Below are 115343 nucleotides of genomic sequence, written 5' to 3'. Positions count from 1 at the left end.
GCGCGACAAAATGATGGCCGAACTGGGTGTCGACCATGCAGACTTCGGTTTTGCGGCCAACGCCGGGTATCCGTCTCCGGTGCACAAGGCCGCACTGGAGGAACGGGGCCCCACTCCGTACCACCGGCTGTCATGGGCGTATCTTGATGCGCTGCCCCAGTGGCGGCACCTCAAGAAGGTCCGCAGCTGGGCGGACGGAAGCGCTCCGGAGATCGAAGGTCAGCTCGGCTTCGATTTCTGACGGTTCCGCTCGCACTCATGTGCCACCCGCCGACGCGAGTCGCACCGGCGTTTGATAAATATCAGCTCATGCCTCTCATTCCCGAGGAGCCTCAGATTCACGAGAGTGCCCAGGGTCCCCGCGCGACTCCGGCCAGTGGCCGCACCGCGCCGACCCCCCGTCCCGTACCCGGTCCCCGTCCCGCGGCTCCGTCGCGTCCCGGACGTCCGGGACCTGTCCGGCCGATGCCGGCCCAACGCACCCCGCGTGAGCCGGTCGTGGCCACGCCGGGGTCAACCGCCCCGGCGGCCGCGCCCGCTGCCGCCACCCCACAGATCCAGCTGATCCCGGCCTCGGTCGAGGGTGCGCTGGACGCCGCCGAAGAAGCGGTCGACCTGCTGTTGGAGTCGGGCCGAGCCCCCGGTGAGGTGCTGGTGATCACCACCGGCGAATCGCATCCGTGGGCCGCGCACGAACTCTCCTTCGGTGAAGCCGCCTACTGGGCGCAGCACGACGCGGGCGACGACGTCTTCTACGCCGACGCCTCCGTCGCGGGCCGGGCCGGGTCCCGTCCCGTGGTCGTGGTCGCCGTCAACGGCGGTCCCGACGCTGCCGCCGCCACCGCCCTGCCCCTGGCCCTCGGCCGGGCCGGCGCCCTGTTGATCGTCTGTGGCGACCCGCAGCAGATCAACTCGGTGCTGGGCGCCGGGGTCTGAACGAATCCCGGACACTGTCCGGGATTCGCTCGGGCGATGCTCTGGGCGATGTCTCGGGCGTGATGGTGGTGCCCCTACGGCACCACCTGTACGGCGGTCGTTTTGGTGTGCCTGCAGTAAGCGCGCCTGTGGTTTATGTGCCTGTGGTTTATGTGTCTGTGGCTTTGTGCCTGTGGTTCGTGGCCCGTAGGGAGTGCTTGCTGGCCGAGGGCATGGTGGCGGCGGTGCGCGTCTCTGACGACGGGGTGTCTCCGCGGCGCACGCCGGACGGCCGGGTGGCCGTCCGCATGTTCCGGAGGCGCGTACGCCTCTGGAGCGGGCGCAAGCGCTACGGCGCTGCCCTTGCCCGGTCCGCGCGCCGTGGGGCCACCACGGTGCGGGCGGACGCGCCCGGGCCACGGGGGCGAGTGCCCCTCAGGGGCCCCAAGGCGCTCGGCACCTGGGCGGGCGCCGACGCCTCACGGCTGTGGGCTACTCAGCGGGCGGCCGCCCGGCGCAGCACCTCCGACGCGGCGCCCCCGGTGCGCGGGAGCGGCGGCGGTGCCTCTGTCAGGGCGAAGGCCTCCGGTGGGGAGTCCGCGCTCGGACGGCGTCCGCCACGGCCCTCGCCGAGTACCTGCCAGCCGTCGTGCGTCAGCGTGATGTAGGCCCCGCAGCGCAGCCCGTGGAGGGTGCAGGCGTCCCGCAGCCCCCACATCCACGCCCCGTCCTCCTCGGTCCACCGTGCGTCGCCCTCGCGGCAGTAGAGCAGCACGGCCGTGCGTACCGGGGTGCGGCGCCGCAGGTCGTGCGGGATCACCCGGCGCAGCTGCGCCAGCAGGGAGTTGCGGAACATCCAGCCGTCGGCCGGCGCCGACCGCCGGGTGAACGAGGCGCTCGCCCGTAGCCGTTCGTCCGCGTCGAGGACGGCCACGATGGCGGTCGTGGGTCTCGGCCGGTGCCGTGCGTGCAATCCGCTGACGACCTCCCGGGGATTGCGCAGCAGCGGAATCCCCGCAGCGGCCCATTCGGCGGGTTCGAGCATACGGGTCAGTGGGTTGGCGGAAGCGGCGGACAGATCGGCAGACGTCGACATGGATGCCGCCGAGGACGGAGCGAATCCGAAGGTCACGGTCCTCCCTTCGGCTACGCGCCCACACAGCGGGCGGGGTCGGACTTGGGGGAGCGCACGCCGCAGCAGAGCCCTACCGGATCACGGGCGAGCCGTGCGGGGAGCGGACCTCAATTCTTCCTGTCGAACTTGGTTGCGGCAACGAGCAATTGGGGCCACCGACCGTTTTCCGGCTATACGTCGCGTATATCCCTGCCCACTGTTCTTGTTTGCGACACATGGGTCACGCCTGTACGGCCAGGACCAGCGGCAACACCCCCTGCGCCCCGGATCGTCGCAGCATGCGCGCGGCGACGGCGAGTGTCCAGCCCGTCTCGGTGGCGTCGTCCACGAGCAGCACGGGACCGCCTGCTTCCTTGAGGGCTGCTGCCAGCGCGGGCGGCACGGCCAGCGCCCCGTCGAGTGCCTTGAGTCGCTGGGCGCTGTTGCTCCGGGAGACTTGTGAGACGGCCTCGCCGACGTACTCCACGGACCCCAGCAGCGGCAGTCGGCCGACCTCCGCGATCCGCGCGCCCAGCGACTGGATCAACTGTGGACGCCTGCGCGAGGCCATGGTGACGACGCCGACCGGGCGCGGCTGCGCGTCGGGCTGCCCGGAGGCCCAGCCGCCGGGCCCCTTCGCCCAGTCGGTCAGGACGCCGACCACGGCCTTCGCCACATCGTCCGGCACGGGTCCGTCCGGTGCCTGGGGTGTGAGCATCGGCCGCAGCCGGTTGCCCCAGCCGATGTCCGAGAGCCGCCCCAAGGCGCGCCCCGGTGAGGCCTGTTCGCCCGCCGGGATTCGCCCCTTCAGGTCGACGCCGACGGCCGGCAGGCCCGTAGGCCACATCTTGCGGGGGTCGACGTCGACACCGGCGCGGCCCAGCTCGCCATTGGCCGCGTCGAGCGCGGTGGGGGACACGGACGCCTCGTACCGCGCTCCCGCACAGGTGTCGCAGCGCCCGCACGGCTTCGCCAGCTCGTCGTCGAGCTGGCGCCGCAGAAACTCCATCCGGCAGCCGGTGGTCGACACGTAGTCGCGCATCGCCTGCTGTTCGGCGGCCCGCTGCTTGGCGACCCAGGCGTAGCGCTCGGTGTCGTACGTCCAGGGCATGCCCGTGGAGATCCAGCCGCCCTGGACGCGCCGCACCGCGCCGTCCACGTCGAGCACTTTGAGCATCGTCTCCAGACGGGACCTGCGCAGCTCCACCAGGGGTTCGAGGGCGGGCAGCGAGAGCGGCCTCTCGGCGCGGGCCAGGACGTCCAGGGTCCGGCGGACCTGCTCCTCCGGAGGGAAGGCGATCGACGCGAAGTACTCCCAGATCGCCTGGTCCTCCTTGCCCGGCAGGAGAAGCACCTCGGCATGCTTCACCCCGCGGCCCGCGCGACCCACCTGCTGGTAGTACGCGATGGGGGAGGAGGGGGAGCCCAGGTGCACCACGAATCCGAGGTCGGGCTTGTCGAAGCCCATGCCCAGCGCGGAGGTGGCGACCAGGGCCTTGACGCGGTTGGCGAGGAGGTCCTCCTCCGCCTGCTGGCGGTCCGCGTTCTCCGTCTTTCCGGTGTACGAGGTGACGGTGTGCCCGCTCTGGCGCAGGAACGCGGTGACCTCCTCGGCGGCGGCCACGGTCAGTGTGTAGATGATGCCCGAGCCCGGCAGGTCGCTCAGGTGTTCGGCGAGCCAGGCCATCCGGTGGGCGGCGTCCGGCAGCCGCAGCACACCGAGGCTCAGGCTCTCCCGGTCCAGCGGCCCGCGCAGGACGAGTGCGTCGGTGCTGGCGCCGGTGCCCAGCTGCTCGGCCACATCGGCCGTCACGCGCGCGTTGGCGGTCGCGGTGGTGGCCAGGACGGGGACGCCCGGCGGGAGATCGGCGAGCATCGTGCGCAGCCTGCGGTAGTCCGGCCGGAAATCGTGTCCCCAGTCGGAGATGCAGTGTGCCTCGTCGACCACGAGCAGGCCGGTCGCCGCGGCCAGCTTGGGCAGCACCTGATCGCGGAAGTCGGGATTGTTGAGCCGCTCAGGGCTCACCAGGAGCACGTCGACCTCGCTCGCGGCCACCTCGGCCTGGATCGTCTCCCACTCCTCCGTGTTCGACGAGTTGATGCTCCGCGCGTGGATACCGGCGCGGGCGGCGGCCTCCACCTGGTTACGCATGAGGGCGAGGAGCGGCGAGACGATGACCGTGGGCCCGGCGCCCCGCTCGCGCAGCAGCGCGGTGGCGACGAAGTACACGGCGGACTTGCCCCAGCCCGTGCGCTGCACGACGAGGGCTCTGCGCTTGTCGGCCACCAGGGCCTCGATGGCGCGCCACTGGTCCTCGCGCAGCCGGGCCTCGCCCGCCGAGGCGCCGACAAGGCGGGCGAGTACGGCATCGGCCGCGGCGCGCAGGTCGGCGTTGGGCAGGTCCGTGTGGGTCGCGGGGCGTGGGTCGTCGTTGCTCATGGCCCCATGCAACCCGATGGGTCGGACATCACGCGAATGAGGCCGCCGGGTTGTGGACAAGTCATGTCGTGGTCATGGCCAAGGTTATCCACAGGGCAAAGCGGAATTTCGAGATCCGCGGGATGGTCACGGCATGACGAATCACAACGAAGCAGCCGGCACGTCCGGTGACAGTGACATCAGCGGGCGCGGTCGGCACGCGGGAGGCAGCGCAAGCCACGCGTCGAGCGGGCACAGCGGACGGGGCGCGCACGATGGGCACGACCTGCCCGGGCAGCACCAGGTGACCCTGCGCACACCGGCCGAACTGGCCGATGCCCTGCCCTACCTGCTCGGATACCGGCCCGAGGACAGCATCGTGCTGGTGGCCCTGCACGACGGGGAGAGGCGCGGCCGCTTCGGCGGGCGGGCACGGCTCGGCATCCCCGCCCACGCGGACGACTGGCCGTCCGTCGCCGATCAGCTGGCGCAAGGACTGGTGAAGGGAAGCGAGCGCAGAGGGGCACGGCCCGAGAACATGGTCGCCTACCTCTGCCAGGAGCCGGGGACCGGAGAATCGGGACGGGACGTCATGGAACGTCTGCGGCCGCTCGCGCAGTTTCTGCGCACTGCCTGCGGTCGCCTCGACGTCCCCGTCATCGAGGCCCTGTGCATCTCCGACGGCCGCTTCTGGTCGTACTGCTGCCCCGGCCAGGGGTGCTGTTCGTCCGAGGGGCATCCGATGGGACTGCCCGGCACCTCCGTCCTTGCCGCCGCCGCGACCTACGCCGGCCTCCAAGTGCGCGGATCGCTGAGGGAATTCACCGCTCGGTTCATTCCGTGGGAAGGCGCGGCCGCACAGGAGCAGCAGACCGCGCTCGACACGGCGAGCATGGCCCTGGTTCCAAGGATCCTCGACGGCGAGGGCCGTGCGGAGGTGGCCGAGGAGACCCTCGGACTGGCCCGGCAGATCGTGAAGCGATTTGCCGACGCGCCGCCCGTGTCCGGCACACGCCCGGCGGACCTCCGCGACGACGGCCTCCTGGAGCACGACGAGGCCGCCACCTTGATCCTCGGACTTCAGGACCGCGCGACCCGCGACCGCGCCGCCGAGTGGATGGAGGGCGACGAGGCAGGCCCGGCCCTGCGTCTCTGGAGGGCGCTGGCCCGCCGCTGCGTCGGCCCCTACGGCGAGCACGCGGCGGCACCCCTCACCCTCGCGGGGTGGGTCGCATGGTCGACCGGTGACGAACTGGAGGCTCGCGAGGCCCTGGCCATGGCACTCGGCGCCGATCCCGACTACCTCTTCGCCCGTCTCCTGCACCAGGCGTGCAACGAGGGCCTCGACCCGGAGTCGATCCGCCGCTGCCTGCGCGCGGAGCGCACCGGCCGGACAGGCACGGAAGCGGAACAGCCATCGGGTCCCGATCGCTCGACGCCGCGCGATGTCGCCGAGCGGCCGGGCACCTCGAACCGACGCCGGCGCAGGGCACGTCCGGCGGGGATCGAGGCACCGCGCGGAAGCGGGCGTCACCCCGGGGTGGGTGGCCTCCGCCGGCGGCGGCCGACCGATGAGGCCGCGCCCGGCGGGGAGGGACCCGGGCGCGCGCCTGAGGCGGCGAGTGCAAGGGCACGTGCCCGCCGCAAGGGCGGTCGGCGGGTTGTGGGGGAGGAGACGTGAGCGTGGAGAGCGGGGCGGATCGACGATGAGCGGGTCGGGTGACACCTGAGGTGTCCCGGGCACCGGGTCTCACTCCACTCGACGCGGCGGCACGCCCCAGCCCGCGGGGCACGGGCGTACGGCGCGCGCCCTCGATCCCCAAGCCCGAACGCTTGGCCCCCACCGCACCCGTACCAGCCCTCCGCGGTATGCCACACCGACCATCCCACCGCCATCCGGTCTGCTTGCCCGGTCCAGGGCGTGACCCCGGACGGGGCCGTTCCGTTCACCTGTGTGGCGGTATTTGTGGCCGGGCCGCGCCGCCGAACGCCCTCGCCCCTCCGGAGCCCCCAACCCGGCGCCGAGCGCGCCCCAGGCGCACTGACCGAGGAAGCCACATGCCCCTGCCCATTCCACCCTCCGATCCCGACGGTGTCCTCCCGCCGGTGCGCGGGTCCGCTCAGCCCTTCCCGCGTCGCGCCGGTTCGCAGTCCCCGTTCGCAGGAGTCGAGAGCGCTTTGAGCCCCTTCGCGGGCGCGGGCGGTCCGGCAACTCGTCACACCCCGCTTCCCGGGCCGCGCCGGACCACGGACCTGCCACCCGTGCACAACGCCCTGATCTGCGTCGCCCTGCCGGGACTGGCGATCTCCACGGACCAGGGGCAGCTGACCGGCCGCGGACTGGAGGGGTTCTACCGCGCGGGCCGCCGGACACTGTCCCGCTGCCAGGTGCGAGTGGCGGGGCGCGAACCACTCGCCGTACAGGCCCGGATGCTCTCCGCCGACCGAGCCCGCTTCGTCGGGACGGTGCGCGCCTCCGCCGACGGCGGCCCGGATCCCGACGTGGTCGTGGAGCGGACGCGCGACGCGGACGGCACGGAACGGATTATGCTGCGCAGCGCCTCCCCCCGCGCCCTGCGCGTGCCCGTCGAGGTCGCCCTCGCCACGGATCTCGCGGAGCTCGGCTCCGTCGCCTCGGGCCGAGCCGGGCCCGAACTGCCCGCCAGCGTCCACGACTCGGGCCTGCGATGGTCCTGCGCCACCGGCAGCTCGATCGTCACCGCCGACCCACCGCCCGCCGACGCCCTGGCCTCCGCCGGACTGCTGCGCTGGGAGCTCGAACTGCCACCCGGCGGCACCCGGAGCCTGGAGTTGAGGGTGCGACCGGGCGGTGCGGGGCCGGCCAGAGCCGTCGGCCGCGGCGTCACGAGCCCGCTCTCCGTCGCCCGTGCCACGGGCGACGACCCCAGGGTGCAGGCGCTCATGGACACCTGCGTCGAGGACCTCCAGGCGTTACTGCTGCGCGATGCCGCCCACCCGTCGGACACGCACCTCGCGGCGGGGGCGCCGTGGCGATGTGGCCTGGCGCCGGCCGAGGCACTGGTCGCGGCCCGGATGACACTGCCGCTCGGCACCCGGCTCGCCGCGGGCACGCTGCGGACCCTCGCCCGCACCCAAATCGCGGGTCCCGGAGCGCAGTCCGGCCTGATCCCCGGCCCGCGCCGGGACGCCGGCCCGCACCTGCCTCCGGGCTGCACGGCCACCGAGGCGACCCTGCTGTTCCCCGTACTGCTCGCGGAGGCCAGGCGCTGGGGACTTCCGGAACAGGAGACCGAGGAACTGCTGCCCGCGGCCGAGCGGTGCCTCGCATGGCTGCGGACCACCGTCGGCGACGGCACGTATCTGCCCGACCCACACCCCGGCGGTCCGTTCCGCTGCGAGACGCAGGCGCACGCCCACCGTGCGGCGCTGCTGGGCGCCGATCTGCTCGACACGTACGGCCGGCCGGGTGGCGAGGGACTGGTGCAGTGGGCCCAGGAACTGCGGACCGCGTTCCGCGGGGACTTCTGGGCCGAGGACCGGGGAGGCGGTAGACCGGCGGCCGCCCGGGCCCCGGACGGACGCCTCGTAGCCCACCTCGGCGCGAGCACCGCCCACCTCCTCGACACGGGGCTGCTCGGCTCCGGCGTGTTCGCCTCCGGCCTCCTCGACAAGGTGCAGACCGAGCAGCTCGCACGGCTGCTGGGCGGCCCGGCCATGGACTCCGGCTGGGGTCTGCGCAGCCTGGGTGCCAAGGAGGCGGCGTACAACCCCTTCGGGCATCGCGGCGGCGCCGTGCGCGTCCAGGAGACCGCGACCGCCGTCACCGGTCTGTTCACCGCGGGCTACGAGAAGGAGGCGAGCGCCCTGCTCCGGGGGCTGCTGGCGGCCGCCGAGACCTTCGGAAACAGGCTGCCCGAGATGTACGCGGGAGAGCAGCGCACGGAAGGCGGCGCCCCGCTCCCGCACCCCGCTGCCTGTCGGCCCGCGGCCACGGCGGCGGCCGCCGGGGTACTGCTCCTCACCTCCCTCGCGGGCATCCGCCCCGACGCCCCGGCCCGGACCGTGACGCTGCGCCCGGTCAGTAGCGCGCCGCTGGGCGAGATCGGACTGACGAGACTGCGGATCGCGGGCGCCGCGTTCTCCGTGCGCGTCAGCAGACTCGGTCTCGCGATGGTGGAGGAGGCGGCCGGCGGACTGCAGTTGGGAGTGTGACCTCGCGCGAAGCGTCCTCGGACGGCGACCGGCAGCGGCCGGTGGGACCCGTACAGGACAGAAGTGGATCATCAGTGGAAGCGACTGACGAAGGGCGTGTTTATCGTCAGGCAGACGACTATGATCGCGGCATGCCCTACGACCCGTCGGCCTTTCCGCCCTTTGCCGTGACCGTGGACCTGGTCGTGCTGACCGTGCGTCGCCATGCCCTGTGTGCGCTGGCGGTACGGAGGGGGGAACAGCCTTTCCAGGGACGATGGGCGCTCCCGGGCGGCTTCGTACGGCCCGACGAGGACCTGGCACAGGCGGCCGCGCGCGAACTGGTCGAGGAGACCGGGCTGCGCGCCCACGATCCGTCGGCCCCGGCACAGGACAACGGCGCGCACCTGGAACAGCTGGCGACCTACGGCGACCCCAAGCGCGACCCGCGGATGAGGGTGGTCAGCGTCGCCCATCTCGCGCTGGCCCCCGATCTGCCCGCGCCCAGGGCCGGAGGGGACGCCAACAGCGCGCGCTGGGCGCCCGTGGAGGAGTTGCTGCAACAGGGCGGTTACGGCCGCGACGGAGAGCAGGCGGCACCTCTCGCCTTCGACCACGCCCAGATCCTCTCGGACGGGGTGGAACGCGCCCGGTCCAAGATCGAGTACTCGTCGCTGGCCACCGCCTTCTGCCCGTCCGAGTTCACCGTCGGAGAGCTGCGCCGCGTGTACGAGGCTGTGTGGGGGGTGGCACTCGACCCGCGCAACTTCCACCGCAAGGTGACGGGCACTCCGGGGTTCCTCGTGCCCACGGGCGGCACGACCACGCGCCAGGGCGGCCGACCCGCGCAGCTGTTCCGCGCCGGCGGCGCCACGTTGCTCAATCCACCGATGCTGCGCCCCGAGGTCTGACGCGGGCGGATCGGCTCACGGGGCGCGTCGCGCCGAAAGAAGTGGAGAGAGCTGTCTCGGATGAGCCGCAAGGTGCCCGAAAAACCGTAAATGTCACGCTATCTTGCTGTGAGTGATCCAGGCCATCGGATTGACCAGCAACCCCCGCAAGGAGCTTCCCCCCGCCGTCGACGATGTGTCCCTCGAGGCGCGCCCGGGTCGTGTCACAGCGCTCCTCGGGGCCCCGGGCGCGGGCAAGACGACGACGCTGAGGCTCATGCTCGAACTCCAGCGGGGCCGTGGAATCACCTACTTCAGAGGCCGTCCCCTGCACCGGATCGCCCATCCCTCGCGCGAAGTCGGTGTGCTTCTGAGCGAGGTGCCGGGCCATCCCGCGCGTACGATCCGCGGACAGCTCGGCATGGTGTGCGCGGCCGTCGGTGTCCCGATTCGGCGCGTCGACGAAGTGATCGAGGTCGTCGGGCTCGTGAGCCTGCGCGACGAACGCCTGGGCACCCTGTCGCGCGGTATGGACCGCCGTCTGGGCCTGGCCTGTGCGCTGCTGTCCGATCCGCACACCCTCGTCCTCGACGATCCCGCCGGCGGTCTCTCCGTCACCGAAGGTCGTTGGCTGCACGGGATTCTGCGGGCGCACGCGGCCCACGGAGGCACGGTTCTGTTCAGCACGGACGACCCCAAGGAGGCCGCTCGGACGGCCGACCGGGTCATCACACTGGAGGGAGGCCGCCTCGTCGCCGACCAGGAGGCCGCGGACTTCGCCCGCACCCGGCTCCGCCCCCGGGTCGCCGTCCGCAGCCCGCACGCCGCCCGCCTCGGAGCCCTGCTCGCCAAGGAGGCCCGCGCCGCGCAGCGTTCCGTCGAGGTCGTGCGCGAGGACGGCAACCGGCTCTCGGTGTACGGAAGCACCTGCGCCGACATCGGCGAGACCGCCTTCCGGCACAGCATTCTCGTACACCAACTCGCCGACGAGACCGGCGATATGGGGCCACATGCCACGCTCCATGCCGAGGGCCTCGCCTCCGCGACCGTAGTCACCTCCGCCCTCCTGACCTCTGCCTCCGCGACCTCCATCCCCACGGACGATGCCCTCACGGTCGATGCTTCCGCGACCGACGAACCCGCCACTGCCGTGGCTGCGACCGGGGCGCACACGCCCGACGATCCGGGGCCGACGGCCGAGTCGGGGACCCGTCCGGCCGGTTCGCCGCGCGCGCGGGACCTGCCTCAGCTCCCGCCCCCCATCGCCGTACGCCAGGCACCGAGCCCACTGCGTCCGCTGCGCTACGAACTGCGACGCGCCACCGGAGTGGGCACCGGCTACCTCACCGCGATCACCGTGCTGGTCACCTCCGCCCTGCTGTCCGTACTCCTGGCCAGAATCGGTCACACACCCCAGCCGCGGCTCCTGGCCGCCTGGCCGCGGGAATGCCCCCTGCCGCCCGCGGCGCTCGGTGCGGGACTGCTTGGGGCGCTCGCCTTCGGCGAGGAGTTCCGCCACCCCGCCCTGGCCGCGGACCGCGGCACCGTCCCCCGCCGGCTGGGACTGCTCGCCGCCAAACTCCTCGTCGCCTCGGCCACCGCGCTGGCGCTGGCCGTCCTCACGGTGGGCTGCGACCTCGAAATGCTCTATCTCGTCTACGGACGAGAGCTCGTCGGAGTTCCCGCGGACTGGCTGTCGCTGAGCGCGAGTTGGATCGGCCTCACGGTGGGCTGCGCCTGGGCGGGAGTGCTGGCGGCCGGCATCTTCCGGTCCACCACCGCCGGGCTCGCGGCGGTGCTCGCCGTCCCGGTCGTGGTCGTACCACTCGTACAAAAGACCTTGGCGGGACCGTCCGTGCGGAAGGCGGCCGGGTTTTCCGAGCGATTGCGTGAGCTCCTGCTGATGCAATGGCCGTTCGGAGGAGCGCGCTATATCGCGGCCGGGGCGCGCCTTGTCGCCCAACCCGTGGGCGGTGCCCTGATGTTGTCGCTGACCGCTCTGCTCTGCGCGTATCTGCTCACGACCCTGCGAAGCAGGGTGCGATGACGACCGTCCTTACCCTTCCGTTCCCGCCGTGCGCACAACTCCCCGGAGAACGCCCATTTCTTTCCGATAAGGCGTCAATTGCGACGCGGTGAGCGATCACCCTTTCGTGTGCTTTTCACCAAAGACCTCAAGGGAGTTGGAGACAGCGCCGACAAATGATCCGTGAGTACCCTTGCGCACACCATGATGACCGCCGCCCGCTCCTCAGACTCCGGCCTGGCCGGCCCGGGCGGACTCGACCGCTACCCCTACGCCGAGGGCCCTGGTGCCGAACGCGTCGGCGCCTCCGCGTGGGAGGGCGCGGACCCGGAACTGGGCCGCGTCGGCCGGCGCGCCGCGGGCAGCCGCGGACGCGGACTGCACGGCCAACTCGTTCAGCAGCTGGGTCAGATGATCGTCTCCGGCGACCTGGGCGCGGACCGGCCGCTCGTCCCCGAGGAGATCGGACAGCGGTTCGAGGTCTCCCGTACCGTCGTCCGTGAGTCGCTCCGTGTCCTGGAGGCGAAGGGGCTGGTCAGCGCCCGCCCCAACGTCGGCACGCGCGTGCGCCCCGTCAGTGACTGGAATCTTCTCGACCCGGACATCATCGAATGGCGGGCCTTCGGGCCGCAGCGCGACGACCAGCGGCGCGAGCTGAGCGAGCTGCGCTGGACGATCGAGCCGCTCGCCGCGCGTCTGGCCGCCGGGCACGGGCGCGAGGAGGTCCAGCAGCGTCTCGGAGACATGGTCGAGATCATGGGCCACGCCATGGCGCAGGGTGACTCGCTCACCTTCTCGCGGGCCGACGCGGAGTTCCATTCGCTGCTCATCCAGGTATCGGGCAATCGCATGCTGGAACACCTTTCCGGGATCGTCTCGGCAGCGCTCCAGGTCTCCGGCGGCCCCGTCACCGGCTGCGACCGACCGAACGAGACCTCCTTGACGCACCACGGCCGGATCGTCGACGCCTTGGCCGAGGCCGACGGCGCGGCGGCCGAGGCGGCCATGCGGCAGTTGCTCGCCGTTCACCCCGAGGTGGAGCGCGTGGTGCCCGCGCCGCGCGAGCACTGATCGCGCCCCGAGGGCGGCGCGGTCGGGGGGCGTGTGCCCTCTCGTGGCATCGCTTGGTCGGCGGAGCATCCCCCGCCGGACCCCGTCGGATCCTTCCGGGATCCGGCGGGATCCGGCGATGTGATGAAGGTGATCAAGCCATCGGTTGAGGTGATGAACCCATCGGTTTGAGGTGATGAGTCCATCGACTGACCTCCTCTGACCGTGTCTGGCCGCTTTTGGGCACTTACGGGGTGTGACTCGGGCCACGCAGATTGGGCGTAACGCTCTTCGGAACTGCGCGATGACCTAAGAGGTGACAGCCGAGGAGGGAATACGGACGCCGTTTACGGCGCTGTGCATCTTCCCGGCTCCCGCCCGCGCCGTCGACCCATCCCCAAGTCGGCGGTCGTCGGCTCCTGTCCGCAGTGGACGGAGCCGGAAGCCGTTTTCCAACGTTCCGAGAGGTTGTTCGTGTCGGCCAGCACATCCCGTACGCTCCCGCCGGAGATCGCCGAGTCCGTCTCTGTCATGGCGCTCATTGAGCGGGGAAAGGCTGAGGGGCAGATCGCCGGCGATGACGTGCGTCGGGCCTTCGAAGCTGACCAGATTCCGGCCACTCAGTGGAAGAACGTACTGCGCAGCCTCAACCAGATCCTCGAGGAAGAGGGTGTGACGCTGATGGTCAGTGCCGCGGAGCCCAAGCGCACCCGAAAGAGCGTCGCAGCGAAGAGTCCGGCCAAGCGCACCGCCACCAAGACGGTCGCGGCGAAGACGGTGACCACGAAGAAGGCCACCGCCGCCACCGCCCCGGCGATGCCCATGGCCGACGACCCGGCTGAGGACGCGTCCGCCAAGAATGTCGCCGCCAAGAAGACGGTCGCCAAGAAGGCCGTCGCGAAGAAGACGGTCGCCAAGAAGGCCGTCGCAAAGAAGACCACCGCCAAGAAGGACGACGTCGAGATGATCGACGACGAGGCGGTCGAGGAGACCCCGGGCAAGCCCGGTGCCGAGGAGCCCGCCGAGGACGGCGCCCAGGGCTTCGTCCTGTCCGACGAGGACGAGGACGACGCGCCCGCGCAGCAGGTCGCCGCAGCCGGCGCCACCGCCGACCCGGTCAAGGACTACCTCAAGCAGATCGGCAAGGTCCCCCTGCTCAACGCAGAGCAGGAGGTCGAGCTCGCCAAGCGCATCGAGGCGGGCCTCTTCGCCGAGGACAAGCTGGCCAATGCCGACAAGCTCGCCCCCAAGCTCAAGCGCGAGCTGGAGATCATCGCCGAGGACGGCCGTCGGGCCAAGAACCACCTCCTGGAGGCCAACCTCCGTCTGGTGGTCTCCCTGGCCAAGCGCTACACCGGCCGCGGCATGCTCTTCCTGGACCTCATCCAGGAGGGCAACCTCGGTCTGATCCGCGCGGTGGAGAAGTTCGACTACACCAAGGGCTACAAGTTCTCCACGTACGCCACCTGGTGGATCCGTCAGGCGATCACCCGCGCCATGGCCGACCAGGCCCGCACCATCCGTATCCCGGTGCACATGGTCGAGGTCATCAACAAGCTCGCGCGCGTGCAGCGTCAGATGCTCCAGGACCTGGGCCGCGAGCCCACCCCGGAGGAGCTGGCGAAGGAACTCGACATGACCCCTGAGAAGGTCATCGAGGTCCAGAAGTACGGCCGCGAGCCCATCTCGCTGCACACCCCGCTGGGCGAGGACGGCGACAGCGAGTTCGGTGACCTCATCGAGGACTCCGAGGCCGTCGTCCCGGCCGACGCGGTCAGCTTCACGCTCCTCCAGGAGCAGCTGCACTCCGTCCTCGACACCCTGTCCGAGCGCGAGGCGGGCGTCGTCTCCATGCGGTTCGGTCTCACCGACGGTCAGCCGAAGACCCTCGACGAGATCGGCAAGGTGTACGGCGTCACGCGTGAGCGGATCCGTCAGATCGAGTCCAAGACGATGTCGAAGCTGCGCCACCCGTCGCGTTCGCAGGTGCTGCGCGACTACCTCGACTAGGTCTCGACCGTACTGTCGCCGAGGGCCCGACTCCCGATGGGGAGCCGGGCCCTCGGCGCATGCATGGAGTGCGCGCCGCCGTCCGCTGGATCACTCTGGGTTTTCCATGACCATCCCAGAGTGAGGAACGCGCATGCGCCGTCCTTTCGCCCCAGTACTGGCCCTTGCGGCCGCCGCGGCCCTCATACCGCTGGCGTCCCCCGCCCCGGCCGCGACCGACGACGTCATCATCGGGGGCCATCCGGTCGACATCGCTCAGAGTCCGTGGACGGTGGCACTGTCCAGTCGTGACCGGTTCGGAGGAACGCGGGCCGGGCAGTTCTGCGGCGGCGTGGTGATCGGCCCGACGCTCGTGCTGACCGCGGCCCACTGCCTGAGCCCGCTCGTGCTGGGGGCGCCATCGCAGCAGATGCACGACTTGAAGATCATCGCGGACCGTACCGACCTGCTGTCCAGCAAGGGCAAGGAGATCTCGGTGCGCGACACCTGGGTCAATCCGCAGTACGACGCCGTCACGAACGCCGGGGACTTCGCCGTGATCACCCTGGCCTCCCCGCTGCCTCAGAGCTCGGTCATCCGTATGGCCCCCGCAGGGGATCCCGCGTACGCACCCGGCACGGCCGCCGTGGTCTACGGCTGGGGCGATACGACAGGCACCGGCAATTACGCGCTCGGTCTACGGTCCGCGAGCGTGAAGGTACTTTCCGACTCCGTCTGCGAGCGGGCGTACCCGGGGAGTGAAGACGGAACCTATCAAGCCACTTCCATGGTGTGCGCCGGGGAGGTCGCGGGTGGGCGGGATGCCTGCCAGGGGGACAGTGGTGGCCCGCTGGTAGCCAAGGGGCGGCTGATCGGCCTTGTGTCGTGGGGCAGCGGCTGTGGGCAGGCGGGAAGCCCCGGGGTCTACACGCGGGTCTCGGACGTCGTCAAGGCGCTCGGCACGAGCCGCTGAGGGCATAGGGGGGCGGAAGCGGTACGGAACGCAGCGGGTCGCGGGTCACGGGCGCCAGGGGAACGGAACCAGGTGGCGCGTGGGGGCCCGGGCCGGTGACGCGTGGAGGTGCACTGGAGCGGTATGGGCCGGTGGCGCGTCAAGCTGCGCCTGAGCGGGTCGGTGGCGCGCTGAGGCGCGCTGGAGTGGGCCGGTGGCGCGTCAAGGCCACCGGAACGGGCCGGTGGCGCGTGAAGGTGCGCGGCAAGGGCGTGAACCGGTCACGTGTTGCAGTGCGTGAGCCGTGAGCCCGGTAAGCGTCACGTCCGCACGGGGCCGTGACGCGTACCGGGCGGTGGCGCACCGCACCGCCGGGAAGCGGTACGCATACGGGCGGCCACCCCCGAGTAGCAGGGGTAACCGCCCGTACACCGGCCTATTGCCAGAGCTGGCTCGTCGTCGTTGACGCGAAGTGTCAGCGCTCTTCGTCGTTGGACGTTGCCGGGACCGACGTCAGTCGCTCCGTCTCGTCCTGTATCTCAGCGGCGATCTTCTTGAGTTCCGGCTCAAACTTGCGCCCGTGGTGGGCACAGAAGAGCAGTTCACCGCCGCTGAGGAGGACGACGCGCAGATATGCCTGGGCGCCGCAACGGTCGCAGCGGTCAGCGGCCGTCAGCGGGCTCGCGGGGGTCAGAACAGTAGTCACGTCGCCTCTTCTCTAGCTCGACGAGCTGTCGTACCAGGGTCAACATCCAACCAGGCCGAAAACGTTCCCGCTCGTGGCTTTTCCTCGAAAAATTCTTCCGGGGCGGCTGTCTGCTGCCGGGTGGCGGCGAATGAGCCGTATTACGTGTCTTTGTGTCTTACGGGTTCGCGCTGTCTGTCAGGGTCAGTCCTCCCCGGCTGGCTTGCCGGTTGTTCATGAGGACGTGCCCGGAGCCTAAATGGTTCATGCCTGGAAGGGAACGTGATATGTACTTCACTCCATCGAGGGATCGAACACTCATGCGAGCCTGGACTAGTCTGAGTTCATGCGAGGGTGGCGTTACAACGGCTCTACCAGGCCTCGGTACCCTCTGAGCGGAGACCGAAGCCGACCCCTTACCCAAAAGGGTCCCATCTGAAATTCAGCGAGGAGCGAACCGCGTGACCGCCGACACGTCCGTGCCGTCCACAGCGTTGCTGACCGGAGCAGACCGGGACGGTTCCAACTACACCGCGCGGCACCTGCTCGTCCTCGAGGGGCTCGAGGCCGTACGCAAGCGCCCCGGCATGTACATCGGCTCGACCGACAGCCGTGGTCTGATGCACTGCCTGTGGGAGATCATCGACAACTCCGTGGACGAGGCCCTTGGGGGCTACTGTGACCACATCGACGTGATCCTGCACGACGACGCCTCGGTGGAGGTGCGGGACAACGGCCGCGGCATCCCGGTCGACGTGGAGCCCAAGACCGGCATGTCGGGCGTCGAGGTCGTGATGACCAAGCTGCACGCGGGCGGCAAGTTCGGAGGCGGCTCGTACGCGGCCTCCGGCGGTCTGCACGGCGTGGGAGCCTCCGTGGTGAACGCGCTCTCCGCCCGTCTGGACGTCGAGGTGGACCGTGGTGGCCACACCCATGCGGTGAGCTTCCGGCGCGGCACCCCGGGAGCGTTCAAGGCGGACGGTCCCGAGGCCGCCTTCGACGCGACCAGTGGGCTGCGCAAGCTGAAGCGGATCCCCAAGACCCGCACCGGCACGCGCGTGCGCTACTGGGCCGACCGCCAGATCTTCCTCAAGGACGCCAAGCTCTCCCTGGAGAACCTGCACCAGCGCGCCCGCCAGACCGCGTTCCTGGTGCCCGGCCTGACCATCGTCGTCCGTGACGAATACGGGCTCGGCGAGGGCGGCAGCAAGGGCGAGGAGTCCTTCCGCTTCGACGGCGGCATCAGCGAGTTCTGCGAGTACCTGGCCACCGACAAGCCCGTCTGTGACGTCCTCCGCTTCTCCGGGCAGGGCACCTTCAAAGAGACCGTCCCGGTCCTTGACGACCACGGGCAGATGACGCCCACCGAGGTCACCCGTGAGCTCGGCGTCGATGTGGCGCTGCGCTGGGGCACCGGCTACGACACGAACCTCAAGTCGTTCGTGAACATCATCGCCACGCCCAAGGGCGGCACCCACGTCGCCGGCTTCGAGCAGGCCGTCGCCAAGACGATGAACGAGGTACTGCGGGCCAAGAAGCTGCTGCGTGTCGCAGAGGACGACATCGTCAAGGACGACGCACTGGAGGGCCTGACCGCCGTCGTCACGGTGCGTCTCGCGGAGCCGCAGTTCGAGGGGCAGACCAAGGAGGTCCTCGGCACCTCGGCGGCCCGCCGGATCGTGACGAACGTGGTCTCCAACGAACTCAAGGCCTTCCTGACCACCACGAAGCGGGACGCGGCCGCGCAGGCCCGGGTCGTGATGGAGAAGGCCGTGGCTGCCGCGCGTACGCGGATCGCGGCCCGCCAGCACAAGGACGCGCAGCGTCGGAAGACGGCCCTCGAGTCCTCCTCGCTGCCCGCCAAGCTCGCGGACTGCCGCAGCGACGACGTCGAGCGCAGCGAGCTGTTCATCGTCGAGGGAGATTCCGCGCTCGGCACCGCCAAGCTGGCCCGGAACTCCGAGTTCCAGGCGCTGCTGCCGATTCGCGGCAAGATCCTCAACGTCCAGAAGGCGTCCGTCACGGACATGCTCAAGAACGCCGAGTGTGGCGCGATCATCCAGGTCATAGGGGCCGGGTCCGGGCGGACGTTCGACATCGACGCGGCGCGGTACGGGAAGATCATCCTGCTCGTCGACGCCGACGTCGACGGTGCGCACATCCGGATTCTGCTACTGACGCTGTTCCAGCGGTACATGCGGCCGATGGTCGAGGCGGGGCGGGTGTTCGCGGCGGTGCCGCCGCTGCACCGCATCGAGCTGAGCCAGCCCAAGAAGGGCCAGGACAAGTACGTCTACACGTACTCGGACCGTGAGCTGCGCGAGACGCTGCTGGAGCTGCAGCGCAAGAACGTGCGCTACAAGGACTCGATCCAGCGTTACAAGGGTCTTGGCGAGATGGACGCCGATCAACTGGCGGAGACGACGATGGACCCGCGTCACCGGACGCTGCGGCGGATCAACATCTCCGACCTGGAGGCGTCCGAGCAGGTGTTTGACCTCCTGATGGGGAACGATGTCGCTCCCCGTAAGGAGTTCATCTCCAGCTCTGCGGCAACGCTGGATCGGTCGCGTATCGACGCATAGGCGTTGCGCCGGCGGCGCCGGGTGGCTGTGGTGGGTCGGGGCCGTGGCGGTACGTCGAGTCCGTCGCCGCCGGATCAGACGTGGGCCGGGCACGGGAGCCGGTGCTCGATGCGGTGCTCGGTCCGGGCGTAAGCGACGGGCTTGCGACGGCACCGCCACGGCTCCTTCCGTGGGAGGTCCGGCTGCAGGTGGGTGGTGGGTGCCGTTCGTGCTGTTCCTCGCGCGGACGGGGACGCCGGTCCGCGTGTGCAAGCCCGTCCGGCGTTTGAGGACGAGGACGTTCAGGCCGGCAGGGGGGCTGGGGGTGGCCCCCCTGGGATGGGCCGGGCGGGGGCGGCGGGGGCGAGAAGCGCGGTTGGTGGGTGCGTGCCGTGGAGGCTCCACCCGTGGGCACTCCACCCGTGGGTGGAGGGATGGGGTGGGTGCGGATCCACCCGCGATCCACCCCGGCTCCGATCTGCTGAGCTGCCGATTTCCGTAGCGTCGAAGACGTCGACAGCGCTCGCTGTCGGAACCCGCTCTTCCTCGCCCACGGAGGCCGTGATGTCCGGGCTCGTCAATGCCTTGGTGATCCTCGCTGTTGTTGTGCTGGTCATCGCGCGCCAATTCCGTACGCGCAGGATCAGCACGGACAGGCGCTGGTGGATCGTGCCGGTCGTCCTGGCCGTGATCGCTCTGCGGGAGCCGGGCCTGATCGACATCCACCATCGGACCGAGGCGATCCTGCTGCTGGGGGCAGAGCTGTTCATCGGACTGGCCACCGGAGCCGCGTGGGGGTGGACGACACGGATATGGGCGGAGCCGGACGGCTCGGTGTGGAGCAAGAGCACCAAGGCCAGCGCGGCCGTCTGGGGCGTGGGCATAGCCCTGCGGCTGGGACTGTTCGGCATCGGCACCCTGTTGGGCGTCCATCAGGCCAGCTCCGCCCTGCTGCTCGCCCTCGCGGCCACTCTGCTGGTCCGGTCCGGGATCCTGGCCTGGCGCTCTCAGTCTCTGCACCCGGCTGTCGCGCAGGCGACGGCGTACGGTGACGACGTGCCCAAGGGCTCGTGGAAGGAGCGCGTATGACGGAGAACGCCTTGAAGCGCTGGCCCTCCCGCGAGGCGCTGTCCCGAGCGGGAGTGGTCAGGTCCAGGCGCGCGCTCGCCTGGGCCGCGCGCCTCTTCGCCCTCGGCCTGCTCCTGTGGACGACCTTCACGAGTGGCCATCTGGGCGCCTGGAAGATCGCGGCGGGGGCTATGGGGGTCCTCGTCTGCGGGCTGGCGGCGTGGGCCTTCTGGCGAACCACGCTCGAACACCGTCTGCTGCCGTCTCTGGCACTGCTCGCGCTGCTACTCGCACTCGCGACGGTGGGGGTGAGTGCGGGCTTCCGGGTGCCGGCCATCGTCCTGTGGTGCGGGTGCGCCATCAGCGCCATAGAAAGGCTGCCTCTAGTGGCGGCGTTGCCTGCCACCTCCGTGGCACTGAGCGCGTTCGCGGCGGTCAACAACGACGTCTGGCTGACCACGGCGGCCACCGCCGGGGGGCTCGCCCTGGCCGGATACGTGTTGCGCCTCGACGCGGAGGCCCGCGCCAGTGCCCAGCGGTTGCTCGCTCAGGAGCGGGCGGCTCGTGTGGCCGAGGCGGAGTCCGCGGCACTCGCGGAGCGGGCCAGGATCGCGCGGGAGATCCATGACGTCCTGGCGCACAGTCTCTCGGCGCAGATGGTGCATCTGGAGGCGGCCCGGCTGCTGATCGAGCGGGGCGGCGACCGGGAGCAGATCCTCGAGCGGGTCGTGGCGGCACGTGGGATGGCCCGTGAGGGGCTGGCCGAGACCCGGCAGGCCCTCTCCGCCCTTCGGGGGGAGATGTCCCCGGTGGAGGACTTCCTGACCGAGCTGGTCGCCACGGCGGACGGCGCCGACATCACCGTCGCGGGTGAACGGCAGCTGCTGCCCGCCGAGGCCTCCCAGGCGGTGCGCAGGGTGGCGCAGGAAGCCCTGACGAACGTCCGCAAGCATGCGCCGGGCGCCAAGGTCCACATGCGGCTCGAGTACGGCGAGCACGAAGTGACGCTCGGAGTACGGGACTCGGGAGGGCCGCCGGGCGAACTCAGCGGTGAGGGGGCCGGGTACGGTCTGCTGGGCATGCGGGAGCGTGCTGAGCTGCTGGGCGGCTCGTTGGAGGCCGGGCCGGACGAGGAGGGGTTCGTGGTGACGCTGAGGGTGCCCGTATGACGGAGGAGGAGACCAGGAAGCCGGCTCGGGTCGTGGTGGCGGACGACCAGACCGTGGTGCGCGAAGGCATTGTGATGCTGCTGGGCCTGCTGCCGGGGATCGAGGTCGTGGGTGCGGCCGGGGACGGTCACGAGGCCGTGGCGCTGGTGGCCGAGCTCGCCCCGGACGTCGTGCTGATGGACCTGCGCATGCCCCGCTGCGACGGCGTCGAGGCGACCCGGCGTATTCGCGCTGAGCATCCGGGGACACAGGTCGTCGTGCTCACCACGTACGCGGACGACGAGTCGCTGTTCCCCGCGCTCAGAGCGGGAGCCCGTGGCTATCTCACGAAGGACGCGGGCGGCGACGAGATCGTGCGCGCGGTGGAAAGCGTGCTGTCCGGGGACGCGGGACTCTCGCCGAGCATCCAACGGCGACTGCTGGAGCGGCTGTCGGAACCGGCGCCCGCGGCGGTTGCCCCCGTGGAGCCGCCCGATGGACTCACCACTCGGGAGACCGAGGTGCTGCTGCTGATCGCCGAGGGCCTCACCAATCAGGAGATCGCCCGCAGGCTGCATGTCTCACCCGCCACCGTGAAGACCCACATCAACAACCTCTTCGCCAAGACAGGCCTCAAGGATCGTGCTCAGGCGGTGCGTTATGCCTTTGGGAAAGGTCTCGTACGGCCACCGACGGGATGAGTCACCTGATGGGGTGAAGAGCGCGGAGAGAAGAGTCCGGGATCTTCCCGATCTGTCCATCCTTGGGCACGCGGCAGAAAAAGGGTCGCGGACAAGGAGAGTTCGGTGGAGAAGCACGACGGTCGCGATACCGGGGAGGTCCGGTTCGATGACCCCTGGTACGACGCGCTCGCCTCCGGCTGGGGTGAGTTGGACGGCACGGGCGCGCCCGCTCCCGCCGTGCCGTCCGCGCGCCCGGAGCACGAAGGTCGCACGGGTGGGACGGCCGACGTCTATCTGGAGGTGCAGCGCAGCGCGGCCTTCCAGGAGGTGCGCAGCCGGTATCGGAGGTTCGTGGTGCCGGGCGTCGCCGTGTTCTTCACCTGGTACCTGGGCTATGTGGTGACCGCGACGACGGCGCCCGGGTTCATGGCCCGGCCCGTCGCCGGCGCGGTGAACGTGGCGATGGTGGCGGGGCTCGGGCAGTTCCTCAGCACGTTTCTGTTCACGTGGGCGTACGCGCGACATGCGCGGCTGCGCAGGGACCGGGCCGCGCTCGACCTGCGCTGGGACACCCAGGAGCTGACCCGGGGCGTCAGAGGTGGTGAGCGGTGACCGGCAACCATCAGACACTGGCGTTGCTGCTGTTCAGCGCGTTCGTGGCGGTGACGCTGGGGATCACGACGTGGGTGAGTCGAAACCGGCACGGGTCGGCGGAGGAGTTCTATGCCGGCGGGCGGTTGTTCTCGCCGATGGAGAATGGTTTTGCCATTTCGGGCGACTACATGTCGGCGGCGTCGTTCCTGGGGGTCACGGGGCTCATCTCGCTCTACGGCTACGACGGGCTGCTGTATGTCGTCGGGTTTCTCGTCGCTTGGCTGGTTGTCTTGTTCCTGGTCGCCGAACTGGTGCGCAACTGCGGGCGGTTCACGCTCGCCGACGTCGTCGCGGCCCGGATGAACGAACGGCCGGTGCGGATCGCGGTGGGAACCTCTTCGGTGACCGTGTCCGTTCTGTATCTGGTGGCGCAGATGGTGGGGGCGGGCAGCCTGGTCGCGCTGCTGCTGGGAGGCTCGAGTGAGGCGGCGCGGAACTGGACGGTGATCGGCGTCGGCGCGCTCATGGTGATCTACGTGTCGCTGGGCGGGATGCGGGCCACCACGTGGATTCAGATCGTCAAGGCGGTCCTGTTGCTCAGCGGTTCCATCGCCTTGACCGTGCTCGTCCTGGTGCGGTTCCACGGGGACGTGAACGAGTTGCTGCGCTCGGCGGCGGAGCGCAGTGGCCATGGTGACGCGTTTCTCGCACCCGGGTTGAAGTACGGCGGGGACTGGACGGCGCGCTTCGACTTCATCAGCCTCGGTCTCGCGCTGGTGCTCGGAACGGCCGGGCTGCCGCACATCCTGTCGCGTTTCTACACCGTGCCCACGGCACGGGCCGCGCGGCGCTCGGTGGTCTGGTCGATCGGGCTCATAGGGGGTTTCTACCTGATGACGATCGTGCTGGGCTTCGGTGCGGCGGCGATCGTCGGCCCGGACGTGGTGCGGGGAGCGAACGCGGCGGGCAACACGGCGGTTCCGCTGCTCGCGCTTGATCTGGGCGGCGGCGCGAACTCCGCGGGAGGAACGGTTCTCTTTGCAGTCGTCGCGGCCATTGCCTTCGCAACGATCCTCGCGGTCGTCGCCGGGATCACCCTGGCGTCCTCGGCGTCCGTGGCCCACGACCTCTACGCCTCGATGCGCCGCCGGCACGCGAAGCCACGCAGCGAGGTTGCCGTGGCGCGTACGGCGGCGGTGGGTATCGGGGTGGTCGCGATCGCGCTAGGGCTGCTGGCCCGCGATCTGAACGTGGCCTTCCTGGTGGGCCTCGCCTTCGCGGTCGCCGCGTCCGCGAACCTGCCGGTGCTGTTGTACTCGCTGTTCTGGCGGAGTTTCACGACCCGAGGCGCCGTGTGGGCCGTATACGGCGGCCTGGTGCCCGCGCTGCTGCTCGTCCTGCTGTCGCCGGTGGTGTCAGGGAGTCCCGATTCGCTGTTCCCGAGCGTGGACTTCCAGTACTTCCCGTTGCAGAACCCCGGCCTGGTGTCGATTCCGCTCGGCTTCCTGGCGGGCTGGCTGGGCACGGTCACATCCGCGGAGCCGCCGGACGAGGCCAAGCACGCCGAGACCGAGGTGCGGTCGCTGACGGGTGCCGGCGCGGTCTGAGGCGGCCTTAGGCGAGTGTCCGGGGGCGCCTCCAGCAGTGGGGCGCCCCCTCAGCGACGTACGGCTCGACGACGTACGTCGTGCGTCGGACGGGTGCCATCGGCTCGGCGTAGGGCGTGGGGTTACGGCACTACCCAGGCGTACCGGTGCTCGGGGCGGCCCGTGTCGCCGTACCTCAGCGAGAGGCGCAGCCGTCCCGCCTGTTCGAGGTGGCGCAGATAGCGCTGGGCGGTGGAGCGGCTGAGCCCGGTCTCGGCCGCGACCTCGTGGGCCGACAGCGGCTGGTTCGCGCGGTGGAGGACACCGCAGATCAGGTCCGTGGTGGGTTCCGAATGGCCGCTGGGCAGCCCCGGCGACGACGGGACGGACGTGGTGCGCAGGGCGCTGAAGATCCTGTCGACCTGCTCCTGACCCGCCACGCCGCGCCCGCCGACCCGGTCGACGGTGCGCCGCAGGGCCGCGTACGAGTCGAGGCGGGTGCGCAGTGCGGCGAAGGTGAACGGCTTGACCAGATAGTGCAAGGCGCCCAGACGCATCGCGGCCTGCACGGTCGTCACATCGCTGGCTGCGGTGATCATGATGACGTCGGTGCCGTGGCCGCGTTCGCGCATGCGGTGCACCAGTTCGAGGCCCGTCTGGTCGGGCAGATAGTGGTCGAGCAGGACCAGGTCGACGGGCGCGCGCTCCACGGCGGCCAGGGCCTGGGCAGCGCTGTGCGCGCGGGCGGCCACCCGGAATCCGGGAACCTTCCCCACGTACTTCGCGTTGATCTCAGCGACGCGGAAGTCGTCGTCCACGACCAGGACGTCAATCATCGGGCCTCTTTCTCTCAAGGCCTGGCGAGCGTTAAGCCCGTGTTTCGGCTCCGCTGTTGTAGCGCGAGCAAAACGAGCACAACAGACTCTTGCAAGCATAAGAAGGCCTTGCGCCCAGAAGACTGATGCTGTGGCCCGCGCCACATCTACGGTCCCGGGCCATGAGCGCAGACACCAGCCCCGCCATTGAGCTGCGGGGCGCGAGCAAGATCTTCAAGACCCCGTCAGGGGGTCTGCACACGGCGGTCAGGGAGCTCGATCTGACCATCGGCCGTGGCGAGTTCGTGGCTGTCGTCGGCCCCACCGGCTGCGGGAAGTCCACGACCTTGACCCTGGTGAGCGGTCTGGAGGAGCCCACTGAGGGCGAGGTCCTGGTGGCCGGTGAGCCGGTCGCGGGCGTCGGCGACAAGGTCGGCTTCGTCTTCCAGCAGGACGCCACCTTCCCCTGGCGGACGGTCCTGTCCAATGTCATGGCGGGTCCGCGTTTTCGCGGTGTTCCGAAGGCGGAGGCCAAGCAGCGGGCCCGTGAATGGCTGGCCAGGGTCGGACTGTCGGCCTTCGAGGACCGTTATCCCCACCAGCTCTCCGGCGGTCAGCGCAAGCGCGTCGCCCTCGCCGCGACCTTCGTCAACGACCCTGAGATCCTGCTGATGGACGAGCCGTTCTCGGCGCTCGACGTGCAGACCAGGGCCCTGATGTCGGACGAGCTGCTGGAGCTGTGGGAGGGCACGGGCGCCTCGGTCGTCTTCGTCACCCACGACCTGGAGGAGTCCATCGCGCTCGCCGACAAGGTCGTCGTGATGACCGCGGGCCCCGCCACCGTGAAGCAGGTCTTCGACATCGATCTGCCGAGGCCGCGCAAGGTCGAATCGGTGCGCCTGGAGCCGCGGTTCATCGAGATCTACCGTGAGATCTGGGAGTCCCTCGGTGAAGAGGTCCGCATCACTCGAGAGAGGGGCGCCGCGAATGTCGCCTGACGTCATGCCCGAGACCGTCGTCGCGGCGACGGCCACCGAGCCCGCCAAGTCGGGACGCGCCCACTCCCGTGCTCGTGCCGCCCGCAGACGCAGGATGATCGTCGCCGCCTCCCGTGCGGTGCTCCTGGTCGCCGTGCTCGGCCTGTGGGAGGTGTTCGCGCGTGCCAAGATCATCGACCCGTTCAACTTCTCCATGCCGTCGAAGATCTGGGACCAGATCTACACCTGGGTGACCCATGGGACCGCGCTCGGCTCACTCGGCGAGCAGGTCTGGTACACGCTCCAAGAGGCACTGCTCGGCTGGGTCATCGGAGTCGTGGCCGGTGTCGTCTTCGGTATCGCGCTGGGACGCATCGCCTTCCTCGCCGATGTCCTTGGTCCGTACATCAAGGTGCTCAACTCCATACCCAGGATCGTCCTCGCGCCGATCTTCGTGATCTGGTTCGGGCTCGGGCCGGCCTCCAAGGTCGCCTCGGCCGTGGTCCTGGTCTTCTTCCCGGTCTTCTTCAACGCGTTCCAGGGTGCCCGCGAGGTCGACCGCAACCTCGTCGCCAACGCCCGGATCCTGGGGGCGAGCGACCGCCGGGTGACGCTTCAGGTCGTCATCCCCTCCGCCACCTCGTGGATCTTCACCAGCCTCCACGTCAGTTTCGGCTTCGCCCTCATCGGCGCGATCGTCGGCGAGTACATCGGCGCCACCAAGGGCATCGGCCTGCTCGTCGCCCAGTCCCAGGGCACCTTCAACGCGGCCGGTGTGTACGCCGCGATGGTCATCCTTGCCGTCGTCGCCCTGCTGGCCGAAGGACTGCTCACCTTCGCCGAGCGCCGCATCTTCCGCTGGAAGCCGTCGGACTCCGAGAGCTGATCGGCAGACATCACCCGCCCAGGGTGCCCGTTTTCTGCTCAGGGCGCTCCAAGGCGCCCGACTTCCTCTCAACGCTTTCCAGGGTGCTTCCTTTCCGCTCAACGCTCCCCAGGGCACCCCTTTTCCCGCACTGCCCTCTCACAAGGACGTGACCCATCATGCGCAAGACCGCCAGATACTCCGCGCTGGCAGCCGCCGGTCTGCTCGCCCTCTCCTCGCTCACCGCCTGCGCCGACGACGCGGCCTCCACCACCGCCGACTCCGGCAGCAACGGGGGCGGCGGCAAGGGGGAGCACGTCAAGATCATGGTCGGTGGCCTGGACAAGGTCATCTACATGCCGGCGATGCTCACGCAGCGGCTCGGCTACTTCAACGACGAGGGTTTGAATGTCGAACTCCTCAGTGAGCCGGCTGGTGTGCAGGCGGAGACCGCACTCGTGTCCGGACAGGTTCAGGGAGCCGTCGGCTTCTACGACCACACGCTCGACCTGCAGACCAAGGGCAAGGCCGTGGAGTCCGTCGTGCAGTTCTCGCACGCGCCCGGTGAGGTGGAGATCGTCTCCAGCAAGCGAGCGGACGACATCACCTCGCCCAAGGACTTCAAGGGCAAGAAGCTCGGCGTCACCGGGCTCGGTTCCTCCACCGACTTCCTCACCAAGTACCTCGCGGTCAAGAACGGTGTGAAGGTCAGCGAGTTCGCGCCGGTCGCCGTCGGCGCGGGTCCGACCTTCGTCTCGGCGCTCCAGAAGGGGGCCATCGACGGCGGCATGACGACGGACCCGACTGTCGCCACGGTCCTGCAGAAGGGCCTCGGCAAGGTGCTCATCGACATGCGCACGCCGAGTGGTTCGCAGGAGGCGCTCGGCGGACCGTATCCCTCGTCCAGCCTCTACATGCAGACGGACTGGGTGAACGGCCACAAGGAGACGGTCCAGAAGCTGGCCAACGCCTTCGTGAAGACCCTCAAGTGGATGTCCACCCACAGCGCCTCCGAGATCGCCGCCAAGATGCCCGCCGACTATTCCCAGGGAAACAAGACGCTCTACGCGACCGCCATCCAGAGCACGCTGCCGATGTTCACCAAGGACGGCGTGATGCCCGTGGACGGCCCCGAGACCGTCGAGAAGGTGCTCAAGGCGTTCAACCCCAACATCAAGAACGCCAAGGTGGACCTGAGTAAGACGTACACCACGGAGTTCGTGAAGAAGGCCGTCACCGGCTGAGGAAGAAGGCCACTGAGGGCCACCGCAGGCGGAGAAACGAAGGCCGCCACGGGCCCGGTGCGGGGCCAGGGCCTCTTCCCCCCCGCCCCGTGGCCCCGCCTTCGGGATCTCCTTCTCTTCGGCCGTGCCCTCAGGCGCGGGTCGCCCAGACGTAGCGGTGCTCCGGGCGGCCCGCGTCGCCGTATTTGAGGGTCAGCCTGGCCCGTCCCGTGCGCTCCAGGAGCTTCAGATAGCGCTGGGCGGTCTGTCGGCTCAGTCCGGTCTCCTCGGCGATCTCCTGGGCCGACAGCGGCCCCTCGGCGGTCACCAGGGCCCGCCGGACGAGCTCCGCGGTCGTGGGGGAGTGCCCTTTGGGCAGGTCCGGCTCCGCACTCGCCGACAGGGCGCCGAAAATCCGGTCCACCTGGGCCTGTTCGGCCTCGCCGCCGCCGTCGAGCGTGCGGCGCAGACCCGCGTACGCCTCCAGCTTGGCGCGCAGGCCCGCGAACGCGAACGGTTTGACCAGGTATTGCAGGGCGCCCTGCCGCATGGCCGCCTGGACGGTCGAGATGTCGCGGGCCGCGGTCACCATGATGACGTCGGTCTGGTGGCCTCGCCGCCGCATCTCCTGGACGACCGCGAGGCCCGTCTCGTCGGGCAGGTAGTGGTCCATCAGGATCAGGTCCAGGTGGGGCAGCGTCTCTATCCCGTGCAGCGCCTCGGCGGCGCTGTGTGCCTCGCCGGCGACACGGAAGCCGGGCACCTTGTCGACGTACGCGGCGTTGACCCGCGCGACCCGTGTGTCGTCGTCCACGACCAGGACCTCGATCATCGCGACTCCTCCTCGGCGGTCGTGTTGGCGGCGGTGGCGCCGGTGGTGTCCTGGGAGAACGTGTCCGGCTGTCGTACGAGTTCCGGTGCGGGCCCGCGGCCGGGTTCGCCCTCCGGGCCCGCCATGAGGCCTGCAGTCGGCACCAGGGTTTCAGTCGGCACCAGGCCTTCCGCCGGTCCGAGACCGGCCTCCGCGAGCGCTTCCGGCAGTACGACCGTGAACTCCGCGCCCCCTCCGTCGGCCTCCGCCGCCTCCGCGCTGCCTCCTTGCCGCTCGGCGAGCCGGCGCACCAGGGAGAGCCCGAGTCCGCGTTTGCCGTGCGCGGGTGGCTTCTTCGTGGACCACCCTTCCGTGAAGATCAGTTCCCGCCGCTCCGCCGGAATTCCGGGCCCGGTGTCCCGTACGCGCAGCACGGCCGTGCGTCCCTCGGCGCGCAATTCGACCTCCACACGCGCGTGCGGGGTGCCCGCGACGGCGTCGAGCGCGTTGTCGACCAGATTGCCCACGACGGTGACCAGCCCCCGCGAGTCGACCAGCCGGTCGGGCAGCTGGGTCCCGTCCGCGACCCAGAGAGCCACCCCGCGTTCGGCCGCCACCGTGGCCTTGCCGACCAGCAGGGCGGCCAGCAACGGGTCGTGGATCTTCTCGGTGACCTGTTCCGCCGTGACCCTGTGGTCGCCGACCACCTCGCCGACGAACTCCACGGCGTCGTCGTACATCTCCAGCTCCAGCAGCCCCAGGACCGTGTGCATCCTGTTGGCGTGCTCGTGGTCCTGCGCGCGCAGGGCGTCGATCAGCCCGTGGGTCGAGTCGAGTTCACGTCCCAGCTGCTCCAGTTCCGTGCGGTCGCGCAGGGTGGCCACGGCGCCGCCGTCGTCGGTCGGCATGCGGTTGGCGACCAGGACGCGCTGACCGCGCACTGTCAGCAGATCCGTGCCGGTGACCCGTCCGGCCAGCACATCGGTCGTGCGGCCCGGCCCGAGCACGTCGTCGAGCGGCTGCCCGATGGCCTCCGCGTCGAGCCCGAGCAGGCGCTGCGCCTCGTCGTTGAGGAGCCGTACGCGGCCGACACGGTCCAGAGCGATGACGCCCTCCCGAATGCCGTGCAGCATCGCCTCGCGCTCCGCGAGCAACGCCGAGATGTCGGAGAAGGCCAGGTCACGGGTCTGCCGCTGGACCCGTCGGGAGAGCAGATACGCGGCGAACGCGCCGACGGCCAGAGCCCCGCCCGCATACGCGAGGAGTCCCGGGATCGCGTGGATCAGCCGGGCGCGCACACTGTCGTACTCGATGCCCACCGAGACCGCGCCGATGATGTGCCCGTCAGCGTCGCGCAGCGGTACCTTGCCGCGGGCCGAGCGCCCCAGCGTGCCGCTGTCGATCTCCATGACGTCCTTGCCGGCCAGGGCCCGGCGGGGGTCGGTCGAGACGACCCCGCCGATCTGCGAGGTGTCCTTGTGCGACCAGCGCACCCAGTGCGTGTTCATCACCACGACGTACTCGGCCCCGCTGGCCTTGCGGATCCGTTCCGCAGCGACCTGCACGGGACCCTTCACGGACGGCAGGGTCGTCTGCAGGTCCCTGGCGATCTGGGGCTGGGCCGCCGTGGTCTGTGCGATCGCGAGCGCCCGGCGCATGGCCTCGTTGTCGAGCTGGGCGCTGAGCGGGGCGAGGAACAGTCCCGTCACGAGCACGGCGACACCGGCGGCTATCGCCACCTGCATCAGCAGCACCTGAGAGAACGCCCGCCGCGGCAGACCGAGGCGCAGTCGTCGTGCGGGGGGAGTGGGGCTCATACCCATGACGGTACGGGGGAGCGCGCGCCGGGCCGAAGGGAGTGTGGCGTGGATCTCTCGAGCGGCGTGTGGGGAGGCCGTGGTCGGCGGGTACGGGCCGGCTTGCTCAGGAGTCCTGGTCAGCAGGCTACGGGGATCGTGGCCCGGGGCATCTCCCGTACGGCCACCACGTCCATCCGGGCCGGGGATCCCAGCACCGAGCCGCAGCTCTCCGGGCGGGGCGGCAGTGAGGCGCCCTGCGCGACGATGACGCGCCACAGGCGCCCGTCGGTGTGGGCGACGGTCACCTCCCAGCGCGGCGCCGCGCCGTCTGTGCGGACGACGCCGAGGGCTTCCGTGGCGTGCTCTCCGCAGGCCCTGCGTACGGCCAGCTCCGCCGCCTGCCCGGGTCGCTCCCACGCCGAGTTGCCCCGGCAGCCCTCCGTGACGACGCGGCCCTCCCGCACGCCCTGGAGGATCTCCTTGACCGCGTGGGCCTCGGCCCGCCCGTAGGCGTATCCGTACGGCAGGACGAGCAGGGTGGGAGAGAAGCGGTGACCGCCGAGGTGGGTGACCTCCCACGCGCCCGCCACGCCCGAGGCGGCGAGTTCCGCCGCGAGGGGGCGGCCCAGGAGCGCGCAGCAGCGGTCGCGCTTGCCGTTGGTGCACACGAGCGCGAGCGGGTCGCCCGTGTGGCGCCGACCCTGGAGAGCCGCGTCGAAGGTGCGCGGGTCTCCCTTGCCGAGCGCGGTGAAGTCCAGGTCGAGCAACCGCTCGGGAGCGCACGTCGTGGCGCTGTGCAGCCACACGTTGCCCGGGGTGGTGTGAGCCGCGTACACCTGGCGCTCGGCGGGCGTACCGCAGTCGGCGTGCCGCCCGGGGCGGCGGATGAGCGCGATCCGCACCCCGGTGTCCTGGGCCGCGGTTTCGAGCGCTCGGCCGAGCGCCGGGTCCAGGTGGCTCGACGTGAGCGCCTTGGCACCCCAGGGGCCCGGCTGTTCGAGGAGCAGCCATGTCCTCGCGGTCGCCGCGGTCCCCGCGAGGGGCTCGTCGAGGTCCCGGGACGCGGTCGTGCACGTACTCACAGAGGTGAGCCTAACCTGACTTCGCCCAGGGTGACTTCCGACCGTGTGTATGGGGGCGCACTTTGGGCGCATTCGGAGTGCTGTGGGGTGCACCGGGGCTCACTTGGGGAGCGGTTGCGGCGGTCGCGCTCCTACGTAGTGGCCGCTCGGGCGCATGCGCAGCGGGCGTTCCTCGTACTCCTCCAGGGTGTGGGCGATCCATCCCGCTGTTCGGGCGACGGCGAAAACCGTCTCCCCGGCGGAGGCGGACATGCCGGAGGAGACCGTGAGGACGGCCAGCGCCAGGTCGACATTGGCGTGCAGGGGAGTGTGCCGGGCGGTGGTGGTCACGATGTCCCGGGCCGCCGCCAGGGCGGGCGCCGCGCCCGGGACCTCCCCCAGGAGGGCGAACAGGGCACGTGCGCGTGGGTCCTCGCCGGAGTAGAGCCGGTGGCCGAGCCCGGGGACACGGCGCCCGGCGCGCAGCTCGTCGGCGACCACGGGGGCCGCGGTGCCCTGGTCGAGAACGTCGAGGAGCAGCCGGTGGGCGAGGCCGCTGGCCGCGCCGTGCAGGGGGCCTTCGAGCACGCCGAGGCCCGCCGAGACGGCGGCGTACGGGTGAGCCCGTGCCGAGGCGGCGACCCGCACCGCGAGCGTCGAGGCGGCCAGGTCGTGGTCGACGAGCAGGCCGAGTGCCGTGTCCAGCACACGCAGTGACGCCTCGTCGGGAGTCCGGCCGGTGAGGCGTCCCCACAGCCGGTGGGCCAGCGGGCCTTCGTCGCGGTGGTCGTGACGCAGAGGCGGGAGGGCGGCGACGAGGGTGGGGATGAGGGTGCGCGCGGTGCCGAGGACGGCGCTCTGCGAGAGGTCGAAGCGCAGCGGATCGGCGGCCGAGGCGGCGATCGCGGCGACCCGGAGCCGGTCCGTGGGCCCGCTGTGCTCGGGCAGCGCGTCCACGGCGCGGCGGGCGGCGGTGACGGACGCCTCGGGGGCGGTGAACGTGACACCGGGGCGCAGCTCTCCGGTCCACAGCCATTCGGCGATCTCTTCGTAGGAGTGACGCGCGGCCAGTTCGGTCGCGTCGACGCCTCGGTAGTAGTACCGGTCCTTGTCGATGAGAGTGATGCGGGTGCGGACGGACAGCTCGCCGCCGGTGCTCGAACTCCCACTGGAATCCCGCCTGTTGCGCCGGGCGAGCGTTTCCACCTCCCTGGCGTCGAAGGTGCTGCCGCGACCTCCGGGGTCGCGTCGGCTGCTGAGCTGACCGCGGCTCACATACGCGTACACGGTCTCGGGCTTCACGCCGAGCAGCTCGGCGGTCTCCCTGGTGCTGAGCCGCCGGCCTTCGTGGCCTCCGCGGCCTCCAGGTCCTTCGTGTCCTTCATGCGTCGACCCTGCCGGTTCTTGATCCCTCATGGACGCCACCGTATCCGTGTATCGCGATATTGATTCAATCAATATTGACACGGATGCAGTCAAGCGTGGACAGTCGAATCAAGTTCAGGGAGGAAAGTATGCAGATCAACCGGGCCGCGACCGCACCGTCCCTCACCCCTGTCGATGTACCGAGAGGACTCTCGGGCGTCGTCGTCACCGACACCGCACTGGGTGACGTCAGGGGGCGGGAGGGCTTTTACCACTACCGCCAGTACTCGGCCGTCGAACTCGCGCAGACCCGTGGGTTCGAGGACGTCTGGCATCTACTGGTCCACGGTGAACTGCCGGACGCGGCGCGCGGTTCCGCCTTCGCCGCGCGGACCGCGGCACTGCGTGGGCTGCCGGCCGAGGTGCGCGCGGCGCTGCCGGCGATCGCCGCGGCGACCGGAGCATCCGGACCGCTCGCGGGACTGCGGACCGCGTTGTCGCTGCTCGGCGCGTCGTTGGGGTTCCGGCCTGTGTACGACATCGACGTCGACGGGCGTCGCGCGGACACGCTCGCGGCGTGCGCGGCGGTGCCGACGCTGCTCACCGCGCTGTATCGGCTCGGGCGGGGACTGGAGCCGGTGGAACCGCGTGACGACTTGCCGTATGCAGCGAACTACCTCTACATGCTGACGGGCTCGGTGCCGGACCCGGCGCGGGCCCGGGCGGTCGAGCAGTACTTGATATCAACCATTGATCACGGATTCAATGCGTCAACCTTCACCGCGCGGGTGATCGCGTCGACGGGGGCGGATGTGGCCGCGTGCCTGGTCGGCGCGGTCGGGGCGCTTTCGGGCCCGCTGCACGGCGGTGCGCCGAGCCGGGCCCTGGACACCCTCGATGCGATCGGTACCTCCGACCGCATCGACTCCTGGATCCGTGAACGAGTCCTCGCGGGCGATCGCATCATGGGCTTCGGACACGCGGTGTACCGCACCGAGGACCCCCGCTCCCGCATGCTCCGCGGTATCGCCCAGCAGTTCGGCGGTTCTCTGGTCGATTTCGCCGTCGAGGTCGAACACCGGGTGGAGGCGATCCTGGCCGAGCTGAAGCCCGGCCGCGAACTCCACACCAACGTGGAGTTCTACGCGGGCGTGGTCATGGAACTGTGCGGTCTCCCACGGGAGATGTTCACCCCCACCTTCGCCGCGGCCCGTGTCGTCGGCTGGAGCGCCAACATCCTGGAACAGGCGGAGGACCCGAAGATCATCCGTCCGGCGGCACGGTATGTGGGGCCGGTTCCGCCGGTGGCGGTGCCGGTGGCTGAACCGGTGGCCGGCTGACGATCCAGTGCCGTGACACATGAAGGGCCCGGCATCACGTCGATGCCGGGCCTGGACGTCGTGGCCCAAGGGGTACCGGGCGGAACTGCGACCTTCAGTTGCCCGTGGCCGGTTCCTGGAGCCGTGCCTGGATCAATTCCTGGAACAGTTCCCGGCGGCGGTGACGTCAAGCATCAGGGATGTCCTTCTTCGCGCGGAGCAGGGTCTCGCGCGTGATGATGACGATCCGCTCATAGTCGGCTCGTGCGGCGTCGGGCGGAAGCTCGGGGTCGAGTTCCTTGGTGGCCTCGCGCCCGATGACAGCGAAGCTGCCGTCACTGAGCTCGAAGATGTCGGGGCACGACTGGCCAGTGGCGCTGCCGCGCTCGCGTGGTGTAGCCCCGACACGTCGCACGATTTTCACGGAGTGGTACCAACCTTATGGCTCGGACTGATGGGTGTCTCCGAGCTGTGGGGTCCTCGGAGCGTGGCTGGCTCCGAGCGGAGATGGTCGTCGGAGGCAAAGGTGTCTCCGAGCGCAGGGGTGTTCGTCGGAGTGGCCGGAAATCTGGCCAGGCGACAATTTAGCGGCTTCTGTTGCCCATGGTGCGCGAAGCAACAACAAGCAGTCGAGTGAAATTCGGCATCCCCCCTTGACGAAAAGTGGCATTAGGGTGATACGTGCGCATCGGGGTGGCCGACGGCGCGCGCCCCGCGTGCGAGGGATGTACCCCGCGAACGCGGGTACCGTGCGGCGTGAGGAGTCCGCAGGGAAGCCGCGAGAAGTCACTGCGCTTCTTCGTCCGGCTCTCCCACAACCCACCATTCGTCGGTGTCGGAATCAGTCTGATCCTGGATCAGGCTCTCCATCATCCGGCCCAGTTCGGCCTCTTTGGAGGAGTCGGGCAGGCTCTTGCGGTGGTGCTCCGTCGCCACCCAGTACGCCCGGAAGATCTGGTTCTGGCACATGATGCGGAAGTGGCCATGCAGCTCCGCACGCGTCAGAGCCCCGATCCGGTGGAAATACAGGGCGTTGATGTAGAGCGCGTTGGCGAAGAGGTACTGCCGCTGCTCCTCGGAGCTGATCTCCGTCTCGTACGTGTTCAGGACCGCGGCGAGGGCGGGATCGTCCATGGCCTTGCACAACAGATCGAAATGGAGCCGGTGCTGCTCGGTGAGCACGGCGCGCCTGCGCTGCCGTGAGCTGCGTTCCGCGACGGCGTTGGCTGCGAGGGCGAGCTTGGCCCAGGCACCTGAGCCAAGCCTCCGTATCGCGGAATTCTGTGTGGCCATGTCAACCCCCGAATCAGGCGACCGTTCCGCCGGTCGTCGGTTGTGGGGCGACAGGGAGCGGACCGGCGAGCGGTGGGCGGCGCGCTTGCCGTCTCCCAGTTTTGCCGAGCGGCTCTGATCGGCGGGGAGGCGGAGAGGAGGCGCACGGAGGGAAGTGCGGGTCGCGTTTCCCGGCGCCATGTCCAACGTGTGCCCCGCGAGCGCCGCTAACAATCGTTCACTTCGCGGGGATTCCTCCCGCTCGTATCCTTGGTCGGCAGCCATTCCCCGTACGAGCGCCGGTCTACGAGCCGTCCTCGTCCAAGAGCCGGTTCATGAGCCGGAGCACGCGTCGGTGTGAAAGAGGTCGCCCGTTGAGCCAGCCCAGCACGCAGCAGGTCCCGATCGATCAGGCCTCAGGTCAGGCCCTGACCGACCAGACCTCAGGCCAGGTCCCCATCGACCAGACCGCCGGTGACCAGGTCCACGTCGACGGAACTTCCGCCCGGCAGATCCCGGTCCTCGTCCTCGCCGGCTTCCTCGGCTCAGGCAAGACCACCCTGCTCAACCACCTCCTGCACCGCAGCGGAGGCAGCCGCATCGGCGCCGTCGTCAACGACTTCGGGGCGATCGAGATCGATGCGATGGCCGTGGCCGGGGCGCTGGGGGACTCCACCGTCTCGCTGGGGAACGGATGCCTGTGCTGCGCTGTCGACGCCAGTGAGCTCGACGAGTATCTCGAGCGGCTGACCCGGCCCTCGGCCGGTATCGACGTCATCGTCATCGAGGCGAGCGGCCTCGCCGAGCCCCAGGAGCTCGTGCGGATGGTGCTGGCCAGTGAGCATCCGCGGATCGTCTACGGCGGGCTCGTCGAGGTGGTCGACGCGGCCGAGTTCGACGGTACGCGCGAGAAGCATCCCGAGATCGACCGGCATCTCGCCCTCGCCGACCTCGTCGTCGTCAACAAGATCGACCGAGCCGAGGACGGCGAGCGCGTGCTGCGCACCGTACGCGGGCTTGTCGACCGGGCCGCCGTCGTGCCCGCCGTCTACGGCCGCGTCGATCCCGAGTTCCTCTTCGACTGCAGGCCGAGCGAGGAGCGCATCGGGCAGCTGTCCTTCGACGACCTCCACCGGCACGACGAGAGTGGTTCCCAGGGGCACCACGACCACCTGCACTCCGCCTACGAATCCCTCTCCTTCAGCTCCGAAGTGCCGCTCGGTCCACGGGAGTTGATGGACTTCCTCGACAGCAGGCCCGAGGGGCTCTACCGCATCAAGGGCTACGTCGATTTCGGCGCCCAGGACCGGGACAACCGGTACGCCGTGCATGCCGTCGGACGGTTTCTGCGCTTCTACCCGGAGCCCTGGGCTTCTGCCGAGCCGCGCCTCACCCAGCTCGTGCTGATCGGCTCCGGCATCGACACCTCGGCTCTCACCAAGGAGTTGGAGGCGTGCGAAAAGGACGCCCCCCACGCCGACGAACACAGCATGTGGGGCGTCCTCCGCTACGTACAGGACCGCTACGTACAGGACGAGGAGCCCGGCGGTCTCGAAGAAGCCGGTTGATCTACACCGGGCCCGCCACCACCGACACCGTCTTCGCCAGCGACACTCCCGAGCCGTCACGGCGCGGGTCGATCTCCGGCAGTTCGGCCGGTGTGCCGTTCTTCTGCGCGGCCCGGGCCGGGAGCGCGCCCGCCCAGGCCAGTGAGAGGCAGTCCTCGCCCTTCAGGAACCGCTGGCAGCGCACGCCACCGGTGGCGCGGCCCTTGCGCGGGTACTGGTCGAAGGGCGTCAGCTTGGCCGTGGTCTGGACGGAGTCGTCCAGCGTGCCGCGCGAGCCCGCCACCGTGAAGACCACCGCGTCCACCGCCGGGTCGACCGCGGTGAAGGAGATCACCTTCGCGCTCTCGGTGAGCTTGATGCCCGTCATGCCGCCCGCCGCCCGGCCCTGCGGGCGGACCTGCGAAGCCTGGTAGCGCAGCAGCTGGGCGTCGTCGGTGATGAAGACCAGGTCCTCCTCGCCGGTGCGCAGTTCGACCGCGCCGACAATCCGGTCGCCGTCCTTGAGGGTGATGACCTCCAACTCCTCCTTGTTCGAGGGGTAGTCGGGGACCACACGCTTCACGACGCCCTGTTCGGTGCCGATCGCCAGGCCGGGCGAGGACTCGTCGAGCGTCGTCAGACAGACCACTGTCTCGTCCGGCTCCAGGGAGGACAGGAACTCCGCGATCGGCGCGCCTCCGGAGAGGTTGGGCGCCGACGCCGTCTCCGGCAGCTGCGGCAGGTCGATCACGTTCAGCCGGAGCAGGCGGCCCGAGGACGTGACCGCCCCGATCTCGCCGCGGGCCGTCGCCGGCACCGCCGAGACGATCAGGTCGTGTTTGGTGCGCTTGGCGTCCTCGGCCTCCCCGAAGGGGCCGCCGTTGGCCGTACGGGCCAGCAGACCCGTCGAGGACAGCAGCACCCGGCACGGGTCGTCGGCCACCTGGAGCGAGACCGTCGCGGCGGGGGTGCCCGCGGACTCCAGAAGCACCGTGCGCCGGTCGGTGCCGAACTTCTTGGCGACCGCGGCCAGTTCTCCGGAGACCAGCTTGCGCAGCTCGGCGTCCGAGTCGAGGATGCCGGTCAGCTCGTCGATCTCGCCGTTGAGCCGGTCGCGCTCCGACTCCAGCTCGATGCGGTCGAACCTGGTCAGGCGGCGCAGCGGCGTGTCCAGGATGTACTGCGTCTGGATCTCGGAGAGGGAGAAGTGCTCGATCAGGCGCTCCTTCGCCTGCGCCGAGTTGTCGCTGGAGCGGATGAGGCGGATGACCTCGTCGATGTCCAGGAGGGCGACGAGAAGGCCCTCGACCAGGTGGAGCCGGTCGCGCTTCTTGCCGCGGCGGAACTCACTGCGGCGGCGCACGACGTTGAAGCGGTGGTCGAGATAGACCTCGAGGAGCTCCTTGAGGCCCAGGGTGAGCGGCTGACCGTCCACCAACGCCACGTTGTTGATGCCGAAGGACTCCTCCATCGGCGTCAGCTTGTAGAGCTGCTCCAGGACCGCTTCCGGTACGAAGCCGTTCTTGATCTCGATGACCAGGCGCAGTCCGTGCGAGCGGTCGGTGAGGTCTTTGACGTCGGCGATGCCCTGGAGCTTCTTGGCGTTGACCAGGTCCTTGATCTTGCTGATCACCTTCTCCGGGCCGACGGTGAAGGGCAGTTCGGTGACGACGAGGCCCTTGCGGCGCGCCGTGACGTCCTCCACCGACACCGTGGCGCGGATCTTGAAGGTGCCGCGGCCCGACTCGTAGGCGTCCCTGATCCCGGTCAGGCCGACGATACGGCCGCCCGTCGGCAGGTCGGGGCCCGGCACGTACTTCATCAGCGTGTCCAGGTCGGCGCCCGGATAGCGGATCAGGTGGCGGGCGGCCGCGATGACCTCGCCGAGGTTGTGCGGCGGCATGTTCGTCGCCATACCGACGGCGATCCCGGACGAGCCGTTGACCAGCAGGTTCGGGTACGCCGCCGGGAGGACGTCGGGCTCCTGCTCCTGGCCGTCGTAGTTCGGCGTGAAATCGACCGTGTCCTCGTCGATGGACTCGGTCATCAGTGACGTGGCGTCGGCCATCCGGCACTCGGTGTAACGCATGGCGGCCGGCGGGTCGTCATTACCGAGCGAACCGAAGTTGCCGTGGCCGTCGACCAGCGGCAGGCGCATGGAGAACGGCTGGGCCAGGCGCACGAGTGCGTCGTAGATCGACGCGTCGCCGTGCGGGTGGAGCTTACCCATGACCTCGCCGACGACGCGGGCGCACTTCACATAGCCGCGGTCGGGGCGCAGCCCCATCTCGTTCATCTGGTACACGATGCGGCGGTGCACGGGCTTGAGGCCGTCACGGGCATCCGGCAGGGCTCGCGAGTAGATGACCGAGTACGCGTATTCGAGGAAGGAGCCCTGCATCTCGTCCACGACGTCGATGTCGAGGATCTTCTCCTCGTACGAGTCGTCGGGCGGCGGGGTCTTCGTGCTGCGGCGGGCCATCGCTGCTGCGGCTCCTTCACAGTCTCTGCCGGGGCATGAACGGGTTCTGACGCGCACCATTGTGGACCGCCGCACTGACAACGCCGACCGCGACCCGTCCATAGAGGCTCCACGGAGCCCCGTTCCGCTCGCTCACGGTGAACGGAAGTCCGGCCTCCCACCTCAGGAATTCTCGCTCTCGGCGTACGAGGTGCGGGAACTTCGCCACCTGTCGGCGCGCTTGCATACAGTGGCAGGACCGGCAGGAATTCTGCAGTTTCCGCGATCGAAGGGACGTACATGCCCATGGGTCACACGGCCACAGCTGAAGCAGGCTCCGGCGGCCTGACAGCGACCGAGCACCGCCTGGCCAACGGCCTGCGCGTGGTGCTCTCCGAGGACCATCTGACCCCGGTCGCGGCGGTGTGCCTCTGGTACGACGTCGGCTCACGGCACGAGGTCAAGGGCCGTACCGGCCTTGCTCACCTTTTCGAGCACCTGATGTTCCAGGGCTCCGGCCAGGTGAAGGGCAACGGCCACTTCGAACTGGTGCAGGGCGCGGGCGGCTCCCTGAACGGAACGACCAGCTTCGAGCGCACCAACTACTTCGAGACGATGCCCGCCCACCAGCTGGAGCTCGCCCTCTGGCTGGAGGCCGACCGCATGGGCTCCCTGCTGGCCGCGCTCGACGACGAGTCCATGGAGAACCAGCGGGACGTCGTCAAGAACGAGCGCCGCCAGCGTTACGACAACGTGCCCTACGGCACCGCCTTCGAGAAGCTGACCGCGCTCGCCTACCCCGAGGGCCACCCGTACCACCACACCCCGATCGGGTCGATGGCGGACCTGGACGCGGCGACCCTGGAGGACGCCCGCGCCTTCTTCCGCACCTACTACGCGCCGAACAACGCGGTGCTCTCCGTGGTCGGGGACATCGACCCGCGGCAGACGCTCGCCTGGATCGAGAAGTACTTCGGCTCCATCCCCGGGCACGACGGCAAGCCCGCCCCGCGCGACGGTTCGCTGCCCGAGGTCATCGGCGAGCAGCTGCGCGAGGTCGTCGAGGAGGAGGTCCCGGCGCGCGCCCTGATGGCTGCCTACCGGCTCCCGGAGGACGGCACGCGCGCGGCCGACGCGGCCGACGTGGCGCTCACCATCCTCGGCGGCGGCGAGTCGTCCCGGCTCTACAACCGGCTCGTACGCCGCGACCGCACCGCCGTCGCGGCCGGGTTCGGCCTGCTGCGGCTCGCCGGAGCGCCCTCCCTGGGCTGGCTGGACGTGAAGACGTCCGGTGACGTCGAGGTCCCGGTGATCGAGTCCGCCGTCGACGCGGAGCTCGCCCGGTTCGCCGAGGAGGGCCCCACGGACGAGGAGATGGAGCGCGCCCAGGCCCAGTTGGAGCGCGAGTGGCTGGACCGGCTCGGCACGGTCGCCGGCCGCGCCGACGAACTGTGCCGGTACGCCGTCCTGTTCGGCGACCCGCAGCTCGCCCTGACGGCCGTACAGCGCGTCCTGGACATCACGGCCGAGGAGGTCAAGGAGGTCGCAAAGGCCCGCCTGCGACCCGACAACCGCGCGGTGCTCGTGTACGAGCCGGTCGCTGCCGACACCACCGAAGAGGACGAGGAGGCGGCGAAGTGAGCGAGCTCGCCACCATGGACTTCCACCCGCAGCCCCAGGCGGGCCAGCCCAAGCCCTGGGCCTTCCCGGCGCCCGAGCGCGGCACGCTGGACAACGGCCTGACCGTGCTGCGCTGCCACCGCCCCGGCCAGCAGGTCGTCGCCGTCGAGGTGCTGCTCGCCGCGCCGCTGGAGGCCGAGCCCGCGGGCCTCGACGGCGTCGCCACGATCATGGCGCGCGCCTTCTCCGAGGGCACCGACAAGCTCTCCGCCGAGGAGTTCGCCGCCGAGCTGGAGCGCTGCGGCGCCACCCTCGACGCGCACGCCGACCACCCCGGCGTACGGCTGTCGCTCGAAGTGCCCGTCTCGCGCCTGCCCAAGGCGCTCGGGCTGCTCGCCGACGCCCTGAGGGCACCGGCGTTCGCGGACAGTGAGGTCGAGCGGCTGGTGCGCAACCGGCTCGACGAGATCCCGCACGAGACGGCCAACCCGGCCCGGCGTGCCGCCAAGGAGCTCTCCAAGGAGCTGTTCCCGGCGACCTCGCGCATGTCGCGCCCGCGCCAGGGCACAGAGGAGACCGTCCAGAAGATCGACTCGGCGGCCGTACGCGCCTTCTTCGACAAGCACGTACGTCCCGCCACGTCGGCCGCCGTGATCGTCGGCGACCTGACCGGCGTCGACCTCGACGCGCTGCTCGCCGAGACGCTCGGCGACTGGACTGGTTCGTCCGCCGAGCCGCGCCCCGTGCCGTCGGTGGCCGCCGACGACACCGGCCGTGTGATCATCGTGGACCGCCCCGGCGCGGTCCAGACGCAGCTGCTCATCGGCCGTGTCGGCGCCGACCGGCACGACCGTGTGTGGCCCGCCCAGGTGCTCGGCACGTACTGCCTCGGCGGCACCCTCACCTCGCGCCTGGACCGCGTCCTGCGCGAGGAAAAGGGCTACACCTACGGTGTGCGGGCGTTCGGCCAGGTCCTGCGCGCCGCGCCGGACGGAACCGGTATCGCGATGCTCGCCATCAGCGGCTCCGTGGACACCCCGAACACCGGCCCGGCGCTCGACGACCTCTGGAAGGTGCTGCGCACCCTCGCCGCAGAGGGCCTGACGGACGCCGAGCGCGACGTCGCCGTACAGAACCTGGTGGGGGTGGCGCCCCTCAAGTTCGAGACCGCGGCGGCCGTCGCGGGCACGCTCGCGGACCAGGTCGAGCAGTACCTGCCGGACGACTACCAGGCGACGCTGTACCAGCAGCTCGCCGCGACCGGCACCGTGGAGGCCACCGCGGCCGCCGTGAGCGCCTTCCCGGTGGACCGTCTGGTGACCGTCCTCGTCGGCGACGCCGCGCAGATCCAGGAGCCCGTCAAGGCCCTCGGAATCGGTGAAGTGACCGTCGTTTCGGCGGAGTAGAGGTTCAGCGGAGCTGCCGCTCAGTGGGGACGGGCGGTAAGCCGAACCGCACGCGGAGCGCAAGAGCGTGACTCCGTGGGGCCCGGGTGACTGAAGAGTCGCCCGGGCCCCTTTTTGATCGGATTTCCGCTCGGGTTCTCGCTCGGGCTTCGTCCCCAAGATGTCCGTATTGGTAGGGAGGTTGCCCGTCTGCCCTGTGGCATGCACTACAAAAGCCGTGATCCGTTTGTTGATTGAAAGACGCCCCGTCTAGCGTCGGTGCGGCTGTTCGTCAGGCAGTGCGCCGCGCCCGCGGCACCGGACAGTCATCGCCGAGTCCCCGTACGGCGCGAGCCAGGGGAGCCGGGGACCCACACGTAGTCCCTGGGGTGAATCGGACGCCCTCCCTGGAGGGGGTCCGTAGGAGACCTTCCTGCTCCGAACCCGTCAGCTAACCCGGTAGGCGAGAGGGAAGGAAAGGATCAGCTCCTACATGGCGTTCACCTGTGGCCCCGGGAAACACCGCCGTCCGAGCCGCGTGAAGCGCTCCACCACGAACGCCGTCGGCGTCGCCGCGCTCACCACCACCGGTGTCATCGGAACCCTGGCCGCCCCGGCACTCGCCGCGGACGCCTCCGTCGAGCAGACCGGGCTGACCCAGGCCGTCACCCTCGGCGACAACGTCGCCGCCCAGATCGACGCGCAGGCCGCCGCCCAACAGCGCGCCGCCGACGAGGCCGCCGCGCGCAAGAAGGCCGAAGAAGCCGCGCGCAAGAAGGCCGCCCAGGAGGCGAAGAAGGAGCGCGAGGCCAAGGAGCGCGCCGCCCGCGCCGCCGAGCGCAAGCGCCTCAACACCTTCGTCCTGCCGATCACCGGCTCGTACATCTCCACCGGCTACAAGACCGGCGGCAGCCTCTGGTCCTCCGGCAGCCACACGGGCGTCGACTTCCACGCCGCCTCCGGGACCTCCGTCCACGCGGTCGGCTCCGGCACGGTCGTCACGGCGGGCTGGGGTGGCGCGTACGGCAACCAGATCGTCCTGAAGATGCACGACGGCACCTACACGATGTACGGCCACCTGTCGTCCATCGGTGTCTCCGTGGGGCAGACGGTCACCCCGGGCCAGCAGATCGGCCTCTCCGGCTCCACCGGGAACACCACCGGGCCGCACCTCCACTTCGAGGCGCGCACGACGGCGGAGTACGGCTCCGACATGGACCCGGTCGCCTATCTCCGCTCGCACGGCGTGAACGTCTGACGCTCGCACACCCCGAACGTCCGACGACCGGCGTCAGCACTTCCGAAGCCCCGGCTCCCCCCAGCCGGGGCTTCGTCGTTTCGAACGTCTGTCTGTCCAAAAAATATCCATGGATTCCGGCCTGCCATCGGAAATTCCGGTTCTCTGCAATAGAGTCGCTGAACAAGCGTCAATCGACCGCGTTTCGCGGGGATTAAGGCGGAGGTCCGGTCATGCGCATTCCCGCGCACTCGGTATGCACGGCGATCCGTGACGACATCGTCGCGGGTGTCTACGAGCGCGGCGGCCGGCTCACCGAGGAACTGCTCGCGCGCCGCTACGGCGTCTCGCGGGTCCCCGTGCGCGAGGCGCTGCGCACGCTGGAGGCCGAGGGCTTCGTCGTCACTCGTCGGCACGCGGGCGCGTGCGTCGCGGAGCCCACCGAGCAGGAGGGCGCGGACCTGCTCGAGATGCGCATGCTCCTGGAACCGCTGGGCGCCGCGAGGGCCGCGCAGCGGCGCACCGAGGCCCACCTCAAGGTGCTTCGAGGCCTGGTCAGACTGGGGCAGGAGCGAGCCAGGAGGGGGAACAGCGAGGATCTGCGGTCGCTCGGCGGCTGGTTCCACGAGACCCTCGCGCAGGCCTCCGGGAGCCCGGCGCTGACCTCCACGCTGGCCCAGCTGCGGCACAAGATCGCCTGGATGTACGCGGTCGAGGCGCCGGCCAATCCGGCGGAGTCCTGGGCGGAGCACGGCGGGATCGTGGACGCGGTGGCGCGCGGCGACAGCGAGCGGGCGCGGGCCGTCACGGCGCTGCACACCGAGCGCGCGACGGTCGCGCATCGGCTGCGTTTTCCCGGCGGGGGAGATCGTCCGGAGCGTGTGAGGACTTCGCAACATCCCGTAAACATGACGGGCGTGCGTCATTAACACCGGCGCCGTATACAAAGAGGGGTAATTCGCGGGGGATTATTTCTGCTGCCCGCAATGAGAAAAGCGAAGGGCCCGCCCGATGTTTTCAGGCGAGCCCTTCGAATGCGTGCGGGGTGGGGTCTTTTGGTGCGAAGGCCACTCCCGCCATCAATTGAGGAACCCCGTTTAGGGGCTCTTTCTCAGACGGTCTCGGGGAGCTCCTCGAGACCCTCCGCCACCAGCTTCGCCAGCCGGTCGAGCGCGGCGTCCGCGCCCTCGGCGGCCGAGGCGAGGACGATCTCCTCGCCGCCCTGGGCGCCCAGGCCGAGGACCGCCAGCATGGAGGCCGCGTTGACGGGGTTGCCCTCCGCCTTGGCGATCGTCACGGGGATACCGGAGGCCGTGGCCGCCCGGACGAAGATGGAGGCGGGACGGGCGTGGAGGCCCTCGGCCCAGCCGACGTTGACGCGGCGCTCAGCCATGTGATGCTGCCCTTCAGGTGTTCAGGGTTGTCTAGACCAGTGTTCCACAACGTGAAGCGAGTCCGGGCAGGGTGTTGTTCCCGCCCCGAACTCCGCCTCGGATCCCGGCCTGGATCCGACTTCGGTGCCCCCAGCCTGCCTCGCGCCGTTGTCGGACGCGAGCCGTACTCTGGGGCCCATGCAGACCTCGTCGGACCGGCACGAGTACCCCTCCCACTGGGAGGCCGACGTGGTGCTGCGCGACGGCGGCACCGCCCGCATCAGACCCATCACCGTCGACGACGCCGAGCGGCTGGTGAGCTTCTACGAGCAGGTCTCGGACGAGTCGAAGTACTACCGCTTCTTCGCGCCCTACCCGCGCCTGTCCGCCAAGGATGTCCACCGCTTCACGCACCACGACTTTGTGGACAGGGTGGGACTCGCGGCCACGGTCGGCGGCGAGTTCATCGCCACCGTACGCTATGACCGTATTGATGCCGATGGTCGGTCCGCCTCGGTACCCGCGGACGAGGCCGAGGTCGCCTTCCTCGTACAGGACGCCCACCAGGGCCGCGGCGTCGCCTCGGCCCTCCTGGAGCACATCGCGGCCGTCGCCAGAGAGCGGGACATCCGCCGTTTCGCCGCCGAGGTACTGCCCGCCAACACCAAGATGATCAAGGTGTTCACGGACGCCGGGTACCAGCAGAAGCGGCACTTCGAGGACGGCGTCGTACGCCTGGAGTTCGACCTCGAACCCACCGACCGCTCGCTCGCCGTACAGCGCGCGCGGGAGCAGCGCGCCGAGGCGCGGTCCGTGCAGCGACTGCTCGCGCCCGGCTCGGTCGCCGTCATCGGAGCGGGCCGCACCCCCGGCGGGGTGGGACGCAGCGTTCTCGACAACCTGCGCGCGGCCGGTTTCACCGGGCGGCTGTACGCCGTGAACAAGGCACTCCAGGCGAAGGAGATCGACGGCGTCCCGGCCCACCGCTCCGTCCGCGACATCGCCGAGCCCGTCGACCTCGCGGTCGTCGCCGTGCCCGCGCCGTACGTCCCCGAAGTCGTCGCGGAGTGCGGCGAGCACGGGGTGCAGGGCCTCGTGGTCGTCTCCGCCGGGTACGCCGAGAGCGGCCCCGCCGGACGCGAGCGCCAGCGCGCACTCGTCCGCCAGGCGCGTACGTACGGGATGCGCATCATCGGGCCGAACGCCTTCGGGGTCATCAACACCTCCCCCGATGTGCGCCTCAACGCCTCGCTCGCGCCGGAGATGCCGCGCCCCGGGCGGATAGGCCTGTTCGCGCAGTCCGGCGCGATCGGGATCGCACTGCTCTCCCGGCTGCACCGGCGCGGCGGCGGCGTCACCGGCGTGACCGGCGTGTCCACCTTCGTCTCCTCCGGGAACCGGGCGGACGTGTCCGGCAACGACGTACTGCAGTACTGGTACGACGACCCGGACACCGACGTCGCCCTGATGTACCTCGAATCCATCGGCAACCCGCGCAAGTTCACCCGGCTCGCCCGGCGGACGGCGGCCGCCAAGCCGCTGGTCGTGGTCCAGGGCGCGCGGCACGCCGCCGCTCCCCAGGGGCATGCCGTACGGGCCACCCGGCTGCCGCACGCCACCGTGTCCGCGCTGCTGCGGCAGGCCGGGGTGATCCGGGTCGACACGATCACCGAGCTGGTCGACGCGGGGCTTCTGCTGGCCCGCCAGCCGCTCCCCGCGGGACCCCGGGTGGCGATCCTCGGCAACTCGGAGTCCCTGGGACTGCTGACGTTCGACGCGTGCCTGGCCGAAGGACTGCGACCGCTTCCTCCGCTGGATCTGACCACGGCGGCCTCGGCGGAGGACTTCCACCGGGCGCTGACGAAAGCCCTCGCCGATGACAGGTGCGACGCCGTGGTGGTGACCGCCATACCGGCCGTGGGGGAGACGCCGGCCCAGGACGCGGCCCTGGCTCAGGCCCTGCGATCGGCCTCGGCCTCGGCCCCGGCGAAGCCGGTGCTCGTGGTGCACGTCGAGCTCGGCGGGCTCGCGGAGGCCCTGTCCGCGGCGGCCAGCACCGCACCACAGGCGGCGTCCACGGCACCCGGCGCGCGCCAGGCACTCCGTCCCGCCGAACGCCCGGCCACCGCCGTGGGCGGCCCCTCGGAGGCGAGCCCCCGGCTCATCCCCGCCTACCCGGCCGCCGAGCGCGCCGTCCGCGCCCTCGGCGAGGCCGTGAAATACGCCCAGTGGCGGCGCGAGGCGGCCGACCCCGGCAAGGTCCCCGAGTACGACGACATCGACGAGAAGGGCGCCGCCGAGCAGATCGACGAGCTGCTCTCCCGGGGCTCGGGACTGACACTCGCCCCCGAGGACGCCTGCGTGCTGCTCGGGCGGTACGGCATCGAGGTACACCGGGCACTGCCCGCCCCGACACCCGACGAGGCCGCGGCGGCCGCGCGCACCCTCGGTTACCCCGTGGCCCTCAAGACCACCGCACCGCACCTGAGACACCGCGCCGACCTGGGCGGCGTACGCCTGGATCTGACGGACGAGGCGCAACTGAGGAGGGCGTACACGGAGTTGACCGACCTCTTCGGAACGCCGGAGGTGCTGCGCCCGGTCGTGCAGGGCATGGCGCCGCGCGGGGTCGACACGGTCGTACGGGCCGTCATCGACCCGGCGGCCGGAGCGGTGCTCTCGTTCGGCCTGGCCGGAGCCGCGTCGGAGCTGCTCGGGGACACGGCACACCGGCTGGTTCCGGTCACCGACCGGGACGCGAGCTCGCTGGTCCGGTCGATCCGGACGGCGCCGCTCCTGTTCGGCTGGCGTGGCTCGGCGCCGGTCGACACCGTGGCCCTCGAAGAGCTGATGCTGCGCGTCTCGCGGCTGGTCGACGACCACCCGGAGGTCGTCGCCGTCTCCCTGGAGCCGGTGGTGGTCGCCCCGCGCGGCCTGAGCGTGCTCGGCGCCACCGTGCGGCTGGCCCGCGCCCCCGTCCGCGACGACCTCGGCCCCCGGACGCTTCCCGTCGTCTGAGCCGTACCGGTGCAGTCGTCCGAGCCGCGCCGGCCCGTCGTGCGAGCGGTACCGGCGCCCGCCGCCGTCGAGGATTCGTTCTGATCCGTCCACGACAGACACCCGCGAGCGGTGCCTCGCAGTCAGCGGGCCACCGTAGGATGGACGTCATGGCCAAGACCAGTACGACGACCCAGGGGCTGCGAGCGGCGATCGAGCGCAGCGGCTACTACCCGGCCCTCGTGGCCGAGGCGGTGGAGGCCGCGATCGGCGGCGACACCATCCGGTCGTACCTGGTCCACCAGGAGACGACGTTCGACGCCAACGAGGTGCGCCGGCACGTGACCGTGCTCGTCCTCACCGGCAACCGCTTCATCGTGAGTCACACCGACGAGCAGAACGCGGACACGACCTCACCGACGCCGTACGCCACGACCTCGACCGAGTCCGTGAAACTCGGCCGGATCTCGTCGGTCGTCGTCAGCCGGGTCGTCGCCAACCCCGAGTCGTACACGCCGGGCACGCTGCCCCGCGAGGTCGTCCTGACCATCGGCTGGGGCGCGGTCTCCCGCATCGACCTGGAGCCCGCGGCCTGCGGCGACCCCAACTGCGAGGCGGACCACGGCTACACGGGTAATTCGACGGCGGACGACCTGAGCCTGCGCGTCAGCGAGGCCGGGGACGGCCCGGAGACGGTGCGCCAGGCCCTCGCCTTCGCGCAGTCCCTCTCCGAGGCGACCGCGGACATCACCCGCTGATGGCGCTGCCCACCTGGGACCACCCGGAACCGCTGGCCATCGATTCCGCGCCCGTCCCCGAATACGGCGCGGGCTCGCTCGCCGATCTGCTGCCCACGCTCGCCGCCGGCATGGGCGTCCCCGGCATGACCACCGCCATACCGGAACTGACCGAGGCCGACCGGAACTGCGTCTTCCTGATCGACGGTCTCGGCTGGGAGCAACTGAAGGCGCACCCGGACGAGGCTCCCTTCATGAGTTCCCTCCTCGCCGGCTCGCGCGGCGGTACCGGCCGCCCGATCACCGCCGGTTACCCGGCGACCACCGCGAGTTCCCTGGCCTCCGTCGGCACGGGCCTGCCGCCGGGCGCGCACGGCCTGCCCGGCTACACCGTGCGCAACCCGAGGACCGGCGAGCTGATGAACCAGCTGCGCTGGAGTCCCTGGACGGAACCCCGTGCCTGGCAGCCGTACCCCACCGTCTTCCAGCTCGCGGACGCGGCGGGTGTGCACACGGCCCAGGTCACGTCCCCGACCTTCCAGAACACCCCGCTCACGAAGATCGCCCTGAGTGGCGGAACGTTCCACGGGAGGCTGTCCGGCGAGGAGCGCATGGACCTCGCGGCCGAACAACTGGCCGCCGGTGACCGCTCGTTGGTGTACACCTACTACGCCGAGGTGGACGGCAAGGGCCACCGGTTCGGCGTCGACTCGGACCCCTGGCGCGGTCAGCTGATGTACGTCGACCGCCTGGTCCAGCGCCTCGCGGAGCAACTGCCGCCGCGCGCGGCGCTGTACATCACCGCCGACCACGGCATGATCGACATCCCCTTCGACGAGCAGCACCGTATCGACTTCGACGAGGACTGGGAGCTGCGCGCGGGAGTCGCCCTGCTGGGCGGCGAGGCCCGGGCCCGGCATGTGTACGCCGTCCCGGGTGCCGAGGCGGACGTCCTGACCTGCTGGCGCGAGGTGCTCGGCGAGCAGTTCTGGGTGGCTTCACGCGACGAGGCGATCGCGGCGGGCTGGTTCGGGCCGCAGGTCGACGAACGGGTGTACGCCCGGATCGGCGACGTCGTGGCGGCGGCCTGCGACGACGTCCTGATCGTCGCGACCGAGCGGGAGCCGAAGGAGTCGGCGATGGTCGGCAACCACGGTTCGATGGCACCGGTGGAGCAGCACGTTCCGCTCCTGGAAGTACGTACCTGACGCCTCCCCGCCCGTCTCTCCTCCGCCTGCCTCCCTTCTTGCCGAAAGGTGCTCAACTCCCCATGCCCGAGCTGGTGTTCTTCTCCGGAACGATGGACTGCGGGAAGTCGACGCTGGCTCTCCAGATCGAGCACAACCGCTCGGCCCGGGGCCTGCAGGGCATGATCTTCACGCGCGACGACCGCGCGGGGGAGGGCAAGCTCTCCTCGCGCCTCGGCCTGGTCACGGACGCCGTGGAGGTCGCGGACGATCAGGACCTGTACGGGTACCTCGTCGACCACCTCTCCCAGGGCGGCCGGGCGGATTACGTGATCGCGGACGAGGCGCAGTTCCTGGCCCCCGGCCAGATCGACCAACTGGCCCGGGTGGTCGACGACCTGGGCGTCGACGTCTTCGCGTTCGGCATCACCACCGACTTCCGCTCCAAGCTCTTCCCCGGCTCCCAGCGCCTCGTGGAGCTCGCCGACCGGGTCGAGGTCCTCCAGGTCGAGGCCCTGTGCTGGTGCGGCGCCCGTGCCACCCACAACGCCCGGACGATAGGCGGCGAAATGGTCGTCGAGGGCGCCCAGGTGGTCGTCGGCGACGTCAATCAGGCGGAGGACATCGGCTACGAGGTCCTGTGCCGTCGACACCACCGGCGCCGGATGACGGCGGCGACGGCCCGCGCGAGCGCCCTGTCGCCCGACGTACTGCCGATCGCCTCCGCCTGACTCTCAGCGCGCGGCGTGCGTCATCGCTCGGTGCGGATGACCGAGAACACCGCGCCCTCCGGGTCCGCCACCGTGGCCACCCGTCCGTAGGGCGAGTCGTGGGCCGCCTTGAGGAGGTGTCCGCCGAGGTCGGTGGCCTGGGTGACGGCCTCGTCCACGTCCGCGACCTCGAAGTACGTCAGCCAGTGCGGGCCGCGGTCGCGGGGCAGGCCGTGGCCGACGCCGTGCATGCCTGCCACCGGGCGGCCGTCGATGTGCAGGGTCATGTAGTCGAAGTCGGCCGAGACGACCGGCTCCGGCTCGTGTCCGAAGACCCCCTGGTAGAACTTGACGACGCTCTCGGTGTCGCGGGTCACCAACTCGATCCAGGCGGGGGTGCCGTGCACCCCGTGGAGTGCCGTGCCCAGATGGGCCGCCGCCTGCCAGACCCCGAAGACGGCACCCGTGGGGTCCGAGGCGATCAGCAGCCGCCCGGCCTCTCCGGCGTCCAGGGGGCCCACGCCCACGGTGCCGCCGCAGTGCCGTACCGACTCGGCGGTGTGGTTCACGTCCTCCGAGGCGAAGTACGGCGTCCAGGCGATCGGCAGATGCCGGTCGGGTGGCATCTGCCCGATTCCCGCCACCTCGTGGCCGTCGAGCAGGGCCCGCGCATACGGGCCGAGCTGCCGCGGGCCAGGCTGGAACTCCCAGCCGAACAGCTCTCCGTAGAACTCCTGGGTCGTGGCCATCCCGTGCACCATCAGGCTCACCCAGCAGGGCACGCCGGGTGCGTGCCGAGCGTTCGTGGTGCCGTTCGGGCCGGCCGACTCCCGTGCCTCGGTCATCGTCACTCTCTTCTCGGCCCCTCGCGGTGGCCGTTCACCTTCCGCCTACCAACACGCGTACCGCAATCGCGCGCGTGCACGCCCCGTGCCGATGCTCGCACCACCCGTCACCCTGCGCGCCCCGGCGGCGTCATCGTGTAGTGGTCCACTGCCGGAGAATGCCCGATGAGCCGTTTCCCATCCGTTTCCGCGCGATTGCCGGGGAGTGTCCATCGGCTGTACAGCATGTGCCCGATCCCGTACGCCCGGTGATCGGACCTGTCCGGCCGAGCAGAGTAGCCGGACCTGGACGCCGGGGCCACCCCGTGCGCAAGGATGGTGGCCATGAACGCCATCATCTCCGCATCCGAACTCGCGAGCGACCTGGTGGGACCGAACCCGCCGGTCGTGCTCGACATCCGCTGGCAGCTCTCCACGGCGACAGCCGCCGGGGCCGCCCCCTTCGACGGCCGGGCCGCCTACGCGGCAGGCCACATCCCCGGCGCGGTCTTCGTCGACCTGGATGCCGAACTGGCCGGGGAGCCGGGCGACGGCGGCCGCCATCCGCTGCCCGACCTGGAGGTCTTCAGCGAGGCGATGCGGGCCGCCGGGGTGTCCGCGGACCGGGATGTCGTCGTGTACGACGGTGGCGTGGGGTGGGCCGCCGCGCGGGCCTGGTGGCTGCTGGGCTGGACGGGGCATCCGTCGGTGCGCGTGCTTGACGGCGGGCTGGCCGCCTGGAGCGGGCCGGTGTCCTCGGATGTCCCCGAGCCCGCCCCCGGAACCTTCGAGCCGGTCGCGGGCTCCCGGCCGCTGCTGGACGCGGACGGGGCCGCCGCGCTCGCCCGAACGGGGCTGCTGCTCGACGCCCGGGCCGGGGAACGCTATCGGGGCGAGGTCGAGCCGATCGACCCCGTGGGCGGGCACATCCCGGGCGCGGTCTCGGCGCCGACCACGGAGAACGTCACGGAGACCGGCGAGTTCCGGCCATCGGGTGAGCTCGCGGAGCGCTTCAAGTCCCTCGGCGTGACCGGCACTTCGGAGGTCGGTGTCTACTGCGGTTCGGGCGTGTCCGCCGCCCACGAGGTGCTGGCGCTCGCCGTCGCGGGCATCCCGGCCGCGCTGTACGTGGGTTCCTGGTCGGAGTGGTCGCGGGACAGTGGCCGTCCGGTCGCGGTGGGCCCCGACCCCCAGTAACGGCACGTCGCGGTGGGCCCCGACCCTGAGTAACGGCAAAGGGGCCCGCTCCAGCGTGGCGCGGGCCCCGATGTCGTACAACTGACTAGTCCTGCTTCTTTCGTCGCGTCCCGAAGACGATCTCGTCCCAGCTCGGGACCGCCGCTCTGCGGCCCGGGCGGACGCCGTCGGCCTCGGCCTGGCGGTCGGTCGCGCCGACGAGCCGGTCGCGGTGGCTGCCGACCGAGCGGGGCATGAGCACGTCCGCGTAGGCGGACCCGGCACCGGCCGAGGCCGCGGGGGCCGGGGGCTCCTCCGCCTCGGGCTCGGTGGGTGGCTCCTCCGTCGCCGGGAGTTCCGCGGTGGCGGGCCGCTCGGGCACCACCATGTCGCCCCGGAAGCTGGGTACCGCTTCCAGGAGGCTGGTGAGCGAGTCGCGGTCGCTCACACTCTCCTCGATCGGCTCGGGGGAAGGCCCGGGCAGACTCGGGCGCTCCATCTGCCGGTCCAGGGCACGGTCCAGCGGGCGGTCGCGCGGCAGCCGTGCGATACGCGGGACGAACGGGAAGCTCGGCTCGGGCGCCGCGAGGTCGTCGGACTCGCCGATCAGCGAGCGCGCCTCGTCGTCGACGGCCTGGACGAGTCGCCGGGGCGGGTCGTACGTCCAGCTCGCCGAGTGCGGCTCGCCCGCGACCCGGTAGACCAACAGCACTTCCCACGTGCCGTCGTCACGACGCCACGAGTCCCACTGGACGGTGTCCTTCTCGGCGCCCCGGATCAGCAGTCGCTCCTGGACGGCCTCACCGAGCTGGGGTCCGGCGTTCTCGCCGGGGCGGCGGACAGGAGTCTTCCGGGCCCGCTCGGCCATGAAGGCACGCTCGGCGAGCACGGGGCCCTCGAAGCGACGCACCCGGTCGACGGGGATTCCCGCGAGCTGGGCGACTTCCTCCGCGGAGGCGCCGGCACGTATACGCGCCTGGATGTCTCGGGGGCGGAGATGGCTCTCCACCTCGATCTCGATCTGGCCGAGGCGGGGACGGTCGCCGCGAACAGCGGCGCGCAGACGCTCGTCAATCGGAAGCGTGTACTCCGTGCTGTCCGCAGCCTTCAGCACCAGCCGTGTGCCGTCGTTAGAGACGGCCACGACACGCAGTTCGGGCATGGGGACCTCCCGGGTGGTGCCTGCCGACGTCACGTGCGTCGCTGCTTCCGCTAGTCGAGTGTGGCCTGCCCGGGTGCAGCCTGCCACAACCTTGCCGAGTTGCCCGGCGTGTCGGGCACGGGCCCGGGGTCGCCGTTATGGCACGGTTACCTATTCGCAACGCTAAGTGACGAACTCCATCACCCTGTGCAACGAGCCCCCTCCCGGCGGTCCTGTCAGGCCCCGGACACCCTGGCGGGAGTCCGGACCCAGGGCTCGCAACAGTACTCCATTCGGGCCATGTGCGTGGATCGGCACGCCGCCCAACTTCTAGTGAGGGGTGGTAGTTGGCCGTCCGCTGTGCCGTATTGGTGACCTTGAAACGTGTCGTACTTCACGTAATCACCAGAAACGGAACTAAACGTTTCGCCCGTCCGTCCCTTTCTCGTGCAAGCGGTCGAGAAGTACGGGAAAGGCAGGCAAGGTCCGGGGATGCGCGAGAAGTCGGATACCGGCGAGGAACCGGGGGCGAAGGAAGGGGCACCGAGGAGGAAGCGGGTGGACCTGAGCCTTCCGCAAGTGGCGGGCAGCGCCGTGGCCGCGGTGGTGGCGGCCAAACTCGCCTCCTACTTCGGGGTGTACGGGACGATCCTGGGCGCCGGAGTGGTCAGCGCGATCGCCACCTGTGGAGGCACCGTCTTCCAGCACTTCTTCAAGCGCACCGGCGAACAGCTCCGCGATGTCACGGTCCCGGCGAAGCCGAGGCCCGAGCAGGCTCCGGTACCGGGGGCGTTCACCGAGGGCACCGTCTATCGCGCCCGGGTCAAGAGCTGGAAGCGGCCGGTGATCGCGGCGGCGCTCGTCTTCGGCGTCACGATGGCGGGGATCACGACGTACGAGCTGGTGTCGGGGCGGAGCTTCAGCGGCGACGGCACGAGCACCACCGTCGGTGACGCCCTCAAGGGCAGTGGCTCCGGCTCCCACTCAAGGCCCGGCACGACGCCTTCGAGCCCTTCGAGCGGGTCCTCGTCGAGTGAGCCGTCGGCCACCGACAGCACTCCCGGCACCGAAGACGGCGCCGGGACCGGCACCACTCAGGGTGACGGCCGTGCCACATCCCCTGCACCGACGCCGAGTTCCGGTGCCGCTTCGCAGGCACCGGGCGACACCCCGGCGCCCACGGACGGTTCGCCTACGAGCCCAGCACCCGACGCAAGTAGTCGTTCCCAAAGCGGCGATCCGGGTCAAGACGGTCCCGCAGCGCCGTGAACTCGCCGAAGCGCGGATACACCTTCGAGAAGTACTCCGCGTCGCGGGTGTGGACCTTGCCCCAGTGCGGGCGGCCCTCGTGCGCCGTGAAGATCCGCTCGGCCGCGGTGAAGTACGCCTGATAGGGCGTACCCCTGAACATGTGGACGGCGATGTAGGCGCTCTCCCGCCCGGACGCCGTGGAGAGCGCGATGTCGTCCGCGGGGGCCGTGCGCACCTCGACGGGGAAGCTGACCCGCAGGGACGAGCGGTCGACCATCGTCTTCAGCTCGCGCAGCGTCTCGACAAGCGCCTCGCGCGGAACGGCGTACTCCATCTCCACGAAGCGCACCCGGCGCGGAGAAGTGAAGACCTTGTAGGGAATGTCGGTGTAGGTCCGCGCGGACAGCGCCCGGCTGGAGATCTTGGCGATCGTCGGGATGGTGGCGGGCGCGGCGCGGCCGACCAGATTGGCCACATGGAAGACCCCGTTGGAGAGGAACTCGTCCTCGATCCAGCCGCTGATCTGCCCGATCGGCTTCTCGGGGCCGGCGCTGCGGTTGTTGCGCTTGGTGTTGCAGTTGCCGGTGTGCGGGAACCAGTAGAACTCGAAGTGCTCGTTCTCGGTGAAGAGTTCGTCGAAGTCGGCGGTGACCTTATCGAAGGTCATCGGCTCCTCGCGGGCCGTGAGCAGAAACATGGGCTCTACGGAGAAGGTGATCGCGGTGACGATCCCCAGGGCGCCCATGCCCACCCGGGCCGCCGCGAAGACATCAGGGTTCTCCGCCTCGGAGCAGGTGAGGAGCGAACCGTCCGCGGTGACCAGCTCAAGTCCCTTGATCTGCGCGGCGATCGAGGCCGAGTCGCGGCCCGTACCGTGCGTTCCGGTACTGGTCGCGCCCGAGACCGTCTGCTCCATGATGTCGCCCATGTTCGTGAGCGACAGCCCCTCGCGCGCGAGAGCCATATTGAGACGCTTGAGCGGGGTGCCCGCCTCAACGGTGACGGTCCCGGCCGCGCGATCGATGTTGCGGATGCCGGTCAACAGTTGAGGGCGGATCAACACGCCGTCGGTCGCGGCGGCGGCGGTGAAGGAGTGCCCGGTGCCGACGGCCTTGACCCTCAGACCCTCGTCGGCAGCCTTGCGTACAGCCGCGGAGAGCTCCTCGACCGAAGCGGGGGTGACCTCCCGTACGGGACGGGCGGTGACGTTCCCCGCCCAGTTACGCCACGTGCCGCTCTTCCCGCTCACTGTGGTGCTCATGGGTCCCCTCCCGCTGCGGAACCGGCCTGTTCAACCGGCGATACCCGAGGAATCCGACCGCGACCGCGACGGCTCCGGACACCGCCGGAACCCCGTACCCGGCCTTCGCACCGGCGGCGTCGATCACCCAGCCGGCCACGGAGGAGCCGAGCGCGACCCCGACCGCGAGTCCGGTGCTCACCCAGGTCATGCCCTCGGTCAGTTTCGCGCGTGGTACGTGCTGTTCGATGAGGGACATCGTCGTGATCATCGTGGGAGCGATGGACAGGCCCGCAACGAACAGCGCCACGGCCAGAAACGGCAAGTTTCCGACCAGTAGCAGGGGGATCATACTCACGGCCATGGCGCATATGCCCAGCAGCCACCGACGTTCGGGCGCCCCCTTGAAGTGCAGCAGTCCGAACACGGCTCCCGCCGCGCAGGAACCCGCCGCATAGAGGGCCAGAACCACGCTCGCGGCGCCCTTGTGGCCCTGCTCCTCCGCGAAGGCCACGGTGACCACGTCCACGGCCCCGAAGATCGCTCCGGTCGCCACGAACGTGGCCACCAGGACCTGGAGTCCGGCCGCGCGCAGCGCCGAACCGCTGGTGTGGTGCTCACGCGGGTGCGGCACGGGCTCGGTCGCGCGCTGGGAGGTCAGCCAGAAGACGCCCACCGCCAGGAAGCAGGCGGCGAGCAGCGGCCCGGCCTCCGGGAACCACACCGTGGACAGGCCGATGGAGAAGATCGGCCCGAAGATGAAGCAGATCTCGTCCACCACGGACTCGAACGAGTACGCGGTGTGCAACTGCGGGGTGCCTCCGTAGAGGGCCGCCCAGCGGGCCCGGATCATCGCGCCGATGCTCGGGACACAGCCGATCCCGGCCGCACAGAGGAACAGCACCCAGTCCGGCCACTCGAAGCGCGCGGCCAGCAGCAGCCCGGCGGCCGCCACGAGCGCGAACAGGGTGACGGGGCGCAGCACCCGCCGCTGGCCGTGCCGGTCCACCATCCGCGAGACCTGCGGGCCCATCACCGCGGCCGCGAGCGCCATGGTTGCCGACAGCGCGCCCGCGAGCCCGTACCGCCCGGTGAGCTGGGAGATCATCGTCACCACGCCGATGCCCATCATCGACAGGGGCATCCGGCCGAGGAAGCCCGCGGCGGAGAAGCCCTTGGAGCCGGGGGCGGCGAACAGGGCGCGGTACGGGCTGGGCACGAAGGGTCTCCGGTGGGCTCGGCCAGGCCGCACGGTCACTGCGTGCGGTCGGACTCCGGTAAGGCGTGTAGGTGGCCGATACAGCTTACGGGTTAGGGGACCCTAACGCACCACCTCGCGCACTTCCCGATTCCGCTTGTCATGTGGCTGTTGTCCGGCTGTCAGTGACGGATGGCAGGATCGGGCCCATGCCAGACGTGCTCGATGCCACCCCCTACGACGCCCTGCTCCTGCTCTCGTTCGGCGGCCCCGAGGGCCCGGACGACGTGGTTCCGTTCCTGGAGAACGTGACGCGGGGGAGAGGCATCCCCAAGGAACGGCTGAAGGAAGTGGGGCAGCACTACTTCCTGTTCGGCGGGGTCAGCCCGATCAACGACCAGAACCGTGCCCTGCTCGACGCCCTCCGCAAGGACTTCGCGGACCACGGCCTGGACCTGCCCGTGTACTGGGGCAACCGCAACTGGGCGCCGTACCTCACCGACACCCTGCGCCAGATGGTCGCCGACGGCCGCCGCCGCGTCCTCGTCCTCGCCACCAGCGCGTACGCCTCGTACTCGGGCTGCCGGCAGTACCGCGAGGACCTCGCCGGCGCCCTGGCGGCCCTGGAGTCCGAGGGCCTGGAGCTGCCGAAGATCGACAAGCTGCGGCACTACTTCAACCACCCCGGCTTCGTGGAGCCCATGATCGAGGGCGTCCTGAAGTCCCTCGCCGAGCTCCCCGAGGAGGTACGGGCGGGCGCGCATCTCGCCTTCACCACGCACTCCATCCCCACTGCGGCCGCCGACACCTCCGGCCCGGCCGAGGACCACGGCGACGGCGGCGCCTACGTCGAGCAACACCTGGACGTGGCGAAGCTGATCGCCGACGCCGTGCGCGAGGAGACCGGGATCGAGCACCCCTGGCAGCTCGTGTACCAGTCGCGCTCCGGAGCCCCGCACATCCCATGGCTCGAGCCCGACATCTGCGACCACCTGGAGGAGCTGCACGGGGCCGGGGTCCCGGCCGTCGTGATGGCCCCCATCGGGTTCGTCTCGGACCACATGGAGGTGCTGTACGACCTCGACACGGAGGCGACGGCCAAGGCGGCGGAGCTGCGGCTGCCCGTGCGCCGCTCGGCCACCGTGGGCGCCGACCCCCGCTTTGCCGCGGCGATCCGCGACCTCGTCCTGGAGCGCGCCGCGACGGAGAACGGGCTGCAGGTGACACCCTGCGCCCTGGGCGCGCTCGGCGCGAGCCACGGCCTGTGCCCTGTGGGCTGCTGCCCGGCCCGTGCCCCCAAGCCCGCCGCCGCGGGCGCCGACAGTCCGTACGCCTGAGGAGCGCCTTGATCGAGCCCCTGCACACCGAACTGCTCCAGCTCGCCCACGACGCCGCCCGCCGCGCCGGCGAGCTGCTGCGGGACGGCCGCCCGGCGGACCTCACGGTCGCCGCCACCAAGTCCAGCCCGATCGACGTCGTCACCGAGATGGACATCGCCGCCGAGAAGCTGATCACCGACCTGATCGCCCAGCACCGCCCCCACGACGGCTTCCTCGGCGAGGAGGGCGCCTCCAGCGAGGGCACCAGCGGCATCCGCTGGGTCGTCGACCCGCTCGACGGCACGGTGAACTACCTCTACGGGCTGCCGACCTGGGCGGTGTCCATCGCGGCCGAACAGAACGGCGAGACCGTCGTCGGAGTCGTCGCGGCACCGATGCGCGGCGAGACCTACAGCGCCGTGCGCGGCAGGGGCGCCCGTGCCAGCGGGGCCTGGGTCGGCGAGCGCCGGCTGGCCTGCCGCCCATCGCCGCCCCTGGACCAGGCCCTGGTCTCGACCGGCTTCAACTACGTGACCGAGGTCAAGGTCCACCAGGCCGAGGTCGCCCACCGGCTGATCCCCCTGCTGCGCGACATCCGGCGCAGCGGTTCGGCGGCCGTCGACCTGTGCGACGTCGCCGCGGGCCGCCTCGACGGCTACTACGAGCGCGGTCTGCACCCCTGGGACCTCGCGGCGGGCGACCTGATCGCCCGTGAGGCGGGCGCCCTGACCGGTGGACGCCCCGGAGAGCGCCCCGGGGGCGATCTGGCGGTCGCGGCCTCCCCTGGTGTCTTCGAGCCCCTCCAGCGGCTTCTGGAGGAGTTCGGCGCCTGGCACGACTGAGGACACCCGCTGTTCCCGGTCCGTACGGCACGCGCTGTTCCCGGTGCGTACAGCGGCTACGGAATTCGGTACGCACAACAACGGAGCGGGGCCCCGGCACTGGATCGATGCCGGGGCCCCGCTCTCGTACGAACTGCTCAGACGCGCGACGCGCCGACCTCCACACCGTGCTCGGCGGCAAGGCGGCGCAGGTCCTCGAGCTCGGCCTGCTCGACTTCCGCGAGGAAGTCGTCGCCTGTTTCGCGAGCCCGCGTCAGGTCGGACTCGGTCGCCCTTATGCGCTGCAGAAGTCCTGCGGTGAATGCGTCCATGCTGCGCCCCCTCGTCCTGGGTCGTGGGTCGGTGGCACGGGGGTGTGCCGTTGGGAAGGGGCGATCACGTCTCCAGAGGGTGCCCAGCGCTGCCCGGGCTGGGCGGCGACGGTGCCGGACACCCACGCCCGCTCTGCGGAAGCGGTTGGACGTACCACAAGGTGGCTTGCCACATGCAGAGCGTGATCGCGGGGTGTAAAGCCGTCCTACCCCCCGCTCCCTTCCGTGGAAACCTCAACCCGACGAGAAAATCTCGCATTCCCGGGCCCCGAGACCGTCGTACCGGTCGCCTCTCACCCGCCTTACAGCCGGTTTATGGCCGAAAAGGGCAGGATGGAGGCCTCACCCATGACAGACCCCCCTGCCCACGTGTGCCGAAGAGGCGCTACGCGGGTGGACAGAGGAAGGACAAGCGACGTGCGCGTACTCGTCGTCGAGGACGAGCAGCTGCTCGCCGATGCGGTGGCCACCGGACTGCGCCGGGAGGCCATGGCCGTCGACGTCGTGTACGACGGTGCGGCCGCCCTGGAGCGCATCGGCGTCAACGACTACGACGTGGTCGTCCTCGACCGCGACCTCCCGCTCGTGCACGGCGACGACGTCTGCCGCAAGATCGTCGAGCTCGGTATGCCCACGCGCGTGCTGATGCTCACCGCCTCCGGCGACGTCAGCGACCGTGTCGAGGGCTTGGAGATCGGCGCCGACGACTACCTCCCCAAGCCGTTCGCGTTCAGCGAGCTGACGGCACGCGTGCGTGCTCTCGGGCGTCGTACGAGCGTGCCGCTGCCACCCGTCCTGGAGCGCGCCGGGATCAAGCTCGACCCCAACCGGCGCGAGGTCTTCCGCGACGGCAAGGAGGTCCAGCTCGCGCCCAAGGAGTTCGCCGTCCTGGAGGTACTGCTGCGAAGCGAGGGCGCCGTCGTCTCCGCCGAGCAGCTCCTGGAGAAGGCCTGGGACGAGAACACGGACCCCTTCACCAACGTCGTCCGCGTCACCGTCATGACCTTGCGCCGCAAGCTCGGGGAACCCCCGGTCATCGTCACCGTGCCCGGCTCCGGGTACCGGATCTGATCCGCGGTGGCCACGACTCCCGCGCCCCCCACGGCGCCTCCGAAGCCCACCTGGGACCCCAGAAGGGCGGAGCCCCCGTTCCCCTGGCTGCGTCCGACCATCCGCATACGGCTCACGCTGCTGTACGGCGGCATGTTCCTGATCGCCGGCATCATGCTGCTGTCGATCATCTATCTGCTCGCGGCGCAGGCCCTGAACACGGGCGCCGAGCCGCTCTTCAAGATCGTCAGTGGTACGTCGATCAAGGTGAGCAGCGACAACTGCCCCGCCGTCCAGGCGGGCAACCTGTCACTCGACGAGTTCAACGTCGCGATCAGCAACTGCATCGACCATCAGCGTCAGACGGCCCTGGACGACCTGCTCAGCCGCTCCCTGCTCGCCCTGCTCGGCCTCGCGATCATCGCCTTCGCCTTCGGCTACGCGATGGCGGGCCGCGTCCTGTCGCCGCTCGGCCGGATCACCCGCACCGCGCGCGCGGTGGCGGGCTCGGACCTGTCCCGGCGGATCGAGCTGGACGGCCCCGACGACGAGCTGAAGGAGCTGGCGGACACCTTCGACGACATGCTGGAGCGGCTGCAGCGGGCCTTCACCGCCCAGCAGCGGTTCGTCGGCAACGCCTCGCACGAACTGCGCACCCCGCTCGCGATCAACCGCACGCTCCTCGAAGTGCACCTGTCCGACCCCGGAGCCCCGATGGAGCTCCAGCAGCTCGGCAAGACGCTGCTCGCCACCAACGAGCGCAGCGAGCAGCTCGTCGAGGGACTGCTGCTGCTTGCCCGCAGCGACAACCAGATCGTCGAGCGCAAGCCCGTGGACCTCGCCGAGGTCGCCACACAGGCCGTCGACCAGGTGCACGCCGAGGCCGCGGCCAAGGGTGTGGCGATCCGCGGGGAGCGCGCCGCGGCGGTCGTCCAGGGCAACGGCGTACTGCTGGAGCGCATCGCCCTGAACCTCGTCCAGAACGCGGTGCGGTACAACGTGCCGGACGACGGCTGGGTCGAGGTCACGACGCAGGTCCAGCACGGCCAGGCGGTACTGGTGGTCACGAACACGGGTCCGGTGGTTCCCGCGTACGAGATCGACAATCTTTTTGAGCCTTTCCGGCGGCTGCGTACGGAGCGCACGGGCAGCGACAAGGGCGTGGGCCTCGGCCTTTCCATCGCCCGGTCGGTGGCCCGCGCACATGGGGGCCATATCGCGGCAGAGCCGCGCGAGGGGGGTGGGCTCGTGATGCGCGTCACCCTGCCGATCTGAGAACATGTCGCGGACACGCGGCGATGTTCGCTTTGCGCGGAATTTTCTGGTCGCCCATCCGGGAGACTCGTGTGTGATCGATCACAAGGGCGAATTTCTGGCCATCTACTCTCCGTGGTCACGCAGGCTGTCGTAAAGCCGGGAAAATCCGGGTTTTCGGGGGTCTAGATCACGGGAAGTACACGGTGGGACGCCTTTGAAGTGGGCCCTTCGGACCGTGTACGGTCCGCATCGCCATCCAAGCCGATCACTCATGAGGAGTCCGGTTGGGTGTCGATTGAGTAACAGACCTTGATGTGAGGCAAAATCTCCGCCTCAGGTCGGGCACAAGTCCGGCCTCTCACGCGTTACGTGCGCTGAGACACCGCAGACACCCAGAGGGGGAGAGCGACATGGCAACGGATTACGACACCCCACGCAAGACCGACGACGACGTCGACTCGGACAGCCTTGAAGAACTGAAGGCTCGCCGGAACGACAAGTCCACGTCGTCTGTCGATGTAGACGAGTTCGAGGCCGCAGAAGGCCTGGAGCTTCCCGGAGCGGACCTCTCGAACGAGGAGCTGGCCGTCCGGGTGCTGCCCAAGCAGCAGGACGAGTTCACTTGCATGAGCTGCTTCCTGGTGCACCACCGCAGCCAGCTGGCCCGCGAGAAGAACGGTCAGCCGATCTGCCGCGACTGCGACTGAGGCAGGGTCGGCCGTGACTGGCTCGACCCCACCTTGGAAGCGCCGCTTCCCTTCACGGGCAGCGGACGATGGGCCCTCAGACGGCCCTGAAGGCGTGCGTGACGACGAGCGGGGCTCTTCCCGACCAGGATCAGCCTCGCTCGAGCGGGCGCCCGCCACGGCGCCGACAGGCGCCTTCGAGCGGGCCGGCATGGTGAAGCCGGCCGGCGATCCGGAACCGTCCGACGGTTCGGTTCCGGCGGACGTCGCCGTTCCCGCCACCGGCCGCCGTGCGGCCGGCCTTCGGGACGGGGTCAGAAAGGGCGTCCAGAAGGGCGGCAGCAGGGCCAGGGCGGGCCTGTCCCACCTCGCCGACCGGATCATCGACATCGCGCCGCGCGTCCCCGTACGGGACCTGGCGACCCTCCGCGGGCAGTTCCCGGGACTCACCCCCGAACAGCTCGCGGACAAGCTCGTGGCGGGTGCGGCCAACGCGACGTCCACGGTGGGCGCCGGGATCGGTGCCGCCGCGATGCTGCCCGTGCCGCCCGCGATGCCGACCGAGCTGGCCGCGGAGATCACCGGCGTCGCCGCGATCGAGCTGAAGCTGATCGCCGAGCTCCACGAGGTCTATGGCCTTCGGCCGCCGGGCAACCTCAAACAGCGCAGTACCGGGTATGTGAACTCCTGGTCCTCCGAGCGCGGGATCGACGTGACCAAACCGTCGACGATCAACGCCGCGTTGGGCGGCCAGATGAAGCGCGAGCTGCGCCAGCAGATCATGAAACGCATGGTCCGGGATCTGCCGAACCTGATGCCGTTCATGGTGGGCGCGGCGGTGGGAGCGGTCATGAACCGCCGGGACACCAAACGCCTGGCGGCGCGTATCCGCAAGGACCTGCGCAAGTCCCAGGTGCCGTGGGACGCGCTTGCGGAGCTGCCTCCCCTGGAGAAGCCGACGGATCCCCTGCGGATGGGGGAGATCCCCAAGGAACTGGGGCACTGAGCCCCGCCCGGCACCGCCCGCCCGCCGAGTCGAGACGAGCGACGGGGCAGGGGGCACCGGCTCGTGAGGATCTCCGGCTCGTGGGCGGCACCGGCTCGTGCTGGGCCGGGAGCACTGCATGCGGAGACGCACTGTCCGTGGAGCGGTGTGCGCCGGTGCGTAACCGCTACCCGAAGGCGTACTGTCGCGCGCCGAGGTGGTTCGGGGCGCGACTTCTTCTTCGCAAGCCCCCCTGATTCCGGTGGTCCTACGCCGTGGCCCGAGCCGCCTCGAGTGCCGCGATCAGGCGCTCCGGCTCCCTCGTCGACAGGTACAGGTACGGCGTGGGGTCGGCCGGGTCGGTGACCTGGACGCGGAGGGCCGTGGGGATGTAGGCCCGCAGCAGCATGAAGGCGCGCGGGTCCGCCTTGTAGGTGCGCCAGGCGCGCGCCTCCTCCTGGTCCATGATCTCCGCGTCGCCCAGGGCCGCGACCGGGATCTTCGCCTCGCCCGCGATCAGGGAGTCACCGACGACCCGGATGCGGATCGACCCGTACGCGCTCGCCACGACCGCCGAGACCGCGGTGCCGCCGACCAGCGCGCCCAGCAGCGGCAGCGTGCCGAAGGGGAGGAAGACCAGGGCCATCGCTATCCCGATCAGGAAGCAGATCGCCCACCAGCTGCGGGGGGCGGTGAGGCGTTCTTCGTACGGGGAGGCGGAGAGCTGCATGAAGCCAAGCTTGGCACGGTGCGAAGACTTGGTGGACGCGCGGGTAAGGTCTGCGGCTGTGAGTCGTACTTCCGCAGCTCTGCAGCCTCCCGCCGACGCCGTCGCGCCGGTGCGGCACCCCGACGCGCCCGCCCCCGGCGAGCTCCTCGGCGCCCACTACGAACAGTGTTTCGGGTGTGGTGGGGAGCAGTCGCACGGACTGCACCTGGAGGCCCGCGCGGGGGAGGGCGTCACCGTCACGGCGGAGTTCACGGTACGGCCCGCCCACCAGGGCGCCCCGGGGCTCGCGCACGGCGGAGTGCTCGCCACCGCCCTCGACGAGACGCTCGGCTCGCTGAACTGGCTGCTGCGCACCGTCGCGGTCACCGGCCGCCTGGAGACCGACTTCGTCCTGCCTGTCCCCGTGGACACGGTGCTGTCCCTCGAGGCCGAGGTCACGGCGGTGGTCGGCCGCAAGATCTACTCGACCGCCACCGGGCGGATCGGTGGCCCCGACGGGCCCGTCGCCGTTCGCGCGGACGCCCTCTTCATCAAGGTCAAGGTCGACCACTTCATCGACAACGGCCGCCCGGAGGAGATCCGGGCCGCCATGAACGAACCGGACCAGATCCGCCGTGTCCGTGCCTTCGAGGTGAACCCGTGACCCGCGAGCCCCGTCAAGAACTCGCCGTGCTGATCCGCCGCGTCGACCCGGACGTACCGCTTCCCGAGTACGCGCAGCCCGGTGACGCGGGAGCAGATCTGCGTACCACCGAGAGTCGTGAACTGAAGCCGGGCGAGCGCGCCGTACTGCCCACGGGTGTGTCCATCGCGCTGCCCGAGGGGTACGCGGCCTTCGTGCACCCGCGTTCCGGGCTTGCCGCCCGCTGCGGTGTCGCCCTCGTGAATGCCCCGGGGACGGTTGATGCCGGGTACCGTGGGGAGATCAAGGTGATCGTGGTGAATCTCGACCCGCGCGAGTCGGTGCGGTTCGAGCGCTTCGACCGGATTGCTCAACTGGTCGTCCAGCAGGTCGAGAAGGTCCGCTTCCAGGAGGTCGCGGAACTTCCCGACTCGGCGCGGGCCGCAGGGGGCTTCGGGTCCACTGGTGGTCATGCCGCCGTGGGCGGCACAACGGGTGGGAATCGATACGCTTCGGTCGTATCCGACCGGGAAGGACAGTGACGTGTTCGGACGTCGCAAGAAGGGCAGTGCCGCCGAGGACGCGGCGGGCGAGGCCGAGCAGGTCGTCGACAGTGTCGACACTGAGGCGGACGAGGCGGAGCGGGAGCGCGTGAGGCTCGAGCCGGAGCCGCGGCCCGACGGACCCTGGGACGACTCGGAGGTGCGGGACCCCGCCGAGGGCCGCGTGGACCTGGGTGGTCTCTTCGTGCCCGGAGTCGACGGCATGGAGCTGCGGGTCGAGGTCGCGGGCGACGCGATCGTCGCGGCCACCGTCGTCCTCAAGGACAGCGCCATCCAGCTGCAGGCCTTCGCCGCCCCCAAGCGTGAGGGCATCTGGGGCGAGGTGCGCGAGGAGATCGCCACCGGCATCACCCAGCAGGGCGGTGTCATCGACGAGGTCGAGGGCCCGCTGGGCTGGGAGCTGCGGGCGCAGGTCCCGGTGCAGCTGCCGGACGGCACGGGTGGTTTCCAGGTCGTGCGGTTCGTCGGCGTGGACGGGCCCCGCTGGTTCCTGCGTGGAGTGATCTCCGGGCAGGGCGCCGTGCAGCCGCAGGCCGCGGGCCTGCTGGAGCAGATCTTCCGGGACACGGTCGTCGTACGCGGTGAGGGCCCGATGGCTCCGCGCGACCCGATCGTCCTGAAGCTGCCGAACGACGCGCAGATGGTGCCCGAGGGTGTCCAGCAGGAGGAGCAGAGCGGTTCCCGCTTCTCCGGAGGCATGGGACAACTGCAGCGCGGACCGGAGATCACCGAGGTCCGCTAGAGACTGCACGCCGGACGCTCCGTGGGCGGAACAGCCACACGGCCGGACGCTCCGCGGGCAGAACAGCCACACGGCTTGAAAGGGCCGCACCTCTCCACGGGGTGCGGCTTTTTCGTGTGCGCGGACCCTCGGCGGGTTCTTGTGCGAGATCCCTTGACGCCCAGTTGGTCTGTACCTATGGTCTCGGCCCAGCGCCTAGGTTCATGCAGGCGTTCATCGTTCATATACGAGAACGGATGGCCCCCCACCATGCGCCGTACCGCACTCCTCGCCACCGTCACCGCCCTCGTCGCGGGCGCCCTCGTCTGGCCCGCCGCCCGACAGGCCGACGCCGCCCCCGTCACCTTCGCGCACCCCGGAGTCACGGTCTCCAAGAGCCAGCTGGACTTCGCCCGCACCAAGGTCAACGCCGGGGCTCAGCCCTGGAAAGCCGCGTACGACCAGATGATGGCGAGCAAGTACGCCGACCTGAACCGCGTCCCGAAGCCCCGCGCGACCGTGGAGTGCGGCTCCTACTCCAACCCCAACTACGGCTGCACGGACGAGCGCGAGGACGCGATAGCCGCGTACACCGACGCCCTCGCCTGGTACATCACGCGCGACGACCGGTACGCGAAGAAGTCGATCGCCCTGATGGACGCCTGGTCGGCCGTGATCAAGGAGCACACCAACAGCAACGCGCCCCTGCAGACCGGCTGGGCCGGCTCCTCCTGGCCCAAGGCCGCCGAGCTCATCAAATACACCTACACCGGCACCTGGACCAACTCCGGCCGCTTCGCGACCATGCTGCGCACCGTCTACCTCCCCGAGGTCATCAAAGGCTCCAACTCCAACGGGAACTGGGAACTGTCGATGATGGAGGCCGCGGTCGGCATCTCCGTCTTCCTCGAGGACCGGACGTCGTACGACAAGGCCATCGCGAAGTTCCGGACCCGTGCGGCCGCGTACGTCTACCTCTCCTCCGACGGTGCGTTGCCCAAGACCGTGCCGAGCCAGAACCTCGACACCACCGCGAAGATCGTCAACTACTGGCAGGGGCAGTCCACCTTCGTCACCGGGCTCACTCAGGAGACCTGCCGCGACTTCACGCACACCGGGTACGGCATCTCGGCCATCTCGCACATCGCCGAGACCAGCAGGATCCAGGGCGAGGACCTGTACGGCACCGATGTCGGCGAGCGGCTGCGGCAGGCGCTCGGATTCCAGTCGAAGTACCAGCTGGGGGAGGCGGTGCCGAGCTGGCTGTGCGGTGGTTCCCTCACCCTCGGGCTGGGTCCGGTGACCGAGACCGGGTACAACGCCCTGCACAACCGCCTGGGCATCGCCATGACCAACACCCAGAAGCTGACCGAGCAGAACCGGCCGTCCGGCAGCAACAACCTCTTCGTCGCCTGGGAGACTCTCACCGACGGGGACAACCCCAACTGACGCCCTCTCCGGCCGGGCGCCCCGGTGTCGTCACCGGGGCGCCCGAACGGCGGGGGAGGCAATCGCCCGGCTGACCGGGGAGGGACATGAGCCAGGTCGAGGTCGCCACGAAGACCATGGTGCGCGTCGAGAACGTGCATCGCTGGTACGGCGGTGGAGTCGACGTCGTACCCGCCCTGCGCGGAGTCTCCTTCGACGTGCCACGCGGTGAACTCGTCGTCCTCACCGGCCGCCCCGGGTCCGGCAGGACCACACTCCTCAACCTGGTCGGCGGGCTCGACGAACCGGACGCGGGGCGGATCACCGTCGACGGGCTCGCACTGGAGGGGCTCGGCGAGGACGGCCTGCTGGAACTGCGCCGGGAACGGATCGGCTTCGTCTTCCAGCCCCTCGGGCTCATCCCGCTGCTCACCGTCGCCGAGAACGTCGGTGTGCCGCTGCGGCTGCGCGGGGTCGCGGAGCACGCGCGCGAGGAGCGGATCGCGCGGCTGCTCTCCCTCGTCGGGCTCACCGACCATGCGGCGCGCCGACCCGGGGAGCTCACCGGCGGGCAGCAACAGCGCGTGGCCATCGCGCGCGCTCTCGCGGGCGACCCCGCGCTCCTCGTCGCCGACGAGTTCGCCTCCGGACTCGACGCCGGGACCGGCCGTGCCCTGATGGAGCTGTTGCACACGCTCGTCCGCTGCGAACAGGTGACAGTCCTGGTCGCCCCCTCCCGGGCGACCCCGCTCGACCTGGCCGATCGGATCCTGGAGCTGCGCGACGGAGGGATCGTCGAGCACTGAGCCGAGCGCAGGGCCGAGCAGGGCCGAGCAGGGCCGAGCAGGGCCGAGCAGGGCCCGGACCAGCGCAACAGGGTTGTGCCGACCGGCGCATCAGGGTTGCGTCAAAGACGGCCGTCGGCCGACTCCCCACCCCATTTGTCGAGATTGTTGGCCGTAAGGTCGACGCTGCGTATACAGCGGTGACAGGAAGACAATGGGGCCATGGGACGCGGCAAGCTTCGGATCTACCTCGGTGCGGCACCGGGCGTCGGCAAGACGTACGCGATGCTCTCCGAGGCGCACCGCCGTGTGGAGCGGGGCACCGACTGCGTCGTCGCCTTCGTGGAGCACCACCACCGGCCGCGCACCGAGGTGATGCTGCACGGCCTGGAGCAGGTGCCCCGCAAGCATCTCGACTACCGCGGCTCCGTCTTCACCGAGATGGACGTGGACGCCGTACTGCTCCGCGCCCCGGCCGTCGCCCTGGTGGACGAACTCGCGCACACCAATGTCCCCGGCTCCCGCAACGCCAAGCGCTGGCAGGACGTGGAAGAACTGCTCGCCGCCGGTATCGACGTCGTCTCCACCGTCAACATCCAGCACCTGGAGTCACTGGGCGACGTCGTGGAGTCCATCACGGGCGTACGGCAGCGCGAGACCGTCCCGGACGAGGTCGTGCGGCGGGCGGACCAGATCGAGCTGGTCGACATGTCGCCGCAGGCGCTGCGCCGGCGTATGGCGCACGGCAACATCTACAAGTCCGACAAGGTCGACGCGGCCCTGTCCAACTACTTCCGGCCCGGCAATCTGACCGCGCTGCGTGAGCTCGCCCTGCTGTGGGTGGCCGACCGGGTCGACGAGTACCTGACCGAGTACCGCACTGAGCACCGGGTCTCGAAGATCTGGGGTTCGCGGGAGCGGATCGTGGTCGGGCTGACCGGCGGCCCGGAGGGCCGCACACTGATCCGCCGGGCCGCGCGGCTCGCGGAGAAGGGTGCGGGCGGCGAGGTCATGGCCGTCTACATAGCCCGCAGCGACGGACTGACCTCCGCCTCGCCCAAGGAGCTGGCGGTCCAGCGCACGCTGGTGGAGGACCTGGGCGGCACCTTCCACCATGTCGTCGGGGACGACATACCGGTCGCGCTGCTCGACTTCGCGCGCGGGGTGAACGCCACCCAGATCGTGCTCGGCTCCTCGCGCCGCAAGACCTGGCAGTACGTCTTCGGGCCCGGCGTCGGCGCCACCGTCGCCCGGGAGTCGGGCCCCGACCTGGACGTCCACATCGTCACCCACGACGAGGTCGCCAAGGGGCGCGGACTACCGGTCGCCCGGGGTGCGCGGCTCGGCCGCTCCCGGATCATCTGGGGCTGGCTGGTCGGAGTGGGCGGCCCGGTGGTGCTGGCTCTGCTGCTGAACGCCATCGATCTCGGCCTCGCCAACGACATGCTGCTGTTCCTGACGGTGACGGTCGCGGCGGCGCTGCTCGGCGGGCTCTTCCCGGCCCTCGCCTCGGCGGCCTTCGGTTCGCTGCTGCTGAACTACTTCTACACGCCGCCGCTGCACCGGCTGACGATCGCCGACCCCAAGAACATCATCGCCATCGTGATCTTCGTCGGGGTCGCCGTCTCCGTGGCCTCCGTCGTGGACCTCGCCGCCCGGCGTACGCACCAGGCGGCCCGGCTGCGCGCCGAGTCGGAGATCCTCTCCTTCCTCGCGGGCAGCGTGCTGCGCGGCGAGACCAGCCTGGAGGCCCTGCTGGATCGGGTCCGGGAGACCTTCGGCATGGAGTCGGTCGCCCTGCTGGAGCGGGCCGGCGACGTCGACCCGTGGACGTGCGCGGGCAGCGTGGGCCCCCGGTCGCCGAAGCGGCCCGAGGACGCGGACGTGGACATGCCGGTCGGCGACCACATGGCGCTCGCGCTCTCCGGACGCGTCCTGCCCGCCTCCGACCGCCGGGTGCTCGCCGCCTTCGCCGCCCAGGCCGCGGTCGTCCTGGACCGCCAGCGCCTCCAGTACGAGGCCGACCAGGCCAAGGAGCTGGCCGAGGGCAACCGCATCCGCACCGCGCTGCTCGCCGCCGTGAGCCACGACCTGCGGACCCCGCTGGCCGCGATCAAGGCCGCCGTGTCCTCGCTGCGGTCCGACGACGTGGCCTGGTCGGAGGAGGACCAGGCGGAGCTCCTGGAGGGGATCGAGGAGGGCGCCGACCGGCTCGACCACCTCGTGGGCAACCTGCTCGACATGTCCCGCCTGCAGACCGGCACGGTCACCCCGCTGATCCGCGAGATCGACCTCGACGAGGTGGTCCCGATGGCGCTGGGCGGCGTACCCGAGGGCAGCGCCGAGCTGGACATCCCCGAGACGCTGCCCATGGTCGCCGTCGACCCTGGTCTGCTGGAGCGCTCGGTCGCCAACCTCGTCGAGAACGCCGTCAAGTACAGCCCCATCGACGAACCGGTCCTGGTGTCCGCGAGCGCCATGGCGAGCCGGGTGGAGGTACGGGTGGTGGACCGCGGCCCGGGAGTCCCCGACGAGGCCAAGGACCGCATCTTCGCGCCCTTCCAGCGCTACGGCGACGCTCCCCGCGGCGCGGGCGTCGGCCTCGGCCTCGCGGTCGCCCGCGGCTTCGCCGAGGCGATGGGCGGCACACTGAACGCCGAGGACACGCCTGGCGGCGGACTCACCATGGTGCTCACGGTCCGGGCGGTGGACCGACTGCCCGACCTGGCCACGGCAACAGCAGAAAGGCAGGCTTCATGACCAGGGTGCTCGTGGTCGACGACGAGCCGCAGATCGTACGTGCCCTCGTGATCAACCTGAAGGCACGGCACTACGAGGTCGACGCGGCCGCCGACGGCGCCGGTGCGCTCCAGCTCGCCGCCGCCCGCCATCCCGATGTCGTCGTTCTCGACCTCGGGCTGCCCGACATGGACGGCGTAGAGGTGATCAAGGGGCTGCGCGGCTGGACCCGGGTGCCGATCCTGGTGCTCTCGGCCCGGCACTCCTCGGACGAGAAGGTCGAGGCGCTCGACGCGGGCGCCGACGACTACGTCACCAAGCCCTTCGGCATGGACGAACTGCTGGCCCGGCTGCGCGCCGCGGTGCGCCGCGCGGAGCCGACCGGGGGTGGCGAGGACGACGTCGTCGTCGACACCGAGGACTTCACCGTCGACCTGGCCGCCAAGAAGGTCAACCGGGAGGGCCGGGACGTACGGCTCACCCCCACGGAGTGGCATCTGCTGGAGGTGCTGGTGCGCAACACCGGCCGCCTGGTCAGCCAGAAGCAGCTGCTCCAGGAGGTGTGGGGACCGTCGTACGGCACCGAGACGAACTATCTGCGCGTCTACATGGCGCAGCTGCGCCGCAAGCTGGAGGTGGACCCCTCGCATCCTCGGCACTTCATCACGGAACCCGGGATGGGATACCGGTTCGAGAAGTAGTCCCGGCGGGAAGGGGTACAGAGAGGGTAGGGATGCAGGAAGGGCACAGGTGCGCGAAAGAGCACGGGTGGGCGCACGCGTTCATCCGACGTCAGTGCTCCCCGGTACGCTTTCGGTATGAGTGCTGTTCCTCGTTCCGAAAAGCCGGCGGGCCGGTTCCGGCGCATGATCGACCGGCTTTCCTCGTCCCAGGAGGACCTGGAGTCCGAGGAGCTGCGCGAGGACTCCGAGACCGCGGGCTGTACGCGGATCGGTGACTGCCACGACCGACAGATCGTCACGGTTACTGGTACCTTGCGCACGGTCACTCTGCGCCCGCGGGCCGGAGTCCCGGCCCTGGAGGCCGAGCTGTTCGACGGTTCGGCCGCCCTGGACGTGGTCTGGCTAGGCAGACGCTCCATCGTGGGCATAGAGCCGGGACGCAAGTTGATCGCCTCGGGCCGGATCTCGATGAGCCGGGGCCGTAGGGTGCTTTTCAATCCGAAGTACGAACTCAGACCCCTTGGACGGGAGTAGCCGGTGACGTCGCTCGACAAGCCGACCGAAGACGCCCAGGACGCCCAGCAGGATGCGCGGGCGGTGACCGAGGCCGCACTCTTCGAGGCGTTCGGCGGCGTGCGGGGCATGGTCGAGACGGTGGTGCCCGGCCTGCTCTTCGTCACCATCTTCACGATCAACAAGAACCTGCACTGGTCGGCGATCGCCGCTCTCGGGGTGTCCTTGCTGCTGGTCGTGGTCCGCCTCGCGATGCGGGACACCGTCAAGCACGCCTTCAGTGGCGTCTTCGGCGTCGCCTTCGGTGTGGTCTTCGCGATGATGACGGGCAACGCCAAGGACTTCTATCTGCCGGGCATGCTCTACACGCTCGGCCTGGCCGTCGCCTACATCGTCACGACCCTCGCGGGCGTGCCTCTGATCGGTCTGATCCTCGGCCCGGTCTTCAAGGAGAACCTCTCCTGGCGCACCCGGAATCCCGGCCGCAAGAAGGCGTACGCGAAGGCCAGTTGGGCCTGGGGCCTGATCCTGCTCGCCAAGTGCGCGATCCTCTTCCCGCTCTACTGGTGGGCCAACACCGCGCAACTGGGCTGGATCCTGATCGCGCTGAAGATCCCGCCCTTCCTCCTCGCCGTCTGGCTGACCTGGGTGTTCCTGGCCAAGGCCCCTGCCCCCATCGACGTGTTCGCCGAGATGGAGGCGGAGGAGCAGGCCGAGAAGGAGCGCCGGGCGGTTGACGCCGGGGAGCACGACACGACTGCGGGTCGCCACCGTCGATAGGCGTAGCCCCGGCGCGCCGGGGCGGCCGTCCCTGGAGGACGGTCATGCCCGGAGGGCCGCCCCAGGACCCCGCTTCGGCCTGAACGGCCTCGTCCGCGAACACCGGACGGGCTGATACGAGGGCGGGGGCGCCCGGAGATCTCCGGGCGCCCCCGCCCTCGTATCGCAGCTGTCGGCGCTGACTAGCTCGTCGCGTCGTCGCGGCGGACCGAGAGCAGGTCCTCGAGCTGTTCCTCGCGGGCCTGGGCGGCGACGAAGAGAAGTTCGTCACCCGCCTCCAGGGAGTCCTCCTGGGAGGGCGTGAGGACGCGGGTGCCGCGGATGATCGTGACCAGGGAGGTGTCCTCGGGCCACTCCACGTCGCCGACCTGCGTGCCGGCCAGGGCCGACTCCGGCGGGAGGGTCAGCTCGACCAGGTTCGCGTCACCGTGGCTGAAGCGCAGCAGCCGGACCAGGTCGCCGACGCTCACGGCCTCCTCGACCAGGGCCGACATCAGACGCGGGGTGGAGACCGCCACGTCCACGCCCCAGGCCTCGTTGAACAGCCACTCGTTCTTCGGGTTGTTCACGCGGGCGACCACGCGCGGGACGCCGTACTCGGTCTTCGCGAGCAGGGAGACGACCAGGTTGACCTTGTCGTCACCGGTGGCCGCGATGACCACGTTGCAGCGCTGCAGCGCCGCCTCGTCCAGCGAGGTGATCTCGCAGGCGTCGGCGAGCAGCCACTCCGCCTGCGGGACGCGCTCGACCGAGATGGCGGTCGGCGCCTTGTCGATCAGCAGAATCTCGTGCCCGTTCTCCAGGAGCTCGCCCGCGATGGAGCGACCGACGGCACCGGCACCGGCAATGGCGACCCTCATCAGTGACCGCTCTCCTCTTCGGGGCCCTCGGCGAACGACGCCTCGACCTTCTCGACGTCGTCCGTGCGCATCATCACGTGCACCAGGTCGCCCTCCTGCAGCACCGTCTGAGAGGTGGGCAGGATCGCCTCGCCCAGCCGCGTGAGGAAGGCCACACGCACCCCGGTCTCGTCCTGGAGGCGACTGATCTTGTGGCCGACCCAGGCGGCGGAGGCGTGCACCTCGGCGAGCTGCACCCCGCCGGTCGGGTCGCGCCACAACGGCTCGGCACCCGAGGGGAGCAGCCGCCGCAGCATCTGGTCGGCCGTCCAGCGGACGGTGGCGACGGTCGGGATGCCCAGGCGCTGGTAGACCTCGGCGCGGCGCGGGTCGTAGATGCGCGCCGCGACGTTCTCGATGCCGAACATCTCGCGGGCCACCCGGGCGGCGATGATGTTCGAGTTGTCACCGCTGGAGACGGCGGCGAAGGCGCCGGCCTCCTCGATGCCCGCTTCGCGCAGGGTGTCCTGGTCGAAGCCGACTCCGGTGACACGACGGCCGCCGAAGCCGGAGCCCAGTCGTCGGAAGGCGGTGGGGTCCTGATCGATCACAGCGACCGTGTGCCCCTGTTGCTCCAGGGTCTGGGCCAGAGCGGAACCTACTCTTCCGCAGCCCATGATGACGATGTGCACGACCGTCCTTCCGAATGTAAATGGTTACGGCTCAGGCTAAACAGGGTCTCAGACCGCCGCCCAAGCTACACACGCGCGGTCGATCAGGGGCACCCTTGTGCACGTTCGCCTGTGCGTTCTTGGGGATCAGCGGCGATTGAAGCTCCGCACGCTGAAGAGAGTCAGGATTCCGAGGCCGACGAGTCCTGCGGTGGCGCCGATGAGCTCAGCGGTCACGTGCATGGAACCTCCATAGTGGGATAAACAGGGGCTTTGTCATATAGGCATGCGGATATGCGAGGCCGCTGAATCCGCAACGGGGCCCCTCCCCGTTTTCACTCGGAGAGCAGATGCCGAGCGGCGGGTGGGCGACCCCCCGTTCGAACGCTTACGATCCTCTGCGTGTCCAAACTGACCGACGTGCCCAAACGGATCTTGATCGGGCGCGCACTGCGCAGTGACCGGCTCGGGGAAACCCTGCTGCCGAAGCGCATCGCCCTCCCCGTCTTCGCATCCGACCCGCTCTCCTCCGTGGCCTACGCACCCGGGGAAGTGCTTCTGGTCCTCTCCATCGCGGGCGTGTCGGCCTACCACTTCAGCCCCTGGATCGCGCTCGCGGTCGTCGTGCTGATGTTCACGGTGGTCGCTTCCTACCGGCAGAACGTGCACGCCTACCCCAGTGGTGGCGGCGACTACGAGGTGGCCAACACCAACCTCGGCCCCAGGGCCGGCCTCACCGTCGCCAGCGCGCTGCTCGTCGACTACGTCCTCACCGTCGCCGTGTCGATCTCGTCCGGCATCGAGAACCTCGGCTCCGCCATCCCCTTCGTGGTCGAGCACAAGGTGCTGTGCGCCGTCGTCGTCATCGTGCTGCTCACGCTGATGAACCTGCGCGGAGTCAAGGAGTCCGGAAAGCTCTTCGCGATTCCGACGTACGTCTTCGTCGCGGGCGTCTTCATCATGATCGCGTGGGGCGCCTTCCGCGGGCTCGTGCTGAACGACACCATGCGCGCGCCGACCGCCGACTACCACATCAAGGCCGAGCACCAGGGGCTCGCGGGCTTCGCGCTCGTCTTCCTGCTGCTGCGCGCCTTCTCCTCCGGCTGTGCGGCGCTCACCGGCGTCGAGGCGATCTCCAACGGTGTCCCCGCCTTCCGCAAGCCCAAGTCGAAGAACGCCGCGACCACTCTCGCGGCGATGGGCCTGCTCGCCGTCACCATGTTCTGCGGCATCATCGCCCTGGCCATGTCGACCAAGGTCCGGATGGCCGAGAACCCGGCCACCGACCTGATCCACAACGGCGTCCCGATCGGTTCCGGCTACGTGCAGAACCCGGTGATCTCGCAGGTCGCCGAGGCGGTCTTCGGCAAGGGCAGCTTCCTGTTCATCGTGCTCGCGGCCGCCACCGCGCTGGTCCTGTTCCTCGCGGCCAACACCGCCTACAACGGCTTCCCGCTGCTCGGCTCGATCCTCGCCCAGGACCGCTACCTGCCGCGCCAGCTGCACACCCGCGGCGACCGCCTCGCCTTCTCGAACGGCATCGTCCTGCTCGCCGGCGCCGCCACACTCCTGGTCGTCATCTACGGCGCCGACTCGACCCGGCTGATCCAGCTCTACATCGTCGGCGTCTTCGTCTCCTTCACGCTCAGCCAGACCGGCATGGTCCGGCACTGGAACCGCCACCTGCGTACCGAGAAGGACCCGGCCAAGCGCAGCCACATGATCCGCTCCCGCGCGATCAACGCCTTCGGCGCCTTCTTCACCGGCCTGGTGCTGGTCGTCGTCCTCGTCACCAAGTTCACGCACGGCGCCTGGGTCGCCCTGCTCGGCATGGTGATCTTCTACGCGACCATGAGCGCGATCCGTAAGCACTACGACCGCGTCGCTGAGGAGATCGCCGCCCCGGAAGGCCCCTCCGACGACAGCGTCCGCCCCTCCCGCGTCCACTCGGTGGTCCTGATCTCCAAGATCCACCGCCCGACCCTGCGTGCCCTCGCCTACGCCAAGCTGATGCGCTCCGACACCCTCGAAGCGCTCAGCGTCAACGTCGACCCGGCCGAGACCAAGGCCCTGCGCGAGGAGTGGGAGCGGCGCGGCATCGACGTACCGCTGAAGGTCCTCGACTCGCCGTACCGCGAGATCACCCGGCCCGTCATCGAGTATGTGAAGGGCCTGCGCCGGGAGTCCCCGCGCGACGCGGTCTCGGTCATCATCCCCGAGTACGTGGTCGGCCACTGGTACGAGCATCTGCTGCACAACCAGAGCGCGCTGCGGCTCAAGGGCCGGCTGCTGTTCACGCCCGGTGTGATGGTCACCTCCGTGCCCTACCAGCTGGAGTCCTCGGAGGTCGCGAGGAACCGGGCCCGCAAGCGGCAGGAGTGGAACGCGCCGGGTGCGGTGCGCCGGGGTCCGGCGGAGGAGCGCCCGAAGGAGTCCTCGAACACCAAGGGCTGACGGCCTTGCGACCGCAGGGGCTGACGGCTTTGTGGTGAGCGGCCGGGCAAGGTCCACGTAGACTGGTGGGCTGTTGTCCGGCCGTTCGCGGTTCCGCGACCCCTTCCTCATCCCCTTTCGCATCTGGAGTCACCCCGCCATGCAGGCAGAACCGAAGAAATCGCTGGTGGGGGAGGAGTACGAGGTCGAGATCGGCCCCGTGGCCCATGGCGGGCACTGCATCGCCCGTACGGCCGAGGGCCAGGTCCTCTTCGTCCGGCACGCCCTGCCCGGCGAGCGCGTCGTCGCGCGTGTCACGGAGGGCGAGGAGGGCGCGCGCTTCCTGCGCGCGGACGCGGTGGCGATCCTCTCGGCGTCCAAGGACCGCGTCGAAGCCCCCTGCCCCTACGCCGGCCCCGGCCGCTGCGGCGGCTGCGACTGGCAGCACGCCAAGCCGGGCGCGCAGCGCCGCCTCAAGGGGGAGGTCATCGCCGAGCAGCTGCAGCGGCTCGCGGGCCTCACGCCCGAGGAGGCCGGCTGGGACGGCACGGTGATGCCCGCGGAGGGCGACAAGCTGCCCGCCGGCGAGGTTCCGGCCTGGCGTACGCGCGTCCAGTACGCCGTGGACGCCGACGGCAACGCCGGACTGCGCCGCCACCGCTCGCACGAGGTCGAGCCGATCGAGCACTGCATGATCGCGGCGCCGGGCGTGAGCGAACTCGGCATCGAGGAGCGCGACTGGTCCGGCATGGCCTCGGTCGACGCGATCGCCGCGACCGGCTCCCAGGACCGCATGGTCATCCTGGAGCCCCGCCCCGGCGCCCGCCTGCCCCTCGTGGAACTCGACAGGCCCGTCTCCGTGATGCGCGTCGAGGAGCACGACGGCGGCATCCACCGCGTCCACGGCCGCGCGTTCGTGCGCGAGCGGGCCGACGGCCGTACGTACCGTGTCGGCAGCGGCGGCTTCTGGCAGGTCCACCCGATGGCGGCCGACACCCTGGTCAAGGCCGTCATGCAGGGCCTGATGCCGCGCAAGGGCGAGATGGCGCTCGACCTGTACTGCGGCGTCGGCCTCTTCGCGGGCGCCCTCGCGGACCGCCTCGGCGACAAGGGCGCGGTCCTCGGCATCGAGTCCGGCAAGCGCGCGGTCGAGGACGCCCGGCACAACCTCACCGCCTTCGACCGGGTCCGCATCGAACAGGGCAAGGTCGAGTCGGTCCTCCCTCGCACCGGCATCACCGAGGTCGACCTCATCGTCCTCGACCCGCCCCGCGCCGGCGCCGGTAAGAAGACGGTCGAGCACCTCTCCTCCCTGGGCGCCCGCCGCATCGCCTACGTCGCCTGCGACCCGGCGGCGCTCGCCCGCGACCTCGGGTACTTCCGCGACGGCGGGTACAAGGTGCGGACGCTGCGGGCGTTCGATCTCTTTCCGATGACGCATCACGTGGAGTGCGTGGCGATTCTGGAGCCGGTGAAGAAGGACGCCTGACCTGCGGATTTAGGTCGCTGAGGCAGACGTTCCCCTCGGCGGGCGGAAGCACTGGAGTTGGTCGGGCGTATGGTCCTGACCGAAGCCCCGCACGCCGACTGCCTACTTGCCTGCGTTTGGTGACACGTCCACTCCCAGGCGGTCGAAGCCCCGGTAGGTCCGGTTCGTGCCCCACGTGCTGTCGTGTACTCGGGCCTGCGGGTGGCGTCGGCAAAAGGCGTCCAGGAGGGCCAAGGGGCGGGTACAGCTCCAGTACGTGCTCCACCACCGACTCCGCCTCCGCGGCGCCCGCGGTGCCGGTCACCTGCTCGACGAGCCGGTTCTCCAGGACGTACCAGAGGGCCGTGCCCATCAGGGAGGTGGTCGTCTCGAGTCCCCCGAACAGGACCATGGAGCAGGTGGCGAGCCGGTCTACCGGGCTGCCGTCGACACGGTTCCAGATCGTGTCCTCACCCTCGGCTCCGGACTGGAACCTGACGCGCATCTCGCGCAGCGCGTCCTGGGCGGCGCGCGTCCGAGGAACGTTCCGTCGCCGCGCTCCGGGTCACGCATCCGGGACTCGTCCGCTTTCTGGGCATGAGCCGGCGCAGTGTGGCCGAGCACGTCCGCAAAGTGTCCCAGCGGCTCGCCAGCGGCAGCCGGGCCCAGCTGGGCTGTCTGCTGGCGACCTCCTCGCTTCTGCATCCGGAGGACGGCGGCCCTGAGGGCCGCTCCCTGGGGCTGCTCGGCGACGCCGGCGTCACGTCCGACTGCTCTCGAGCACCCGCGCCAGCCGTGTCACTGTCGGATGGAGATACAGCTCCCGCAGCTGCAGAGGTGGCATCCCCTGCTCGCGCATGACCGCTGTCAGCCGCACCGCGAGCAGCGAATTCCCGCCGAGCAGGAAGAAGTTGTCGTCCGGCCCGACGGGCACCCCGAGCAGCGTTTCCCAGACCGAGGTGAGGGACGCCGCGAGGTCGGTGCGGTCACCGTCCGGTGATTCGGTCGTGTCCACGGGCACGGGCGGCGCGGGGACCACGGCGTGTTCCGCCAGCTTGCGCGTGTCCAGCTTGCCGTTCGCGGTCAGGGGCAGGGCCGGGACGGCGATCACCGACGTCGGCACCATGTACGAGGGCAGAACGCTTTGCGCGCGTTGGCGCACCGGCTCCGTTTCGCCGCCGGTGCCCAGCAGCACCACGTACGCGGTGATACGGGCCTGAGCGGCGTCTCCGGTCTCGCCTCCCTCGACGACCACCGCTGCCGCCGTGACGTCCGGGGCCTCCAGCAGGACGGTGCGGATCTCGTCCAGCTCGATCCGGAAGCCCCGCACCTTCACCTGCGAGTCGAGGCGCCCCAGGTGCTCAAGCCTGCCGTCCGGGAGGAGTCGGCCGCGATCGCCGCTGCGGTACATTCGCCCGCCGCTGAAGGGGTCCGGCACGAACCGTTCCCGGGTCAGGTCGGAACGTCCCAGGTACTCCAGGGCAAGGCCCTCGCCACCGACGTATATCTCGCCGGGAGCACCGCACGGAACCGGGCGGCGCCGCTCGTCGAGAACGTACAGATGCCAGCCGGGCAGGGCCGCGCCCACCGATCGCGATCCGCACAGCGCCTCCCGGCGTGTGACGGTCTGGGCCGTGACGTGGACGGTGGTCTCCGTGATGCCGAACATGTTCACCACACGACAGCGGTCCTCCGGGTAGCGGTCGAACCACGTCGCCAGCGGTCGGGCGTCGAGGGTCTCACCGCCGAACACGACCAGCCGGACGGCCAGTTGCTCCCCGCTGCGGCGGTCGGCGTCCATCAGCTGTGCGAAGGCCGACGGGGTCTGGTTGAGCACGGTGACCCGCTCGGTCAGCATCAGGGCGTGGAATTCCTCGGGTGACCGGGAGACCCAGAACGGCACGACGACGAGCCTGGCTCCCGTCAGCAGCGCTCCCCACACCTCCCACACGGAGAAGTCGAAGGCACAGGAGTGGAAAAGGGTCCAGGTGTCGTCCGGGCCGAGGCCGAAATCGTCCCGCGTGGCGGCGAGGAGGGCCACGACGTTGCGGTGCGGTACGACCACGCCCTTGGGGCGGCCGGTGGAGCCCGAGGTGTAGATGACGTAGGCCGCCTCCTCGGGGGCCCGCGTGGGCTTCACATCTTCCGGTGCCGTACCCAGGTCCTCCCCCCGCGCTTCCAGTTCCTCCGGGCGCACACACCACATGCCGGCGGTCCCGGGGAAGGTGCCGAGGGTGGTCACGACGGCCCGCAGCCCCGCGTCCTCGGCGGTGTACGCGAGCCGGTCGGTCGGGTAGGCCGGGTCCATGGGCACATAGACGCAGTCCGCCTTCAGCACGGCGAGCATCGCGACCACGAGCTCGAGTGACCGCTCCAGGCAGATCCCCACGCGCTCACCGGCACCGATCCCGCCGGCCCGCAGAGCGGCGGCACAACGCGCGGCCCGCCCTTCCAGTTCGGCGTACGTCAGCGTCCGTCCCTCGTAGGTGACCGCCACGGCATCGGGCCGTTCGGCGGCTCTGGCGGCGAAGGCCGCGTCGATCCGCTCCGGTGTCCAGACCAACGGCGCCGCGGGAACGCCGAGTTCGGCCGTACGACGCGCCTCCTCCTCGTCGAGCAGCCCGAGGTCACCCGGCGTGAGCTGCCCTGTCGTATTGCTCAACTGCTCATAGACGAAGGCGACATGCCGGGCGAATCGCTTCGCCGACTCCTCGCCCACCTCGCGGAGACGATGGTGGACGATCAGCTGCGGCGCCCCCGCGGCGGTGCGTCCGGGGACGATGGTGAGCGGAAAGGGAGCGGTCTGACACGCCGTGTAGAGGAGGCCGTCGGCGTACGAGAGCTCATCGCCGATTCCTTCCAGGATGCCTACCACGACCCCGCCGCCCGCGCCGAGCACGAGATCCGCGTACTGGCCCGCTCCGCACCGGCCGTCGCGTCCCGCGAGTGCTTCCCCCGCGCGAGCCAGCAGGCCCACCGTGTTGACGGCGCCGGAGAGGTCCGGAGCGAGCAAGGTGACGGTGTCGAACGCGCCCAGCGCCCCGGCGGGCCGGTCCCGCTGGTTCCGCAGCACGCCGAGCAGCGGCCTGTCCTGGTCCTCGAACCGGGCGAGGACGATCGCGGCCGCCACCGCGAGCCGTGCCCCCAAGTCGGCCGCCCCGGCGCGCAGTTCTACAGCGAACTGTCCCGAACGCTCGCCCGCGCCGTCTTCCCCGGCCGCCCAGTCCAGTCCTGCCGCGCACTTCGCCGCCCGCCACTCCTGGAGCGTCTCTTCCCGCGCCTCCCCGCGGTCGTCCGGCTCGACGGCATGCATCTCCTCGTGCCGCGAGCGGCCTGTCAGGACGTTGGCGACGAGGCGCAGGGACTCCGTGTCCAGGCGGTCGCGATGGGCCACGAGAACGAGTTCGGCCTGCCCGTCGGCGAACTCGAGCAGGACGGCGCGGAAGGCCTCGTCCCGAGGGTGGAGAGCACGGGTCGTCTCGGCGCGCACCCGATCGCCCCCGGCGGCCCGGTCGGCAAGGACCCGCTCGTGCCACAGCCTGGGCAGCTTGCACCCGGTGTCCTCACCCCACCAGGCCCCGACCGCCTCGTCCAACGTCCGGCCCATCAGCTCCGCGTCCGCGCCGTGCGGAAGGCGGACGTGGACGGCGTGGCAGCGTGCGGACGCGGCTGCGGGGGTGAGCCAGGACGTTTTGATTCGGGGCACGGCTTGAACTCCAGGTGGCATGGTCGTGGTCGGAGGGTGCGGCGCCCGGCAGGAGCGTGTCGGGGCGTCAGCGCGCGGTGAAGCCACCATCGACGGTGACGACGCTGCCCGTGACCTGGCGCGATTCGCCCGAGGCCAGCCACAGGGCCGCCGCCGCGATGTCCTCCGGTTCGACGAGCGCGTTCATCGGCTGCGACTGCACGAAGGTGTCCTCGTGTTCGTTCACCGGGACGTCCAGGGCACGGGCGATCTCGGACAGCATGCGCCCTTCGACGTGGTCCGCGTCCCGGACCGATCCTGGGCAGAGCGCGTTCACGCGCACCTTGCGCGGCGCGTAGTCCAGCGCCACGGCCTTTGTCAGGCCTACGAGGCCGTGCTTGGCGGCCACGTAGGCGGCGAAGTGGCGGTAGCCGACCAGTCCGGCGGTGGAGGCGACGTTGATGATGCTGCCCGAACCGCGCTCGACCATGCGGCCACCCACGGCCCGGATCAGGCGCCAGGCCCCGGACAGGTCGATGTCGAGCATGAGGTTCCACTCGCCCTCGTCGATGTCGTGCGCGATCTTGCCGGAAGGAGCCGCGATGCCCGCGCTGTTGACCAGGATGTCGATCGCGCCGAACCGTGCGACGGCCGCGTCCACCGCGGCATCGACCGCGTTCGCGTCCCGCACGTCGACCGCCTGAGCCAGTACGGAGGCGCCGAGGTCGCGGCAGAGTTCCACTGTGTGCGCGAGCTGACTGGCGGACCCGAGGGGGTAGGGCACCTGGTCGAGATCCCCGGCGATGTCGAGCAGTGCGAGGTCCGCGCCTTCCTTCGCGAAGGCGGTGGCACAGGCACGCCGCAGCCCCCGGGCGGCGCCCGTGACGAGAGCGGTCTTACCGGACAGGCGCACGGTTGGCTCCCGGGAGTGTCTGCACCTGAGCATCGATCACCTGGAGGAGAGCCGGCGCGTCGTCGGCCAAGTACATGTGGCCGCCGTCCAGTTCGACCAGGCTCAGTCCGCTCTCGGTGACGTCCGCCCATCGGGCGACCGCGGCTCCGCTCACCAACTCGTCGTGGCGGCCGCGCAGGGCCGTGACGGGCACCTGCAGGGACGTGTGCGTCGAGGGCCGGTAGTTCTCGTGCATCGCGACGTCCGCGCGCAGTGCGGGCAGCAGCAACTCCCGCATGTCCGGGTTCTCCAGGGCCGGATGCGCATACCCCGCAAAGCGCCGCACCTGAGCCAGAAACGCCTCGTCGTCCAGGTCGCTGGCCCGGGTCTCCCTGCCGTCCCAGGGCCCCGGCGAGCCGCTGACGAACAGCCTCTCGACACTGACTCCTTCCAACTCGCCCATTCTGTGGGCAAGTTCGTAGGCGAGAACGGCGCCGAGACTGTGGCCGAAGACCGCCACCCGGCCCGCACCACCGGTGAGCCGCACGACCTGGTCGTACGCGTCCGCCACGGCCTGGGCCACGTCCGTGTGGGGCAGCTCGACGAAGCGCTCCTCCCTCCCCGGGAGCTGCACCGCCACTATCCGCAAGGTCTCTGGTACGTGCTTCTCCCAGGCTCTGAAGAACGAGGCGCCCGCCCCCGCGAAGGGCAGGCAGACAAGAGCTATCGGTTCCATCGGGTGGATTCCCTCTCGGACAAGTGGAGCTCAGGCGCAGCAGCGTATGTACGGCTTCGGAGCCACAGCGACTTCGCCCAGGCCGGAGAGCTCTTCGAGGTGTGGGCGACGAACGCCGACGCCGCGATGGGGCTGAGAGTCCGCCGTATCGGCGAGGACGGCAGGTCTGTGGCGGACGAGGTGATGCAGCCGTGCGGGGGCGGACTCTTCCGCGCCGAGCTACGTGCCGAACCCGGACTGTGGACGGTGGAGGTCTACTCGAACGCTCTCGGGTACTCGTGCCGGGACGTGCAACTGGTCGTCTAGGGCCTGTCCGGCGGACAGCGACAGCCTGGGCGGCGGGGTCGCGGTCCAGGCCACGACTTCCGATGACGCGTCACGTGGAGTGCGTGGCGATCCTGGAGCCGGTGAAGGCGGACTCCTGGCCCGAAGGTCCTTGCGCAAGGGTCCTGGCCCGAGGCGTCGTTGTCAGTGGTGACCACTAGTTTGGAGTCACTGGAAGACGGCCGAAGCGGCCGACCGGGCCTTTGGGGAGGGGTGTGCTGTGTCCGCTGCGCAGGCACGACAGTCGGGGAACACGACGTATCTGGAGCTGTCCCAGGAGAGCGGCGGTGCCCACAAGTTCTACGAGGTGACCGTCGAGGGAACCACCGTCTCCGTGCGCTACGGACGGATCGGTGTGGACGGGCAGCGTCAGACCTCCGCGTTTCCGACCGTCGAGAAGGCGAACGCGGCGGCGGCGAAGAAGATAGCGGAGAAGGTGCGCAAGGGGTACGCGCCCGCCGTCCAGGGGCAGCGCGCGGCCCGGGCCGTGACGCGTCGGCAGGTGACGTCCGCCCCGTCCACGGCGCGGGCGACGGCGCCGGTGCTGTGGCGGTTCCGTACGGGCGCCTCGGCGTTCGGCATCCATGTCGACGAGGACCGCTGCTGGGTGGGCAACCAGCACGGCAGCGTCTACAACTTGAGCCACGACGGCGAGGTGTTGGCTCACTACTCCCTGCCGGACGGTGTGAAGTGCCTGGTGGCGGACGACTTCTGGATCTACGCGGGCTGTGACGACGGCCGGGTGTACGACCTCTCCTCGAAGGTGCCGTTCGCGGCCTACGAGATAGCGGCCGAGGTGGACATCTTCTGGCTGGACATTCACGCGGGCGTGCTGAACGTCTCCGACCGCAACGGCGGTCTGACGGTCATCGACCACGAGGACGAGCTCCAGTGGTCGCGCAACTCGTCCGGGGACAACGCGTGGATGGTGCGGGCCGACGACCACGCCGTGTACCACGGGCACAGCCGCGGTGTGACGGCGTACGCGGCGGACGGCACCAGCCAGCTCTGGCACACCGCGACCCATGGCAATGTGCTCTTCGGATGGCAGGAGGAGAACGCCGTCTACGCCGGGACGGGGCGGCGGGTCGTCCAGCGGCTCGCCAAGTCCGACGGGCGGATCGAGGCCTCCTATTCGTGCGACGCCGCGGTGTACTCGTGTGCCACGTCCCCCGGCGGGCGGTACGTCTTCGCGGGCGACTCCGCTTCCTCGGTCTACTGCTTCAGCGCCGACGGCTCCCGGCTGTGGAAGCTCGGCACGGGCGGCGGCTCGGCGCTGTCCATGCAGTACCACGACGACAGGCTGTACATCGTTTCGACAGACGGCTCTCTCGCCTGCATCGACGCGAGCGAGGCCGCGATCAACGCCGCCCAGTCGGGCACCGTCCCGGTCGCCGCGGACATCAAACTGGCGGCCGCCCTGCCGACGTACGCACCGCTCACCACCGCCGCCTCCGTCGCCACGGTCAGCGCCGTCCCCGCGCCGGGGAGCGGGGTCGTCGTGGAGTGCACTCAGGAAGGAGGCCGAGTGCGCGTGCACGTGGTCTCCGAGGGCTATGAGCCGAGTTGGAACGTCCAGTTCCCGCGTGCGATACGCCAGCCGGGCGCCCGCTATGTGGTGGACGCGCTGCACTCCTCGACGGGTGGCTTCTACCGGGTGCGCGGAGAGATCAGGCGTCTGGTGTGACGCTCACCGACCAGAGCAGGTAGGTGCGGGCTGTCTCGCGGCCTTCGAGGGGGCCTTCTCTCGGCCTGCGAGGGGCCCCCTCGTGTACGACCGTCTCCGCCGGGCCAGGACAGCCGGCCTGGAGGGCCGCCCGTGTTCGGCGTGGGCGGCTGTCCGGTGGGTGGGGAGGGTCAGACGTGGGCGGGTTCCTGTGTGGCTGGGTCGTCGTGTGCGGGGGTGGCGGTGGTGTGGTGGGTGAGCGCTTCGCCTTCCACGTCGACCTTGGGGAGGATTCGGTCCAGTGGGCGGGGTATCCACCAGGCGGTTTTGCCGAGCAGGGCCAGGACGGCTGGTACGAAGGCCATGCGGACGATGAAGGCGTCGAACAGGACGGCGATGGCGAGGCCGAAGCCGATCATTTTGATCATGGATTCGCTTGCTCCGATGAAGCCGGAGAACACGGCCATCATGATCAGTGCGGCGGCGACCACGACGCGGGCGCTGTGGCGGAAGCCGCTCTGGATGGCCTGGTGCGGGCTGTCGCCGTGGACGTAGGCCTCCCGCATGCGGGCGACGAGGAACACCTCGTAGTCCATGGCGAGGCCGAAGACGATGCCGACGAGGAAGATCGGCATCAGGCTCATGATCGGGCCGGTGGTCTCCACGCCGAGGAGTGAGGCGAGCCAGCCCCACTGGAAGACGGCGACGACGGAGCCGAGTGCGGCGAGCACGGAGAGGAGGAAGCCGATGGCTGCCTTGATGGGGACCAGGACGGAGCGGAAGACGACCATCAGGAGCAGGATGGCCAGGCCGACGACCACGATCAGGTAGGGGATCAGGGCGTTCTGGGTCTTCTGGGCGACGTCGATGTTGAGGGCGGTGGTGCCGGTGACCTCGAACTCGGCGCGGGTGGAGGCTTCGGTGTCGGGGCGTTCGTTGCGGATGGTTTTGACGAGGTTCTGGGTTTTCGTGTCGGTGGGTGCGGTGGAGGGGACGGCGGAGAAGACCGCGGTGTCGCCCGCGGGGTTGAAGCGGGCGGGGGAGACGGACACGACTCCCTCCGTGGCTTTGATCTTCTTCTCGATGGTGGTGACGGCGGTTTTGGGGTTCGTGGCGTTTTTGGCGTCGACGACGATGGTCAGGGGGCCGTTGAAGCCGGGGCCGAAGCCGTGGGCGAGGTCGTCGTAGGCGCGGCGCTCGGTGGTGGAGGTGGGTTTGGCCTCGTCTCCGGGCATGCCGAGCTGGAGGTCCATCACCGGTAGGGCGAGTGTTCCCAGGCCCACGACCGACAGCAGGAGCACGGGGAGGGGGCGGCGCAGGACGAAGCGTGCCCAGCGGCTGCCGCCGTTGTTCGCGCCGGCCTCCTTGGTCCGGCCGTGTTTGCGGGAGCGGCGGGAGAGTACGGCGTTGGGCCAGAAGCCGAGGAGGGCGGGGACCAGGGTGAGGGCGATGAGGACGCCGATGATGACGGCTCCGGCGGCGGCGAGGCCCATTTTGGTGAGCAGGGGGATGCCGACGACGGAGAGGCCGGCGAGGGCGATGACGACGGTGAGGCCGGCGAAGACGACGGCGGATCCGGCGGTGCCGGTGGCGAGGCTCGCGGCTTGCTGGGGGGTGTGGCCCTGGGCGCGTTCTTCGCGGTAGCGGGAGACGATGAAGACGGCGTAGTCGATGCCGCAGGCCAGGCCGAGCATGGTGGCGAGTGTGCCGGTGGTCGAGGAGAGGCCGAATGCGCTGGACAGGGCCATGATCGCGGCCATCGAGACGCCCACACCGATGATCGCGGTGAGCAGCGGGAGTCCGGCGGCGGTCAGTGAGCCGAAGGTGATGATCAGGATGAGGGCGGCGATGGCGATGCCGATGCCCTCGGTCGCTCCGCCGGCGGCGGGCTGGGTCGCCAGCGCGTCACCGCCGACCTCGACGGTCAGACCCGCGTGCTTGGCCTGCGTGATGGCGTCCTTCAGGTGGTTCTTGGCCGCGTCGGTGAGGTCGTCGGCCTTCACTTTGAAGGTGACGGTGGCGTACGCCGTCGTCGCGTCCTTGCTGATCGCGTTCGCCTGGAAGGGGCTGACCGCGCTCGCGACCTGCGTGCCGTCGGCCGCCTCGTCCACCAGCTTGGTGATGGTCTTCTTGTTCTCGGCGGCGGTGATCTTCTGGCCGTCGGGGGCCACGAACACGATCCGGGCGTTCGCCCCGTTCGCGGTCGTCCCGGGGAAGCGCTGCTCCATGAGGTCGAACGCCTTCTGGGACTCGATCCCCGGCATGGAGTTGTTCGGATCAGGAGCGGCGGGGGCCTTGGCGGCGCCGAAACCGACCGCGGCCAGGACGGCCACCCATATGAGGGCGACGTACCAGCGCCGCCGGAAGGCCGTACGGCCCAGTCGATAAAGGAAAGTAGCCACGGGCTGAGGTCTCCACTCGTCCGATCTCGGGAACCCCATCAGCTTCCCCGTGGCAGACCCCTCCCGTCGTCGTGCACGTGCCGACATTTCCGACTACTGAGAACGCAGTACGCCGCTTCCGGATCATCCTCCTGACGTCTACCGCCGGCCGCGGAGAACCGCGACCGGCGGCGTACGTCAGGGGGGCCTAGCGGGTGCTTGCCGGGGCCTTCAGGTGCAGATCCGTGCTGGACAGTGTCATCGGCGTGGCCGAGACGGCCCGCAGCCGGAGGCGTACTCCGGCCCGGGGGAGGGTGAACCTGCCGGAGGGCGGCAGGAGCTCGTAGCTGGCCGAGGCGTGCCGGCCGAGTGTGGCGGGCCCGGACTTGATGGACCAGTAGCGGCCCATGCCCTGGCCCGTGGTCAGGGTGAAGTGCGGGGTGAGGGCCGTGTCACCGAGGTTGGTGACGCGGACGGTGAGCGCGGTCACGGTCTTGGCGGTGGTGGTCCGGGTCTCGCCGACCAGCCGCATCCTCAGGGGCGGCGAGCCCGTCACCGCCAGGGTCGACGCGACCAGGGCGGGGACGATCAGCAGTACGCCTGCGGCGATGCGCGCCCGCTGCCGGTGCGGGCCGCGCAGGAAGGCGGGCCGGGGCTGCCACGCCGTGGTGAAGGCCGACGGCGGGGCGGTCACGGCAGCGGCCAGCCACAGCGGCGTCATCATCAAGTAGTAGCCGTCCTGCGAACGCGTCGCCAGGAAGAACGCGCACCACGGCAGGACCACCGCGGCCGGTCCCAGCCGCCGCATGAACAGCACGAAGAGCCCGAGCAGCCCCGCGGCCAGCAGCATGCTCGCGTGCGAGTACCAGGACAGCCGGTCGCTGCCGTCGGTGAAGTACAGCGAGATGCCGACCAGGCCCTGCCCGTGCAGGTTCGCCTTCTGGGTGAGCGGGAGTGCGATCCCGGAGAGCCAGCTGCGTGGCTCGCTCACGATGAAGTACGCGTTGATCAGCAGCCAGGTCAGGGCGGCCACCCCCGCGATCCGGCCCACGGCGGCCGCCGCCGCGCGCGCTCCGAGGTCGCCGCGGCGCAGGGCGTAGACCCCGGCCAGCAGGAACGGCGTGAGGAACCACGGCAGCTGCTGCGAGGCGCAGGCCGCGCCCAGGCACGCGGCCCGCGCCCAGTCGCTCCATCCGCCGTAGCCCATCCGCGGCCAGCCCACCACCACCGGGATGAGGAAGGCGCAGGCGACGATCGCCGGATAGCCGAGCCGGGCGTATGCGGTCAGCAGGCCGAGGCCGAGGCAGACCAGCGTGGCCGCGGACCGCCACTGCGTCGGCAGCATCCGCCACATCACGATCGTGCCCACGATCAGGGCGCCGGTGGCGGCCAGGACCGCGGGGGCGGCCCCGTGCCCGACCCACAACAGCGGCGCGGTGAGCAGCAGGGGAAGCGGTGGATAGCCGTACGTGTAGTCGTAGCCGCCGGTCATCGTCGGGGTGAGAGCGACCCCGTGCTGCCCGAAGAGCCAGGGCCACGGCTGGTCGTAGACCTGGTGCCCGGCGACGAATTCACGGGCGGCCTGCGCGGTGAGGACCGACTCGTCACCGCCGCCGTGGTACATGGCGAACCCGCACATCGCGAGCGTCACGGCCGTCACCAGGATCACCAGGTCGAGGCGGGCCAGCGAACGGGCCCGGCGCACGGTCAGCGTCAGGACGCCCGTCACCAGGATCGAGGCGTAGCAGACCGAGATCACCGCCGCGACGGCGAGCCGGTGGCTCGCGGCCGCCGTCCACATCGGACGCGTACCGATGAAGAGGCTGATGTCGGCGAGCAGGGTCAGGACGCGGTGCCACTGCGCGGGCGTCTCGTCGGGCGACGCCTTCGTGAGGGCCTTCTGGCCGGTGGTCGACGGCCTCATTTCTGCCAAGTACACGGGATCGGACGGTAATTCCCGCAGATGAAGGCCGTGATGCCGGACGTGAAGAGTCCGGTATGAGGGTGGTAAGAAGAGTGTTTACGGCCGATGTGGGTGCGTGTCGTGCGGGAGCGTCTCATATAAGGGCGTCTCATGCTTTGACGGGACATACGGGGGTGTCTCAGGCGTTGGAGAGGGACACCTCGGTGGATTTGATGAGCGCGACGACCGTCGATCCGGCCGCCAGGCCGAGCTCCGCCACCGCGTCCTTGGTGATCGCGGAGGTCAGCTCGCCGCCCGGGACCTCGACCCTGACGCGGGCCATGGCCCCGCCCGTGGAGACCTCCGTCACCGTGCCGGGGAACTGGTTGCGGATGCTCACCCCGTCGACCGGCCCGGTGGCCAGGGACACCTCCGTCGACTTGACCAGGGCGCGGACCGTGGAGCCCGTGGTGAGACCCAGATCCTCGACCGCCTCCGCGGTGATGGCCGCGGTGAGGTCCTGACCGCCGTCGAGGCGAACCTTGACCGTCGCCATCACCTCGCCCGGGGTGACGGAGGTGACGGTTCCGGGGAGCTGGTTGCGGATGCTCAGGCTCATGGGTACGCCTCAATGTGCGGTGCGGTGGGACAGCGAACGACGGATGCCGGTGCGCTGTGAATAGTCGAGTTTCGCCAATTATGTGCAACTCGCGGCTCTCGGTGGGCTCACCACACCCCGTGTCTCCCAGGTCTCAGTACACGTCCCGTACATACCGCTTCTCCGCCGCCAGCTGTTTGACGTACGCGGTGGCCTCCGTCTCGCCCAGACCGCCGTGCGTGACGGCGATGTCCCGCAGCGCCCGGTCGACGTCCTTGGCCATCCGAGAGGCGTCTCCGCACACATAGAAGCGGGCGCCGTCCTGGAGCCAGTGCCACAGCTCGGGCCCGTGCTCACGCATCCGGTCCTGGACGTAGACCTTGGCGCGCTGGTCGCGCGAGAACGCCGTGTCGAGCCGGGTGAGCGTGCCGTCGTCGAGCAGGCCGGTCAGCTCGTCCTCGTAGTAGAAGTCGGTGGCGCGGTGCTGCTCGCCGAAGAACAGCCAGTTCGGCGCCCGATGGCCGAGTGCCCGGCGCTCCTCGAGGAATCCGACGAACGGCGCGACTCCGGTACCGGGCCCCACCATCACCATGGGTGTCGTCACGTCCGCCGGGGGCCTGAAGTGCGGCGACCGCTGCACGAAGACCGGGACCTCCGCCTCCGGCTCGGCATCGGCGAGGAAGGGCGAACAGACCCCGCCCCTCGCCCGGCCGACCGGATTCTCGTACCGCACCACGGAGACGGTCAGCGAGACGAGGTACGGGTCGACGAGCGGACTCGACGAGATCGAGTACAGCCGGGGCTGCAACCGCTTGAACACCGCGGCCCACTCCGCCGCCGACGCGCGCACCGGATGCTCGGCCACGACGTCCACGGCCTGCCGCCCCCACGACCAGCGGGCCAGCTCTCCCTTGTTGTCCGGACGCAGTAGCTTCCTCAACTCGCGCCCGTCACGGGTCCGTTCGCCCACGAAGCGCAGCAGATCCGGGGTGATCCGCGTGATGTCGAAATGCCGGAGCAGAGCCTCGCCGAAGGCGACCTCGCCGGCACCCGTCACATCGACGGCCGTTGAGTCGTCCACCCCCATCGTCTCCAGCCATTCGGCAACCAGGCCCGGCGAGTTGACGGGCCGTACGCCGAGCGCGTCCCCCGCCTCGTACGGCAGCGGGCTCTCGCTGTCCCGGGTGTCGAAGGTGAACCGGCGTACTTCCTTGCCGGCGCCGGGCAGGCTGAGCAGCCGGTTGCCGGTGAGACGGGCGGTGGCGGCGGCCGGTGCGGGCTTGGCGGGCTTGGCGGTCCGGGGTGACTCGGACGCCCTGGATGTCTCGGATCTATCAGATGTCTTGGATATCTCGAATGTTTCGGGTATCCCGGATATCTCGGTCCGTCCGCCGAGCGCGGTGAGGATCAGCTCCAGCCAGGCGCCCGCGTTCGGCTCGTAGTCCGGTTCGCAGTCCGTACGGGGAGCCAGGCGTACGGCGCCCAACTCGTCCAGGCGCGCGTCCAGCCGACGCCCGTGCCCACAGAAGTCGTCGTACGAGGAGTCGCCGAAGGCCAGCACGGCATAGCGCACGCCGTCCAGCCGCGGGGCCTCCTGCCCGGACAGGGTGTCCCACAGGCCGGACCCGTTGTCGGGCGCGTCACCGTCCCCGAAGGTGCTGGTGATGAAGAGCAGATCGGCGCTGCGGGCGAGCGCGCCGACGTCCGCCTCGTCCATGCCGACCAGTCGCGCCCGGTGCCCGGTGGCGGCGAGCCGATCGGCGGTGGCCGTCGCGAACTCCTCCGCGTTCCCGGTCTGCGAGGCCCACAGCACCACCACCTCACGGCCAGCGGACTCCGGCGCGGGAGCCGCCGGGGGCGCGGAGCGCGAGTACATCCCGGCGAGCACGCCGTTCACCCAGAGGGCGTGCTCGGGGTCGAAGGGGGCGTCCGGGGGGAGGACGGGCACGCCCGGGAGCCCGGAGGGGAGCCCGGCGAGAAAGCCGCTGAGGTACTGCCGCTCGACGGAGGAGAGCACGGGCGGGGGAGCGGGCTCCAGACCGAAGCCTCCGGGCGCCGTCGCGACTCGCTCGGGCATCTCCGGCCCGTCGGACATCTTCGGCCCGTCGAGTGTTTTCGGCCCCTGGGGCGTCTTGGGCCCGCCGGGCGTCTCCGGTAGAGCCCTTCGGGCGGCCACGCGCGCCAGCGACACCGCGCACACCTTGAACTCCGGCTGGAACGACACCGGATCCACCGCGTCACTGGTCACCGCGTTGATGCTCAGGTACTCCCCGAACAGGTCGTTCCAGTGGAAGGGCGCGAACACGCACCCCACCCGCACCCGGTCCGTCACCACCGCCGGCAACACGGCCCGCCCCCGCCGGGAGGCGACCTCCACCGAGTCCCCCTCCCCGATCCCGAGCGCGGCCGCGTCCTGCGGATGCAGCTCCACGAACGGCCCGGGGTTGAGCTTGTTGAGCTTGGCCACCTTCCCCGTCTTGGTCAGCGTGTGCCACTGGTGCTGCAGACGCCCGGTGTTGAGCACGAACGGAAAGTCGTCGTCGGGCATCTCGGCGGGCGGCAGATGGGGCCGCGCATAGAAGACGGCCCGTCCGCTCGCGGTGGGAAACGACAGCTCACCGTCGCCCGCCGGCTCCACATACCGGATCGGATTCCGCGCCGGCCCGTCCTCCCGCGCGACGGGCCACTGCACGGGTCCGCCCCGCAGCCGCTCGTAGGAGGCGCCCCGCAGATCCCACCCGGTCTTCGGGTTCCACGCCTCCTTGATCTCCTCGAAGATCTGCTCGGCACTGTCGTACGAGAACCCCTTCTCGTACCCCATGGCGCGGGCCACGGCCGCGATGATCCGCCAGTCCGCCCGCGCCTCCCCGGGCGGGTCGACGACGGACCGTGCCAGGGTCAGCGTCCGCTCGCTGTTGACCAGGACGCCCTCGGCCTCCGTCCACAGCGCGCCGGGGAGCACGACATCGGCGTACGCGTTGGTCTCGGTCTCGGCGAAGACGTCCTGGGTGACGACGAACTCGGCGGCTTCGAGCCCTTCGATGACGGTCCGGCGGTTGGCGACCGAGGCGACGGGGTTGGTGCAGATGATCCAGCAGGCCTTGATGTCCCCCTCGGCCATCTTCCGGAACATCTCGACGGTGCCCTGCCCCACCCCGTCCTTGCGGATGCTGCCGACCGGCAGCCCCCACAACTCCTCTACGAAGGCACGCTCCTCGTCCACCAGCACCGACCGCTGCCCGGGCAGCCCGGGACCCATGTACCCCATCTCGCGCCCGCCCATGGCGTTGGGCTGACCGGTGAGGGAGAACGGTCCGCTGCCGGGCCGGCAGATGGCGCCCGTGGCGAGATGGAGATTGACGAGCGCGTTGGTGTTCCAGGTGCCGTGCGTGGACTGGTTGAGCCCCATGGTCCAGCAACTCGTCCACTCCCCGGCCTCACCGATCAGCCGCGCCGCCGCCCGGATGTCGTCCTCCGGGATGCCGGTGATGTCGGCGACGGCCGCGGGCGGATAGTCGGCGAGGAACGCGGGCATCGCCTCCCAGCCCTCGGTGTGCCGGGCGATGAAGTCCGGGTCCGTGTATCCGCCTTCGTGCAGCAGGTGCAGCAGTCCGTTGAGCAGCGCGAGGTCGGTCCCGGGCCTGATCTGCAGAAACAGATCGGCCTTCGCCGCCGTCGCGGTGCGCCGCGGATCGACGACGATCAGTTTGGCCCCGGCCTTCACGCGCTCCATGAGCCGCAGGAAGAGGATCGGATGGCAGTCGGCCATATTGGACCCGATGACGAGGAACACGTCCGCGCGGTCGAGGTCGTCGTACGACCCCGGCGGTCCGTCGGCGCCGAGCGACAGCTTGTAGCCGGTGCCCGCGCTCGCCATGCACAGCCGTGAGTTCGACTCGATCTGGTTCGTCCCCACGAAGCCCTTGGCCAGCTTGTTGGCGAGGTACTGCGCTTCGAGGGTCATCTGCCCGGAGACATAGAAGGCGACCGCGTCCGGGCCGTGCTCGTCGATGATCGCGCGCAGGCGCCGGGCGGTCTCGGCGAGGGCCGCGTCGACGGGCACGGGCCGCGGCTCCTCGCCGCGGTCCTCGCGCACGAGCGCGGTGGTCAGCCGGCCGGGCGCGGCGAGCATGTCGGCCGTGGTCGCGCCCTTGGTGCACAGCCGACCGGAGTTGGCGGGGTGCCGCTTGTCCCCGGACGCCTTCAGGACCGTACGCCGCCCGTCCGGTCCCCGGCCGATGTCGAGGACCATGCCGCAGCCCACACCGCAGTACGAGCAGACGGTCCGGACCTGCTCCGGGCGGGGGGTCGTGGTCATGCCGACGACAGTACGAATTGCCCGTTACGCCGATGTCACATGGTCTGATCTTGGAGGGTTACGCCCGCTGCACAACCGGCCTGGGGGCGATGTGAGGGTGTCGCGGACCGTGTCGCTGTTGGGCCGAACGGGTGACCATGCGTAAGAATTGGCCGGTGCAGACAATGAGTGCGAGCCAGGACGGGGTGGGCCAGTGAACAGCCACGACGTCACCGACGAGCAGTGGGAAGGGCTCGCCCAGGTCGTTCCGCTCCGGGGCCGGGACGCCTGGCCCTCCGCGGTGCATCACCGGTCGATACCCGAGGCCGTGACCGAGACGCGGCGCCGCTTCGTGGTCCTGCGGGTCAATGTGTTCGCGGACGCCCGCGACGTCGCCGAGACGCTGATGTCGGGCATCCCGGTGCTGCTTGACCTGACCAGCGCGGAGACCGAGGTCGCCAAGCGGGTGCTGGACTTCAGCACGGGGGTGGTCTTCGGTCTGGCGAGCGGCATGCACCGGGTCGACCGCAACGTGTTCCTGCTGACACCGCGCGGGACCGAGGTGCGAGGGCTGATGGAAGGGGCGGGGGTTCCAGGGATCTGATCAAGATCAAGGGAGGGCGGGGGTTCCTGGGATCTGACCAGGGGCGACCAGGGCCGGGCACCGTGCGCGGGCGCGCGCCGGTCCCTCGATCGTGGGAAGGCCACCAGGCTGTAACGGTTCGCCTGCGGTTCGTCCGGCACGGGGCCCTTACCGTCCACATATGACCGTGTCATCTCTGGCGGCCCCCGCCCAGGCCGAGGCGCGCCCCGACCGGCCGGGCGCCACCGAACTCAGGCTCGCCTCCTTCGCCGCACACCGGCGCGCCCGGTTCCCGCTCGGCCCCCTCACCCTCTTCACCGGCCCCAGCGGCAGCGGCAAGACCGGTGCCCTGCGGGCGTACGAGGCACTGGCGCGGCTGGGCGGCGGCGCCGCGCTGGGTGAGGTGTTCCCGGACCCGGTCGCCTGTGTGCCCGAGCGGGCCAGGCCCGACGCCCAGCGACGGCGCGGCTTCCGCATCGGCTGCACGGTCGACGGCCCCGAAGGGCCCGTACGGCTCGATGTCGCCGTACAGGCCGAGCCCGAACTGCGCATCGTCGGCGAGCGGTTGACCGCGGGCGGCCTGACCCTCCTGGAGACCGCGCTACGGGACCCCGGCCGCCGTGTCGTCCAGGCGGCCTGGCACACGGCGGGCACGTCGGCGGTCACCCGGGGCCCGCTCCCCGACGACCGCCTCGGCACCGCGCTGCTGCCCCTGCGCGTCGCCGGCCGGACGGACGGCGAACGGCGGGTCCTCGCCACGGCCGAGCAGATGGTCGTCGCCCTGCGGTCCGTGTACGCCTGCGACCCGAGCCCCCGACGGATGCGCGCCGCCGCCCCGCTCGGCGCGGGGCGGCTGCTCCGGGGCTGCGACAACCTCGCCGAGGTGCTGTGGCGTACCCGATCGGAGTGCGGCCACCGCTACGCGCACCTGGTCACGGCGGTACGGGCCGGCTGCGCGGGCCCCGTCACGGATGTCCTGGCCGAGCCGCTCGGCGACGGCACGGTCCGCGCGCTCCTCGACCGCGGGGACGGCGTCCGTACGCACCTGGGGCTGCTCGGCGACGGCGAGTTGAGGTATCTGGCGCTGGCCCTGGTACTGCTCACGGGGCCCGGCGTGCTGGAGGTCGACCCGGCGGGGGAGGTCCCGGCCGCGCTGCAGACGCTGACCGTGCTGGCCGACGGCCTCGACCGGGGGCTGGACGTGCGGCAGACCGGGGAGTTGGTGCGGCTGGCGGCGCGGATGTGCGAGCGGGGGCACATCCGGCTGGTGGGTGCGGTGAGCGATGCCGTCCGGGTGTGCGAGGTGCCGGGGATCACGGTGGTAGACCTGACGCCGTGAGTGAAAGTGAACTGGATGTGGCGAAGTTGCAGCGCAGGCTGGCCGAGTTCGCGGCCGCGCGGAACTGGCAGCAGTACCACACGCCGAAGAACCTGGTCGCCGCGCTCAGCGTGGAGGCGTCCGAACTGGTCGAGATCTTCCAGTGGCTGACGCCCGAGGAGTCGGCGCGGGTCATGGACGACGCGGACACCGCGCACCGCGTCACGGACGAGGTGGCGGACGTGCTGGCGTATCTGCTCCAGCTGTGCGAGGTGCTCGGCATCGACGCACTGGCGGCGCTCGACGCGAAGATCGACCGGAACGAGCGGAGGTTTCCGGTGGGGGAGGGGGCGTAGGGGGCCCGGCAGCGCGGGGTGCGCGGTGCTGTCGTGGAAGGGCCGTGGTGAGGGCGGCGGGGAAGCGGCAGATCCGGTTGTCACTCTCCGAAGTCGTTGAGTTGTCCACATTCGACTCTGTGTCCACAGATTTCGGTCTTCCTCTGGCTTTTCGTCTCGCGGGCTCTCACTCTGGGTAGTGGACAGGGGAGTTCGGGCGGACGTGCGACGAGCGCGTCGGGACAGACGGGGGCAGCGCATGGACGCGGTGCGGCTCATCGGGGCGAGCAGGCGCGCTCTCGCGGGGAGCGGGGACACGATCGAGGTGGTGGCGGAGGCGTGGCAGGCGCAGGCCCTGGCTCAGGCCATAGGGAGTCGTTTCGCCGTCTCGGGGCCGCCGGAACTGCGGGGCGAGGCGCTTGGACTGACGGAGCTGGCGGGCCGGGGCTGCGGTGTGCTGGACGCGCCGCCCCCCGACATGGCCGACCTGCGCGCCGCTCAGCTCACCGAGTTGGGTGATGCGCGAGAGTCCCTGCTGTGCCTCGGCGGTCTCCTCGGCGAGGTCGGTATCGCCCTCGTCGGTATCGCCTGCGCGGCGGACGATCAGGGGACGTACTGGCAGTGCATGGAGGCGATCGACGCGGCGGACGAGTCCCGGGACCGGGTCCTGGAGATGCTGAGACGGTTGGCGGCGCGGGATCAGGGGGTGGTGGAGCGGGGGCGGGCGACGGGGTAGACAGGGGATCTCCTCTCGCCCCCGCCGCCCCTGCCCGTCCCGCTGGGGCTCCGCCCCAGACCCCCGGGAGTGTTGGTCGCCTGCGGGTGGGTGGGGGCTGGTCGCGCAGTTCCCCGCGCCCCTCAGGGCGCGGCGCGCATCGTTTCAGACCGGCACGGTCTGCTCGGCCCTCGGCCCTCGGCCGGCGCCGGGCGGTCCGGCTCCGCCCGAGCCCGACGACCACCACCGACCCGAGTCACCGCCACCAACCCGCATCGCACGAGGAGTGGACGGATGTCACCCGCCGAGGGCCCGAGGAACGCGATCTCAGCCGAGCTGCGGCATGACCTCCGTGGCGATCAACTCCAGGTGGTCCAGGTCATCGAGGTCCAGCATCTGCATGTACATCCGCTGCGACCCGACAGCCTGGTACTGGGCGATCCTCTCGACGACCTCCGCCGGAGAGCCCGCGAGCCCGTTCGCCTTGAGCTCGTCGACGTCCCGCCCGATGGCGTCCGCGCGCCGCTTCACCTCGCTGTCGTTCCTGCCGACACAGGCGACGAGCGCGTTCGAGTACACGAGGTCGTCACCCTTGCGCCCGGCCAGCTCGGCCGCCGCCCGCACCCGCTGGAACTGCTGCTCCGTGTCCGCGAGGGAGGCGAAGGGGATGTTGAACTCGTCGGCGTACCGCGCCGTCAGCTCGGGCGTCCGCTTGGCACCGTGGCCGCCGATCAGGACCGGCACCTTCGGCTGCGCGGGCTTGGGAAGCGCGGGGGAGTCCTTGAGCTGGTAGTACTTCCCCTCGTAGGTGAACCGTTCACCGACGGGCGTCTCCCACAGGCCCGTGACGATGGCGAGTTGTTCCTCCAGCCGTCCGAACTTCTCCTTGGGGAACGGAATGCCGTACGCCTCGTGCTCGGCCTCGTACCAGCCGGAGCCCAGACCGAGTTCCACCCGCCCGCCCGACATCTGGTCGACCTGCGCGACCTGGATGGCGAGGACGCCCGGGAGGCGGAAGGTACCGGCCGTCATGAGCGTGCCGAGGCGGATCCGGCTCGTCTCACGGGCGAGACCGGCCAGCGTGATCCAGGCGTCGGTGGGTCCGGGAAGCCCGTCGACGGATCCCATGTGCAGGTAGTGGTCAGAACGGAAGAAGGCTCCGTAGTTGAGGTCTTCGGCGGCCTTGGCGACGCGGAGCAGCGTCTCGTAGGTCGCTCCCTGCTGCGGTTCTGTGAAGACTCGAAGATCCATGCATCCATCATGCACCGGTCACATCAGCCGCCCCAGCCGGAACCGCTGCCATGGAGCTCGGCGGGAAAATTCCAGGGTCTGCCAGCAGCGTTCGCTATACGTTGGAGCGGGCGCGTCGACGACAGGCCGGGAGCAGTGATCCCCCGGCGCGCTCTCCCCCCGCTGTGGTTCACCGGCGCTCGGCGCAGGTGAGGTATGCACAGCTCAGAAGACGTTTCGAGGCAGATTCCAGTGTTCCTGACGATCAGTACCACCGGTACCCCAGAGCGCCCCGCCACCGACCTCGGCTTCCTGCTGCACAAGCATCCCGACAAGGCGCAGGTGTTCTCGACCTCCTACGGCACGGCGCACGTCCTCTACCCCGAGGCGTCCGTCGAGCGGTGCACGGCCGCACTGTTGCTGGAGGTCGACGCGGTGGCGCTGGTCCGGCGCGGCAAGGGCAAGGGCCGCGGCGGCGCACCCGACGCCGCGCTCGCGCAGTACGTCAACGACCGCCCGTACGCCGCCTCGTCCCTGCTCGCCGTGGCGCTGAGCGCGGTGTTCTCCAGCGCGATGAAGGGCCAGTGCGCCGCGAAGCCGGACCTGCCGGCGCGGCCGCTGCCGCTCCGGATCGAGGTGCCCGCGCTTCCCGCCAGGGGCGGCGCCGACCTCGTACGCAAGCTGTTCGAACCGCTCGGGTGGACGGTGGCGGTCGAGGCCGTGGCGCTGGACGTCGAGTTCCCCGAATGGGGCGACTCCCGCTACGTACGCCTGGAACTGGAGGCGTCGGGTCTGACCGTGGCCGAAGCCCTGCGTCACCTCTACGTCCTGCTTCCGGTGCTCGACGACGCCAAGCACTACTGGGTGTCGTCCGACGAGGTCGACAAGCTGCTGCGGGCGGGCGAGGGCTGGCTGCCGGACCACCCCGAGCAGAAGCTGATCGCCGACCGGTACCTCTCGCGCCGCTGGTCGCTGACGCGGGAGGCGATGGAGCGGCTGGAGCTCGTGCGGCTCGCCGAGGCCGACGACACCGAGGTCGAGGAGATCGACAACGCGGTCGACGCGGAGGCGGACACCGAGGAGAAGCCGATCCCGCTCGCTGTCCAGCGCCGGGACGCGATCCTCGCCGCGCTGCACGCGTCGGGCGCGGCCCGCGTGCTCGACCTCGGCTGCGGTCAGGGCCAGTTGGTGCAGGCGCTGCTCAAGGACGTGCGGTTCACCGAGATCGTCGGTGTCGATGTGTCGATGCGCGCGCTCACCATCGCCTCGCGGCGGCTCAAGCTGGACCGGATGGGCGAGCGGCAGGCCGCCCGCGTGCGCCTCTTCCAGGGCTCGCTCGCGTACACCGACAACCGCCTCAAGGGGTACGACGCCGCCGTGCTCAGCGAGGTCGTCGAGCACCTCGACCTGCCCCGGCTGCCCGCCCTGGAGTACGCCGTCTTCGGCTCGGCCCGCCCCCGTACGGTCCTGGTGACGACGCCGAACGTCGAGTACAACGTCCGCTGGGAGACCCTCCCGGCCGGCCACTCCCGCCATGGCGACCACCGGTTCGAGTGGACCCGGGAGGAGTTCCGGACCTGGGCCCGCCAGGTGGCCGGGCGGCACGGATACGAGGTGGAGTTCACGCCCGTCGGCCCCGACGACCCGGAGGTCGGTCCGCCGACCCAGATGGCCGTCTTCACCCTCGCCACCGCCACCACCCCGACCACCACGAAGGAGGAGAAGGCCGCATGACCGGCAACGACACCACCCAGGGGCGCACCCTGCCCGTCACCGACCTCTCCCTCGTCGTCCTGATCGGCGCGTCCGGCTCCGGCAAGTCCACCTTCGCCCGCCGGCACTTCAAGCCGACCGAGGTCATCTCCAGCGACTTCTGCCGCGGCCTGGTCGCCGACGACGAGAACGACCAGAGCGCCAGCGGCGACGCCTTCGACCTCCTCCACTACATCGCGGGCAAGCGGCTCGCGGCCGGCCGGCGCACCGTCGTGGACGCCACGAACGTCCAGCAGGAGAGCCGCCGTCAGCTGATCGAACTCGCCAAGAAGCACGACGTGCTGCCCATCGCGATCGTGTTCGACGTGCCGGAGGAGGTGTGCGCCGAACGCAACGCCTCGCGCACCGACCGCGCCGACATGCCGCGCCGCGTCATCCAGCGCCACACCCGTGAACTGCGCCGTTCGCTGCGGCACTTGGAGCGCGAGGGCTTCCGCAAGGTGCACGTCCTGCGGGGCGTGGCGGAGATCGATCGCGCCGAGGTGCGGACGGAGAAGCGGTTCAACGACCTGACCCACCTCACCGGCCCCTTCGACATCATCGGCGACATTCACGGCTGCGCCTCGGAGCTGGAGACCCTGCTCGGCAAGCTCGGTTACGTCGGCGGGGCGCACCCGGAGGGCCGTACGGCCGTCTTCGTCGGTGACCTCGTCGACCGCGGCCCGGACACGCCCGGGGTTCTGCGCCGTGTGATGTCCATGGTCGCGGCCGGCGACGCGCTGTGCGTGCCGGGCAACCACGAGAACAAGCTCGGCCGTTACCTCAAGGGCCGCAAGGTCCAGCACTCCCACGGACTGGCCGAGACCATCGAGCAGCTGGACGGCGAGAGCGAGGAATTCCACGCGCGGGTGCGCGAGTTCGTCGACGGGCTGGTCAGTCACTACGTCCTGGACGGCGGGCGGCTCGTCGTCTGCCACGCCGGACTGCCCGAGAAGTACCACGGCCGTACGTCGGGCCGGGTGCGCTCGCACGCGCTGTACGGCGACACGACCGGGGAGACGGACGAGTTCGGCCTGCCGGTCCGCTATCCGTGGGCGGAGGACTACCGGGGCCGGGCGGCCGTCGTCTACGGTCACACCCCGGTGCCCACGGCCACCTGGCTGAACAACACCATCTGCCTCGACACCGGAGCCGTGTTCGGCGGCAAGCTCACCGCGCTGCGCTGGCCGGAGCGCGAGCTCGTCGCCGTACCGGCCGAGCGGGTCTGGTACGAGCCGGCGAAGCCGCTGGCCTCCGAGGCTCCCGGCGGACACGAAGGGCGGCCGCTCGACCTCGCCGACGTGCACGGGCGGCGGGTCGTCGAGACGCGGTACGCCGGGCGGGTGTCGGTACGGGAGGAGAACGCGGCGGCGGCCCTCGAGGTCATGAGCCGGTTCGCGGTCGACCCGCGCCTGCTGCCCTACCTCCCGCCGACGATGGCGCCCACGGCGACCTCCCAGGTGGAGGGCTACCTCGAACACCCCGCCGAGGCCTTCGCCCAGTACAAGGAGGACGGCGTCGCCCGCGTCGTGTGCGAGGAGAAGCACATGGGGTCGCGGGCGGTGGCGCTGGTCTGCCGGGACGCGGGGGTGGCGCGGGAGCGGTTCGGCGTCGCGGAGGGGCCCACGGGGGCGCTGTACACCCGTACCGGCCGGCCCTTCTTCGACGACTCCGCCGTCACCGAGGAGATCCTCGGGCGACTGCGGGAAGCGGTGACGGCGGCCGGGCTGTGGGAGGAACTGCGTACGGACTGGCTGCTGCTCGACGCCGAGCTGATGCCGTGGTCGCTCAAGGCGTCCGGGTTGCTGCGCAGCCAGTACGCGGCGGTCGGTGCCGCGGCCGGGGCGGCGTTCCCGGGGGTGCTGGCCGCGCTCGAAGGGGCCGCTGAGCGTGGGGTCGACGTCCGGGAGCTGCTCGGCAAGCAGCGGGAGCGGGCCGCTGACGCGGCGGCGTTCACCGAGGCCTACCGGCGGTACTGCTGGCCGACTCAGGGGCTGGAGGGGGTGCGGCTCGCTCCCTTCCAGATCCTCGCGGTCCAGGGCCGCAGTCTCGCCGCGGTGCCGCACGACGAACAGCTCGCGCTCATCGACCGACTGGTCGAGCACGACGGGAGCGGGTTGCTGCAGACGACTCGGCGGTTGTTCGTGGACACCGGGGACGCGGAGTCCGTGCGGGGCGGGGTGGACTGGTGGCTGGAGATGACCGGGCGTGGGGGTGAGGGCATGGTCGTCAAGCCGGTCGGGGCGGTGGTGCGGAGCGGGCAGGGGCGTCTTGTCCAGCCCGGCATCAAGTGCCGGGGCCGTGAGTATCTGCGGATCATCTACGGCCCTGAGTACACGCGTCCTGAGAACCTCGCCCGGCTGCGGGGGCGTTTCCTGAACCACAAGCGGTCGCTTGCGCTGCGGGAGTACGCGCTCGGGTTGGAGGCGTTGGACCGGCTGGCGGAGGGGGAGCCGTTGTGGCGGGTGCATGAGGCGGTGTTCGGGGTGCTGGCGCTGGAGTCCGAACCGGTGGACCCACGTCTGTAGCGTTCTTCGCCCCCGCCGCCCTTACCCGTCCCATCCCGAACCTGGGGGCTGCGCCCCCAGATCCGCGGGGTGCCTTTCTTCGGCTGCGGGTGTGTGGGGGCTGGTCGCGCAGTTCCCCGCGCCCCTGAAGGATTCAGCCCACCAGGCGCAGCCTCACCCCCGCCACCCCCACCCGTACCGTCTGTCCCCATACCAGCTCCACCGCGTCGCTCTCCATGCCGTCTCCGAAGGCGATGAGGCGGTCGGACTCGACGGTGAGGGAGAGGTGGGCGGAGGCGGTGAGGGAGCCGGCGACGAGGGACGTGCCGGTGGCCGGTGACGGCCAGGCCTCGCGGACGAACCAGAGAAGGCGTTCCTCCGCGGGCCCGGGCAGCGGCAGCTCACCGCCCCGCTCCTGCCACACGGAGCGGAGCCACCCGCTGGCGCCCGTCCCGGTGCCCACCAGGACCCCGGAGGAGGCCTGGGGCTCGACGGCACCCCCGTACTCGTCGAGCCCCAGCCGATAGCGGGCCGTCTGATGGCTCGCGGTTCCGAGATAGATCTCGTTGAGCGCGAGGAGCCGCTGCGTGTCGTCCGCGACCGCCTCGACCATGGTCAGCTCGTCGGCCCGGCCCCCGCGTGCCGCGGCGAGCAGCGCGCCCGCGTCGCGCGGCCGGTGCCGCACGAGCACCCCCGGGTTCCGTCCGGGGTCGGTGTCGATCCCCACCACCGGCTGTCCGGTCAGGTACTTGGCCACGTTCGCCACCAGCCCGTCCTGCCCGACCACGACCACCACGTCCTCCGGGGCGAACAGGAAGCGGTCCAGGTCGCCCCGCTCGACGCGCGCTTGACGCCAGGTCAGCGGCACCGCCGCGACCACCTCCGCCAGCGCCTCCCGCGCCCGCCGGTGCCGCTCGGCCACCTCCTCGATGTCGCGCCCCCGGGAGGAGAGGAAGAACGCCGCCTGCCCGTGCGTCCCGTGCCGGGCCACCAACTCCTCGTACTCCGTGGTGCGATGGACGAGGACGACCCGGGGCGCGAGACTCACTGCTCCGGCCCCCCGGCGGCCCCGCTGCCCAGCCGTGCGAGCAGGCCCGTCAGGACGTCCGGCGACACCGTCACACTGTCGATGCGCGGCAGGTTCTCCGCGAGCCGCGTGCCCGTCAGGGCGTGCAGCGTGGCGACATCCACGTCTCCGTGGACCCGCAGCCAGGCGGCCTGCGCCTCGGCCCGCGCCTCGCCGATCTCCCGCGCGGCCGTGGCCTCGGCCTTGGCGAGCTGTACCACCCGGCTGCCCTCCGCCTCCGCGAGCCGCACGGTCCGCGCCGCCTCCGCCCCGGCCCGCACCGCGTCAGCCGCCGCGTGCTCCTCCGCCTCGCGCCGCGCGTTGGTGCCGCGCTGGTCGACCAACTGCTCCTCGCGCCGGGCGAGTTCGATCTGGCTGGCGAGCTCGTTCTCGGCGATCGCCCGCTCCCGCTCGACGGCGACGGCCCGGCGTTCGTACGTCGCCTTGTCCGCCTCCTGCTGGATCTGCTCGCGGGCGGGGGTGCGCAGCGCCCGCTCCACCTCGGGTTCCGGGCGCAGCGCGACGACCCGTACGGCCACCACCTCGATCCCCGTCGCGGGCAGCCGGGGTTCGGCGGCGAGCCCGCCCGCGATCCGCTCACGCACCGACGCGACGCCGTCCACCAGGGCCGCCGCCAGCGTCGTACGGGCCAGTACGTCCAGCGCGTGCTGCTGGGCTGTCTCGGTCAGCAGCGAGCCCAGCTGTTCGAGGGGCGCGCCGCGCCAGACCCCGGTGTCGGGGTCGATGGAGAAGTCGAGCCGCGCGGCCGCGACCCCGGGATCGACGATCCGGTAGGTGACGGTCGCCTGCACCGCGACGTCCTGGAAGTCGGACGTGCGGGCGTGGAAGGTCATCGCCAACTCGCGGTCGTCGACCGGGACTTCGGAGAGCGTGGCGGTCAGGGAGCGGTACCAGAAGCTGAGTCCGGGCCCGTCGTGCGCCAGTCGGCCCGACCGGTGGTGCCGGACATGGGCGGTGGGCGCCCCGCGCAGATGGCGCCAGCCGAGACGCCGGGTGATGTCGGCCATGGGTACCCCCTCGCCGCCGGGCGATCCCGGCGACCCACTGTGATGCGCTTTTGTCGTCGCAGTGACGATAACGAAGAGGCGCCCTTATCGTCAAGGGGACGAAATCAACTCGCCCGTCTCCCGTCGATCCACGGGTGAACAGGCGTCCGGATGGTCAGGATGGAGGCATGGGATTCCACGTCGACTCCGAGGCCGGGCGGCTGCGCCGCGTCATCCTGCACAGACCCGACCTCGAGCTCAAGAGGCTCACCCCCAGCAACAAGGACGCCCTGCTCTTCGACGACGTGCTGTGGGTGCGCCGCGCTCGGGCGGAACACGACGGGTTCGCGGACGTGTTGCGCGACCGCGGGGTCACCGTCCATCTCTTCGGCGACCTGCTCACCGAGGCCCTGGAGATCCCGGTGGCCAGATCGCTCGTCCTGGACCGGGTCTTCGACGAGAAGGAGTACGGGCCGCTCGCCACCGACCACCTCCGGGCGGCCTTCGAGACCCTGCCCGCCCCGGAACTGGCGGCCGCGCTGGTCGGCGGGATGACCAAACGGGAGTTCCTGGACGCGCACCCGGAGCCGACCTCCGTGCGCTTCCATGCCATGGACCTCGACGACTTCCTCCTCGGCCCGCTCCCCAATCACCTCTTCACCCGGGACACCTCCGCCTGGATCTACGACGGGGTCTCCATCAACGCCATGCGCTGGCCCGCGCGGCAGCGGGAGACCGTGCACTTCGAGGCGATCTACCGGCACCATCCGCTCTTCCGTGACGAGCACTTCAACCTCTGGTCCGAGGGGCAGGCGGACTACCCGTCCACCATCGAGGGCGGTGACGTGCTCGTCATCGGCAACGGCGCGGTGCTCATCGGCATGAGTGAGCGGACGACGCCGCAGGCCGTCGAGATGCTCGCGCACAAGCTGTTCGCCGCCGGGTCGGCCCGTACGATCGTGGCGCTCGACATGCCCAAGCGGCGGGCCCTCATGCACCTCGACACCGTGATGACGATGGTCGACGGCGACACCTTCACCCAGTACGCGGGGCTCGGCATGCTCCGCTCGTACACCATCGAACCGGGCTCGGGGGACAAGGAGCTGAAGGTCACCGACCATCCGCCGGAGCACATGCACCGGGCGATCGCGGCGGCGCTGGGGCTGAGCGAGATCCGGGTGCTGACCGCGACACAGGATGTGCACGCGGCGGAGCGGGAGCAGTGGGACGACGGGTGCAATGTCCTCGCGGTGGAGCCCGGGGTCGTCGTCGCTTATGAGCGGAACGTGACCACCAATACGCATCTGCGGAAGCAGGGTATTGAGGTGATCGAGATTCCGGGGAGTGAGCTGGGGAGGGGGCGGGGCGGGCCTCGGTGTATGAGCTGTCCCGTGGAGAGGGACGGGGTGGGGGTTTGACGCGGGGTGCGGGTGGTGCGTGGCCGGTCGCGCCCGCGCGGTGGAGCCGCGCGAGGTGACGGTCCCGCGCCCCTGGAGGGGCGCCGGTCGTGAGGTCGCCCGGGAAGTACCGTATAGAAATGTGGGCGATCGTATAGACTTCCAATCGTTCCCTTGTTCGCCCCGTCCCCGTACCTCTGGAGCGCCCCCATGGCGACAGTCCCGACCGCCCTCGCCGGACGCCACTTCCTCAAGGAGCTGGACTTCACCGAGGAGGAGTTCCGCGGTCTGATCGAGCTGGCCGCCGAGCTCAAGGCGGCCAAGAAGGCCGGGGCCGAGACGCAGTACCTGCGGGGCAGGAACATCGCGCTGATCTTCGAGAAGACCTCGACCCGTACGCGCTGCGCGTTCGAGGTCGCCGCCGCGGACCAGGGCGCGTCGACGACGTATCTGGACCCGTCCGGTTCGCAGATAGGCCACAAGGAGTCCGTGAAGGACACCGCGCGTGTGCTCGGCCGGATGTTCGACGCGATCGAGTACCGGGGCGACAGCCAGGCCTCCGTCGAGGAGCTGGCCGCGTACGCCGGAGTGCCCGTCTACAACGGTCTGACCGACGACTGGCACCCCACCCAGATGCTCGCCGACGTGCTCACCATGACCGAGCACTGCGACAAGCCGCTCGGCGAGATCGCCTTCGCCTACCTGGGTGACGCCCGTTTCAACATGGGCAACTCCTACCTGGTCACCGGCGCGCTCCTCGGCATGGATGTCCGGATCGTCGCCCCGGAGGCCTACTGGCCCGCCGCGGAGATCGTCGCCGAGGCCCGCAAGCTCGCGGAGAGCAACGGCGGGCGCGTCACCCTCACCCAGAGCCTCGGCGAGGGCGTCCACGACGCCGACTTCGTCGCCACCGACGTCTGGGTCTCGATGGGCGAGCCCAAGGAGGTGTGGGACGAGCGCATCGCCGCGCTGTCCCCGTACGCCGTGACCATGGACGTGCTGCGCGCCACCGGCAACCCGGACGTGAAGTTCCTGCACTGCCTGCCGGCCTTCCACGACCTGGGCACCAAGGTCGGCCGCGAGATCCACGAGACCCACGGCCTCGACTCGCTGGAGGTCACCGACGAGGTGTTCGAGTCGGCGCACTCGGTCGTCTTCGACGAGGCCGAGAACCGGCTGCACACCATCAAGGCGATCATGGTCGCCACCCTGGGCCGACCGGGAATCCCCGAGGTCCTGGCCTGACGGGCGTCCCCGCAGGCTTTATCCTGACCGGCGGTCCGGAGCCACCCCTTCCGCGACCGCCGCGCGACCGACCACGTCGCACCCCGCACCACCGGAAATGAGCACCACCCGTATGTCCGCTCCACGCATCAAGTCCCCCCAGCTGCTGATGGCCGCATCAGGCGCCGACCGCGAAGGTCATGGCCTCAAGCGGACCATGGGTCTCTTCCAGCTCATCTGCTTCGGCGTCGGCGCGATCGTCGGCACCGGAATCTTCGTCGGACTCTCCGACTCGGTCGCACAGGCCGGACCCGCCGTGGTCGTGTCGTTCCTCCTCGCGGCGATCACCTGCGTCTTCACCGCGTTCTCCTTCGCCGAGCTCGGCGGCGCGATCCCGGTCTCCGGATCCTCGTACTCCTTCGCCTACGCGGGACTGGGCGAGGGCACGGCCTTCCTCGTCGGCTGGTGTCTGCTCCTGGAGTACGGCGTCTCCGTGTCGGCCGTGGCGGTCGGCTGGAGCCAGTACGTCAACGAACTGCTGCACAGCATCCTGGGCGTGCAGCTGCCCGCCGCGCTCTCGGCCGGCCCGTCCGACGGCGGGATCGTCAACCTTCCCGCGGTCATCGTGATCGCGCTGGCCTCGGTCCTGCTGATCCGCGGGGTGCGCGAGAGCGCCCGGGCGACCGCGGCCATGGCCGTGCTGAAGCTCGTGGTGCTCGTCGCCTTCTGCGCGATCGGGTTCAGCGCCTTCAAGGACGGCAACCTCACGCCGTTCTCCCCGGCCGGGCTGGGCGGCATCGGCGCGGGCACCACGGCGGCCTTCTTCTCGTACATCGGCTTCGACGCGATCACCACGGCAGGCGAGGAGGCCAAGGACCCCCGCCGCAACATCCCGATCGCCATCCTGGTCTGCATCGGTCTGGTCACCCTGCTGTACTGCGCGGTGGCCCTCGCGGCGATCGGAGCCGTCGGCGGCGACGCGGTCGCCGGGCGGCCCGCCGCGCTGTCGTACGTCGTCAACGTGGTCACCGGCTCCACGGTCGGCGCCGGGGTCGTCGCGTTCGGAGCGGTCGTCGCCATCGCCTCGGTCGTGCTCGCGGTGATGTACGGACAGACCCGCATCCTCATGTCCATGTCCCGCGACGGGCTCGTGCCGCGGGTCTTCGAGAAGATCTCGCCGAAGACCTCGACACCGGTCGCGGGAACCCTGATCGTCGCCCTCGTCTTCGCCGTCCCGGCGGCCTTCGCCCCGCTCGACGCCGTCGTCAACCTGACGACGATCGGCACGCTCGCCACCATGGCCGCCGTCAATGTCGCGGTGATCGCGCTGCGGCGCCGGGAGCCGGGTCTCGCCAGGACGTTCCGGGTACCGCTCTACCCCGTGGTGCCGCTGCTCGGCATCGGCTTCTGTCTGTACCTGATGTACGAGACGGGCTGGACGACCTGGATCCAGTTCGTGTGCTTCCTGGCGGCCGGTTTCCTCGTGTACGTCCTCTACGGGCGCCGCAACTCCCGGCTGGCCGCGGCTGGAGCCCTTCCCGGAGCCGCTCCCGGCGCCGAGGTCACGCCGGACGTCGCTGAGCGGGCACCACAGGCAGTCTGAACCAGACCGCCTTGCCGGAGCCGGTGGGGCGGTGGCCGCAGGAGGAGCTGAGGGTGCGGATCAGGAGGAGGCCGCGCCCGTGCTCCTGCCAGGGGTCGGGCTCACCGGGCGGCTCCGGGACCGTGAGGTTGCCGGGCGGCTCCGGGTCCGGGTCGTGCACCTCGACCTGACAGCCGGTCGGCATCAGCTCCACGACCAGCTCTATGGGACCGTCTCCCGCGGTGTGCTCCACGGCGTTGGCGACCAGCTCCGCGGTGAGCAGTTCCGCGGTGTCGCTGTCGGCCGCGTGCTTCAGCTCGGCCAGCGCGGTGCGGACCAGGGCGCGGGCGACCGGCACGGCCGCGGCGGTGTGCGGCAGCGCGATGCGCCAGGAGGCGGGGGCGGGGGTGTCGTGCAAGGTGGGTCCGTTCATGGAGCAGGTTGTCCTGCTTTCAACGTGAGGAATGGTACGGCGCGGCCGGACGGAGGCGTCGGGCGGGCGCTTTCCAGGACATTCGGTGGGCGCCCTCCCAGGACGTTCGGTTCGGCATGAGGCCCCGTACCCAGCTCAACGCCCCTTCTCCCGCGCGGTGCTCCCGCCGTTACGGGGCTATCGAGAACCCGTGACGCGGTGACGGGAAACGGTCACTTCCCGACCGCGTTATTGCGTGGTCGTGACGACAGTCACAGACTGGTGATAACTTCGTGGAGTAACGACGCCCGCTGTCCGGCGCCCTGTGGCGCGGACCGCCGCCCCCGTCTGAGGAGGCCGCCCGTCATGAGTCCCTTCACCGGCTCCGCCACCCGCACCTCCGACTGGCAGCACCTGAGGTGCGAGGTCGCCGACGGGGTCGCCACGGTCACCCTGGCCCGCCCCGAGAAACTCAACGCCCTCACCTTCGGCGCCTACGCCGACCTGCGCGATCTGCTCGCCGAGCTCTCCCGTGAGCGGTCGGTACGGGCGCTGGTGCTGGCGGGGGAGGGGCGCGGCTTCTGCTCGGGCGGTGACGTCGACGAGATCATCGGCGCGACCCTGTCCATGGACACCGCACAGCTCCTCGACTTCAACCGGATGACCGGGCAGGTCGTGCGGGCCGTACGGGAGTGCCCGTTCCCGGTGATCGCGGCGGTGCACGGGGTCGCGGCGGGCGCCGGAGCCGTCCTCGCCCTGGCCGCCGACTTCCGGGTGGCCGACCCGAGCGCCCGGTTCGCCTTCCTCTTCACCCGCGTCGGACTGTCCGGCGGCGACATGGGCGCCGCCTATCTGCTGCCCCGGGTCGTCGGGCTCGGTCACGCGACCCGGCTGCTGATGCTCGGCGAACCGGTGCGCGCGCCCGAGGCCGAGCGGATCGGCCTGATCAGCGAGCTGGCGGACGAGGGCGGCGCGGACGAGGCCGCGCAGCGGCTGGCCCGCCGCCTGGCCGAGGGCCCGGCTCTCGCGTACGCCCAGACCAAGGCCCTGCTCACCGCCGAACTGGACATGCCCCTCGCCGCCTCCGTCGAGCTGGACGCCTCGACCCAGGCCCTCTTGATGACCGGCGAGGACTACGCCGAGTTCCATGCGGCGTTCACGGAGAAGCGCGCCCCGAAGTGGCGGGGGCGATAGCCGTGGCGACGCGGACGTGCGCGTCTGTGCGTGTCGCCGTCATCGGCGGCGGTCCCGGCGGGCTGTACGCCGCCGCGCTGCTCAAGCGCCTCGACCCGGACCGCGAGGTCACCGTCTGGGAGCGCAACGCCCCCGACGACACCTTCGGCTTCGGTGTCGTGCTCTCCGACGAGACGCTCGGCGGGATCGAGCACGCCGACCCGGTCGTGTACGCGGCGCTCCAGGACGAGTTCGTGCGCTGGGACGACATCGACATCGTGCACCGGGGTGTGCGCAGCACCTCCGGAGGCCACGGCTTCGCGGCGCTCGGCCGGCGTCGGCTCCTGGAGATCCTGCATGAGCGCTGCCGCTCGCTCGGCGTCGAGCTGCGCTTCCGGGCCGAGGCCCCGCCGGTCGCCGAGCTGATGACGGCGTACGACCTGGTCATCGCCGCCGACGGGGTGCACAGTGCGACCCGGGCGGCGTACGCGGAGGTGTTCGGACCGTCGGTCGAGGAGCATCGGTGCCGTTACATCTGGCTCGCCGCCGACTTCGCTTTCGACTCCTTCCGCTTCGAGATCGCGGAGACCGAGCACGGCGTGATGCAGTTGCACGGCTACCCGTACTCCCGCCCGTCGCCCGACCACCACCCCTCAACGAGGCCCTGCGGGCCACAGAATCAATTCGGCGCCTCCACCGTCATCGTCGAGATGCGCGAAGAAGTGTGGCGGGCGGCAGGTTTCGCGGACCTCGACGAACAGGAGTCCGTCGAACTCTGCGGCAAGATCTTCACGGACGCGCTCGGCGGGCGGCAACTGCGGTCCAACAAGTCGACGTGGACCACCTTCCGTACGGTGGTCAACGACCGCTGGTCCCACGGCAATCTGGTCCTCCTCGGGGACGCCGCGCACACCGCGCACTTCTCCATCGGCTCCGGCACCAAGCTCGCCGTCGAGGACGCGCTCGCGCTGGCCGCCTGCCTGGAGGAGCGGACCGCCCTCGACGAGGCACTCGCCGCGTACGAGGAGGAGCGGCGCCCTGTCGTCGCGTCCACCCAGCGGGCGGCGCGGGCCAGCCTGGAGTGGTTCGAGAACCTGGGGCTGTATCTCCATCAGCCCGCCCGGCAGTTCGCCTTCAACCTCCTCACGCGCAGCCGCCGTGTCACGCACGACAACTTGCGGCTGCGGGACGCGCACTTCACGGCGGCGGTCGAGCGCGAGTTCGGCTGTCCGGCCGGCACACCGCCGATGTTCACCCCGTTCCGGCTGCGCGGCCTGACCCTGCGCAACCGGGTCGTGGTCTCACCGATGGACATGTACTCGGCCGTGGACGGCGTCCCCGGCGACTTCCACCTCGTCCACCTGGGCGCACGGGCGCTCGGCGGCGCGGGCCTGGTGATGACCGAGATGGTGTGCGTGAGCGCCGAGGGCCGCATCACCCCCGGCTGCGCGGGCCTCTACTCACCCCGGCAGGCCGATTCCTGGGGGCGGATCATCCGCTTCGTGCACGCCCAGTCACCCGGCACCGCGATCGGCGTCCAGCTCGGACACTCCGGCCGCAAGGGCTCCACGAAGCTGATGTGGGAGGGCATGGACGAGCCCCTGGAGGAGGGCAACTGGCCCCTAGTGGCCGCCTCCCCGATCCCGTACGGACCACGCAGCCAGACCCCCCGGCAGCTGACCCGCGCCCAACTCACCGACATCCGCGAGCAGTTCGCGTCAGCAGCCTGGCGTGCCGCCCGCTGCGGCTTCGACCTCCTCGAACTGCACTGCGCCCACGGCTACCTGCTCTCCGGCTTCCTCTCACCGCTCACCAACCGGCGCACCGACGCCTACGGCGGCTCGCTGGAACGCAGACTGCGCTTCCCGCTGGAGGTCTTCGACGCCGTACGGGCCGTGTGGCCGGAGGAGCGGCCGATGACCGTCCGCATCTCCGCCACCGACTGGGCCGAGGGCGGCAACACCGGGGACGAGGGTGTGGCGATCGCCCGGGCCTTCGCGGCGCACGGCGCCGACGCGGTCGACGTGTCGACAGGGCAGGTGGTCGCCGACGAAGAGCCCGAGTACGGCCGCTCGTACCAGACCCCGTTCGCCGACCGGATCCGCCACGAGACCGGCCTCCCCGTGATCGCCGTCGGTGCGATCTCCTCCTGGGACGACGTCAACTCCCTGATCCTGGCCGGGCGTACGGACCTGTGCGCACTCGCCCGGCCGCATCTCTACGACCCGCACTGGACGTTGCACGCGGCGGCCGAGCAGGGGTACGAGGGTCCGGGCGTCGCCTGGCCCAAGCCCTACCGCGCGGGCAGTCGCCGCCCGCAGACCGGACGCGTCGACGCCCCCAAGCCCCGGCTCTCACTGGGGACTTGAGGGCGCGGGAAAGAGCGGCCCTAACGGGAGAGGTCGGCCATGCCCGCCGTCAGTGTCGAGCCGTCCGCCGGGTCGACGAGGAGGAACGCGCCGGTGCGGCGTACGTCCGCGTAGTCGTCGAGCGCGAGCGGCTCGGCGGTGCGTAGGGTGATGCGCCCGAGGTCGTTCGTGGTCAGCTCGCCCGCCCCGCCCAGGTCCTTGACGATCGCCTTCACGGTCCGCGTGGTGTGCTTGACCAGCACCCGGTCGCCGACCCTGAGCGCCCGGTCGGCCAGATGACAGACGGCCGCCCGGACGTCCTGTGTGAGCGCGGGCGCGTCCGGCCCGGCGGTGATCATGTCGCCGCGTGAGACATCGCGTTGGTCGGCCAGGCGCAGGGTCAGTGACTGCGGCGCGTACGCGAGGCCGGCGTCCTTGCCGAGCACGTCGATGCCGGCGATCTCGGAGGTCTCTCCGGAGGGGTGGACGGTGACCCGGTCCCCGACCCGCAGCGTTCCGGACACCAACTGCCCCGCGTAGTGGCGGACCTCGCCGTGCCGGATCACGTACTGGACCGGGAAGCGCACCGGAGCGGACGTGGGCTCGGAACCCACCGGCACGGTCTCCAGGAACTCCAGGAGCGCCGGACCCTCGTACCAGTCCATGTGCGCCGAACGCTCCACCACGTTGTCCCCGCACAGCGCCGAGACCGGGATCGGAGTGAAGCCGGGCAGGTCCAGCTCGGCGGCGTGGCCCGCGAAGTCCTCGACGATCCGCTCGAAGTCCTTCTGCTCGTAGCCGACGAGGTCCATCTTGTTGACGGCGAGGACCACGTGCGGGACGCGCAGCAGTGCGGCGACGGCCGCGTGGCGGTGGGTCTGCTCGACCACCCCGTGCCGCGCGTCGACCAGGATGATCGCCAGTTCGGCCGTGGAGGCGCCGGTGACCATGTTCCGGGTGTACTGCACATGCCCGGGGGTGTCGGCGAGGATGAATCGGCGGCGGGGCGTGGCGAAGTAGCGGTAGGCGACGTCGATGGTGATGCCCTGTTCGCGCTCGGCGCGCAGGCCGTCGGTGAGGAGGGCGAGGTCGGGGGCGTCCTGGCCCCGGCTCGCCGAGGCGCGCTCGACGGCCTCCAGCTGGTCCGTCAGGACCGACTTGGAGTCGTGCAGCAGTCGTCCGACCAGGGTGGACTTGCCGTCGTCGACGGACCCGGCGGTCGCGAAGCGCAGTGTGTCGATGGTCGTCATGTCTAGAAGTACCCCTCGCGCTTGCGGTCTTCCATCGCGGCCTCGGACATCTTGTCGTCGGCGCGGGTGGCGCCCCGCTCGGTGAGCCGG

92 protein-coding genes and 1 riboswitch (1 of these 93 running past the window's edge) are annotated in these 115343 nt (G+C 70.5%); of the genes, 60 read left to right on the top strand and 32 right to left on the bottom strand.

What is annotated here, in order from left to right:
• On the top strand, positions 1-241 hold the final stretch of the coding sequence (locus ACIRA5_RS40885) for a ribonuclease HII (RefSeq protein WP_352051106.1). It extends 461 nt beyond the left edge of the window; only the last 241 of its 702 coding nucleotides appear in the window; its start codon lies off the left edge, out of view; the stop codon is at positions 239-241.
• A 68-nt stretch (positions 242-309) separates the two neighbouring features.
• Positions 310-936 carry a hypothetical protein gene (locus ACIRA5_RS40880; protein ID WP_403699856.1) on the top strand — a complete coding sequence of 209 codons (627 nt, stop codon included), beginning with the start codon at positions 310-312 and terminating at the stop codon, positions 934-936.
• Between the two features lie 475 nt (positions 937-1411).
• On the opposite strand, the gene ACIRA5_RS40875 is transcribed toward ACIRA5_RS40880, so the two are convergent.
• The gene (locus ACIRA5_RS40875) at positions 1412-2047 is read right to left on the bottom strand and encodes a hypothetical protein (protein WP_403699853.1); all 636 of its coding nucleotides are present in this window, start codon (positions 2045-2047) and stop codon (positions 1412-1414) included.
• A gap of 223 nt (positions 2048-2270) precedes the next feature.
• Entirely contained in the window at positions 2271-4469 is a 2199-nt protein-coding gene (locus tag ACIRA5_RS40870; RefSeq protein WP_403699850.1) for a RecQ family ATP-dependent DNA helicase, read from the bottom strand.
• 133 nt (positions 4470-4602) lie between these two features.
• On the opposite strand from ACIRA5_RS40870, the gene ACIRA5_RS40865 reads away from it, so the two are divergent.
• The 7 genes from ACIRA5_RS40865 to ACIRA5_RS40835 all read left to right on the top strand — a co-directional run bounded on the left by ACIRA5_RS40865 (position 4603) and on the right by ACIRA5_RS40835 (position 15549).
• Positions 4603-6129, top strand: coding sequence for a DUF4192 domain-containing protein (locus ACIRA5_RS40865; RefSeq protein WP_403699847.1), 1527 nt, complete (start codon positions 4603-4605; stop codon positions 6127-6129).
• 377 nt (positions 6130-6506) lie between these two features.
• A complete protein-coding gene (locus ACIRA5_RS40860) occupies positions 6507-8642 on the top strand; it encodes a glycogen debranching N-terminal domain-containing protein (RefSeq protein ID WP_403699844.1) in 2136 nt (711 codons plus the stop codon).
• 131 nt (positions 8643-8773) lie between these two features.
• Complete coding sequence (locus ACIRA5_RS40855) at positions 8774-9532, top strand: NUDIX domain-containing protein (protein ID WP_054229890.1); 759 nt, start codon at positions 8774-8776, stop codon at positions 9530-9532.
• A gap of 112 nt (positions 9533-9644) precedes the next feature.
• A complete protein-coding gene (locus ACIRA5_RS40850) occupies positions 9645-11558 on the top strand; it encodes an ATP-binding cassette domain-containing protein (RefSeq protein WP_403699841.1) in 1914 nt (637 codons plus the stop codon).
• Between the two features lie 162 nt (positions 11559-11720).
• Positions 11721-12608 carry a FadR/GntR family transcriptional regulator gene (locus tag ACIRA5_RS40845; protein WP_159064415.1) on the top strand — a complete coding sequence of 296 codons (888 nt, stop codon included), beginning with the start codon at positions 11721-11723 and terminating at the stop codon, positions 12606-12608.
• A 453-nt stretch (positions 12609-13061) separates the two neighbouring features.
• Positions 13062-14597 carry an RNA polymerase sigma factor gene (locus ACIRA5_RS40840; RefSeq protein ID WP_403699838.1) on the top strand — a complete coding sequence of 512 codons (1536 nt, stop codon included), beginning with the start codon at positions 13062-13064 and terminating at the stop codon, positions 14595-14597.
• 133 nt (positions 14598-14730) lie between these two features.
• Entirely contained in the window at positions 14731-15549 is an 819-nt protein-coding gene (locus ACIRA5_RS40835; RefSeq protein WP_403699835.1) for a serine protease, read from the top strand.
• A 454-nt stretch (positions 15550-16003) separates the two neighbouring features.
• On the opposite strand, the gene ACIRA5_RS40830 is transcribed toward ACIRA5_RS40835, so the two are convergent.
• Positions 16004-16234, bottom strand: a complete 231-nt coding sequence (locus ACIRA5_RS40830) for a hypothetical protein (RefSeq protein WP_075030622.1) — start codon at positions 16232-16234, stop codon at positions 16004-16006.
• Between the two features lie 440 nt (positions 16235-16674).
• Here ACIRA5_RS40830 and ACIRA5_RS40825 point away from each other — a divergent pair, with 440 nt between their 5' ends.
• The 6 genes from ACIRA5_RS40825 (at position 16675) to ACIRA5_RS40800 (ending at position 23877) form a co-directional block, all read left to right on the top strand.
• The gene (locus ACIRA5_RS40825; protein ID WP_352051115.1) at positions 16675-18798 is read left to right on the top strand and encodes a DNA topoisomerase IV subunit B; all 2124 of its coding nucleotides are present in this window, start codon (positions 16675-16677) and stop codon (positions 18796-18798) included.
• 543 nt (positions 18799-19341) lie between these two features.
• The gene (locus tag ACIRA5_RS40820) at positions 19342-19866 is read left to right on the top strand and encodes a DUF1453 domain-containing protein (RefSeq protein ID WP_403699832.1); all 525 of its coding nucleotides are present in this window, start codon (positions 19342-19344) and stop codon (positions 19864-19866) included.
• The gene (locus ACIRA5_RS40815; protein WP_403699829.1) at positions 19863-21014 is read left to right on the top strand and encodes a sensor histidine kinase; all 1152 of its coding nucleotides are present in this window, start codon (positions 19863-19865) and stop codon (positions 21012-21014) included. Before ACIRA5_RS40820 ends, ACIRA5_RS40815 begins: the two co-directional genes overlap by 4 nt.
• A complete protein-coding gene (locus ACIRA5_RS40810; protein WP_097224585.1) occupies positions 21011-21694 on the top strand; it encodes a response regulator transcription factor in 684 nt (227 codons plus the stop codon). The genes ACIRA5_RS40815 and ACIRA5_RS40810 overlap by 4 nt, the downstream gene beginning before the upstream one ends.
• Positions 21695-21799: 105 nt before the next feature.
• Positions 21800-22288, top strand: coding sequence for a DUF485 domain-containing protein (locus tag ACIRA5_RS40805; protein ID WP_352051119.1), 489 nt, complete (start codon positions 21800-21802; stop codon positions 22286-22288).
• Positions 22285-23877 carry a cation acetate symporter gene (locus tag ACIRA5_RS40800; RefSeq protein WP_403699826.1) on the top strand — a complete coding sequence of 531 codons (1593 nt, stop codon included), beginning with the start codon at positions 22285-22287 and terminating at the stop codon, positions 23875-23877. Before ACIRA5_RS40805 ends, ACIRA5_RS40800 begins: the two co-directional genes overlap by 4 nt.
• 122 nt (positions 23878-23999) lie before the next feature.
• Here the strand turns inward: ACIRA5_RS40800 and ACIRA5_RS40795 are convergent, their stop codons facing one another.
• Complete coding sequence (locus ACIRA5_RS40795; protein WP_403699823.1) at positions 24000-24692, bottom strand: response regulator; 693 nt, start codon at positions 24690-24692, stop codon at positions 24000-24002.
• A 161-nt stretch (positions 24693-24853) separates the two neighbouring features.
• On the opposite strand from ACIRA5_RS40795, the gene ACIRA5_RS40790 reads away from it, so the two are divergent.
• The 3 genes from ACIRA5_RS40790 to ACIRA5_RS40780 all read left to right on the top strand — a co-directional run bounded on the left by ACIRA5_RS40790 (position 24854) and on the right by ACIRA5_RS40780 (position 27757).
• Positions 24854-25669, top strand: coding sequence for an ABC transporter ATP-binding protein (locus ACIRA5_RS40790; protein WP_266430202.1), 816 nt, complete (start codon positions 24854-24856; stop codon positions 25667-25669).
• Positions 25659-26534, top strand: coding sequence for an ABC transporter permease (locus ACIRA5_RS40785; RefSeq protein ID WP_403699820.1), 876 nt, complete (start codon positions 25659-25661; stop codon positions 26532-26534). The genes ACIRA5_RS40790 and ACIRA5_RS40785 overlap by 11 nt, the downstream gene beginning before the upstream one ends.
• A gap of 158 nt (positions 26535-26692) precedes the next feature.
• On the top strand, positions 26693-27757 hold the full coding sequence (locus tag ACIRA5_RS40780) for an ABC transporter substrate-binding protein (protein ID WP_403699817.1): 1065 nt from the start codon (positions 26693-26695) through the stop codon (positions 27755-27757).
• A 130-nt stretch (positions 27758-27887) separates the two neighbouring features.
• On the opposite strand, the gene ACIRA5_RS40775 is transcribed toward ACIRA5_RS40780, so the two are convergent.
• The 4 genes from ACIRA5_RS40775 to ACIRA5_RS40760 all read right to left on the bottom strand — a co-directional run bounded on the left by ACIRA5_RS40775 (position 27888) and on the right by ACIRA5_RS40760 (position 32823).
• Positions 27888-28568: a response regulator gene (locus ACIRA5_RS40775; protein WP_403699814.1), complete on the bottom strand. Its 681-nt coding sequence runs from the start codon at positions 28566-28568 to the stop codon at positions 27888-27890.
• Positions 28565-30364: an ATP-binding protein gene (locus ACIRA5_RS40770; protein ID WP_403699811.1), complete on the bottom strand. Its 1800-nt coding sequence runs from the start codon at positions 30362-30364 to the stop codon at positions 28565-28567. The genes ACIRA5_RS40775 and ACIRA5_RS40770 overlap by 4 nt, the downstream gene beginning before the upstream one ends.
• A gap of 119 nt (positions 30365-30483) precedes the next feature.
• The gene (locus ACIRA5_RS40765) at positions 30484-31428 is read right to left on the bottom strand and encodes a sucrase ferredoxin (RefSeq protein ID WP_403699808.1); all 945 of its coding nucleotides are present in this window, start codon (positions 31426-31428) and stop codon (positions 30484-30486) included.
• Positions 31429-31527: 99 nt separating this feature from the next.
• Positions 31528-32823: a citrate synthase gene (locus ACIRA5_RS40760; protein ID WP_403699805.1), complete on the bottom strand. Its 1296-nt coding sequence runs from the start codon at positions 32821-32823 to the stop codon at positions 31528-31530.
• A gap of 98 nt (positions 32824-32921) precedes the next feature.
• Here ACIRA5_RS40760 and ACIRA5_RS40755 point away from each other — a divergent pair, with 98 nt between their 5' ends.
• Positions 32922-34112, top strand: a complete 1191-nt coding sequence (locus tag ACIRA5_RS40755) for a citrate synthase (protein ID WP_403699802.1) — start codon at positions 32922-32924, stop codon at positions 34110-34112.
• A 166-nt stretch (positions 34113-34278) separates the two neighbouring features.
• On the opposite strand, the gene ACIRA5_RS40750 is transcribed toward ACIRA5_RS40755, so the two are convergent.
• Together ACIRA5_RS40750 and ACIRA5_RS40745 are read right to left on the bottom strand one after the other, a co-directional pair.
• Positions 34279-34515, bottom strand: coding sequence for a hypothetical protein (locus tag ACIRA5_RS40750; RefSeq protein ID WP_054229908.1), 237 nt, complete (start codon positions 34513-34515; stop codon positions 34279-34281).
• A 362-nt stretch (positions 34516-34877) separates the two neighbouring features.
• Positions 34878-35384: a DUF6082 family protein gene (locus tag ACIRA5_RS40745; RefSeq protein ID WP_403699799.1), complete on the bottom strand. Its 507-nt coding sequence runs from the start codon at positions 35382-35384 to the stop codon at positions 34878-34880.
• Positions 35385-35821: 437 nt separating this feature from the next.
• Between ACIRA5_RS40745 and ACIRA5_RS40740 the strand changes: the two genes are divergently transcribed.
• The gene (locus tag ACIRA5_RS40740) at positions 35822-36931 is read left to right on the top strand and encodes a CobW family GTP-binding protein (RefSeq protein ID WP_403700011.1); all 1110 of its coding nucleotides are present in this window, start codon (positions 35822-35824) and stop codon (positions 36929-36931) included.
• A gap of 1 nt (position 36932) precedes the next feature.
• Here the strand turns inward: ACIRA5_RS40740 and ACIRA5_RS40735 are convergent, their stop codons facing one another.
• Positions 36933-39392, bottom strand: a complete 2460-nt coding sequence (locus ACIRA5_RS40735; protein WP_403699796.1) for a DNA topoisomerase (ATP-hydrolyzing) subunit A — start codon at positions 39390-39392, stop codon at positions 36933-36935.
• 279 nt (positions 39393-39671) lie between these two features.
• Between ACIRA5_RS40735 and ACIRA5_RS40730 the strand changes: the two genes are divergently transcribed.
• The 4 genes from ACIRA5_RS40730 to ACIRA5_RS40715 all read left to right on the top strand — a co-directional run bounded on the left by ACIRA5_RS40730 (position 39672) and on the right by ACIRA5_RS40715 (position 44542).
• Complete coding sequence (locus tag ACIRA5_RS40730; protein ID WP_403699793.1) at positions 39672-41012, top strand: M16 family metallopeptidase; 1341 nt, start codon at positions 39672-39674, stop codon at positions 41010-41012.
• Positions 41009-42397, top strand: a complete 1389-nt coding sequence (locus ACIRA5_RS40725) for a M16 family metallopeptidase (protein WP_403699790.1) — start codon at positions 41009-41011, stop codon at positions 42395-42397. Before ACIRA5_RS40730 ends, ACIRA5_RS40725 begins: the two co-directional genes overlap by 4 nt.
• Positions 42398-42696: 299 nt before the next feature.
• A riboswitch (cyclic di-AMP (ydaO/yuaA leader) is annotated at positions 42697-42857 on the top strand.
• 12 nt (positions 42858-42869) lie between these two features.
• Entirely contained in the window at positions 42870-43634 is a 765-nt protein-coding gene (locus tag ACIRA5_RS40720) for a M23 family metallopeptidase (protein ID WP_403699787.1), read from the top strand.
• Between the two features lie 212 nt (positions 43635-43846).
• Complete coding sequence (locus ACIRA5_RS40715; RefSeq protein ID WP_403699784.1) at positions 43847-44542, top strand: GntR family transcriptional regulator; 696 nt, start codon at positions 43847-43849, stop codon at positions 44540-44542.
• A gap of 182 nt (positions 44543-44724) precedes the next feature.
• Here the strand turns inward: ACIRA5_RS40715 and ACIRA5_RS40710 are convergent, their stop codons facing one another.
• Positions 44725-45006, bottom strand: a complete 282-nt coding sequence (locus tag ACIRA5_RS40710; protein WP_403699781.1) for an HPr family phosphocarrier protein — start codon at positions 45004-45006, stop codon at positions 44725-44727.
• Between the two features lie 178 nt (positions 45007-45184).
• Here ACIRA5_RS40710 and ACIRA5_RS40705 point away from each other — a divergent pair, with 178 nt between their 5' ends.
• The 4 genes from ACIRA5_RS40705 (at position 45185) to ACIRA5_RS40690 (ending at position 50638) form a co-directional block, all read left to right on the top strand.
• On the top strand, positions 45185-48004 hold the full coding sequence (locus ACIRA5_RS40705; RefSeq protein WP_403699778.1) for a GNAT family N-acetyltransferase: 2820 nt from the start codon (positions 45185-45187) through the stop codon (positions 48002-48004).
• A gap of 149 nt (positions 48005-48153) precedes the next feature.
• The gene (locus tag ACIRA5_RS40700; protein WP_054229916.1) at positions 48154-48741 is read left to right on the top strand and encodes a DUF5998 family protein; all 588 of its coding nucleotides are present in this window, start codon (positions 48154-48156) and stop codon (positions 48739-48741) included.
• Positions 48741-49928: a nucleotide pyrophosphatase/phosphodiesterase family protein gene (locus ACIRA5_RS40695; RefSeq protein ID WP_352051135.1), complete on the top strand. Its 1188-nt coding sequence runs from the start codon at positions 48741-48743 to the stop codon at positions 49926-49928. Before ACIRA5_RS40700 ends, ACIRA5_RS40695 begins: the two co-directional genes overlap by 1 nt.
• Positions 49929-49990: 62 nt before the next feature.
• On the top strand, positions 49991-50638 hold the full coding sequence (locus ACIRA5_RS40690) for a thymidine kinase (protein ID WP_352051136.1): 648 nt from the start codon (positions 49991-49993) through the stop codon (positions 50636-50638).
• 20 nt (positions 50639-50658) lie between these two features.
• Here the strand turns inward: ACIRA5_RS40690 and ACIRA5_RS40685 are convergent, their stop codons facing one another.
• Positions 50659-51462 (bottom strand): VOC family protein, encoded by an 804-nt coding sequence (locus tag ACIRA5_RS40685; RefSeq protein WP_352051137.1) that lies wholly within the window; start codon positions 51460-51462, stop codon positions 50659-50661.
• Positions 51463-51786: 324 nt separating this feature from the next.
• On the opposite strand from ACIRA5_RS40685, the gene ACIRA5_RS40680 reads away from it, so the two are divergent.
• Entirely contained in the window at positions 51787-52638 is an 852-nt protein-coding gene (locus ACIRA5_RS40680) for a sulfurtransferase (RefSeq protein ID WP_403699773.1), read from the top strand.
• An 85-nt stretch (positions 52639-52723) separates the two neighbouring features.
• Here the strand turns inward: ACIRA5_RS40680 and sepH are convergent, their stop codons facing one another.
• Entirely contained in the window at positions 52724-53779 is a 1056-nt protein-coding gene (sepH, locus tag ACIRA5_RS40675) for a septation protein SepH (RefSeq protein WP_097224578.1), read from the bottom strand.
• Between the two features lie 471 nt (positions 53780-54250).
• Here sepH and ACIRA5_RS40670 point away from each other — a divergent pair, with 471 nt between their 5' ends.
• On the top strand, positions 54251-55027 hold the full coding sequence (locus tag ACIRA5_RS40670; RefSeq protein ID WP_403699770.1) for a hypothetical protein: 777 nt from the start codon (positions 54251-54253) through the stop codon (positions 55025-55027).
• Here ACIRA5_RS40670 and ACIRA5_RS40665 read toward each other — a convergent pair.
• Both ACIRA5_RS40665 and ACIRA5_RS40660 read right to left on the bottom strand, forming a co-directional pair.
• The gene (locus tag ACIRA5_RS40665) at positions 54951-56270 is read right to left on the bottom strand and encodes a D-arabinono-1,4-lactone oxidase (protein ID WP_403699768.1); all 1320 of its coding nucleotides are present in this window, start codon (positions 56268-56270) and stop codon (positions 54951-54953) included. The genes ACIRA5_RS40670 and ACIRA5_RS40665 overlap by 77 nt on opposite strands.
• Positions 56230-57468, bottom strand: coding sequence for an MFS transporter (locus ACIRA5_RS40660; RefSeq protein ID WP_403699765.1), 1239 nt, complete (start codon positions 57466-57468; stop codon positions 56230-56232). Before ACIRA5_RS40660 ends, ACIRA5_RS40665 begins: the two co-directional genes overlap by 41 nt.
• 188 nt (positions 57469-57656) lie before the next feature.
• On the opposite strand from ACIRA5_RS40660, the gene ACIRA5_RS40655 reads away from it, so the two are divergent.
• Together ACIRA5_RS40655 and ACIRA5_RS40650 are read left to right on the top strand one after the other, a co-directional pair.
• On the top strand, positions 57657-58784 hold the full coding sequence (locus ACIRA5_RS40655; protein WP_403699762.1) for a ferrochelatase: 1128 nt from the start codon (positions 57657-57659) through the stop codon (positions 58782-58784).
• A gap of 8 nt (positions 58785-58792) precedes the next feature.
• The gene (locus ACIRA5_RS40650) at positions 58793-59608 is read left to right on the top strand and encodes an inositol monophosphatase family protein (protein WP_403699759.1); all 816 of its coding nucleotides are present in this window, start codon (positions 58793-58795) and stop codon (positions 59606-59608) included.
• Positions 59609-59745: 137 nt separating this feature from the next.
• On the opposite strand, the gene ACIRA5_RS40645 is transcribed toward ACIRA5_RS40650, so the two are convergent.
• Complete coding sequence (locus ACIRA5_RS40645) at positions 59746-59919, bottom strand: hypothetical protein (RefSeq protein WP_165854003.1); 174 nt, start codon at positions 59917-59919, stop codon at positions 59746-59748.
• 417 nt (positions 59920-60336) lie between these two features.
• Between ACIRA5_RS40645 and ACIRA5_RS40640 the strand changes: the two genes are divergently transcribed.
• The 4 genes from ACIRA5_RS40640 to ACIRA5_RS40625 all read left to right on the top strand — a co-directional run bounded on the left by ACIRA5_RS40640 (position 60337) and on the right by ACIRA5_RS40625 (position 63918).
• Positions 60337-60990: a response regulator transcription factor gene (locus ACIRA5_RS40640; protein WP_010983842.1), complete on the top strand. Its 654-nt coding sequence runs from the start codon at positions 60337-60339 to the stop codon at positions 60988-60990.
• A gap of 6 nt (positions 60991-60996) precedes the next feature.
• The gene (locus ACIRA5_RS40635; protein ID WP_403699756.1) at positions 60997-62244 is read left to right on the top strand and encodes a sensor histidine kinase; all 1248 of its coding nucleotides are present in this window, start codon (positions 60997-60999) and stop codon (positions 62242-62244) included.
• A 392-nt stretch (positions 62245-62636) separates the two neighbouring features.
• A complete protein-coding gene (locus ACIRA5_RS40630) occupies positions 62637-62933 on the top strand; it encodes a DUF4193 domain-containing protein (protein ID WP_003997302.1) in 297 nt (98 codons plus the stop codon).
• Between the two features lie 13 nt (positions 62934-62946).
• Entirely contained in the window at positions 62947-63918 is a 972-nt protein-coding gene (locus tag ACIRA5_RS40625; protein WP_403699753.1) for a hypothetical protein, read from the top strand.
• Between the two features lie 247 nt (positions 63919-64165).
• Here ACIRA5_RS40625 and ACIRA5_RS40620 read toward each other — a convergent pair whose 3' ends face one another.
• Positions 64166-64627 carry a DUF3093 domain-containing protein gene (locus ACIRA5_RS40620; RefSeq protein WP_067375327.1) on the bottom strand — a complete coding sequence of 154 codons (462 nt, stop codon included), beginning with the start codon at positions 64625-64627 and terminating at the stop codon, positions 64166-64168.
• 58 nt (positions 64628-64685) lie between these two features.
• Here ACIRA5_RS40620 and ACIRA5_RS40615 point away from each other — a divergent pair, with 58 nt between their 5' ends.
• The 9 genes from ACIRA5_RS40615 to ACIRA5_RS40575 all read left to right on the top strand — a co-directional run bounded on the left by ACIRA5_RS40615 (position 64686) and on the right by ACIRA5_RS40575 (position 73461).
• Positions 64686-65270, top strand: a complete 585-nt coding sequence (locus tag ACIRA5_RS40615) for a PaaI family thioesterase (protein ID WP_403699750.1) — start codon at positions 64686-64688, stop codon at positions 65268-65270.
• The gene (gene dut / locus ACIRA5_RS40610; RefSeq protein WP_054229931.1) at positions 65267-65791 is read left to right on the top strand and encodes a dUTP diphosphatase; all 525 of its coding nucleotides are present in this window, start codon (positions 65267-65269) and stop codon (positions 65789-65791) included. The genes ACIRA5_RS40615 and dut overlap by 4 nt, the downstream gene beginning before the upstream one ends.
• 1 nt (position 65792) lies before the next feature.
• Positions 65793-66554 carry a DUF3710 domain-containing protein gene (locus ACIRA5_RS40605; RefSeq protein WP_054229932.1) on the top strand — a complete coding sequence of 254 codons (762 nt, stop codon included), beginning with the start codon at positions 65793-65795 and terminating at the stop codon, positions 66552-66554.
• A gap of 249 nt (positions 66555-66803) precedes the next feature.
• Complete coding sequence (locus tag ACIRA5_RS40600; protein ID WP_403699747.1) at positions 66804-67982, top strand: alginate lyase family protein; 1179 nt, start codon at positions 66804-66806, stop codon at positions 67980-67982.
• 86 nt (positions 67983-68068) lie between these two features.
• Positions 68069-68767, top strand: coding sequence for an ABC transporter ATP-binding protein (locus ACIRA5_RS40595; RefSeq protein ID WP_403699744.1), 699 nt, complete (start codon positions 68069-68071; stop codon positions 68765-68767).
• Positions 68768-68968: 201 nt separating this feature from the next.
• Positions 68969-71506: a DUF4118 domain-containing protein gene (locus tag ACIRA5_RS40590; RefSeq protein ID WP_403699741.1), complete on the top strand. Its 2538-nt coding sequence runs from the start codon at positions 68969-68971 to the stop codon at positions 71504-71506.
• The gene (locus ACIRA5_RS40585) at positions 71503-72186 is read left to right on the top strand and encodes a response regulator (protein ID WP_054237129.1); all 684 of its coding nucleotides are present in this window, start codon (positions 71503-71505) and stop codon (positions 72184-72186) included. The genes ACIRA5_RS40590 and ACIRA5_RS40585 overlap by 4 nt, the downstream gene beginning before the upstream one ends.
• A gap of 117 nt (positions 72187-72303) precedes the next feature.
• Complete coding sequence (locus tag ACIRA5_RS40580; RefSeq protein WP_079090087.1) at positions 72304-72702, top strand: OB-fold nucleic acid binding domain-containing protein; 399 nt, start codon at positions 72304-72306, stop codon at positions 72700-72702.
• Between the two features lie 3 nt (positions 72703-72705).
• A complete protein-coding gene (locus ACIRA5_RS40575) occupies positions 72706-73461 on the top strand; it encodes a DUF3159 domain-containing protein (protein WP_403699737.1) in 756 nt (251 codons plus the stop codon).
• A gap of 182 nt (positions 73462-73643) precedes the next feature.
• Here the strand turns inward: ACIRA5_RS40575 and ACIRA5_RS40570 are convergent, their stop codons facing one another.
• A complete protein-coding gene (locus ACIRA5_RS40570) occupies positions 73644-74321 on the bottom strand; it encodes a TrkA family potassium uptake protein (RefSeq protein ID WP_054237132.1) in 678 nt (225 codons plus the stop codon).
• A complete protein-coding gene (locus ACIRA5_RS40565) occupies positions 74321-74992 on the bottom strand; it encodes a TrkA family potassium uptake protein (RefSeq protein WP_054237133.1) in 672 nt (223 codons plus the stop codon). The genes ACIRA5_RS40570 and ACIRA5_RS40565 overlap by 1 nt, the downstream gene beginning before the upstream one ends.
• Before the next feature lie 381 nt (positions 74993-75373).
• Here ACIRA5_RS40565 and ACIRA5_RS40560 point away from each other — a divergent pair, with 381 nt between their 5' ends.
• Entirely contained in the window at positions 75374-77425 is a 2052-nt protein-coding gene (locus ACIRA5_RS40560; RefSeq protein ID WP_097286546.1) for an APC family permease, read from the top strand.
• A gap of 139 nt (positions 77426-77564) precedes the next feature.
• The gene (locus ACIRA5_RS40555) at positions 77565-78893 is read left to right on the top strand and encodes a class I SAM-dependent RNA methyltransferase (RefSeq protein ID WP_403699733.1); all 1329 of its coding nucleotides are present in this window, start codon (positions 77565-77567) and stop codon (positions 78891-78893) included.
• Between the two features lie 739 nt (positions 78894-79632).
• Here the strand turns inward: ACIRA5_RS40555 and ACIRA5_RS40550 are convergent.
• The 3 genes from ACIRA5_RS40550 to ACIRA5_RS40540 form a co-directional block, all read right to left on the bottom strand.
• The gene (locus ACIRA5_RS40550) at positions 79633-82578 is read right to left on the bottom strand and encodes an amino acid adenylation domain-containing protein (RefSeq protein WP_403699730.1); all 2946 of its coding nucleotides are present in this window, start codon (positions 82576-82578) and stop codon (positions 79633-79635) included.
• Between the two features lie 67 nt (positions 82579-82645).
• The gene (locus tag ACIRA5_RS40545; protein ID WP_403699727.1) at positions 82646-83470 is read right to left on the bottom strand and encodes an SDR family oxidoreductase; all 825 of its coding nucleotides are present in this window, start codon (positions 83468-83470) and stop codon (positions 82646-82648) included.
• Complete coding sequence (locus tag ACIRA5_RS40540) at positions 83454-84185, bottom strand: thioesterase II family protein (RefSeq protein ID WP_403699724.1); 732 nt, start codon at positions 84183-84185, stop codon at positions 83454-83456. The genes ACIRA5_RS40545 and ACIRA5_RS40540 overlap by 17 nt, the downstream gene beginning before the upstream one ends.
• 3 nt (positions 84186-84188) lie before the next feature.
• On the opposite strand from ACIRA5_RS40540, the gene ACIRA5_RS40535 reads away from it, so the two are divergent.
• Together ACIRA5_RS40535 and ACIRA5_RS40530 are read left to right on the top strand one after the other, a co-directional pair.
• The gene (locus ACIRA5_RS40535) at positions 84189-84491 is read left to right on the top strand and encodes a hypothetical protein (protein WP_403699722.1); all 303 of its coding nucleotides are present in this window, start codon (positions 84189-84191) and stop codon (positions 84489-84491) included.
• Between the two features lie 238 nt (positions 84492-84729).
• Positions 84730-86196, top strand: a complete 1467-nt coding sequence (locus tag ACIRA5_RS40530; RefSeq protein WP_403699719.1) for a WGR domain-containing protein — start codon at positions 84730-84732, stop codon at positions 86194-86196.
• 170 nt (positions 86197-86366) lie between these two features.
• Here ACIRA5_RS40530 and ACIRA5_RS40525 read toward each other — a convergent pair whose 3' ends face one another.
• The 4 genes from ACIRA5_RS40525 to ACIRA5_RS40510 all read right to left on the bottom strand — a co-directional run bounded on the left by ACIRA5_RS40525 (position 86367) and on the right by ACIRA5_RS40510 (position 95375).
• A complete protein-coding gene (locus ACIRA5_RS40525) occupies positions 86367-88577 on the bottom strand; it encodes an MMPL family transporter (protein ID WP_403699716.1) in 2211 nt (736 codons plus the stop codon).
• A 187-nt stretch (positions 88578-88764) separates the two neighbouring features.
• Positions 88765-90480 carry a hypothetical protein gene (locus tag ACIRA5_RS40520; protein ID WP_403700008.1) on the bottom strand — a complete coding sequence of 572 codons (1716 nt, stop codon included), beginning with the start codon at positions 90478-90480 and terminating at the stop codon, positions 88765-88767.
• A 178-nt stretch (positions 90481-90658) separates the two neighbouring features.
• On the bottom strand, positions 90659-91078 hold the full coding sequence (locus ACIRA5_RS40515; protein WP_403699713.1) for a molybdopterin-binding protein: 420 nt from the start codon (positions 91076-91078) through the stop codon (positions 90659-90661).
• A gap of 133 nt (positions 91079-91211) precedes the next feature.
• Positions 91212-95375, bottom strand: a complete 4164-nt coding sequence (locus tag ACIRA5_RS40510; protein WP_403699710.1) for a molybdopterin-dependent oxidoreductase — start codon at positions 95373-95375, stop codon at positions 91212-91214.
• A gap of 193 nt (positions 95376-95568) precedes the next feature.
• On the opposite strand from ACIRA5_RS40510, the gene ACIRA5_RS40505 reads away from it, so the two are divergent.
• The 4 genes from ACIRA5_RS40505 to ACIRA5_RS40490 all read left to right on the top strand — a co-directional run bounded on the left by ACIRA5_RS40505 (position 95569) and on the right by ACIRA5_RS40490 (position 98326).
• Positions 95569-95958, top strand: coding sequence for a cell division protein SepF (locus ACIRA5_RS40505; protein ID WP_403699707.1), 390 nt, complete (start codon positions 95569-95571; stop codon positions 95956-95958).
• A gap of 160 nt (positions 95959-96118) precedes the next feature.
• Positions 96119-97276, top strand: coding sequence for an AAA family ATPase (locus ACIRA5_RS40500; RefSeq protein ID WP_403699704.1), 1158 nt, complete (start codon positions 96119-96121; stop codon positions 97274-97276).
• Complete coding sequence (locus tag ACIRA5_RS40495) at positions 97273-97611, top strand: nucleotide pyrophosphohydrolase (protein WP_075030563.1); 339 nt, start codon at positions 97273-97275, stop codon at positions 97609-97611. Before ACIRA5_RS40500 ends, ACIRA5_RS40495 begins: the two co-directional genes overlap by 4 nt.
• A gap of 238 nt (positions 97612-97849) precedes the next feature.
• Complete coding sequence (locus tag ACIRA5_RS40490) at positions 97850-98326, top strand: DUF6099 family protein (RefSeq protein WP_352053415.1); 477 nt, start codon at positions 97850-97852, stop codon at positions 98324-98326.
• 306 nt (positions 98327-98632) lie between these two features.
• On the opposite strand, the gene ACIRA5_RS40485 is transcribed toward ACIRA5_RS40490, so the two are convergent.
• Entirely contained in the window at positions 98633-99556 is a 924-nt protein-coding gene (locus ACIRA5_RS40485; protein ID WP_403699701.1) for an LLM class F420-dependent oxidoreductase, read from the bottom strand.
• Between the two features lie 231 nt (positions 99557-99787).
• Between ACIRA5_RS40485 and ACIRA5_RS40480 the strand changes: the two genes are divergently transcribed.
• On the top strand, positions 99788-101269 hold the full coding sequence (locus tag ACIRA5_RS40480) for a 3' terminal RNA ribose 2'-O-methyltransferase Hen1 (protein WP_403699698.1): 1482 nt from the start codon (positions 99788-99790) through the stop codon (positions 101267-101269).
• Positions 101266-103815: a polynucleotide kinase-phosphatase gene (locus ACIRA5_RS40475; RefSeq protein ID WP_403699695.1), complete on the top strand. Its 2550-nt coding sequence runs from the start codon at positions 101266-101268 to the stop codon at positions 103813-103815. The genes ACIRA5_RS40480 and ACIRA5_RS40475 overlap by 4 nt, the downstream gene beginning before the upstream one ends.
• A 133-nt stretch (positions 103816-103948) precedes the next feature.
• Here ACIRA5_RS40475 and ACIRA5_RS40470 read toward each other — a convergent pair whose 3' ends face one another.
• Both ACIRA5_RS40470 and ACIRA5_RS40465 read right to left on the bottom strand, forming a co-directional pair.
• Entirely contained in the window at positions 103949-104842 is an 894-nt protein-coding gene (locus tag ACIRA5_RS40470) for a hypothetical protein (RefSeq protein ID WP_403699692.1), read from the bottom strand.
• Entirely contained in the window at positions 104839-105888 is a 1050-nt protein-coding gene (locus tag ACIRA5_RS40465) for an SPFH domain-containing protein (protein ID WP_403699689.1), read from the bottom strand. Before ACIRA5_RS40465 ends, ACIRA5_RS40470 begins: the two co-directional genes overlap by 4 nt.
• A gap of 167 nt (positions 105889-106055) precedes the next feature.
• Here ACIRA5_RS40465 and ACIRA5_RS40460 point away from each other — a divergent pair, with 167 nt between their 5' ends.
• From ACIRA5_RS40460 to ACIRA5_RS40450, 3 genes are all read left to right on the top strand, one after another.
• The gene (locus ACIRA5_RS40460) at positions 106056-107285 is read left to right on the top strand and encodes an arginine deiminase (RefSeq protein WP_352053409.1); all 1230 of its coding nucleotides are present in this window, start codon (positions 106056-106058) and stop codon (positions 107283-107285) included.
• Between the two features lie 189 nt (positions 107286-107474).
• Positions 107475-108509 (top strand): ornithine carbamoyltransferase, encoded by a 1035-nt coding sequence (argF, locus tag ACIRA5_RS40455; protein ID WP_403699686.1) that lies wholly within the window; start codon positions 107475-107477, stop codon positions 108507-108509.
• A 112-nt stretch (positions 108510-108621) separates the two neighbouring features.
• Positions 108622-110091 carry an amino acid permease gene (locus ACIRA5_RS40450; RefSeq protein WP_403699683.1) on the top strand — a complete coding sequence of 490 codons (1470 nt, stop codon included), beginning with the start codon at positions 108622-108624 and terminating at the stop codon, positions 110089-110091.
• Here ACIRA5_RS40450 and ACIRA5_RS40445 read toward each other — a convergent pair.
• The gene (locus tag ACIRA5_RS40445; protein ID WP_060897576.1) at positions 110051-110503 is read right to left on the bottom strand and encodes an ATP-binding protein; all 453 of its coding nucleotides are present in this window, start codon (positions 110501-110503) and stop codon (positions 110051-110053) included. The genes ACIRA5_RS40450 and ACIRA5_RS40445 overlap by 41 nt on opposite strands.
• Before the next feature lie 345 nt (positions 110504-110848).
• Here ACIRA5_RS40445 and ACIRA5_RS40440 point away from each other — a divergent pair, with 345 nt between their 5' ends.
• Together ACIRA5_RS40440 and ACIRA5_RS40435 are read left to right on the top strand one after the other, a co-directional pair.
• Complete coding sequence (locus ACIRA5_RS40440) at positions 110849-111676, top strand: enoyl-CoA hydratase family protein (protein WP_403699680.1); 828 nt, start codon at positions 110849-110851, stop codon at positions 111674-111676.
• Entirely contained in the window at positions 111661-114024 is a 2364-nt protein-coding gene (locus ACIRA5_RS40435; protein WP_403699677.1) for a bifunctional salicylyl-CoA 5-hydroxylase/oxidoreductase, read from the top strand. The genes ACIRA5_RS40440 and ACIRA5_RS40435 overlap by 16 nt, the downstream gene beginning before the upstream one ends.
• Before the next feature lie 20 nt (positions 114025-114044).
• Here the strand turns inward: ACIRA5_RS40435 and ACIRA5_RS40430 are convergent, their stop codons facing one another.
• On the bottom strand, positions 114045-115253 hold the full coding sequence (locus tag ACIRA5_RS40430) for a sulfate adenylyltransferase subunit 1 (RefSeq protein WP_403699674.1): 1209 nt from the start codon (positions 115251-115253) through the stop codon (positions 114045-114047).
• Positions 115254-115343 lie beyond the last annotated feature (90 nt).

It is taken from the genome of Streptomyces sp. NPDC096311 (assembly GCF_044763085.1).
In the GTDB taxonomy this organism is placed as follows: Bacteria; Actinomycetota; Actinomycetes; order Streptomycetales; family Streptomycetaceae; genus Streptomyces.
This window is presented reverse-complemented; position numbering and strand designations above follow the sequence as displayed.

Coding starts and splice junctions, on each gene's coding strand:
- ACIRA5_RS40880 (WP_403699856.1), top strand. CDS start 310: ATGCCTCTCATTCCCGAGGAGCCTCAGATTCACGAGAGTGCCCAGGGT.
- ACIRA5_RS40870 (WP_403699850.1), bottom strand. CDS start 4,469: ATGAGCAACGACGACCCACGCCCCGCGACCCACACGGACCTGCCCAAC.
- ACIRA5_RS40865 (WP_403699847.1), top strand. CDS start 4,603: ATGACGAATCACAACGAAGCAGCCGGCACGTCCGGTGACAGTGACATC.
- ACIRA5_RS40860 (WP_403699844.1), top strand. CDS start 6,507: ATGCCCCTGCCCATTCCACCCTCCGATCCCGACGGTGTCCTCCCGCCG.
- ACIRA5_RS40855 (WP_054229890.1), top strand. CDS start 8,774: ATGCCCTACGACCCGTCGGCCTTTCCGCCCTTTGCCGTGACCGTGGAC.
- ACIRA5_RS40835 (WP_403699835.1), top strand. CDS start 14,731: ATGCGCCGTCCTTTCGCCCCAGTACTGGCCCTTGCGGCCGCCGCGGCC.
- ACIRA5_RS40820 (WP_403699832.1), top strand. CDS start 19,342: ATGTCCGGGCTCGTCAATGCCTTGGTGATCCTCGCTGTTGTTGTGCTG.
- ACIRA5_RS40815 (WP_403699829.1), top strand. CDS start 19,863: ATGACGGAGAACGCCTTGAAGCGCTGGCCCTCCCGCGAGGCGCTGTCC.
- ACIRA5_RS40810 (WP_097224585.1), top strand. CDS start 21,011: ATGACGGAGGAGGAGACCAGGAAGCCGGCTCGGGTCGTGGTGGCGGAC.
- ACIRA5_RS40795 (WP_403699823.1), bottom strand. CDS start 24,692: ATGATTGACGTCCTGGTCGTGGACGACGACTTCCGCGTCGCTGAGATC.
- ACIRA5_RS40790 (WP_266430202.1), top strand. CDS start 24,854: ATGAGCGCAGACACCAGCCCCGCCATTGAGCTGCGGGGCGCGAGCAAG.
- ACIRA5_RS40785 (WP_403699820.1), top strand. CDS start 25,659: ATGTCGCCTGACGTCATGCCCGAGACCGTCGTCGCGGCGACGGCCACC.
- ACIRA5_RS40780 (WP_403699817.1), top strand. CDS start 26,693: ATGCGCAAGACCGCCAGATACTCCGCGCTGGCAGCCGCCGGTCTGCTC.
- ACIRA5_RS40775 (WP_403699814.1), bottom strand. CDS start 28,568: ATGATCGAGGTCCTGGTCGTGGACGACGACACACGGGTCGCGCGGGTC.
- ACIRA5_RS40770 (WP_403699811.1), bottom strand. CDS start 30,364: ATGAGCCCCACTCCCCCCGCACGACGACTGCGCCTCGGTCTGCCGCGG.
- ACIRA5_RS40760 (WP_403699805.1), bottom strand. CDS start 32,823: ATGAGGGATCAAGAACCGGCAGGGTCGACGCATGAAGGACACGAAGGA.
- ACIRA5_RS40755 (WP_403699802.1), top strand. CDS start 32,922: ATGCAGATCAACCGGGCCGCGACCGCACCGTCCCTCACCCCTGTCGAT.
- ACIRA5_RS40745 (WP_403699799.1), bottom strand. CDS start 35,384: ATGGCCACACAGAATTCCGCGATACGGAGGCTTGGCTCAGGTGCCTGG.
- ACIRA5_RS40735 (WP_403699796.1), bottom strand. CDS start 39,392: ATGGCCCGCCGCAGCACGAAGACCCCGCCGCCCGACGACTCGTACGAG.
- ACIRA5_RS40730 (WP_403699793.1), top strand. CDS start 39,672: ATGCCCATGGGTCACACGGCCACAGCTGAAGCAGGCTCCGGCGGCCTG.
- ACIRA5_RS40720 (WP_403699787.1), top strand. CDS start 42,870: ATGGCGTTCACCTGTGGCCCCGGGAAACACCGCCGTCCGAGCCGCGTG.
- ACIRA5_RS40715 (WP_403699784.1), top strand. CDS start 43,847: ATGCGCATTCCCGCGCACTCGGTATGCACGGCGATCCGTGACGACATC.
- ACIRA5_RS40710 (WP_403699781.1), bottom strand. CDS start 45,006: ATGGCTGAGCGCCGCGTCAACGTCGGCTGGGCCGAGGGCCTCCACGCC.
- ACIRA5_RS40705 (WP_403699778.1), top strand. CDS start 45,185: ATGCAGACCTCGTCGGACCGGCACGAGTACCCCTCCCACTGGGAGGCC.
- ACIRA5_RS40700 (WP_054229916.1), top strand. CDS start 48,154: ATGGCCAAGACCAGTACGACGACCCAGGGGCTGCGAGCGGCGATCGAG.
- ACIRA5_RS40695 (WP_352051135.1), top strand. CDS start 48,741: ATGGCGCTGCCCACCTGGGACCACCCGGAACCGCTGGCCATCGATTCC.
- ACIRA5_RS40690 (WP_352051136.1), top strand. CDS start 49,991: ATGCCCGAGCTGGTGTTCTTCTCCGGAACGATGGACTGCGGGAAGTCG.
- ACIRA5_RS40685 (WP_352051137.1), bottom strand. CDS start 51,462: ATGACCGAGGCACGGGAGTCGGCCGGCCCGAACGGCACCACGAACGCT.
- ACIRA5_RS40680 (WP_403699773.1), top strand. CDS start 51,787: ATGAACGCCATCATCTCCGCATCCGAACTCGCGAGCGACCTGGTGGGA.
- sepH (WP_097224578.1), bottom strand. CDS start 53,779: ATGCCCGAACTGCGTGTCGTGGCCGTCTCTAACGACGGCACACGGCTG.
- ACIRA5_RS40670 (WP_403699770.1), top strand. CDS start 54,251: ATGCGCGAGAAGTCGGATACCGGCGAGGAACCGGGGGCGAAGGAAGGG.
- ACIRA5_RS40665 (WP_403699768.1), bottom strand. CDS start 56,270: ATGAGCACCACAGTGAGCGGGAAGAGCGGCACGTGGCGTAACTGGGCG.
- ACIRA5_RS40655 (WP_403699762.1), top strand. CDS start 57,657: ATGCCAGACGTGCTCGATGCCACCCCCTACGACGCCCTGCTCCTGCTC.
- ACIRA5_RS40645 (WP_165854003.1), bottom strand. CDS start 59,919: ATGGACGCATTCACCGCAGGACTTCTGCAGCGCATAAGGGCGACCGAG.
- ACIRA5_RS40630 (WP_003997302.1), top strand. CDS start 62,637: ATGGCAACGGATTACGACACCCCACGCAAGACCGACGACGACGTCGAC.
- ACIRA5_RS40620 (WP_067375327.1), bottom strand. CDS start 64,627: ATGCAGCTCTCCGCCTCCCCGTACGAAGAACGCCTCACCGCCCCCCGC.
- ACIRA5_RS40600 (WP_403699747.1), top strand. CDS start 66,804: ATGCGCCGTACCGCACTCCTCGCCACCGTCACCGCCCTCGTCGCGGGC.
- ACIRA5_RS40595 (WP_403699744.1), top strand. CDS start 68,069: ATGAGCCAGGTCGAGGTCGCCACGAAGACCATGGTGCGCGTCGAGAAC.
- ACIRA5_RS40590 (WP_403699741.1), top strand. CDS start 68,969: ATGGGACGCGGCAAGCTTCGGATCTACCTCGGTGCGGCACCGGGCGTC.
- ACIRA5_RS40585 (WP_054237129.1), top strand. CDS start 71,503: ATGACCAGGGTGCTCGTGGTCGACGACGAGCCGCAGATCGTACGTGCC.
- ACIRA5_RS40580 (WP_079090087.1), top strand. CDS start 72,304: ATGAGTGCTGTTCCTCGTTCCGAAAAGCCGGCGGGCCGGTTCCGGCGC.
- ACIRA5_RS40570 (WP_054237132.1), bottom strand. CDS start 74,321: ATGAGGGTCGCCATTGCCGGTGCCGGTGCCGTCGGTCGCTCCATCGCG.
- ACIRA5_RS40555 (WP_403699733.1), top strand. CDS start 77,565: ATGCAGGCAGAACCGAAGAAATCGCTGGTGGGGGAGGAGTACGAGGTC.
- ACIRA5_RS40540 (WP_403699724.1), bottom strand. CDS start 84,185: ATGGAACCGATAGCTCTTGTCTGCCTGCCCTTCGCGGGGGCGGGCGCC.
- ACIRA5_RS40520 (WP_403700008.1), bottom strand. CDS start 90,480: ATGAGGCCGTCGACCACCGGCCAGAAGGCCCTCACGAAGGCGTCGCCC.
- ACIRA5_RS40515 (WP_403699713.1), bottom strand. CDS start 91,078: ATGAGCCTGAGCATCCGCAACCAGCTCCCCGGAACCGTCACCTCCGTC.
- ACIRA5_RS40510 (WP_403699710.1), bottom strand. CDS start 95,375: ATGACCACGACCCCCCGCCCGGAGCAGGTCCGGACCGTCTGCTCGTAC.
- ACIRA5_RS40500 (WP_403699704.1), top strand. CDS start 96,119: ATGACCGTGTCATCTCTGGCGGCCCCCGCCCAGGCCGAGGCGCGCCCC.
- ACIRA5_RS40490 (WP_352053415.1), top strand. CDS start 97,850: ATGGACGCGGTGCGGCTCATCGGGGCGAGCAGGCGCGCTCTCGCGGGG.
- ACIRA5_RS40485 (WP_403699701.1), bottom strand. CDS start 99,556: ATGGATCTTCGAGTCTTCACAGAACCGCAGCAGGGAGCGACCTACGAG.
- ACIRA5_RS40475 (WP_403699695.1), top strand. CDS start 101,266: ATGACCGGCAACGACACCACCCAGGGGCGCACCCTGCCCGTCACCGAC.
- ACIRA5_RS40465 (WP_403699689.1), bottom strand. CDS start 105,888: ATGGCCGACATCACCCGGCGTCTCGGCTGGCGCCATCTGCGCGGGGCG.
- ACIRA5_RS40460 (WP_352053409.1), top strand. CDS start 106,056: ATGGGATTCCACGTCGACTCCGAGGCCGGGCGGCTGCGCCGCGTCATC.
- argF (WP_403699686.1), top strand. CDS start 107,475: ATGGCGACAGTCCCGACCGCCCTCGCCGGACGCCACTTCCTCAAGGAG.
- ACIRA5_RS40450 (WP_403699683.1), top strand. CDS start 108,622: ATGTCCGCTCCACGCATCAAGTCCCCCCAGCTGCTGATGGCCGCATCA.
- ACIRA5_RS40445 (WP_060897576.1), bottom strand. CDS start 110,503: ATGAACGGACCCACCTTGCACGACACCCCCGCCCCCGCCTCCTGGCGC.
- ACIRA5_RS40440 (WP_403699680.1), top strand. CDS start 110,849: ATGAGTCCCTTCACCGGCTCCGCCACCCGCACCTCCGACTGGCAGCAC.
- ACIRA5_RS40430 (WP_403699674.1), bottom strand. CDS start 115,253: ATGACGACCATCGACACACTGCGCTTCGCGACCGCCGGGTCCGTCGAC.